103 protein-coding genes and 2 pseudogenes are annotated in these 106201 nt (G+C 68.1%); 65 read left to right on the plus strand and 40 right to left on the minus strand.

The features are described from left to right. Positions 1–165: 165 nt before the first annotated feature. Together ACFYVR_RS07365 and ACFYVR_RS07370 are read right to left on the minus strand one after the other, a co-directional pair. Positions 166–1092, minus strand: coding sequence for an enoyl-CoA hydratase (locus tag ACFYVR_RS07365; RefSeq protein WP_387471226.1), 927 nt, complete (start codon positions 1090–1092; stop codon positions 166–168). Positions 1093–1110: 18 nt separating this feature from the next. Beyond that, a complete protein-coding gene (locus ACFYVR_RS07370; protein WP_387471228.1) occupies positions 1111–2157 on the minus strand; it encodes a phosphotransferase family protein in 1047 nt (348 codons plus the stop codon). 229 nt (positions 2158–2386) lie between these two features. On the opposite strand from ACFYVR_RS07370, the gene ACFYVR_RS07375 reads away from it, so the two are divergent. From ACFYVR_RS07375 to ACFYVR_RS07390, 4 genes are read left to right on the plus strand one after another with little or no spacing between them, the layout of a single operon-like run. Next, on the plus strand, positions 2387–3877 hold the full coding sequence (locus ACFYVR_RS07375) for an AMP-binding protein (protein ID WP_387471230.1): 1491 nt from the start codon (positions 2387–2389) through the stop codon (positions 3875–3877). Positions 3878–3906: 29 nt separating this feature from the next. After that, the gene (locus tag ACFYVR_RS07380) at positions 3907–4989 is read left to right on the plus strand and encodes an NADP-dependent oxidoreductase (protein WP_387471232.1); all 1083 of its coding nucleotides are present in this window, start codon (positions 3907–3909) and stop codon (positions 4987–4989) included. Beyond that, the gene (locus ACFYVR_RS07385) at positions 4986–5750 is read left to right on the plus strand and encodes an SDR family NAD(P)-dependent oxidoreductase (protein ID WP_387471234.1); all 765 of its coding nucleotides are present in this window, start codon (positions 4986–4988) and stop codon (positions 5748–5750) included. Before ACFYVR_RS07380 ends, ACFYVR_RS07385 begins: the two co-directional genes overlap by 4 nt. A gap of 45 nt (positions 5751–5795) precedes the next feature. Further along, entirely contained in the window at positions 5796–7085 is a 1290-nt protein-coding gene (locus tag ACFYVR_RS07390; protein ID WP_387471236.1) for an acyl-CoA dehydrogenase family protein, read from the plus strand. A gap of 131 nt (positions 7086–7216) precedes the next feature. On the opposite strand, the gene ACFYVR_RS07395 is transcribed toward ACFYVR_RS07390, so the two are convergent. Both ACFYVR_RS07395 and ACFYVR_RS07400 read right to left on the minus strand, forming a co-directional pair. Next, positions 7217–8404: a hypothetical protein gene (locus ACFYVR_RS07395; RefSeq protein ID WP_387471998.1), complete on the minus strand. Its 1188-nt coding sequence runs from the start codon at positions 8402–8404 to the stop codon at positions 7217–7219. A 2-nt stretch (positions 8405–8406) separates the two neighbouring features. Further along, the gene (locus ACFYVR_RS07400; protein ID WP_387471238.1) at positions 8407–8832 is read right to left on the minus strand and encodes a Zn-ribbon domain-containing OB-fold protein; all 426 of its coding nucleotides are present in this window, start codon (positions 8830–8832) and stop codon (positions 8407–8409) included. A gap of 361 nt (positions 8833–9193) precedes the next feature. Between ACFYVR_RS07400 and ACFYVR_RS07405 the strand changes: the two genes are divergently transcribed. The 14 genes from ACFYVR_RS07405 (at position 9194) to ACFYVR_RS07470 (ending at position 23631) form a co-directional block, all read left to right on the plus strand. Further along, positions 9194–10219 carry an ABC transporter substrate-binding protein gene (locus ACFYVR_RS07405; RefSeq protein ID WP_387471240.1) on the plus strand — a complete coding sequence of 342 codons (1026 nt, stop codon included), beginning with the start codon at positions 9194–9196 and terminating at the stop codon, positions 10217–10219. Between the two features lie 126 nt (positions 10220–10345). After that, on the plus strand, positions 10346–11236 hold the full coding sequence (locus tag ACFYVR_RS07410) for an ABC transporter ATP-binding protein (protein ID WP_387471242.1): 891 nt from the start codon (positions 10346–10348) through the stop codon (positions 11234–11236). Positions 11237–11283: 47 nt separating this feature from the next. Next, on the plus strand, positions 11284–12144 hold the full coding sequence (locus ACFYVR_RS07415; RefSeq protein WP_387471244.1) for an ABC transporter permease: 861 nt from the start codon (positions 11284–11286) through the stop codon (positions 12142–12144). A 174-nt stretch (positions 12145–12318) separates the two neighbouring features. Next, positions 12319–13350, plus strand: a complete 1032-nt coding sequence (locus tag ACFYVR_RS07420) for an ABC transporter substrate-binding protein (RefSeq protein WP_387471246.1) — start codon at positions 12319–12321, stop codon at positions 13348–13350. A 325-nt stretch (positions 13351–13675) separates the two neighbouring features. Then, a complete protein-coding gene (locus tag ACFYVR_RS07425; RefSeq protein ID WP_387471248.1) occupies positions 13676–14884 on the plus strand; it encodes a CaiB/BaiF CoA transferase family protein in 1209 nt (402 codons plus the stop codon). Positions 14885–15018: 134 nt separating this feature from the next. After that, on the plus strand, positions 15019–15168 hold the full coding sequence (locus ACFYVR_RS07430; RefSeq protein ID WP_387471250.1) for a hypothetical protein: 150 nt from the start codon (positions 15019–15021) through the stop codon (positions 15166–15168). Between the two features lie 48 nt (positions 15169–15216). After that, positions 15217–15357, plus strand: coding sequence for a hypothetical protein (locus ACFYVR_RS07435; protein ID WP_387471252.1), 141 nt, complete (start codon positions 15217–15219; stop codon positions 15355–15357). Between the two features lie 85 nt (positions 15358–15442). After that, the gene (locus tag ACFYVR_RS07440; RefSeq protein ID WP_387471254.1) at positions 15443–17806 is read left to right on the plus strand and encodes a CaiB/BaiF CoA transferase family protein; all 2364 of its coding nucleotides are present in this window, start codon (positions 15443–15445) and stop codon (positions 17804–17806) included. A 4-nt stretch (positions 17807–17810) separates the two neighbouring features. After that, positions 17811–19070, plus strand: coding sequence for an acyl-CoA dehydrogenase family protein (locus tag ACFYVR_RS07445; protein ID WP_387471256.1), 1260 nt, complete (start codon positions 17811–17813; stop codon positions 19068–19070). Positions 19071–19113: 43 nt separating this feature from the next. Beyond that, positions 19114–20217, plus strand: coding sequence for an acyl-CoA dehydrogenase family protein (locus ACFYVR_RS07450; protein WP_387471258.1), 1104 nt, complete (start codon positions 19114–19116; stop codon positions 20215–20217). 84 nt (positions 20218–20301) lie between these two features. Beyond that, on the plus strand, positions 20302–21087 hold the full coding sequence (locus tag ACFYVR_RS07455) for an SDR family NAD(P)-dependent oxidoreductase (RefSeq protein ID WP_387471260.1): 786 nt from the start codon (positions 20302–20304) through the stop codon (positions 21085–21087). 13 nt (positions 21088–21100) lie between these two features. After that, entirely contained in the window at positions 21101–21985 is an 885-nt protein-coding gene (locus ACFYVR_RS07460; RefSeq protein ID WP_387471262.1) for a DUF6282 family protein, read from the plus strand. A 32-nt stretch (positions 21986–22017) separates the two neighbouring features. After that, on the plus strand, positions 22018–22857 hold the full coding sequence (locus ACFYVR_RS07465) for a mycofactocin-coupled SDR family oxidoreductase (RefSeq protein ID WP_387471264.1): 840 nt from the start codon (positions 22018–22020) through the stop codon (positions 22855–22857). Between the two features lie 12 nt (positions 22858–22869). Next, positions 22870–23631 (plus strand): SDR family NAD(P)-dependent oxidoreductase, encoded by a 762-nt coding sequence (locus tag ACFYVR_RS07470; RefSeq protein WP_387471266.1) that lies wholly within the window; start codon positions 22870–22872, stop codon positions 23629–23631. 141 nt (positions 23632–23772) lie between these two features. On the opposite strand, the gene ACFYVR_RS07475 is transcribed toward ACFYVR_RS07470, so the two are convergent. Together ACFYVR_RS07475 and ACFYVR_RS07480 are read right to left on the minus strand one after the other, a co-directional pair. Beyond that, entirely contained in the window at positions 23773–24564 is a 792-nt protein-coding gene (locus tag ACFYVR_RS07475) for an SDR family NAD(P)-dependent oxidoreductase (RefSeq protein ID WP_387471268.1), read from the minus strand. A 189-nt stretch (positions 24565–24753) separates the two neighbouring features. Next, complete coding sequence (locus ACFYVR_RS07480) at positions 24754–25500, minus strand: FadR/GntR family transcriptional regulator (RefSeq protein WP_387471270.1); 747 nt, start codon at positions 25498–25500, stop codon at positions 24754–24756. 236 nt (positions 25501–25736) lie between these two features. Here ACFYVR_RS07480 and ACFYVR_RS07485 point away from each other — a divergent pair, with 236 nt between their 5' ends. The 6 genes from ACFYVR_RS07485 (at position 25737) to galK (ending at position 31245) form a co-directional block, all read left to right on the plus strand. Continuing rightward, complete coding sequence (locus tag ACFYVR_RS07485) at positions 25737–26810, plus strand: DUF5666 domain-containing protein (RefSeq protein WP_387471272.1); 1074 nt, start codon at positions 25737–25739, stop codon at positions 26808–26810. 60 nt (positions 26811–26870) lie between these two features. Continuing rightward, positions 26871–27563 carry a hypothetical protein gene (locus ACFYVR_RS07490; RefSeq protein WP_387471274.1) on the plus strand — a complete coding sequence of 231 codons (693 nt, stop codon included), beginning with the start codon at positions 26871–26873 and terminating at the stop codon, positions 27561–27563. An 86-nt stretch (positions 27564–27649) separates the two neighbouring features. Then, complete coding sequence (locus ACFYVR_RS07495; protein ID WP_387471276.1) at positions 27650–28204, plus strand: LemA family protein; 555 nt, start codon at positions 27650–27652, stop codon at positions 28202–28204. Positions 28205–28282: 78 nt separating this feature from the next. Beyond that, positions 28283–28813 carry an orotate phosphoribosyltransferase gene (gene pyrE, locus ACFYVR_RS07500; protein ID WP_387471278.1) on the plus strand — a complete coding sequence of 177 codons (531 nt, stop codon included), beginning with the start codon at positions 28283–28285 and terminating at the stop codon, positions 28811–28813. Between the two features lie 129 nt (positions 28814–28942). Next, positions 28943–30067, plus strand: coding sequence for a galactose-1-phosphate uridylyltransferase (galT, locus tag ACFYVR_RS07505; protein ID WP_387472001.1), 1125 nt, complete (start codon positions 28943–28945; stop codon positions 30065–30067). After that, on the plus strand, positions 30064–31245 hold the full coding sequence (gene galK, locus ACFYVR_RS07510) for a galactokinase (protein WP_387471280.1): 1182 nt from the start codon (positions 30064–30066) through the stop codon (positions 31243–31245). Before galT ends, galK begins: the two co-directional genes overlap by 4 nt. A 91-nt stretch (positions 31246–31336) precedes the next feature. On the opposite strand, the gene ACFYVR_RS07515 is transcribed toward galK, so the two are convergent. The 3 genes from ACFYVR_RS07515 to ACFYVR_RS07525 form a co-directional block, all read right to left on the minus strand. After that, complete coding sequence (locus ACFYVR_RS07515) at positions 31337–32602, minus strand: MFS transporter (protein ID WP_387471282.1); 1266 nt, start codon at positions 32600–32602, stop codon at positions 31337–31339. Positions 32603–32624: 22 nt separating this feature from the next. Further along, the gene (locus ACFYVR_RS07520; protein ID WP_387471284.1) at positions 32625–33098 is read right to left on the minus strand and encodes a MarR family winged helix-turn-helix transcriptional regulator; all 474 of its coding nucleotides are present in this window, start codon (positions 33096–33098) and stop codon (positions 32625–32627) included. Between the two features lie 77 nt (positions 33099–33175). Continuing rightward, positions 33176–33775: a phosphoribosylanthranilate isomerase gene (locus ACFYVR_RS07525; RefSeq protein WP_387471286.1), complete on the minus strand. Its 600-nt coding sequence runs from the start codon at positions 33773–33775 to the stop codon at positions 33176–33178. A 127-nt stretch (positions 33776–33902) separates the two neighbouring features. Between ACFYVR_RS07525 and ACFYVR_RS07530 the strand changes: the two genes are divergently transcribed. From ACFYVR_RS07530 to ACFYVR_RS07550, 5 genes are all read left to right on the plus strand, one after another. Beyond that, positions 33903–34583: a lysoplasmalogenase family protein gene (locus tag ACFYVR_RS07530; protein WP_387471288.1), complete on the plus strand. Its 681-nt coding sequence runs from the start codon at positions 33903–33905 to the stop codon at positions 34581–34583. Between the two features lie 106 nt (positions 34584–34689). Further along, positions 34690–35277: a hypothetical protein gene (locus ACFYVR_RS07535; protein ID WP_387471290.1), complete on the plus strand. Its 588-nt coding sequence runs from the start codon at positions 34690–34692 to the stop codon at positions 35275–35277. Between the two features lie 197 nt (positions 35278–35474). After that, a complete protein-coding gene (locus tag ACFYVR_RS07540) occupies positions 35475–35609 on the plus strand; it encodes a hypothetical protein (RefSeq protein WP_387471292.1) in 135 nt (44 codons plus the stop codon). A gap of 103 nt (positions 35610–35712) precedes the next feature. Then, a complete protein-coding gene (locus tag ACFYVR_RS07545; RefSeq protein ID WP_387471294.1) occupies positions 35713–36390 on the plus strand; it encodes a TrmH family RNA methyltransferase in 678 nt (225 codons plus the stop codon). 34 nt (positions 36391–36424) lie between these two features. Then, complete coding sequence (locus ACFYVR_RS07550) at positions 36425–37582, plus strand: glycoside hydrolase family 76 protein (protein ID WP_387471296.1); 1158 nt, start codon at positions 36425–36427, stop codon at positions 37580–37582. Between the two features lie 13 nt (positions 37583–37595). Here the strand turns inward: ACFYVR_RS07550 and ACFYVR_RS07555 are convergent, their stop codons facing one another. Beyond that, entirely contained in the window at positions 37596–38246 is a 651-nt protein-coding gene (locus ACFYVR_RS07555; protein ID WP_387471298.1) for a DedA family protein, read from the minus strand. A gap of 4 nt (positions 38247–38250) precedes the next feature. Next, positions 38251–38988, minus strand: coding sequence for a VTT domain-containing protein (locus tag ACFYVR_RS07560; protein ID WP_387471300.1), 738 nt, complete (start codon positions 38986–38988; stop codon positions 38251–38253). Positions 38989–39179: 191 nt separating this feature from the next. Here ACFYVR_RS07560 and fbaA point away from each other — a divergent pair, with 191 nt between their 5' ends. From fbaA to ACFYVR_RS07600, 8 genes are all read left to right on the plus strand, one after another. Continuing rightward, positions 39180–40217 (plus strand): class II fructose-bisphosphate aldolase, encoded by a 1038-nt coding sequence (gene fbaA / locus ACFYVR_RS07565; protein ID WP_387471302.1) that lies wholly within the window; start codon positions 39180–39182, stop codon positions 40215–40217. Positions 40218–40309: 92 nt separating this feature from the next. Then, entirely contained in the window at positions 40310–41152 is an 843-nt protein-coding gene (locus ACFYVR_RS07570; protein ID WP_387471304.1) for an NAD(P)H-binding protein, read from the plus strand. A gap of 263 nt (positions 41153–41415) precedes the next feature. Beyond that, entirely contained in the window at positions 41416–43092 is a 1677-nt protein-coding gene (locus ACFYVR_RS07575) for a flavin-containing monooxygenase (protein ID WP_387471306.1), read from the plus strand. Between the two features lie 74 nt (positions 43093–43166). Then, complete coding sequence (locus ACFYVR_RS07580) at positions 43167–43646, plus strand: cupin domain-containing protein (protein ID WP_387471308.1); 480 nt, start codon at positions 43167–43169, stop codon at positions 43644–43646. Between the two features lie 82 nt (positions 43647–43728). Then, a complete protein-coding gene (locus ACFYVR_RS07585; protein WP_387471310.1) occupies positions 43729–44556 on the plus strand; it encodes an SDR family NAD(P)-dependent oxidoreductase in 828 nt (275 codons plus the stop codon). A gap of 53 nt (positions 44557–44609) precedes the next feature. Then, the gene (locus ACFYVR_RS07590) at positions 44610–45356 is read left to right on the plus strand and encodes a hypothetical protein (protein WP_387471312.1); all 747 of its coding nucleotides are present in this window, start codon (positions 44610–44612) and stop codon (positions 45354–45356) included. A 52-nt stretch (positions 45357–45408) separates the two neighbouring features. Continuing rightward, the gene (locus ACFYVR_RS07595) at positions 45409–46305 is read left to right on the plus strand and encodes a LysR family transcriptional regulator (protein WP_387471314.1); all 897 of its coding nucleotides are present in this window, start codon (positions 45409–45411) and stop codon (positions 46303–46305) included. 382 nt (positions 46306–46687) lie between these two features. Next, positions 46688–47713, plus strand: a complete 1026-nt coding sequence (locus ACFYVR_RS07600) for a DUF1524 domain-containing protein (RefSeq protein ID WP_387471316.1) — start codon at positions 46688–46690, stop codon at positions 47711–47713. Between the two features lie 23 nt (positions 47714–47736). Here the strand turns inward: ACFYVR_RS07600 and ACFYVR_RS07605 are convergent. Further along, positions 47737–47877: pseudogene (locus tag ACFYVR_RS07605) on the minus strand (NYN domain-containing protein); the annotation flags it as partial. Positions 47878–48033: 156 nt separating this feature from the next. Here ACFYVR_RS07605 and ACFYVR_RS07610 point away from each other — a divergent pair. The 3 genes and pseudogenes from ACFYVR_RS07610 (at position 48034) to ACFYVR_RS07620 (ending at position 49421) form a co-directional block, all read left to right on the plus strand. Further along, on the plus strand, positions 48034–48405 hold the full coding sequence (locus tag ACFYVR_RS07610) for a hypothetical protein (RefSeq protein ID WP_387471318.1): 372 nt from the start codon (positions 48034–48036) through the stop codon (positions 48403–48405). Positions 48406–48745: 340 nt separating this feature from the next. Further along, positions 48746–49023: pseudogene (locus tag ACFYVR_RS07615) on the plus strand (3-deoxy-7-phosphoheptulonate synthase); the annotation flags it as partial. A gap of 110 nt (positions 49024–49133) precedes the next feature. Then, a complete protein-coding gene (locus ACFYVR_RS07620; RefSeq protein WP_387471320.1) occupies positions 49134–49421 on the plus strand; it encodes a hypothetical protein in 288 nt (95 codons plus the stop codon). A gap of 1275 nt (positions 49422–50696) precedes the next feature. Here ACFYVR_RS07620 and ACFYVR_RS07625 read toward each other — a convergent pair. Beyond that, entirely contained in the window at positions 50697–51371 is a 675-nt protein-coding gene (locus ACFYVR_RS07625) for a hypothetical protein (protein ID WP_387472002.1), read from the minus strand. A gap of 1207 nt (positions 51372–52578) precedes the next feature. On the opposite strand from ACFYVR_RS07625, the gene ACFYVR_RS07630 reads away from it, so the two are divergent. Further along, a complete protein-coding gene (locus ACFYVR_RS07630) occupies positions 52579–53109 on the plus strand; it encodes a DUF1269 domain-containing protein (protein ID WP_387471322.1) in 531 nt (176 codons plus the stop codon). A 253-nt stretch (positions 53110–53362) separates the two neighbouring features. Here the strand turns inward: ACFYVR_RS07630 and ACFYVR_RS07635 are convergent, their stop codons facing one another. Then, the gene (locus ACFYVR_RS07635) at positions 53363–54190 is read right to left on the minus strand and encodes a fumarylacetoacetate hydrolase family protein (protein ID WP_387471324.1); all 828 of its coding nucleotides are present in this window, start codon (positions 54188–54190) and stop codon (positions 53363–53365) included. 53 nt (positions 54191–54243) lie between these two features. After that, positions 54244–56004: a bifunctional 3-(3-hydroxy-phenyl)propionate/3-hydroxycinnamic acid hydroxylase gene (locus tag ACFYVR_RS07640; protein WP_387471326.1), complete on the minus strand. Its 1761-nt coding sequence runs from the start codon at positions 56002–56004 to the stop codon at positions 54244–54246. 26 nt (positions 56005–56030) lie between these two features. Here ACFYVR_RS07640 and ACFYVR_RS07645 point away from each other — a divergent pair, with 26 nt between their 5' ends. Beyond that, entirely contained in the window at positions 56031–56522 is a 492-nt protein-coding gene (locus ACFYVR_RS07645) for a VOC family protein (protein ID WP_387471328.1), read from the plus strand. Positions 56523–56634: 112 nt separating this feature from the next. On the opposite strand, the gene ACFYVR_RS07650 is transcribed toward ACFYVR_RS07645, so the two are convergent. The 3 genes from ACFYVR_RS07650 to ACFYVR_RS07660 all read right to left on the minus strand — a co-directional run bounded on the left by ACFYVR_RS07650 (position 56635) and on the right by ACFYVR_RS07660 (position 59750). Beyond that, entirely contained in the window at positions 56635–57441 is an 807-nt protein-coding gene (locus ACFYVR_RS07650) for a carboxymuconolactone decarboxylase family protein (protein ID WP_387471330.1), read from the minus strand. Between the two features lie 39 nt (positions 57442–57480). Next, positions 57481–58830, minus strand: coding sequence for an MFS transporter (locus ACFYVR_RS07655; RefSeq protein ID WP_387471332.1), 1350 nt, complete (start codon positions 58828–58830; stop codon positions 57481–57483). A 272-nt stretch (positions 58831–59102) separates the two neighbouring features. Next, positions 59103–59750 carry a hypothetical protein gene (locus ACFYVR_RS07660; protein WP_387471334.1) on the minus strand — a complete coding sequence of 216 codons (648 nt, stop codon included), beginning with the start codon at positions 59748–59750 and terminating at the stop codon, positions 59103–59105. A gap of 197 nt (positions 59751–59947) precedes the next feature. On the opposite strand from ACFYVR_RS07660, the gene ACFYVR_RS07665 reads away from it, so the two are divergent. From ACFYVR_RS07665 to ACFYVR_RS07675, 3 genes are all read left to right on the plus strand, one after another. Beyond that, a complete protein-coding gene (locus tag ACFYVR_RS07665) occupies positions 59948–60364 on the plus strand; it encodes a DUF3151 domain-containing protein (protein WP_387471336.1) in 417 nt (138 codons plus the stop codon). A 37-nt stretch (positions 60365–60401) separates the two neighbouring features. Then, positions 60402–61496: an aromatic acid exporter family protein gene (locus ACFYVR_RS07670; RefSeq protein WP_387472004.1), complete on the plus strand. Its 1095-nt coding sequence runs from the start codon at positions 60402–60404 to the stop codon at positions 61494–61496. A 98-nt stretch (positions 61497–61594) separates the two neighbouring features. Continuing rightward, complete coding sequence (locus ACFYVR_RS07675; RefSeq protein ID WP_387471338.1) at positions 61595–62518, plus strand: cation diffusion facilitator family transporter; 924 nt, start codon at positions 61595–61597, stop codon at positions 62516–62518. 9 nt (positions 62519–62527) lie between these two features. Here ACFYVR_RS07675 and ACFYVR_RS07680 read toward each other — a convergent pair whose 3' ends face one another. Further along, on the minus strand, positions 62528–62992 hold the full coding sequence (locus tag ACFYVR_RS07680; protein WP_387471340.1) for a pyridoxamine 5'-phosphate oxidase family protein: 465 nt from the start codon (positions 62990–62992) through the stop codon (positions 62528–62530). A 62-nt stretch (positions 62993–63054) separates the two neighbouring features. Here ACFYVR_RS07680 and ACFYVR_RS07685 point away from each other — a divergent pair, with 62 nt between their 5' ends. Continuing rightward, complete coding sequence (locus ACFYVR_RS07685) at positions 63055–64017, plus strand: helix-turn-helix transcriptional regulator (protein ID WP_387471342.1); 963 nt, start codon at positions 63055–63057, stop codon at positions 64015–64017. 24 nt (positions 64018–64041) lie between these two features. Here ACFYVR_RS07685 and ACFYVR_RS07690 read toward each other — a convergent pair whose 3' ends face one another. Continuing rightward, positions 64042–64692 carry a TetR/AcrR family transcriptional regulator gene (locus ACFYVR_RS07690; RefSeq protein WP_387471344.1) on the minus strand — a complete coding sequence of 217 codons (651 nt, stop codon included), beginning with the start codon at positions 64690–64692 and terminating at the stop codon, positions 64042–64044. A 150-nt stretch (positions 64693–64842) separates the two neighbouring features. Between ACFYVR_RS07690 and ACFYVR_RS07695 the strand changes: the two genes are divergently transcribed. Continuing rightward, on the plus strand, positions 64843–65421 hold the full coding sequence (locus ACFYVR_RS07695) for an NADPH-dependent FMN reductase (RefSeq protein ID WP_387471346.1): 579 nt from the start codon (positions 64843–64845) through the stop codon (positions 65419–65421). Positions 65422–65443: 22 nt separating this feature from the next. Here ACFYVR_RS07695 and ACFYVR_RS07700 read toward each other — a convergent pair whose 3' ends face one another. Continuing rightward, positions 65444–66406: a DUF389 domain-containing protein gene (locus ACFYVR_RS07700; protein ID WP_387471348.1), complete on the minus strand. Its 963-nt coding sequence runs from the start codon at positions 66404–66406 to the stop codon at positions 65444–65446. Positions 66407–66488: 82 nt separating this feature from the next. On the opposite strand from ACFYVR_RS07700, the gene ACFYVR_RS07705 reads away from it, so the two are divergent. Next, complete coding sequence (locus ACFYVR_RS07705; protein ID WP_387471350.1) at positions 66489–67361, plus strand: alpha/beta fold hydrolase; 873 nt, start codon at positions 66489–66491, stop codon at positions 67359–67361. A gap of 15 nt (positions 67362–67376) precedes the next feature. On the opposite strand, the gene ACFYVR_RS07710 is transcribed toward ACFYVR_RS07705, so the two are convergent. Both ACFYVR_RS07710 and ACFYVR_RS07715 read right to left on the minus strand, forming a co-directional pair. Continuing rightward, positions 67377–68150, minus strand: coding sequence for a site-2 protease family protein (locus ACFYVR_RS07710; RefSeq protein ID WP_387471352.1), 774 nt, complete (start codon positions 68148–68150; stop codon positions 67377–67379). A 44-nt stretch (positions 68151–68194) separates the two neighbouring features. Continuing rightward, positions 68195–68875: a hypothetical protein gene (locus ACFYVR_RS07715; protein WP_387472006.1), complete on the minus strand. Its 681-nt coding sequence runs from the start codon at positions 68873–68875 to the stop codon at positions 68195–68197. Positions 68876–69083: 208 nt separating this feature from the next. Between ACFYVR_RS07715 and ACFYVR_RS07720 the strand changes: the two genes are divergently transcribed. The 3 genes from ACFYVR_RS07720 to ACFYVR_RS07730 all read left to right on the plus strand — a co-directional run bounded on the left by ACFYVR_RS07720 (position 69084) and on the right by ACFYVR_RS07730 (position 71440). Next, on the plus strand, positions 69084–69590 hold the full coding sequence (locus tag ACFYVR_RS07720; RefSeq protein WP_387471354.1) for a hypothetical protein: 507 nt from the start codon (positions 69084–69086) through the stop codon (positions 69588–69590). 110 nt (positions 69591–69700) lie between these two features. Continuing rightward, a complete protein-coding gene (locus ACFYVR_RS07725) occupies positions 69701–70003 on the plus strand; it encodes a hypothetical protein (RefSeq protein WP_387471356.1) in 303 nt (100 codons plus the stop codon). 147 nt (positions 70004–70150) lie between these two features. Then, positions 70151–71440 carry an adenylosuccinate synthase gene (locus ACFYVR_RS07730; RefSeq protein WP_387471358.1) on the plus strand — a complete coding sequence of 430 codons (1290 nt, stop codon included), beginning with the start codon at positions 70151–70153 and terminating at the stop codon, positions 71438–71440. Between the two features lie 145 nt (positions 71441–71585). Here ACFYVR_RS07730 and ACFYVR_RS07735 read toward each other — a convergent pair whose 3' ends face one another. Together ACFYVR_RS07735 and ACFYVR_RS07740 are read right to left on the minus strand one after the other, a co-directional pair. Continuing rightward, positions 71586–72413 carry an SDR family NAD(P)-dependent oxidoreductase gene (locus ACFYVR_RS07735; protein ID WP_387471360.1) on the minus strand — a complete coding sequence of 276 codons (828 nt, stop codon included), beginning with the start codon at positions 72411–72413 and terminating at the stop codon, positions 71586–71588. A gap of 393 nt (positions 72414–72806) precedes the next feature. Continuing rightward, entirely contained in the window at positions 72807–73043 is a 237-nt protein-coding gene (locus ACFYVR_RS07740) for a hypothetical protein (RefSeq protein ID WP_387471362.1), read from the minus strand. 212 nt (positions 73044–73255) lie between these two features. Here ACFYVR_RS07740 and ACFYVR_RS07745 point away from each other — a divergent pair, with 212 nt between their 5' ends. Both ACFYVR_RS07745 and ACFYVR_RS07750 read left to right on the plus strand, forming a co-directional pair. Further along, positions 73256–74893, plus strand: a complete 1638-nt coding sequence (locus ACFYVR_RS07745; RefSeq protein WP_387471364.1) for a flavin-containing monooxygenase — start codon at positions 73256–73258, stop codon at positions 74891–74893. A 68-nt stretch (positions 74894–74961) separates the two neighbouring features. Continuing rightward, positions 74962–75729, plus strand: a complete 768-nt coding sequence (locus tag ACFYVR_RS07750; RefSeq protein ID WP_387471366.1) for an SDR family NAD(P)-dependent oxidoreductase — start codon at positions 74962–74964, stop codon at positions 75727–75729. A 56-nt stretch (positions 75730–75785) separates the two neighbouring features. Here ACFYVR_RS07750 and ACFYVR_RS07755 read toward each other — a convergent pair whose 3' ends face one another. The 13 genes from ACFYVR_RS07755 to ACFYVR_RS07815 all read right to left on the minus strand — a co-directional run bounded on the left by ACFYVR_RS07755 (position 75786) and on the right by ACFYVR_RS07815 (position 90657). Continuing rightward, positions 75786–76571 carry a TetR family transcriptional regulator gene (locus tag ACFYVR_RS07755; protein ID WP_387471368.1) on the minus strand — a complete coding sequence of 262 codons (786 nt, stop codon included), beginning with the start codon at positions 76569–76571 and terminating at the stop codon, positions 75786–75788. A 259-nt stretch (positions 76572–76830) separates the two neighbouring features. Further along, positions 76831–77556, minus strand: a complete 726-nt coding sequence (locus ACFYVR_RS07760; protein WP_387471370.1) for a TetR/AcrR family transcriptional regulator — start codon at positions 77554–77556, stop codon at positions 76831–76833. A 197-nt stretch (positions 77557–77753) separates the two neighbouring features. Further along, positions 77754–78356 (minus strand): enoyl-CoA hydratase/isomerase family protein, encoded by a 603-nt coding sequence (locus ACFYVR_RS07765; protein ID WP_387471372.1) that lies wholly within the window; start codon positions 78354–78356, stop codon positions 77754–77756. Positions 78357–78711: 355 nt separating this feature from the next. Next, positions 78712–80250, minus strand: coding sequence for an ABC transporter substrate-binding protein (locus tag ACFYVR_RS07770; RefSeq protein ID WP_387471374.1), 1539 nt, complete (start codon positions 80248–80250; stop codon positions 78712–78714). A gap of 137 nt (positions 80251–80387) precedes the next feature. Beyond that, positions 80388–81377, minus strand: a complete 990-nt coding sequence (locus ACFYVR_RS07775) for an ABC transporter ATP-binding protein (protein ID WP_387471376.1) — start codon at positions 81375–81377, stop codon at positions 80388–80390. Then, positions 81377–82495 (minus strand): ABC transporter ATP-binding protein, encoded by a 1119-nt coding sequence (locus ACFYVR_RS07780; protein ID WP_387471378.1) that lies wholly within the window; start codon positions 82493–82495, stop codon positions 81377–81379. The genes ACFYVR_RS07775 and ACFYVR_RS07780 overlap by 1 nt, the downstream gene beginning before the upstream one ends. Further along, the gene (locus tag ACFYVR_RS07785) at positions 82492–83397 is read right to left on the minus strand and encodes an ABC transporter permease (RefSeq protein ID WP_387471380.1); all 906 of its coding nucleotides are present in this window, start codon (positions 83395–83397) and stop codon (positions 82492–82494) included. The genes ACFYVR_RS07780 and ACFYVR_RS07785 overlap by 4 nt, the downstream gene beginning before the upstream one ends. Beyond that, a complete protein-coding gene (locus ACFYVR_RS07790; RefSeq protein ID WP_387471382.1) occupies positions 83394–84359 on the minus strand; it encodes an ABC transporter permease in 966 nt (321 codons plus the stop codon). The genes ACFYVR_RS07785 and ACFYVR_RS07790 overlap by 4 nt, the downstream gene beginning before the upstream one ends. Positions 84360–84433: 74 nt before the next feature. Next, positions 84434–85807 (minus strand): cytochrome P450, encoded by a 1374-nt coding sequence (locus ACFYVR_RS07795; protein WP_387471384.1) that lies wholly within the window; start codon positions 85805–85807, stop codon positions 84434–84436. Positions 85808–85883: 76 nt separating this feature from the next. Beyond that, the gene (locus ACFYVR_RS07800; RefSeq protein ID WP_387471386.1) at positions 85884–86078 is read right to left on the minus strand and encodes a ferredoxin; all 195 of its coding nucleotides are present in this window, start codon (positions 86076–86078) and stop codon (positions 85884–85886) included. A 36-nt stretch (positions 86079–86114) separates the two neighbouring features. Then, a complete protein-coding gene (locus ACFYVR_RS07805; protein WP_387471388.1) occupies positions 86115–86975 on the minus strand; it encodes a mycofactocin-coupled SDR family oxidoreductase in 861 nt (286 codons plus the stop codon). A 57-nt stretch (positions 86976–87032) separates the two neighbouring features. After that, positions 87033–88487: an aldehyde dehydrogenase family protein gene (locus ACFYVR_RS07810; protein WP_387471390.1), complete on the minus strand. Its 1455-nt coding sequence runs from the start codon at positions 88485–88487 to the stop codon at positions 87033–87035. 499 nt (positions 88488–88986) lie between these two features. Continuing rightward, on the minus strand, positions 88987–90657 hold the full coding sequence (locus ACFYVR_RS07815; RefSeq protein WP_387471392.1) for an MDR family MFS transporter: 1671 nt from the start codon (positions 90655–90657) through the stop codon (positions 88987–88989). Positions 90658–91056: 399 nt separating this feature from the next. On the opposite strand from ACFYVR_RS07815, the gene ACFYVR_RS07820 reads away from it, so the two are divergent. The 11 genes from ACFYVR_RS07820 (at position 91057) to ACFYVR_RS07870 (ending at position 102478) form a co-directional block, all read left to right on the plus strand. Beyond that, positions 91057–92277, plus strand: a complete 1221-nt coding sequence (locus tag ACFYVR_RS07820; protein ID WP_387471394.1) for an amidohydrolase family protein — start codon at positions 91057–91059, stop codon at positions 92275–92277. Between the two features lie 436 nt (positions 92278–92713). Continuing rightward, positions 92714–94363 (plus strand): flavin-containing monooxygenase, encoded by a 1650-nt coding sequence (locus ACFYVR_RS07825; RefSeq protein WP_387471396.1) that lies wholly within the window; start codon positions 92714–92716, stop codon positions 94361–94363. 51 nt (positions 94364–94414) lie between these two features. Further along, on the plus strand, positions 94415–95377 hold the full coding sequence (locus ACFYVR_RS07830; RefSeq protein ID WP_387471398.1) for a hypothetical protein: 963 nt from the start codon (positions 94415–94417) through the stop codon (positions 95375–95377). A 58-nt stretch (positions 95378–95435) separates the two neighbouring features. Further along, on the plus strand, positions 95436–96374 hold the full coding sequence (locus ACFYVR_RS07835) for an SDR family NAD(P)-dependent oxidoreductase (protein WP_387471400.1): 939 nt from the start codon (positions 95436–95438) through the stop codon (positions 96372–96374). A 78-nt stretch (positions 96375–96452) separates the two neighbouring features. Then, a complete protein-coding gene (locus ACFYVR_RS07840) occupies positions 96453–96848 on the plus strand; it encodes a Zn-ribbon domain-containing OB-fold protein (RefSeq protein ID WP_387471402.1) in 396 nt (131 codons plus the stop codon). A gap of 1 nt (position 96849) precedes the next feature. Continuing rightward, on the plus strand, positions 96850–98001 hold the full coding sequence (locus ACFYVR_RS07845; protein ID WP_387471404.1) for a thiolase family protein: 1152 nt from the start codon (positions 96850–96852) through the stop codon (positions 97999–98001). Further along, positions 97998–99206 (plus strand): CaiB/BaiF CoA transferase family protein, encoded by a 1209-nt coding sequence (locus ACFYVR_RS07850; RefSeq protein WP_387471406.1) that lies wholly within the window; start codon positions 97998–98000, stop codon positions 99204–99206. The genes ACFYVR_RS07845 and ACFYVR_RS07850 overlap by 4 nt, the downstream gene beginning before the upstream one ends. Before the next feature lie 364 nt (positions 99207–99570). Further along, positions 99571–99978 (plus strand): nuclear transport factor 2 family protein, encoded by a 408-nt coding sequence (locus ACFYVR_RS07855; protein ID WP_387471408.1) that lies wholly within the window; start codon positions 99571–99573, stop codon positions 99976–99978. A gap of 179 nt (positions 99979–100157) precedes the next feature. Next, complete coding sequence (locus tag ACFYVR_RS07860; RefSeq protein WP_387471410.1) at positions 100158–100904, plus strand: SDR family NAD(P)-dependent oxidoreductase; 747 nt, start codon at positions 100158–100160, stop codon at positions 100902–100904. Positions 100905–100965: 61 nt separating this feature from the next. Then, entirely contained in the window at positions 100966–101811 is an 846-nt protein-coding gene (locus ACFYVR_RS07865; RefSeq protein ID WP_387471412.1) for a TauD/TfdA dioxygenase family protein, read from the plus strand. A 34-nt stretch (positions 101812–101845) separates the two neighbouring features. Beyond that, positions 101846–102478, plus strand: a complete 633-nt coding sequence (locus ACFYVR_RS07870; RefSeq protein WP_387471414.1) for a carboxymuconolactone decarboxylase family protein — start codon at positions 101846–101848, stop codon at positions 102476–102478. Between the two features lie 72 nt (positions 102479–102550). On the opposite strand, the gene ACFYVR_RS07875 is transcribed toward ACFYVR_RS07870, so the two are convergent. Then, the gene (locus ACFYVR_RS07875) at positions 102551–103090 is read right to left on the minus strand and encodes a methylated-DNA--[protein]-cysteine S-methyltransferase (RefSeq protein WP_387471416.1); all 540 of its coding nucleotides are present in this window, start codon (positions 103088–103090) and stop codon (positions 102551–102553) included. 56 nt (positions 103091–103146) lie between these two features. Then, positions 103147–103407, minus strand: a complete 261-nt coding sequence (locus tag ACFYVR_RS07880; RefSeq protein ID WP_387471418.1) for a hypothetical protein — start codon at positions 103405–103407, stop codon at positions 103147–103149. 84 nt (positions 103408–103491) lie between these two features. Between ACFYVR_RS07880 and ACFYVR_RS07885 the strand changes: the two genes are divergently transcribed. Continuing rightward, positions 103492–104955, plus strand: coding sequence for a PLP-dependent aminotransferase family protein (locus ACFYVR_RS07885; protein ID WP_387471420.1), 1464 nt, complete (start codon positions 103492–103494; stop codon positions 104953–104955). Positions 104956–106201: the final 1246 nt, after the last annotated feature.

The raw sequence follows: 106201 nt of genomic DNA on the forward strand, positions 1-106201 counted from the left end.
CGCTGCCCCTCGGACAACGAACTTCGTGCATCCATGACACCACTCCCCGGAAGTCGGAACCGAATTTCGCAGTCCAACTTCCGGGGACCAGTTCAGCGAAGGCCACTTTCAGCCGGGAAACGGGGCGGGGATCAGCCGGGAAACGGGGCGGGGATCAGGCGGGGATCAGGGTCGGTACGGGTCTACCCGCTGCACGGGGGGTGCGGTCTTCCAGTCGGGGAGGCCCAGTTCCGGGGTACCGACGGGGGACTTGCCGCCGGACAGGTGCGTCCACTGCGCGTGGTTCAGCTGGTGGATGGTGAAGCACGCGTCGAGTGCGGTGCTGAACCCCATTGCGTCCTGGCTCTGGTTCACCGACTCCTTCACGAGCAGCGCCGCCATGGTGGGGACCTGCGCGATCCGGCGGGCGAACTCGAGGGTCCGGTCGCCCAGCTCGTCGGCCGGGAAGATCTTGCTGACCATGCCGAGCGCGCGGGCGTCCTCGGCGTCGAGGCAGTCGCCGGTCAGCAACAGTTCCTTGGCCTTGCGGGGCCCGAATTCCCAGGGGTGGCCGAAGTACTCGACGCCGCACATGCCGAGACGGGTCGCGACGACGTCGGCGAACTGGGTGCCCTCCGCCGCCACGATGAGGTCGCACGCCCATGTCAGCATCAGCGCCGCAGAGAAGACGTTGCCGTGCACCTGGGCGATGGTGATCTTGCGGAGATTGCGCCAGCGGCGGGTGTTCTCGTAGAAGTAGTGCCACTCCTGGTGCAGCCGGGACTCGACGAGGTCGTGGGTGGCGCCGGTGCAGGTGAACGACCAGTGCTGGTCCGGTCCGGGGGTGCGCTCCGCCTGGTAGTCGGAGCTGCCGAGGTCGTGGCCGGAGGAGAAGACGGGTCCGTCGCCGGCGAGAATCACCACGTGCACGGTGTCGTCCGCTTCGGCGCGGAGGAAGGCCTCGGTGAGTTCGACCAGCAGGCCCCGGTTCTGGGCGTTGCGATACTTCGGACGGTTCAACACGATTCGGGCGATGGTCCCGTCGTCGTGGGTTTCGTAACGCAGGTACTTGTAGGTGACGGCGGTGGTGGGATCCGCTGCGACTGTGGTCATCGGGAGTGTCCTTTCGGGTCAAACGATCGAGGTCGACGTCTGGACGAGTACGAGGGCCTGGTCGAGGAGGGACTGCGAGACGCCGTGGAAGCGCTGCCCCAGCGCGGCGTCCGCCTTGCCCGCACACGCCCGCGCATGCGTGCCCTCGAGGATGATGGCGAGCCGGTAGCAGGCGAGGACCTGGTACCAGTCGAAGTCGGTCATGTCCCGGCCGGCGGCGCGACCGTAGTGCGCGATCAGCTCGGCGCGCGACGGCAGCCCGTCCAGGTGTCGGGCGAGACCGACGGTGCGGGACTCGTTGCGGTTCGGCCAGGTTGCCAGCAGATGGCCGAGGTCGAGGAGGGGATCGCCCACGGTGCCGAGCTCCCAGTCCACGACTGCGGACACGGACGGCCGGTCGCGGTGGAACATGACGTTTCCGAAGTGGTAGTCGCCGTGGATGATTCCCTTGCGCCACTGCGCCGGGCGGTGGGCATCGAGCCAGGTCCCGATCTCGTCGATGCCGTCGAGTTCGGGGCCCGGCCAGCCGTCCTGCTCGTGGTACGAGTCGAGTTGCCGTCGCCACCGGCCGACCTGCCGGTCGATCCAGTCGTCGGCCCGCGCCAGGGCGGTGTCGCCGAGGACGGACGGGTCGACGCGGCTCAGCGCCGCGGCGGCGTCGACCATGGACAGCCCCATCGCGTGCTGCAGTTCGGGGGAGGAGGCGTGCGGCTCGGGGACCTCGGTGGTGGCGGTGAATCCGTCGACCGCCTCCATGACGAAGAAGGTGCACCCCATGACGTCCTGGTCCTCGCACGAGGCGACGAGCCGCGGGTGCGGGACGTCGCTGCCCGCGAGTGCTGCGAGCATCCGCGCCTCACGCCGCATCGTTTCGTCGCTGTTGCTGCGCTTGTGCAGTGGTGGCCGGCGGAACACGTAGTCGGCGCCGGCGCGGGAGAACCTGACCAGGATGTTCTGGGTTCCCCCGGTCAGGGTGACCACGTCGGTGAGGGGGCCGGTGCCGATACCCTGTCGGTCCAGCCATGACGTCAGTGCGGCGACGTCCACCGGGTCCCGATCGTTCATCGGATTCACCTCGTGTCTTCCTTGGGCCTCGGCCCTGCGCTGCGGTCGCGGAGTGATCTGGGGCACTCACTCATCGCACCATACACATTCCTTGCAACCATTGTCATGATTCTCTTCACATTCAGGCGCATAGTTGTTATGGTTTGGGCGTACGGACCCGAGCATCGGCTCCGAGTCCCGCGCTTCGCGTGCACGACAACACATCCAAGCGTTCTCACCAGGTGGTGCAATGGGTATCGAAATGGTTCTGGACATGGCCGCCTCGGTCAATCCGGACAGGCTCGCCGTGGGCCCCCGCGGCGCGGGTACGACCTATGGGCAGCTCAGCGACATCGCGGCCGGCGGCGCGACGGTGCTGGCGCAGCACGGTGCCGCCCACCTGGTGTTCGTCGGTGTGAACGGCCCGGTGCTCCCGGTGCTCACGTTCGCCGCTGCCCGCGCCGGAGTGCCGCTCGCACCCCTGAACTATCGGCTCGCCACCGACCAGTTGCGTGTTCTGGTCGCCCAGCTCGACCGGCCGCTGATCGTCGCCGATCCGGCCTACCGGGACAAGCTCGTCGGGGCTGCGGACACCGTGCTCACCAGTGAGGAGTTCCTCGACCTCGCGCGGGCCGCCGAGCCGACCGACCCGACCGCGGTGCCGGACGACGCCACCGCGATCGTGCTGTTCACCAGTGGCACCACCTCCGCCCCGAAGGGTGTACTGCTGCGCCACCAGCACTTGCTGTCGTACTTGCTCAACACCGTCGAGTTCGCTTCTGCCGCAGAGGAACACGCGACGCTTGTCAGCACGCCGCCGTATCACGTCGCGGGGATGGGGGCCGTGCTGAGCAACGTCTACGCCGGGCGGCGGATGGTGCACCTGCCCGACTTCACCCCGCAGGGCTGGCTCGACCTCGTCCGGGGCGAGGGCGTCACCAGCGCCATGGTCGTGCCGACGATGCTCGCCCGTGTCGTCGAGCACCTCGACGGCGCCCCGGCGGACACGCCCGCGCTGACCTCGTTGGCCTACGGCGGCGCCCGGATGCCGCAGCCCGTGCTCGAGCGTGCCCTCGCGGCCTTCCCCGACACCGGATTCGTCAACGCGTACGGCCTGACCGAGACCAGTTCCACCATCGCGGTTCTCGGGCCCGAGGAACACCGCGAGGCGCTGGCCGACCCGGCCCTGCGCGGGCGTCTGGCCTCGGTCGGGCGCATCGTGCCCGGCATGCAGGCCCAGATCCGGGACGAGGGCGGCACCGTCCTGGGCGACGGTGAGACCGGTCTGCTGTGGGTACGGGGCGCCCAGGTCAGCGGGGAGTACATGGGCAAGGGGTCGGCGCTCGACGCCGAAGGCTGGTTCCCGACCCGCGACCGCGCGCGCATCGACGACGGCTACCTCTACATCGGTGGCCGCGCCGACGACACCATCATCCGCGGCGGGGAGAACATCGCCCCCGCGGAGATCGAGGACGTGCTGGTGCACCACGACGACGTCCGTGAGGTCGCCGTCATCGGCGTTCCCGACGACGAGTGGGGCGAGCGGATCTGCGCCGTGATCGTGCCGACCCGCACCGACCACGCCGACGAGCGGACCGTCCGCGCCTGGTGCCGCGACCGGCTACGCGGCTCGCGGACCCCCGACGAGGTCGTCTTCGTCGACGAGCTGCCGAAGACCGCCACCGGCAAGCTGGTCCGCCGCGACCTCCTCGCGCAGATCACCACGCCGTCCGCACGCTGAGGCGAACGCCGGGCAAGGAAGGCGCACAAGTGGATTCAGCCGAAACCGTGACCAGTCGCGAATGGCTGCTGCGGTCCCGACCGACCGGCCGGCCCGTGGACTCGGACGTGGAACTGACCCGCCGGGTCGTACCCGCGCCGTCGGCGGGTGAGGTCCTGGTCGCCAACGCCGTGATGTCCGTGGAGCCGTACATGCGGGGACGGATGGGCGGCGAGGCCACCTACGCGGAACCCTATCCCGTCGATCAGCCCATGCGGGCACCGGCGGTCGGCCGCGTCACCGCGTCGAACGACGACTCGGTTCCGGTGGGGTCGCTGGTCCTGCACGACTTCGGGTGGCGCGAGCACGCGGTCGTGCCTGCGGCCCAGTGCCGGATTCTCGCGCACGACGATCTCGCTCCGGCCGTCCATCTCGGGGTGCTCGGCATCCCCGGGATGACGGCGTGGATCGGAATCGACCGGATCGCGCAGGTGGTGCCCGGCGACGTGGTGTTCGTGTCGTCGGCGGCCGGCGCGGTCGGGTCGACCGCGGTCCAGCTCGCCAAGCTCCGGGGTGCGCGAGTGATCGCGAGTGCCGGGTCGCCTGAGAAGGTGACGCTGGCACGCGACCTCGGCGCCGACGCCGCGTTCGACTACCACGACGGCCCGGTGTCGAGGCTGCTGCGCGGCGCCCTCGCGGAACTGGACGAGCCGGGCATCGACGTGTACTTCGACAACGTCGGCGGCGACCACCTCGAGGCGGCCGTCCGGATGATCAACGACAGGGCGCGAATCGCGCTGTGCGGCATGATCAGCATCTACAACTCGTCGACGCCGCAGCCGGGTCCGAGCAACCTGATCAAGCTGATCTGGCGGCGTGCGAGGATGGAGGGCTTCCTCCTGCGCGATCACCAGGGCGCCCGCGAGGCGTTCGAAGCCGACATGGCGGACTGGATCCGCTCCGGCCGGGTCCGTCCGGTGCACACGGAGTTCGCCGGAGGAGTCGAGGGCGCGTGGGACGCCTTCCTCGGCATGCTGGACGGGCGCGCGACCGGAAAGGCCGTCGTCCCGATCGGCGGCGACAGTGGTACACGTGGCGGGACGTTCCTGCCCGACAAGGAGGTTCGACGATGACGGATGCAGCACTGCCCCTCGAGGGCAAGGTCGCCCTGGTCACCGGTGGCAGCCGGGGTCTGGGGCGGGAGATGGTGCTCGCGTTCGCCCAGGCGGGTGCGGACACGATCATCGTCAGCCGCAAGATCGACAGCTGCGAGAAGCTGGCGGCGGAGGTGTCCGAGCGGACCGGGCGGCGCGCACTGCCCGTCGCCTGCCACGTCGGGGACTGGAACGCACAGGAGGCGTTGGTCGCCCGCGCCTACGAGGAGTTCGGCAAGGTCGACGTCCTCGTCAACAACGCCGGCATGTCGCCGCTGTACGCGAACCTGGAAGAGATCTCGGAGGCGTTGTTCGACAAGGTCTTCGATGTCAACCTCAAGGGCGCGTTCCGCCTGACCACGCTGATCGCTCCCCGGATGGCCGCGGCCGGCGGCGGTTCGATCGTCAACATCAGTTCGATCGCGTCGGAGCGTCCCACCCCGGACGACCTGCCGTACGCGGCGGCGAAGGCCGGACTGAACATCCTGACGAAGGGCTTCGCGCAGGCGTACGGTCCGAACGTCCGGATCAACGCGATCATGGCCGGGCCGTTCCTCACCGACATCAGCAAGGCCTGGGACATGGACGTCGTCGCCGACAAGATGAAGGCGCTGCCGCTCGGTCGTGCTGGCAACCCCGACGAGATCGTCGGCGCCGCCCTCTACCTCGCGGGCCCCGGTTCGAGCTACACCTCCGGTGCGATCCTCCCGGTCGACGGCGGCCGCACCGCGATGCGCTGACACGTCCCTTCGGGACCCGAGACTTTTCGAGAAAGGAACCAGGACATGAGCTGGGGATTCGAGACGGACCCCGAGTACCGGAAGGTGCTCGACTGGGCCGACGAGTTCGTCACCAACGAGGTCGAGCCGATCGATCAGGTCATCACCCACGCATGGGACCTGAAGGATCCGCTGCGGCAGAAGCTGATCCCGCCGCTGCAGGACAAGGTCCGGGAGAAGGGACTGTGGGCGACGCACCTCGGTCCCGAACTCGGCGGCCAGGGCTACGGGCAGCTCAAGCTCGCGCTGCTCAACGAGATCGTCGGGCGGACGCACTCCGGTCCGATCGTCTTCGGTGCGCAGGCACCGGACTCGGGTAACACCGAGATCCTCGCGCACTACGGCACCCCGGAGCTCAAGGAGCGGTACCTCGAACCGCTCATCGCGAACAGGATCGTCTCCTGCTACGCGATGACCGAGCCGCAGGGCGGGTCCAACCCCGTCGAGTTCGAGACCACCGCCGTCCTCGACGGTGACGAGTGGGTCATCAACGGCGAGAAGTGGTTCGGATCGAACGCGCGGTTCGCGTCGTTCTTCATCGTCATGGCCGTCACCGACCCGGAGGCGGAGCCGCACCGCAGGCTGTCGCAGTTCATCGTGCCCGCCGAGACCCCCGGTCTCGAGATCGTCCGCAACACCGGCGTCTGGGGCCACGACTACGAGGTCGGCACCCACGCGTACACGCGGTGGACCGACGTGCGGATCCCCAAGGACCACATCCTCGGTGGCGTGGGCCAGGGTTTCGAGGTCGCGCAGACGCGACTCGGCGGTGGCCGGATCCACCACGCGATGCGGACGGTCGGGCTCGTGAAGCGGTCGCTCGACATGATGCTCGAGCGTGCCGTCTCGCGGACCACCCGCGGCAGCAGGCTCGGTGACAAGCAGCTGGTGCAGGAGATGATCGCCGACTCGTGGCTGCAGCTCGAGCAGTTCCGGCTGCTGGTGCTGCGCACCGCGTGGCGCATCGACCAGGAGAACGACTACCGCAAGGTGATCAAGGACATCGCGGCGGTGAAGGCGGCGATGCCGAAGGTTCTCCTCGACGTGACGTCGCGCGCGGTGCAGCTGCACGGTTCGCTGGGCGTGTCCAAGGAACTGCCCCTGGGCAAGTGGCTGTTCGAGGCCTATCACATGGGTCTGGCGGACGGCGCCACCGAGATCCACAAGATCGGCCTGGCACGTCAGCTGCTGCGCGACGCGACCCCGCACGACGGCCTGTTCCCGAGCTACCACCTGCCCGCACTGGAGGAGCAGGCGCGAGCCAAGTTCGCGCTCGAGCTCGGCGCGGAGGCCTGAGCCGCGCCCGGCACCCCCCTTACCGGCTGAAGGCCGCCTTCATGCGCGTGACGCGCATGAAGGCGGCCTTCAGCCGTCAGGTGCGGCCTCTGGTCCCACCAGCCGGGAGTGGGGGCGGGGTGGTGGTGCGGTCAGTGGTCGCGGCTGATGACGAACGCGGTCGAGCCGGCGAGGCCGTTGGACACCGTGACCACGGCGCGGGAGGCGCCCGACACCTGTCGGTCGCCCGCGCGGTCGGTCACCTGGTAGGCCGCCTCGGTCAGCTGGGTCATGCCGTGCAGGCGTCCCTCGGCGAGGCACCCGCCCCCGGTGTTGAGCGGCAGCGACCCGGTGAGCCGGGCGCTGCCCTCGTCGATGAACGCCGCGGCCTCACCGCGTCTGACGAAGCCGAGACCCTCGAGCCAGGTGTAGGTGAAGATCGAGAAGCCGTCGTACAGCTGGGCCACGTCGACGTCCGCGCGATCGATTCCCGCTGCGGCCCAGAGCCGTTCGCCGATGCACGCCGCGCCGTCGAGGATGCCCTCCAGTGTCATCGGGGCGCCGGTGGCACCCACGTGATTGCCGGCGGCGTAGCCGCTGACCAGCGCCGGCGGATTGCGCAGGTCGCGTGCGCGTTCGGTGCGCGTGAGCACGATCGCCGCCGCCCCGTCGACCGGCAGATCGCAGTCGAGCATGGTGATCGGGTCCGCGATCATGCGGGAGGCCAGGTACTCCTGCTTGGTCAGCGTCTTGCCCCGGAAGAAGGCGTTCGGGTTCCGGTGTGCGTTCTCCCGGTTGTCGACGACGAAGTTGGCCAGCGATTCGCGGGTCGTCCCGGCGAGATCGAGGTAACGGCGGGCGACGGTCGCCGCCCATCCAGCGGGCATCGAGAACCCGTAGGGCGCGAAGAACTGGTCCTTGCCCGCGGCGTGGGTGGCCGTGAAGTTCGAGTACCGGCCGACGGGCATGTGCAGCGCCCGGTAGAGCACGACGTGCGAGCAGGCACCGGCGACGAGCGCGTTGATCGCGTCGATCGCGGCGTGGGTCACCATCGGGGTGGTGTTGCCGAGCCAGGTGATGCGATCGCGAATCCCCAATGCCTGCGCCAGAAATCCCGGAGTGACGACGTCGATGCCGTCCTGGTTGCCCTTCTCCCCGCCGTACACGGGCATGGTCGGGGTGGTGGCCAGGCCGTCCACGTCCGATCTGCTCAGTCCGGCGTCGGCCAGGGCGGCGTCGGTGGCCTCGACGGTCAGATCGGCGAGTGAGCGCGGATTGCGGCGAATCAGCTCGGTGTAGCCGATGCCGGCGATCGCCACCCGATCACGGAACTCCCACATGGTCACGCGCTCCTCGGCCGGAACTGGGGCACCACCGTGTCGGGTGCCAACTCCTCGAAAGCCACTTTCAACGGCATGCCGATGTGCAGGTCGGCGGCGTCGGCGTCGAGCAGGTTCGCCGTGACCAGTAGCCCGGGCTGCTCGACGAGCTCGCCGATGGCCACGAGATAGGGGAGCGAGTCGGCGAATCCCGGGCCGGGCGAATCGTGCATCGCCGTGTACGAGTACAGCGTCGCGTCGCCGGAGACCTCACGCCACTCCAGGTCGGTACCGGTGCAGGTCGGACAGTGTGTGGCGGGCAGATGCACATAGCGTGCACAGGCCCGGCAGTACTGGAGGGACAGGCGCCCGCGGCGGGCCGATTCCCAGTACGGCGCGGTCGTGTCGTCGGCGAGGGGGCGTGGTTTGACCGGCATCGACGCACTCATGCGAGCTCCTGGGGGTCGTCTTCACCTTGGCGCGAATTGCAGATAATGGTATTCATCTATTGCTATTCTGTGGCGCAGATCTCCCGCCCGTCAAGTCTGCGAGACTCCTCGCTGCCGGCGCTCCCGCGTGTCGAATCGGACATCTTGACGGCCTGTAAATTCAGGTGCATGATTAGCACGGTACGAAGTGGCCTACGTCACGCCGGCACGGTGGAGTCGGGCCTCCCTTCGAGGTTCGGCCCTCATGTCGGAACGGCGTCAAGTTGTCTGCGGTGCACCTTGACTCGCCTCAATTCATGTCTATGATTAACCGCATATCGCCATGGCGCGTGACTCGCGTCACATTTACTCGGAGGATGAAATGCGTGCTCGGTGGATCCACATCTCAGGTGCTGCGCTCCTCGCGGCATCGTTGGTGGCCTGCGGGAGCGACGGTGGCGCGACGGGCGACACCACGGACGGCTCGCTCGCCCCGATCAAGGTGTCGGTGACCCCGGGAACGATCTGGGGTATTCCGATCGCGGTCGCCGAGGCCCAGGGGTACTTCGAGCAGGCCGGTGTCGACGCGACGGTGTCGCCGTCGCCGTCCGGGATGGGCCACAACCAGCTGCTGGCCAGCGGTGTCGAGGACTTCGGTCCCTCCTCGCCGAGTCAGGCGCTGGCCGCGATCCAACAGGGTCAGGACGCTGTGATCTCTTGTGGTGGAAACCATTACACGCCCACCGCGATCATCGCTCCGGCCGGAAGTTCGCTGCCGACCGCGGCGAACGGCGCCAGCAGCGAGGACGTCCTGAAGTCCCTGAAGGGCAAGACGCTGGGCATGCCGGCAGCTGCCGGTACCGGCACCTCGAACCTGATGGTGCACACACTGGCCGGCGTCGGGCTGAACGAGGGCGATTACACGCTGGTCAACATCGGCTCCGGCACGACCGCTCAGGCGGCACTGGTCTCCAAGCAGGTGGACGCGGCCATGGCGGCGACGCCGACCGCCGAAACCGCGGTCGGCAACGGTGACGCGGTGGAGTTGACGTACCTCTCCGACGACGTCCCCAACTACCAGATGATCGGCGCCGTCTGGCAGAGCCGGAAGTCCTGGGTCGAGCAGAACCCGAAGGCGACCGCCGGCTTCTGCGCGGCGATGGAGAAGGCGTACGCCTTCCTCCAGGATCCGGCCAACGCCGACGCCGTCGACAAGTTCATCCTCGACGCGGTCGGTGCCAACACCGCACCGAGTGCGGTCGCGCAGATCCGGGAGAATTTCTCGGTGATGACCGCGGACATCCCGGAGGACGAGATGCAGAAGACCATCGACGGCCTCACCGACATCGGGGTGCTCGCCGCCGATCCCGCGGTGACCTATGAGCAGTCAGTTCTCGTGAGCAGGTAGCGAGACAATCAGATTCGCGGTTGTCATCGACGGCAATCGCCAATCGAACTCCCAGACAACGAGTTGCGTGCTTTTGTTTCGCCTGGGCGAGTCGGAAGCGGCACCACGACGTGGATCGAGATCGAGATGGCAAACGCACAGATCATCAGCAAGGACCTCCCGGCTACTGCTGAAGCGGGGCAGGGGAAGTCCGACGCAGACCCCATCCTCAGCTTCGAGCACATCTCCCAGGTGTACGGGGGAACGGGTGGGACCGACAGGTTCGTCGCCCTGGACGACGTTAGCTTCGAGGTGCCCGCCGGTCAGTTCATCGCGATCGTCGGAGCCAGCGGTTGCGGCAAGACGACGCTGCTGAACATGGCGGCCGGCCTGGCCGAGCCGACCGGTGGCACCGTGTTGCTCTCGGGCAAGACGCCGAAGTCCCCCAACTACGACCTCGGCTACATGTTCGCCCGAGATTCCCTGTTGCCGTGGCGGAGTGCTCGCAAGAACGTGGCGCTCCCGCTCGAGGCGCGCGGGGTGCCTGCGGCGAAGCGCAAGGCGAGGGCCGACGAGATGCTGGCACTCGTCGGGCTCGCGGGCAAGGAGAAGCAGTTCCCCTCCCAGCTCTCGCAGGGTATGCGCCAGCGGGTGGCCATCGCGCGGACGATGGCCTCCGATCCGAGCACGCTGCTGATGGACGAGCCGTTCGCGGCACTCGACGCGCGTACCCGGCTGCACATGCAGGGCGAGTTCCTCAAGATCTGGGAGAACGACGTCGACGAGAACGGCAGGACCCGGCGCACGGTCTTCCTCGTCACCCACGATCTGCAGGAGGCGACGGTGCTCGCGGACCGCGTGATCGTGATGCTGCCCAGCCCGGGCCGGATCGCCACCGACATGCTGATCGACCTGCCTCGACCGCGCGCGCACCTGATCGACGAAATCATCTTCACCGAGCGCTTCCGAGAACTGCAGCACGAGCTGTTCACCCAGCTCGAGGGTGCCGTTTCGCACGGCGCATCCCGCACGGACTAGACGACCTCCATGCTGGGCCCCGCCGGCAACACAGATCGGACAAACGCATGACTACTCAACTTGAATCCAAGGTGATCAAGGTGCCCGCAACCACCGACGCGCCGACTCCGGTCGCCGCCTCCGCCGCGAAGACGAAGCGATCCCTCGTTCCGTCGGGCCGAACCGTGACGGTGCTGGCGACGCAGATCGTCATCATCGTGGCGTTCCTCGTGCTGTGGGAGATCGGCGCGAACAAGGGTTGGGTCAATCCGCTGTTCGTGAGCCAGCCGTCGGCGGTCTGGGACGCGCTGACCGACTACATCACCTCGGCGCAGATGAGGTCCTCACTGGCGGCCACCCTGACCGCGGTGGTGCAGTCGTTCGTGATCGGCTCGATCTCCGGCATCTTCGTCGGCTGCCTGATCGGCACCAACGAGTTCCTGGACCGGGTGTTCAGTCCGTTCCTGGTTCCGCTCAACGCGGTTCCCCGAATTGCCCTGGCGCCCTTGTTCGTCGCCTGGTTCGGGTTGACCGGCACCTCGAAGGTCGTGATGGGTGTCTCCATCGTGTTCTTCCTGCTCGTCGAGAACTCGCGCTCGGCGGTCAAGGGCGTGGACCGGGACCAGATGACGATGGCCAAGGTGGTCGGTCTGAACAAGCGCCAGCTGATGACGAAGGTGATCCTGCCGTCCGCGGTGCCGACCATCTTCGCCGGACTTCGCCTCGCGATCACCTACGCCATCCTCGGCGTGATCGCGAGCGAGATGATCGCCGCGAAGAACGGGCTCGGCCAGGACATCGTTCGATACAGCAGTGAGTTCCAGATCAACTACGTGTTCGCGGTGCTCATCGTGCTCGCGGCCATCGCCACCTTCGCCAGTGTCGGTTCCAGCAAGCTCGAACGACGACTGTTGCGCTGGCAGGACTGATCCGACGCTCGCGTCAGGGCCCCGGGGTCCGGTTCCGAACGGAACCGCACCCCGGGGCCCTTCCGTATTCTGATCGAATTACTATGTGCCTCTTGATTATTCAATATCCATGAATATGATTCAGATCATACCGTGGCGTCGTTAGTCGTCGGGTTCACAACATGGAGGTTGACCATGCGTTCAGGCCTTGTTCGGGTGTCGGGTGCTCTGCTGCTCGGGTTCTCGCTCGTCGCGTGCAGTTCGGGCGGCGATTCGGCGGAATCGGGGGACGCCGCGGCCGCGAAGGTGAACGTCTCGATCACGCCGGGCGGAATCTGGGGTATCCCGGTCGCCGTCGCCGAACAGGAGGGCTACTTCGAGGATGCCGGTCTCGAGGTCACGGTCAGTCCGGCACCGTCCGGCATGGGACACAACCAGCTGCTGGCCAGCGGCGTGGAGGACTACGGGCCGTCCTCTCCGAGTCAGGCGTTCGCGGCGGTGCAGCAAGGGCAGGATGCCGTGACCTCTTGTGGCGGTTCGGGTCCCGTGCCCACAGCGATCATCGCGCCGAGCGGCTCGACCCTGCCCTCGACCGCGAAGGGAGCGAGCTCGGCGGACGTGCTGAAGGCGTTGCGCGGCAAGACGCTCGGCATGCCGGCCGCGGCCGGCACCGGTACGTCCAACCTGATGGTCCAGACGCTGGCGTCGTTCGGGCTCGGCGAGGGTGACTACACGCTGGTCAACATCGGGTCCGGCAGCACTGCTCAGGCGGCGCTGCTCGCCGGCCAGGTCGACGCGGCGATGGCGGTCACGCCGACGTCGGAAACCATTGTGGCCAAGGGGAATGCGGTCAAGCTTGCCGACCTGGCCGAGGACCTGCCCAACTACCAGCTGCTCGGCGCGGTCTGGCAGAGCCGGAAGTCGTGGGTGGAGGCCAACCCCGAGACGGCGGCGCAGTTCTGCGGCGCGATGGAGAAGGCGTATGCGTTCATGAACGACCCCGCGAACGCCGAGGAGGTCGACAAGCTGATCGTCGACGCGGTCGGACCGGACACCCCGGCCGACGCGGTGACGACCATCCGGAAGAACTTCGCGGTGCTCGACGCGGCTGTCGACCAGGCCGACTTCGACCGCACGGTCGCGGCGTTGACCTCCGTGGGCGTGCTGGCGCCGCAGCCGCCGGTGACCTACGACGCCGCGGTGATGATCGAGCAGCCGGCGTCCTGACCGGCGGCCGAGACGGCCGGGCGTCCGGTGCTGGACGGAGTGTGGGCACCCCGCTCCGGCGCCGGACGTCGCGGGCCGTCGAGGCGGTTGACCTGGCCCGACGGTAATTAGTGATAATAAATCTCAGCATAGTATTGACACGCTCGATTCGGGGACGCAATACTTCGATCACGGCACCGCTCGCGCACTCGACGAGGCGGTCGCCACGCCGCGACGACGACCCGGGGTGGAACCCCGATCGGTGGCTTTCTCGAGCACTCGATCATCGGCGGTGGACTGTGGACTCGGCGAAGAGAACGCCGCATGCGGACGGAGGGCGCCTGACATGGACACGAATTCCGAATCGGCCGAGACGGGCCTGCCTCTCGCGGGAATCACGGTGGTGAGCCTCGAGCATGCGGTGGCGGCGCCCATCGCGAGCCGGCACCTCGCCGACCTCGGCGCCCGGGTGATCAAGGTCGAACGGATCGGTGAGGGCGACTTCGCCCGGAACTACGACACCGCCGTGTACGGACTGGCGTCGCACTTCGTCTGGCTCAACCGGGGCAAGGAGTCGATCTGCGTCGATCTCAAGGCATCCGAGGGGCTCGCCGCGGTGAAGGCGCTCGTGGCCGAGGCGGACGTGTTCATCCAGAACTCCGCGCCCGGTGCGGCCGAGCGCCTCGGGCTCGGCGCCGACGACCTGCGGGCGGACCATCCGGAACTGGTCGCGGTCAACATGTCCGGGTACGGGACGTCCGGGCCCTTCGTGGACCGCAAGGCCTACGACATGCTGGTGCAGGCCGAGACCGGACTGATCTCGATCACGGGTACCCCGGAGACGGCCACCAAGACCGGGATCCCGACGTCCGACATCGCCGCGGGAATGTATGCGCTGACCGCGATCCAGGCGGCCCTGTTCCGCCGGGAGCGCACCGGTGTCGGCGCGGTCGTCGACATCGCGATGTTCGACGCCACCGTCGAGTGGCTCGGGCATCCGATGTACATGCAGATGTACCAGGACGTGCAGATCAAGCGGATGGGCCTGTCGCACGCGTCGATTGCGCCGTACGACGCCTATCCGACCCGAGACGGGCAGATCCTGATCGGCGTGCAGAACGACCGCGGCTGGCGCACTCTCGTCACCGAGGTGTTCGAGCGCCCGGACCTCGCGGACCATCCGCGGTTCGCGACCAACGTCCTGCGGGTGGTGAACCGGGCCGAGGTGGACCGGCTGGTCGGGGAACTCACGTCGACGTTCGCGACGGGCGAGCTCGACGACCGTCTCGCCAAGGCCGGTGTTCCGGCCGCGCAGCTCGGCAACATGAACGACCTGATCACGCATCCGCAGCTCGAGGCCCGCGACCGCTGGCGCGAGGTGCAGACCGAGGCGGGCCCGATCCGTGCCGTGCTGCCGCCGATGACGTTCCGGGACGTCGAGATGCGGATGGGTCCGGTGCCCGCGCTTGGGGAGCAGACCGACGTGGTGCTCGCCGAGCTCGGGCTCACCGCGGAGCAGGTCGCGGGGCTGCGCACGGCCGGCATCGTCCAGTAGCCGACGGCGCGGTTGCTCCGCGCGAAGCCTTGCCACAATCCATGAATATGATTATAGTGAACTAGGTAACGTTCGTAGGGTCCGGCGCGAGTGACGCCTTCCGGCCCGGCGTACTCCGAGACGAAGGAGCGGACATGTCCGAGACCACCACCGGCACCGAGGCGACCGCCGGAAGCCGCATGCGCTGCAACACCTGTGGTTCCGAAGCGATCGTCACGAAGGCGGGCGGATCCGCGCTGACCTGCTGCGGCGTGGCCCTCGAGGTCACCTTCGCCGGCAGCTGACCGCGCGGCAGATCCAGGCACCCGCCACCACACCGAAGAGGAATTGACATGAACGAGACCGGCAAGCGCTACGAGTGCGGCACGTGCGACACTCAGATCATCTGCGTCAAGAAGGGCGAGGGCAGCTTCTCCTGCCACGGAGCGCCGATGCAACCGGTCACCGCCAAGCCGCTGCCGTCGTCCGACTAGGTCGGCGGAGAAACCACCGAAAACCACTGCGCCGCAGGATCGTCGACGACGACGCGGCCGTTCGCGCAACAGAAGGAGAGCTCAGATGGCCGGTCCACTCGACGGACTCGTCGTGATCGATGCGAGCTGGGGGATGCCGGCAGCCATCTCGACGATGATGCTCGCCGACTACGGTGCCCGCGTCGTCAAGCTCGAACGTCCCGGCGGCGCAATCGACGCCGGAACCGCGGTGCGCAAGTCCACCGACCGCGGAAAGTGGAGCGTCGAGGCCGACCTCCACACCCCGGAGGGCCGGGCGATCGCCGAGCAGCTCCTCGCCGGCGCGGACGTCTTCGTCGAATCCTTCGGCGTCGGCAGGGCGGACGCGCTCGGACTCGGATACGACCGGTTGCACGAGCTGTTCCCCGAACTCGTGTACTGCTCGGTCACCGGGTACGGGAACGACGGACCGCTCGCCTCGCGTCCCGGGTACGAGGCACTCCTCAACGCCCGACTCGGGCAGATGGCCGAGCAGCGCGGCCACCGCGACGGTCCGATCTTCATGGGGCACCCGACGGTCTCGTACGGCACCGCGTTCATCACCACGATCGGCATCCTCGCGGCCCTGCGGGCGCGGAAGGTCAACGGCACCGGCCAGAAGGTCGACACCTCCCTGCTCGACGGCATGCTCGCCATCTCGTCGATGAACTGGTGGTGGAACGAGAAGGACATCTCGTACCTTGCCCGCAGCGGAACCCAGACCGGGTTCGGCAACAAGCGGCTGATCACCGATCCGTTCCAGTGCGCGGACGGCAAGTGGCTCATCCCGCACACCGGCGGACCGGGTTCGTACAAGCGGATGATGGACCTGCTCGGATTCGGCGACCGGACCCAGACCGTCGACGGACCCGAGATGGCCGTACCCCTGAACGAGGTCGAACTCGACATCGCGCGCAACCAGGTGCCGGAGGCGTTCCGCTCCCGAACCCGCGACGAATGGCTCGAGCTGTTCCACGCCGCGGACATCGCCGCTCTCCCGGTTCTGCACCCCGAGGAGACCTTCGAGGACGACCAGGTGAAGTTCGCCGAGATCGCCATCGAACTCGAGGACGCGGACCACGGCACCCTCCGCCAGATCGGACCCGTGATCCGGTTCGAGAAGTCGACGCCGGCCGTGCCCGCTCCCGCGCCCGTCGCCGGCGCCCACAACGATCGCATCGACGAGATCGGCCGTAGCGTGACATGGGCACCCGCACCGACGGGAGAGACCGTCGAGGCGCCCCTGCAGGGTGTGCGGATCCTCGACTTCAGTTCCTACTTCGCAACGGGTTTCGCGGCACGGCTGCTGTCCGACCTCGGCGCCGACGTTGTCAAGATCGAGCCCCTCGTCGGCGACCAGATGCGTCCCCTGGGCGACCTCTTCGAGGGCGCGAACCGGGGCAAGCGCAACATCGCCCTCGACATGCGCACCCCCGAGGGGCAGGAGATCGCCCACCGCCTCGTCGCCGAGGCCGACGTGGTGATGCAGAACTACCGGCCGGGCAAGGCCGAGAAGATCGGGCTCGGCTACGAACAGCTGAAGGTGATCAACCCGGATCTGATCTACGCGTACCTGCCCGGCTTCGGCTCGGCCGGACCGAAGTCGACGCTGAAGTCGTTCGCGCCGTTGGTGTCCGGTCTGGTCGGCCTGAACTTCGAGGGCGCCGGACGCGGCAACGCTCCGATCCGCCGGGTCATCGGCAACGAGGACCTCTACAACGGCTTCCTCGGCGCCGTCACCGTGCTGCTGGCGCTGCACCACCGGCTCAACACCGGTGCGGCGCAGTACGTCGAGAGCCCGCAGCTGCACTCGAGCCTGTTCGTGATCAGCGAGCACTCGGCAACCCTCGACGGCACCGCGGTGCCTGCGCACCAACTCGATTCGGAGCAGATGGGGCTGTCCCCGTTGTACCGCCTGTACCGCACCGCCGACGGCTGGGTCGCCATCGCGGTGTTCGGTGACGCGGCCTTCGCCCGGCTGACGGCAGCGCTCGGCCTGACCGACCTGGGCGCCGACGAGCGTTTAGCGACGAGCGCCGCCCGCTCCGCGAACGCGGACGCGCTGGCCGAGCTGCTCGCCGCCCGGTTCGCCGAACTCGGCAGCGCCGAGGCCTTCAAACTGCTCGACGACGACAACGTCCCCGTGGAAATCCCGCTGGACTACCCGATCATGCCGGAACTGCTGTGGGAGGAGTGGGCGCTCGAGTCGCAACGTGTCGTCGAGCACCACCATCCCGAGTACGGCTGGTCGCGCGAGGTCGGCATGGTCATCCACCTCTCCGACACCCCGGGCCGGTTCAAGGGCGGCAGCCCGCGACTCGGTCAGCACTCGGCCGAGATTCTCGGCGGGCTCGGCTACACCGCCGACGAGGTCGCCGAACTGATGGCGACCGTGTGCAAGCTGCCCACGGTCGCGGCAAAGGAATCGTAGAACCATGGACATCACATATCCCGCGGAAGCGGAGGCGTACCGCACCCGGATCCGCTCCCTGCTCGAGTCCGCGCTGCCGGACGGCTGGCGCGGTATCGGTGCCCTTCCTGCCGCCGAACAGGAAGAGTTCCTGAAGAGCTGGCGAAAGGTGCTCTCCGACAACGATCTGCTCGCGGTGTCGTGGCCGAAGGAGTTCGGCGGCGGCGGACTGTCGAGCATCGAGCAGGTCGTCCTCAACGAGGAGCTCATGAGGCTCGGGGTCCCCGACGGCACCGAGAACGACACACTCGGCATCAAGCTGCTCGGCAACACCCTGACGGTGCTCGGCACGGACGAGCAGAAGGAGTACTTCCTGCCCCGGATGCTCTCCGGTGAGCACGTGTGGTGCCAGGGCTACTCGGAACCCGAGGCCGGCTCCGACCTGGCAGGCATGCGGACCCGCGCCGTTCTCGACGGTGACGAATGGGTGATCAACGGCCAGAAGACGTGGACGTCGCAGGGGCACAACGCCAACTGGATCTTCGTCATCGCCCGCACGGATCCCACGGTCGCCAAGCACAAGGGCCTGTCCTTCCTGCTCGTCCCGATGGATCAGCCGGGTGTCGAGGTCCGGCCGATCCTCAACGCAGCCGGCTACGTGGCGTTCACCGAGGTGTTCTTCACGGACGCACGGACTCCCAGGTCCCACGTCGTCGGTGGCGTGGGCGGCGGTTGGAACACCGCCAACGTGCTGCTCGGGTTCGAGCGCGGCGTCCGGGCCACCACCGATGCGGTCCGTTTCGGCCGCGAGGTGGACAGGCTGATCGAGCTGGCGCGGGAACGCGGACTGACCGACGACCCGCGTATCCGAGCGGAGTTGGCGTGGTGCTGGTCGAAGGTACAGGTCATGCGGTTCCGCGGTTACCGGGCGCTGACCACGTTGCTCAACGGCGGGTCCTACGGGGTCGACGGCTCGTTCTCCAAGGTGATCTGGAGTGAGTTCTTCCAGCGAATCACCGAGATCGGCATGGAGATCCTCGGCCTCGAGGCGCTGACCCCCACCGGCGGTGGCAACGACGGCATCCTCGTGACGCCGAGCCCGGGAGCGGACAACTCCTCCCGCTGCTGGACCGAGACGGCGCTGTACGCACGCGCGGCCACCATCTACGGCGGCAGCTCCCAGATCCAACGCAACATCATCGGTGAGCAACTGCTCGGACTGCCGAAGGAACCCCGCCTCGACGGCGGCCCGTTCCAGGACATCGGGCGTCGGAAGATCGCCTGACCCTTCGCTTTTCGCCGCACTCGCGGCAGAACGGACAACTACCGTGTACTTCGCATACGACGAGGATCAGGAGGAGTTCCGGGCCTCGCTGCGCCGGCTCCTGACCGAACGTGCCCCGATCGCCCGCGTCCGTGAGGTCGCCGAGAACGGCACGCACGACGCCGACACGTGGCGGCTGCTGAGCTCGAACATGGGAGTGCCCGGGCTGCACGTCGCCGAGGAGTTCGGCGGTGGGGGATTCAGCTTCCTCGAAACCGCGATCGTCGCGCAGGAACTCGGACGCGCGCTGACACCCGTCCCCATGATCACCACGACCGGCGCCATCGAGGCCGTCCTGCGGCTCGCCGACGCCGAACAGAAGGGCCGGCTGCTGCCGAACCTGCTCGACGGCAGCACGATCGGCTCCCTCGCAGTGAGCGGACCCGACGACCTCGCAGTGGACACGGCGACGGTCCGCGCGAGTGGCGATCCGGCAGCGCCCACCCTCGCCGGCACCCTCGACTACGTCCCGTTCGGGCACGTGGCCGATCTGCTGGTGGTCCCGGCTCTCGTACCCGGCGGGGACGACGTGGCCCTCTACGTCGTCGATGCCCACACAGCCGGCGTCGTCGCTCGCGGCCAGGCGTCGCTGGACCTCACTCGCCCCCTGGCGACCGTCGAACTCGCCGACGTCCCCGCCCAGCTCCTGGGGGCGGATCGCGCCGCGATCGAGCGCGTGATCAACGTCGTGCGAACGTTGCTCGCGAACGAGGCCCTCGGCGCGTCCGAGGCCGCGCTCGAGATGGCGGTGGACTACGCGAAGCAGCGCGTGCAGTTCAACCGGCCGATCGGATCGTTCCAGGCGGTCAAGCACAAGTGCGCCGACATGGCCATCGCGATCGACTCGGCACAGGCCACCGTCATGTACGCCTCGATGTGCGCCGACGAGGACAACGACGAGTTCCCGCAGATCGCCGTGATGGCGAAGTCGCAGGGCTCGGACTGTCTGACACAGTGTGCGGCACAGAACATCCAGGTTCACGGCGGTATCGGATTCACCTGGGAGGCCGATCCGCATCTGTACTTCCGCCGGGCCAAGGCGATCGAGCCGATCTTCGGGAACAGTGCGCACCACACCGGACTGCTCGCCGACCTGGTGGGTATCTGACCCGGTCCCGTCCCTTGCCGTGGACCCTGTCACCCGCGCACGCCGAGACGGAGCGGAGATCGACAACATGAACGGAGAGAACGGATGACGAGGACCCTGCGCAGGCTCGAGAACGAGGTCGCGCTGGTGACCGGTGGCGGGTCCGGTATCGGCGCCGCCGCCGCGATCCGCCTCGCGGCGGAAGGTGCGGCGGTGGTCCTGGTCGACGTCCACACCGACGCCGCCGCGGCCACGGCTCGCACGATCGAGGATGCCGGCGGGACGGCACGATCCTTCGGTGCGGACGTCCGGGATCCGGACGCCTTGCGAGAGATCGCCGACCATGTCGTCGCCGATCTCGGCGAGATCGGCATCGTCTTCACCGCGGCGGGCGTCAGCGGTGCGCGCCTCGACAGTCACGAGGTGACGCCCGACGACTGGCACGGCGTACTCGACATCAATCTGAACGGAACGTTCTACACCGTCCAGGCGGTGTTGCCGTCGATGCTGCGCCGCGGGGGAGGGTCGGTCGTCACGTGCGGGTCGACGTCGTCCTTCGTGGCGACCCAGGGCGGCCTCGCGCCGTACCGCGCGTCGAAGGGCGGGGTGAAGATGCTGACCCAGACACTCGCCGTCGAGTACGCGCCGAAGGGCATCCGGGTCAACAGCGTCTGCCCGGGAGCGGTCCGGACGAATCTGTCCGCGAACACCGCCGCGATCGTGCCGACGACCGGCACCGTGCGGAATCCGTCCAAGCCGCTGCCCGTTCCGCTGGGGCGCTACGCGGAACCGGAGGAGATCGCGTCCGTGGTCGCGTTCCTCGCGTCCTCGGATGCGTCGTACGTGACGGGGCAGGCGATTCTCGTCGACGGCGGGGTCACCGCCGAGTAGAGAGGGCAGTTCGATGACGCAACGCAATTCGGGAACGGTGGAGATCGCGCTCGACGGTGCGATCGACATGCACACTCACTTCGGTCCGGAGCACCTCGTCGAGAAGGTGGTCAAGGCCCCGCACAGCGTCGACCCGATCCGGGCGGCCCGCGAAGCGGCGGACCACGGCATGAAGGCCATCGTCCTCAAGGCCCACGAGTTTCCGTCCACGATCGCCGCGCACCTGGCGAATCAGGCGGTACCCGAGGTCACTTCGATCGCCGGGATCTGCCTCGACCACCCGGTCGGCGGGCTGAACCCGCACGCGGTCGAGTGCGCGCTGCGGGGCGGGGCGCAGGTGGTGTGGCTGCCCACCCTGTCCGCCCAGCCGGACGCACCGACGAAGGTCCGCACGTTCTTCGGGGTGGACGAGGGCATCCGGGTGACGGACGCCGACGGCGCCCTCCTGTCGGAGGTCCACCAGATCCTCGACCTGATCTCCGAGTACGACGCGGTCCTGGCGACCGGGCACGTCTCGACCGCCGAGCACTTCGCCGTCACCCGCGAGTACGGACGCCGCGGACGGGTGCTCGTCACCCACGCGCTGCACGCCACCACGGGCCCCCGGCTCACCGTGCAGGAGGTCGCCGAACTGGCGGAACTCGGCGCCTACGTCGAGTTCGCGGCACACACCTGCATGGGGGAGCCGTCCACCTTCGCCGCTGTCGTCGCCGCGCTGCGGCGCATCGGCCCCGAATGTTCGGTACTGGCCACGGATTACGGGTGGAGCACGACCATCCCGCATCCCGCGGCGGGACTCGGCACCTACGTGAACGCGCTGTGGGACGAGGGGATGGACGAGGCGGACCTGCGGGTGATGGCGTGTCGCAACCCCGCGGAACTGCTCGGTGTGAACTGATTCGAAACAGCGTCCAGAGGAAGGAATTCGGTATGACGAGGTCCGGAGGCAGGGTCGAGGGGAAGGTCGCCTTCATCACCGGTGCGGCGCGCGGACAGGGGCGGTCGCACGCGGTGCGGCTCGCCCGGGAGGGCGCCGACATCTACGCAACCGACGCGTGCGAGGACATCACGTCACTGACGTACGGCATGGCCACCGAGGAGGACCTCGCGGAGACCGCGCGGCTGGTCGCCGAGACCGGACGGCGCATCGTCACCCGCAAGGTCGACGTCCGGGACCAGGACGGCCTCGACGCGGCCGCCGCGGATGCCGTCGAGCAGTTCGGCAGTCTCGACATCGTCAGTGCGAACGCGGGCATCTGCGGGTGCCGTCCCACCATCGACCTCACCGAGGACGAGTGGCAGGACATGATCGACATCAACCTCACCGGCGTGTGGAAGACGACCAAGGCCACCATCCCGCAACTGCTCGCGACCGGTGGCGGCTCGATCGTGTTGACCAGTTCGGTGGTCACCTACAGCGGCTCGCGGAACGTCGCGCACTACAACGCATCCAAGCACGGCGTGATCGGTTTGATGCAGACGCTCGCCGCCGAGTTCGGCGGCCGGGGCATCCGGGTCAACGCGGTCCATCCCGGCAACGTCGGCACCGACATGCTCTTCAGCGAGTCCACCCTGCACGTCTTCTGCCCGGACCTGGAGAACCCGACGATCGACGACCTGCGTGAGCGTGCCCGCGGCCGCAACGTGATGGATCTCGCGTGGGTCGAACCCGAGGACATCACCAATGCGGTGCTCTGGCTGGCGTCCGAGGAGGCCCGGTACGTCACCGGTGTGTCCATTCCCGTCGACTGCGGCCTGCGCATCAGCTAGGAGGAGAATGTCATGACCACAGCACGCAACGAGGGACGCAGGGTCCTGATCACCGGTGGCGCGGGCGGTATCGGCGCGGCGGCGGCCCGTCGACTCGCCGCGGAGGGCGCCGCGGTCGGCGTCCTCGACCTCGACGGTGTCGCCGCCAAGGCGCTGGCGGACGAGATCGTGGCGGCCGGCGGTTCGGCGGTCGCCGTGACCGCCGATGTGTCCGAAGCGGATTCGGTCGACGCCGCGGTCCGCTGCGCGGCGGTCGAGCTCAGCGGACTCGACGGCCTCGTCACCTGCGCAGGCATCGCCCGGTCCGCCCTCGTCCACGAGATGACGCTCGAGGACTGGAACGCCGTCGTCGGCATCAACCTCACCGGATCCTTCCTCGCCGCGCGGGCCGCCCTGCCCCACCTGCTCGAGGCGCCGCGCTCGTCGGTCGTCACCATCGGCTCGGTCGCGTCGGTGGTGTCGGCGAACACCAACACCTGCGGCTACGACGCGTCCAAGGCCGGCGTGCTGGGACTGACACGCTCGATCGCGGTCGGGTACGCGGACCGCGGGGTTCGTGCGAACGCGTTGTGCCCCGGCGTCGTCGACACCCCGCTGGCTCGCAGGGCACGCGAATCCGGTGGCGTCACCAGTTCCGCGCTCGATCGGACGCCGCTGGGCCGCCGCGCCGAGGTCGAGGAGATGGCCGCGATCATCGCGTTCCTGATCTCGCACGAGTCCTCGTACATGACCGGCTCGACGGTCACCGCCGACGGCGGCCTGACCGCCCAGTAGCCCTCGCCGCCCGGGCTGAAGGCCCCCTTCGTGCGCATCAGGAGCATGAAGGGGGCCTTCAGCCGATGGGGGGCGGCGGGGAGGGGCAGGCGGGCAGGCGGGCGGGCGGGCGGCTGCCGGGCGGACCCGGGTGGGTCGCCGTCAGAAGGCGCTGCGGCCGCCGTCGACGGTGTAGACGCCGCCGGTCACCCAGTTGGCCTCGTCGCTCGCGAGGAAGAGTGCGATCGAGGCCAGGTCGTCGGGAGTTCCCAAGCGGCGCAGGGGGAACCGTGACGCGGCGTCGGCGTCGAGGGCGTCCTGGTCCGCGTCCGGTGCCGCGGCGCCACGGTCCACGCGGGACTGGTGGACCAGGGGGGTCGGAATGGTGCCCGGGCAGATCGCGTTGACGCGCACGTTGTCGGGTCCGTAGGTGACGGCCATCTGCTTGGTCATCGCGATCACGCCGCCCTTGGCCGCCGTGTACGGGAAGATGCCGGGCAGGCCGATCATGCCGCCCATGCTGGCCTGGTTGATGATCGACCCGGTCCGGCGCTCGATCATGTGCGGCAACGCGTACTTCGAGGTGAGCCACACGCCCTTGAGGTTGACCGCGATGACCTTGTCCCACTCCGCCTCGGTCGTGTCGGCGGCGTTGCCTGCGCCGTTGACGCCGGCGTTGGCGAACACGACGTCGAGTTGGCCGAACTCGGCGAGCGTCTCGGCGATCATGCGCTGCGAGTCGGCGTCCGAGGTGACATTCGCCGTCACCGGCAGGGCCCGTCCGTCCGCCGCGATGATCTCCGCGGAAACCGACTCTGCCGCAGCGAGATCGAGGTCGACCACCGCGACCGCCGCGCCCTCCGATCCGAAGCGGACGGCGGAGGCGCGACCGAGGCCGGACCCCGCGCCCGTGACGAGTGCGATCTTGCCTGCCAGACGTCCGGTGCTGCTCATGCGAGTGCCTTTCGAGGAGATGGATGCGTCGCAGTCCGGCCCGCGGGTGCGGTCGCCGGGACGCCATGAAAGCTAATGCTTATCATGATTGCCACTTTTTGCGCTGTGGTCAAGGGCCGGCCCGTTGCGGGACCGGTTGACTGTCAACGGTTCCGAAAGTCCCTCACGTCACTCGCGTGTGTCCGCGCGTTACTGGATCACCTTCCAGGTGACGGTCTGGGCGAGGACCTCGGGGGAGCGCTTGCGCAGGTGTTCGGCCATCTCCTCCATGTGCGCGCGCATCGCCGCCTCGGCGCGATCGGGGTCGTGCGCGGTCAGGGCCGCGAGCACCTCGACGTGGGCCGCCAGGTCCTTCTTCCGGTGCTGGAGTGGATAGTTGGCGAACTGCGGGCTGGAGAAGATTCCGCTGAGGGCGTCGATGAGGTAGGAGAACAGGACGTTGCCGGACGCCGCCGCCAGTCCGTCGTGGAACACCCTGCTGGTCTCGTGGAACACGTCCAGGTCCCGAATGTTGTCGCCCATCCGGGTCACCGACGCCGCGAGGACCGCGAGCTGGTCGTCGGAGATTCGCTCCGCCGCGAGCCGGGCGTTCATCGGCTCGAGGCCGACGCGTGCCTCGAGGATCGAATCGAAGGGTGCCTGCTCGAACTGCAGCAGCAGGGCGATGCTGTCCATCAGGTGGGACGCGTCGGGCTTCTCGAGTGTCGGCCCACCGCCGGGGCCGGGCTTGAGGGACAGCGCCCCGGACAGCTCCAGATAGCGCAGCGACTCACGCAGAGTGCCGCGACCGACCTCGTACTTGTCGAGCATGGCCCGTTCGGCGGGCAGTCGGTCACCGGGACGCAACCCGAGCTCGGCGACCTCGGCGACGATTCTCCGCGCGATGATCATTGCGGTCTTCTCCGGCCGCGTGGACTTGCCCGGCACCTGCGCCACCTCCCTCGATTCTGTGTTCGAACAGGGGACGATGCTACCGGCTGGTCGCGTTCCGACCCGGCGGACCGGGACAGTGCCGAGGAGGGCAGGTTCCGGGGGCGGCCCGAACCCACAGACTGCTTTCAGAATCGGGACCTACCCTGGAAGGTCGGTCGGGCAACCGCCGATCAGACCGACGTGCACAGCACGTGGTCGCCGAAGACCACGACCGCCGCGGAAAGAACAGGCCCGAAACCATGAGCAACCCGGACGATCACCGCACACCCGACGGCACCGAGGCGCTGCCCGTCGACTCCGATCCCACCTCCGAGTGGTCACGGGACCGGGCGTCGACGACGCCGGATCAGCCGACCGAGCAGTTCGGCGGCCCCGGCTACACCGCGGACCCACGGCAGGCGTACGGCGGCGGAAACGAACAGCCGACGCAGGCGTACCCGACGTATCCCGGCTACGACCCCGGGCAGGGCTACGACCCGGGGCAGTCGGACATGCCCACGCAGGCGTACCCGACCCAGGGTTACCCCGCGCAGCCCGGTTACCCCGCGCAGCCCGGTTACCCCGCGCAGCCCGGTTACGGCGCCCAGCCGACGCAGGCCTACCCGACGTATCAGGGATACGAGCCGGGTCAGGGTCACGCCGCCGGGGAGCCGAGCAATCCCACCCAGGCGTACGCGGCCTACGCTCCGCCGCCGAACGCGACGCAGGCGTACGGGACCTACCCGGGTCAGGGCCAGCACTGGTCTGCGTCGAATCCGACGCAGACGTACCCGACGGGCGACGGCGGGAAGAAGGGGCCGGGCAAGGGGGTGCTCGTCGCGGCGGTCACGGTCGCCGCGCTGCTGCTCGTCGCCGTCGTCGGTGTCGGTGCGCTGCTCCTCGGGTCCGGTGGTGACGACGACGCGACGACCGCGACGGCGCCGTCCACCAGTCGGGTGCAGCCGCCGGCGACCACTCCCCGCCCGAGCGCACCGCCCACCTCGGAACCCGAGCTCGTGCCGCCGGACTTCTCGCAGATCCCCGGCGGGGTGGGCGAGGCGATCGGCGCGGCCGGTGCGGCGATGGGCAGCGTGAAGTCCAACGACGGGACGACCCTGATCCTCGACGGAATCGGCGGCTCCCAGGTCACGGTCGCCACCGACGCGTCGACCAAGGTGATCGGCCTCGGCGCGGCCACGGTCGCGGATCTGAAGGTCGGGGAAACCGTCCTGGTGCAGGGCGACCGCGGCGCCGACGGCACGGTCGTCGCCCGCGTCGTCATCAGCACCGCCCTCCCGGACTTCGGGGATTTCGGAGATTTCGGTGGAAACTGACCGGGCCGACACGGAGGCGCATGCCACGCCGCGCCCCCGCGGTCGATATTGTGGCTGATGATGACGCTCATCTGGTTCGGACTCTCGCTGATCGCGCTCGCAGGCGCGATCGTGTTGTTGTACGTCGATCGCAGCCGCCGCGAGCAGTTCGGTCGAGTCCGGGAGATCTGGGCGAAGGCGCAGGGCTACACCTACAACGCGTCCGACGACCATCTGCCGTCGAACTGGCATCGCGCGGCCCTCGCCCGCCAGGAGTACCTCGGTGCCGTCGACGTCGTGCACGGCACGCGTCGTGGTGAGAACTTCGTGCTCTTCGATCTGCCCGAGGCCGCGACGATCGTCGCGGTGCAGCGGGCGGTCGGCTCCGACGTCGACATCGACCTGCGGCTCAAGTCGACGCCGCCGCCGAAGGACGCCGACCTGAACCTGCTCGGCGCCATCGGTCCCCGGGTTGTGTTCACCACCGACCTCGAGATCGCCCGACGGGTCTGCGACCAGCGGATGGTCCACTTCACCGAGACCGTGCCGCCACAGGTCCAGATGCTGTGGAGCGAGGGCGACTGGACGCTGGGTTCGCTGCCGGTCACCAGCAGCGGACGGGACTGGGACGCGGCCATCGACGCCGTCGCCCGGCTGTCCGGGATCCTGCACGTGCTGCCGCCGGTGTCCGAGCCGGACGGCATCCCCGTCGACGCCGCCCACGACCCGGGACGACCGTTGCCGCACCCGCTCGACCTGCGCGGCGAGGACTGATCGGAGCTGCTCACCCGCGGAGAACCTGCTGTGGCGGGGCACGTCCGTTCTGAGTAGATTCCACGCATGTGACTGTTGTGGCGGTAGTGGCCGCTGTTATCGTGGTCGTGCTGGCTGTGTGGGTGCTGACCGTCCTGCGTCGAGTGCGCCGCTCCGAAGCCAACCTCACCGCGAGTCGGCGTCTCCTCGACGTCGAACTGACCCGACGCTACGACCAGACGGACGCCCTGGTCGCCGCGACCCGCGCAGCCGGGATGGATTCCGACATCGTCGCGCCCCTCGCCGGAGCCCGCTCACTCGCGCTCGGCGTCCGCGACCAGGGCCTGACGCTCGGCGACCAGGCCGGGTCGGAGAACGCGCTGTCCGTCGCGTTGCACCGTGTGATCGCCGCCGCCACCCAGGACCCGAACGTCAAGAACGACTGGACGGTCGGGCGGCCGGTCCTCGACCTCCGGACCACCGAGCAACGCCTCGCCGGCGCGGCCCGCGTCTACAACGACCACGCTGGCGCGCGCAACGCACTCCTCCGGGGCGTCGGGACCGGCGTGATCGCGCGGATCCTCGGGGCCCGGCCCGCCCCGCTGTTCGAAGCGGCCCACGCGGAGCCGGCCGCCGAGCTCGGTGAGGGTGCCGCGGTCTGACGTGCGGACCGGGCGCGTCGCGGCCCCTTGCGTGCCCTAGGCTCGGATGCCGACACTGTGCGTGAAGAGGAGCGGTCGATGACGGAGAAAGCTGAGCTCGCCGGGCTCGTACGCGAGCTGGCTGTGGTGCACGGAAAGGTCACCCTGTCGTCGGGCAAGGAAGCCGACTACTACGTGGACCTGCGCCGCGCCACACTGCACCACCGCGCCGGACCGCTGATCGGGACGTTGCTGCGCGAACTCGTCGCGGACTGGGACTTCGACGCCGTCGGCGGATTGACGATGGGCGCCGACCCGGTCGCCCTCGCGGTCATGCACGCACCCGGTCGTCCGATCGACGCCTTCGTCGTGCGCAAGGCGGCCAAGGCGCACGGTATGCAGCGGCAGATCGAGGGGCCCGACGTCACCGGCAAGCGGGTGCTCGTCGTCGAGGACACCACCACCACCGGCAACTCGCCGCTGACCGCGGTGCGGGCACTGCGCGAGGCCGGTGCGATCGTCGTCGGAGTCGCGACGGTTGTCGACCGTGCCACCGGCGCCGATGAGGTCATCGCCGCCGAGGGCGTCGAGTACCGTTCCCTGCTCGGTCTGGCCGACATCGGCCTCTAGGGCACGTCTCCCATTCCCTTGTCGGCGCTCCTGAGGAATTGGGAGACATGCCCTGGGCGGCGACCGTGGTAGCCCGAGCTGCCACGGTCACGGACGGCGGCGCGGGCGCCTATCGTGAGCCGGGTGCGGATCCGCAGAACGGCCACGACGCTCGCCGACGGTCGTGAACTGATCTACTTCGACGACACCGAGCCGTACGCGAGCGGGGGAGCCGTACGCGAGCTGCACGACCGTCGGGTGCTCGAACCGACCGTCGCCACCTCGACCGTGCGCTACGACGTGCTCACCGGGGAATGGGTGACCCTCGCGTCGCACCGCAACGCCCGGACCTTCCTGCCCGCCGCCGACGACTGCCCGCTGTGCCCGACGCGACCGGGCCGGCCCGCCACCGAGATCCCCGCCCGGGACTACGACGTCGCGGTGTTCGAGAACCGCTTCCCGTCGTTCGCGCTCGCCGCCCCACCGGTGCCCGAACTCGTGGACGGCGAGCCGCTCTGGCCGCAACGTGCGGCCGTCGGCCGCTGCGAGGTGGTGTGCTTCACCAGCGACCACGAGCGGTCCTTCTCGGACCTGCCGACGACCCGGATCCGCACGGTACTGGCCGCGCTCGTCGACCGGACCCGCGCCCTGTCCGCGGTGCCCGGTGTCGCGCAGGTGTACTGCTTCGAGAACCGCGGCGAGGAGATCGGGGTGACGCTGCGGCACCCGCACGGGCAGATCTACGCCTATCCGGAACCGCCCGCGCGCACCGCGGCGCTGCTGCGGCAGTCGCGGGCGTATCACGCGCGCACGGGACGGGTGTTGCTGCGCGACGTCCTCGACGCCGAGCGTCGGGCCGGCACCCGGATGGTGCTCGAGGCCCGGCACTGGAGCGCCTACGTCCCGGTCGCCGCCCGCTGGCCGGTCGAGTTGCACGTCGCGCCGCACCGCGACGTCGCGGACCTGACCGAACTGACCGACGCCGAACTCGACGAGCTCGCCGTCGTGTACCGCGACGTCCTGTCCCGGCTGGACCGGTTCTTCGACAGCGTCGACGTGTTGCCGTACATCGCCGGATGGCAGCAGGCGCCGGTCGGGGACGGGCGCGAGCTGGGACGCCTCCACCTGCAGGTGTTCTCGCTGATGCGTTCGCCGCACCGGATGAAGTACCTCGCCGGATCCGAATCCGGGATGGGCGCGTGGATCTCCGACAGCACGCCCGAGGCGATCGCCGAGCGGTTCCGTGCCGTCGCGCCGGCCCGGGAGGCGTCGTGACCGGCTGGATCGTGCCGCGGTCCGACACGGATCTGGCAGCGGCGGCCACCACGCTGTTCGCCGCGGAGTTCGGCGTCCGGCCCGACGGGGTGTGGGCGGCGCCCGGCCGGGTCAACCTGATCGGCGAGCACGTCGACTACGCGGAGGGGCTGTCGCTGCCGATCGCGTTGCCGCACAGCACCGCCGTCGCGGTCCGGGGCCGGGGTGACGGCAGGATGCGGCTGCGTTCGGGTCTGGAACCGTGGGACGGCGCGGTCGCGGACGTCGGACCGGGTGCACCGGCGGGATGGGCGGCCTACCTCGCCGGGGTGGTGTGGGCGCTGCGCCGCACGGGTCTGCCGGACAGTGCATTCGGTGTCGACGCGGCCGTCGCGTCCACGGTCCCGATCGGGGCGGGCTTGTCGAGCTCGGCGGCACTCGAATGCGCGCTCGCGCTCGCGGTGGCGGACCTGTCCGGCCTGCCTGCGGACGACGCGGGACGCGCGGTGCTCGCATCGTGTTGCGTGGCCGCGGAGAACGAGGTCGCGCTCGCCCCGACCGGCGGCATGGACCAGGCGATCGCGTTGCGCGGCCAGGCCGGTCACGCACTGCTGGTCGACTCGGCCGACGGATCGGTCGCGGCGGTCCCGCTCGACCTCGCCGCCCACGGGTTGACGTTGCTGGTGATCGACACCCGGGCTCCGCACCGCCTCGTCGACGGACAGTACGCGCAGCGGCGCAGGTCGGTGGAGCAGGCAGCGGCGCGGCTCGGAGTCCCGTCGCTGCGGCACGCGGTGGTCGGGGACCTGCGCCGACTGGGCGACCCGGTCCTGACCCGTCGGGCGCGTCACGTCGTCGGCGAGATCGGACGCGTACGAGAAACGTTGCGGCTGCTCGAATCCGGGCGGATCCGCGACGTGGGGGCGGTCCTCACCGCGTCCCATGTCTCGCTGCGCGACGACTTCGAGGTCTCGTGCCCCGAACTCGACAGTGCAGTGGACGCCGCCCTCGCCGCCGGGGCCCTCGGAGCGCGCATGACCGGCGGCGGTTTCGGCGGCTCCGCGATCGCCCTGGTCGAGGAGGGCGAGGTGGACGTGGTTGCGGGACAGGTTCACTCGTCCGCCCGGGCGTCCGGGCTCGAGTTCCCCGCCTTCCTCCGACTCGGCGACGGCGGCAGGGCGGCTCGCCGCATCGCCTGAGGCGAGTTCGTGATCCCGGGACACCACGAGTTCGGTGACCGGAGAAGTCCGGACCCGGACTCCCCTCGACCCGCGCGGGGCGGGTCGGCGGTCAGTCGGCGTCGCCGACGGTGACGGCGGTGGCCTCCTCGACGCTGTGCGGTGCGGGGTCGTGGTCGTGGTCGTCGACGTGGGCGAGGACGCGGCGCCCGGTGGCGAGCACGCCGATCGCGGCCACGGTGCAGGCGGCGCCGACCCAGAACGGCAGGTTCGCGTTGTGCTCACCGAGTTTGCCGGCCACCCACGGTGCGGCGGCACCGCCGACGAACCGCACGAAGCTGTACGCCGCGGAGGCGGTGGACCGCTCGACCGGCGCCGAGATCATCACCGTCTCGGTGATCAGGGTGTTGTTCACGCCGAGGAACAGTCCGGCCAGGACGACGCACACGACGAGCACGGACTTGTCGTCGGTGAACAGTGCCATCACCGCGAGGTCCGCGGCGAACAGGCCGAGCGCGAGCATCATCATCGGCAGGGTGCCGAACCGGCGTTGCAGTCGCGGCGCCAGGAACACCGACGAGATCGCCAGCGCCAGGCCCCAGCCGAAGAAGATGAAACCGATTGCGTACGTGCCCATGTCGAGTGGGAACGGGGTGTACGCGAGCAGGGTGAAGAAGCCGTAGTTGTAGAGCAGAGATGTGATCGCGACGGTGAGCAGGCCGCGGTGGCGCAGCGCGAGGAACGGTGCCGCGAGCGAGGTCCGTGCGGACTTCGGGGCGGGCGTCGCGGGCAGCATCACCACGATGAGGATGAACGCGACGGCCATCAGCACGGCGACGCCGAAGAACGGACCGCGCCAGCTGACGTTGCCGAGGACGCCACCGACCAGCGGGCCCGTCGCGATGCCGATGCCGAGCGCCGCCTCGTAGAGGATGATCGCCTTCGCGACGCCACCGGATGCGGCGCCGACGATGGTGGCCAGTGCGGTCGCGATGAACAGCGCGTTGCCCAGTCCCCAGCCGGCGCGGAACCCGATGATCTGGCCGACGGTGTCGGAGGTGCCCGCGAGGGCGGAGAACACCACGATGATCGCCAGACCGGCGAGCAGGGTCTTCTTCGGTCCGATGCGGCTGGATACGGCTCCGGTGGCCAGCATGGCGATGCCGGTGACGAGCATGTAGGACGTGAACAGCAGGGACACCTGGGAGGGTGTCGCGTCGAGTTCCTCGCCGATCGGCTTGAGGATCGGGTCGACCAGGCCGATGCCCATGAAGGCGATGACGCTGGCGAATGCGACCGCCCACACCGCTCTCGGTTGGTGCAGGATGCTGCTGTCGTTGTCCGTCGTGGGGGCCGTGGCGGTGGCGGTCACGGTCACCTCCTTTGCATGAAAGTGTGTGCTAGAGAGGTCGGCTCGATTCCTTGAGGACCTCACGGAGATCCTCGAGGCTGCGGGACAGGCGCCGCACCCGGTCGGCGTCGAGGCCCGGCAGGTGGCCGGACAGGGTGGCGCCGACGTGGTCGCGGGACTCCTCGAGCCAGTCGCGTCCGGCGTCGGTCATCACGACCACGACGGCCCGGGAGTCGTTCGGATCACGTTGCCGCTCCACGAGTCCGGCCTCGCCGAGCTGCTTGATCACGGCGGTCGCCGTCGGCTGCGAGATGGTGTCGAGGCGCGCCAGTTCGCTGACGCGGAGCGCGCCGTACTCCTCGAGCAGGGAGAGGGCGCGCATCCACGGCCGGGGCCGGTTGTCGGCGGCGAGTGACGACGCGAGGCGGGTCAGGCGGGACGCGTTGGTGACGAGTTCCGCGAGTACCCGACGGAGGCGTGCCTCGGAGTCGTTCGGTGTTGTCGAGTCGTCCGGTGTCGCCACTCGAAAATTATTGCATAGGTAAACTATGTATGCAACGGCGGCTGGTCACCCGGCGGTCCGCCCGAAACCGGCAGCGGTCAGGCGTCGCCGCGCACGGCCGCGGCGAAGGCCGCCATCAAATCGGGATCCTTGACGCCGCGGCTGGACTCGATGCCGCTCGACACGTCCACCCCCCACGCCCCCGAGGTCGCGACCGCGCGTGCGACGTTCTCCGGCGTCAGTCCTCCCGCGAGGATCCACCGGCCGGACGGGAGAGCGCTGCGGTCCTGCCAGTCCCACGTCACGCCCGCACCGGCGACCGCCCCGTCGACCAGCAGCAGGTCGGCGCCGAAGTCGTCGGTCGGGTCGAGGGCCCCGCCGGTGTTCACGGCCCGGATCACCGTCAGTCCGGCCTCGTGCAGGGCCGTAACGTCCGCGGGGGACCGCAGGTCGTGCACCTGCACGTGGTCGATCCCGGACTCCCGGGCCGCGGCGACGATCTCGTCGAGACCCATGCCGACGAACACGCCGACCGCGAGGACACCGTCCGGGACCCGTGCCCGCAGGCGCATTGCCTGCTCGGACGTCACCCGGCGCGGGCTCGCGGCGAACACGAAACCGACCGCATCGACACCGAGGCGAACCGCCAGGTCCACGGTGTCCTCGTCCCGCAGGCCGCACATCTTGATGAACGTCACTGATCCTCCAGTCGGTGTCGGGTCGAGGATATGCACCGGCGTCACCAGCGGGACCACCGGCCGGAACGACACTGCGCGCCGGGCGTGGCCGATACTCTCGCCACCACACGAGATGGGGAGAGTTCGGATGAAGATCGAGCACGTGGTGTTCCTCGGCGCGACGGCGGCCACCGTCGCCGGTGCGGTCCTCGACAACGAGAAGGTCCAGATGGTCGCGAAGCCGCTGATCGCGCCCGCGCTCGCCGTGCGGGTGCTGCGCCGCCGGAGCAACCGCGATGCCGCCGACACCGCGTTGCTGCTCGGCTCGTTGGCGGCCGCGACCGTCGGGGACGTCCTCATGATCGACCCCGACGACGACACGCGGCTGACGAACGGCGCCCGGGCGTTCGCGGTGATGCAACTCGGCTACTCGGCCGTGCTCGCCCGCCGCGGCGCTCGGCCCACCGCGCCCGCCCTGGTGCCGCGTCTGCTCGGCTGGCTCGGCGCTGCCGGACTGTTGCGGGCCCGTGCCCGCACCGTCGCGCCCACCCTGACCGGCTACGGCGCGGCCCTCGGCACCACGTCGACGCTGTCCGCGGACCCGGCGCTCGCTCCCGAGGCCCGTGTCGTCGCGGGCACCGTCGTCCCGAACGGCGACGCGCGCAGTCGCCTGGCCCTCGGCGGGCTGTTGTTCACCGGCTCGGACGCACTGATCGTGGTGCGGCGGCTGTTCGTCCGCGGGCGAACCGGTCGGCGTGCCGTCGAGGGTGTCGTCCTCGCCAGCTACGCCGCCGCCCAGGCTCTGCTCGTGGAAGGCATGACGGAATAGCGCACGGATAGCCGCGCCACCGCCGGGGCGTCCACACCCGAGCGTCGGTTCGCGTGCCGGGGCGTGGGCCTCTATGGTCGTTCGCTGAGTCGAGGGAAGGGGACTGGTGGTGCGTACGGGACGAGTGGTGTCCGTGGTGGCCGGAGCGATCGCCGCGCTCACAGTGACGGCCTGCGGAACGTCGGACGCCGACGAGGCGGTGACGGCGGCGACCGCGACGCAGGCGCCCGCGCCCTCGGTGATCCCGACGACCGACGCGCCTGCCACCACGACCGCGGTCACCACGACCGTGGCGCCGACCACGACGACCGCTCCGCCGCCGACGACGTGGCGTCTGAACGAGGCCGTCTACTTCACCTCGCCGAGTGGTGGTTTCCAGTGCGGCATCATCGAGCTCCCCACGCGCACCGAAGCGGGATGTCAGGGCACGACGACACCCGTTCCGCCGCGGCCGGAGTCCTGCGTGCTGGACTGGGGCAGCGGCATCCGCGTGACCGGATCCGGTCCGGGCGAATTCCTCTGCTCGGGCGGCCTTGTCTACACCTCGGGCGGCACGGACGCGGCCCTTCCGGCGGGGCAGACCGTGGCGTCTTTCGGCTACACCTGCGCGTCCGAGCCGGACGACATCGTGTGCACCAAGGACGACACCGGCCACGGATTCCGCATCTCCGAGAATTCGAACGAGGTGTTCTGAGTCCGAGGTGTTCTGAGCCCCACGCGCGGCGATTTGTCGGGTTTGCCCGAAATCTTCGTGTGAGGCACCTCATAAACCTAGCTATTGAGGTAAGCCTACCCTCGCTTCTAGGGTTCTTCCCGTTGCCGCCGGATCCGGCGGCCAGGACACGCACGGCGCACCGCGGGTGGGCCGTGCTCTACAGGGAGGACCCTTCCATGGACATCGACCAGATCATCGGCTTGCTCACCGCTCTCGGCGACTTCGGCAACCTCCTCAGCGGCGCCGGCGACTTCCTCAGTGGCATCGTCTCGTTCGGTGGGTCGGTCGAGAACGTCCTCGGCGGCAGCTAGTTGCAAGTCCCGTCGGCGGGCACCGCGACGTCGCGGTGCCCGCCGACGCGTGCTTGCCGGGTCCGGTCGTCGACCGGGGGTTCTCGGACGGGACAATGGAGTCATGAGCGCAAGCGGTCCGAGGCACGACGAGCCCGGCCCCACCGAGTGGGGTGACCATCCGCACGGTGTCGGGCCGTGGACCGAGGAACACGACGAACCCGTCCCGACGGACCCGCGGTACGACCCGCAGTTGCTCGCGGCGGGAGACCGCCGCAACGTCGTCGACGCGTACCGGTACTGGTCGCGGGAAGCGATCGTCGCCGACATCGACACCCGGCGCCATCCTTTCCACGTGGCAATCGAGAACTTCGGCCACGACGCGAACATCGGCACCGTGGTGCGCACCGCCAACGCGTTCGCCGCGTCCGCCGTCCACATCGTCGGTCGTCGCCGCTGGAATCGCCGCGGCGCCATGGTCACCGACCGCTATCAGCACATCGTGCACCACCCCACCGCGGAGGAGCTGTTCGAGTTCGCCGCCGTCGAAGACCTCGCCGTCGTCGCCGTCGACAACGTGCCGGGGTCCGTGCCGTTGGAGACGGCGACGCTGCCGCGCGAATGCATCCTGCTGTTCGGGCAGGAGGGACCCGGCGTCAGTGAGCACGCCAAAAGATCCGCCGCGATGACCGTCTCGATCGCGCAGTTCGGGTCCACCCGAAGCATCAACGCGGGCGTGGCCGCGGGCATCGCCATGCACGCGTGGATCCGCCAACACGCGGATCTCGGCCGGTCGTGGTAGCGGATCGGCACCGGAGTAGGCAAGATCGATTGTCATGCAGCAGCAGTGGTCGGCGCGCGCGGATGCCGCGGAGGACGCGGTCGTCACCCGCCACCTGAAGCGGCTGTGGGGGCTTCCCCGAACCGGTCTCGGAGTCGTTGGCTGGCCGTCGGTTCGGCGGGAACGGTGCTTCTTCGCCTGGCACTACTGGTGGCAGGCGCACCTCCTGGAGTGCGTCGTCGACGCCGCCGATCGCGACCCGACCCCGCGACGCCGTCGTCGGACTGCGAAAATTGTTCGCGCACATCGGATCCGGAACATCACGGGCTGGACGAACCACTACTACGACGACATGGCCTGGCTCGGCATCGCACTCGAACGGGCTCAGCGGTCGCAGAATCTGGATCTGCGGAGCGCGATCGGCGACCTCGAATCGCAGCTGTTCGACGCCTGGGCACCCGAGTCCGGTGGCGGCATCCCGTGGCGCACCCGCTCGGACTTCTACAACGCGCCGGCCAACGGTCCCGCCGCGATCCTGTTGACCCGCACCGGACGCCTGTGGAGGGCTCGGGCCATGTCCGACTGGGTCGACGACAATCTGCGCGATCCCGGGACCGGCCTGATTCTCGACGGCATCCGCTTCCCGTCGGGCAGGGCGGTGCACACGGGGATCCTCGACCGCGCCGTCTACACCTACTGCCAGGGCGTCGTCCTGGGCGTCGAGACCGAACTGGCGTTGCGGCTCGACGAGTCCCGGCACCGTCGGAGGGTGCACGCCCTCGTCGATGCCGTGGACAAGCACCTCACCGAGGACGGGGTGATCGTGACCGGCGGAGGAGGGGACGGCGGCCTGTTCAACGGCATCCTCGCCCGCTATCTCGCGTTCGTCGCCGCCCGGCTGCCCGGCGACGACGACAGCGACCAGCGGGCCCGTCGGGTGGCCGCGCAGATCGTTCTCGACTCCGCGGAGGCGGCATGGGAGAACCGCCTCGAAGTCGAGGCGCAGCCGTTGTTCGGCTGTGACTGGGCCCGCCCGGCCCGGCTGCCCGGCCTCGGCGGCTCGGTCTCCACCTTCTCCGGCGGCACGGTCCGGTCCTCCGCCGTCGCCGAGCGCGACCTCTCGGTGCAGCTGAGCGGCTGGATGCTGATGGAAGCCGCGTACGTGGCGGCCGGGTCCCTCGACCGGATGCGCGCCGCACCGCGCCTGCCCTGACCGGGTCGGTCGGTCACTCGACTTCGTAGTCCTCGGTCGGTTTCGCGAGCTCCTGCCGGTACTGGCGTACACCCAGGATCGTGCCGACGACGAGCGCCGTCACCATCACACCGAGGACGGCGGGCATCAGCCACGGGACGCGTTCGAGGAACTCGCCCGCGTAGAAGCCGAGCAGCAACAGCACCGGCGCCCAGGCGAGGGCGCCGAGACTGCTGGCGACCGTGTATCGGCGGTGGTTCATCCGGGCCGCACCCGCGACCAGCGGGCACAGGGTCCGGACCCACGGAATCCAGCGGGCGATCAGCACCGACCAGAACCCGTGCCGATCGAGCAGCGCGTTGACCTTGTGCAGGTTCGCGGTGTTGAAGTACCTGCCGTCCCGCCGGGCCGCCAGGTGATGGCCGCTGCGATGCCCGATCACGTACCCGACCTGATTGCCCGCGATCGCCGCCGCCGCCGCGCCCGCGGACAGCGTCCACACGTGCATCACTCCGGCGGAGTGGCCGGCGAGGACCATGCCCGCCGTCAGGAGCATCGAGTCACCGGGCAGGAAGAGGCCGATGATGAACGCGCACTCGAGAAAGACGAAGGTCAGTACCAGGATCCACACCACCACCGGCCCGACGGTCTCGAAGGGTCCAAGGTCGGAGGCAGCGAGCGTCATCGAGCTAAGGCGTGTGGTCGTCGGATGCCGCCGCGGTCTCCGCGGAGCCGCGCGACAGGCGCATGCGCTTGGCGACCTCGATCAGGATCGGGACGACCGACACGAACACGATCAGCACGAAGATCAGGTCGACGTTGTCGCGGATGAATCCGACCTGGCCGAGCAGGAAGCCGAGCAGCGTGACGCCGGCACCCCAGACGATGCCGCCGATGACATTGTAGGTGAGGAACACCGAGTACTTCATCTTCGACGCGCCCGCCACCAGCGGGGCGAACGTGCGCACGATCGGCACGAAGCGGGCCAGGAAGATGGTGATCGGACCGTGCTTCTCGAAGAACGCGTGCGACTCGTCGATGTAGCTCTTCTTCAGGAACTTCGCGTCGTCCGACTTGAACAGTGCGGCGCCGCCCTTCGCGCCGATCCAGTACCCGACCTGGTCGCCGAGGATCGCGGCGATCGGGATCGTCACCAGCAGCACCCACAGGGGCGCGAACGGCGCGACCTCGGTGGACTTCGACGCCGCGATCAGGCCGGCGGTGAACAGCAGCGAGTCGCCGGGCAGCAACGGGAACAGCAGGCCGGACTCGATGAACACCACCGCCAGCAGGCCGACCAGCACCCAGGTGCCGAACGAGTTCAACAGGTTGACCGGATCCAGGAAGCCCGGCAGCAGTGCCAGGTTCGTCACGGAGTCCTGGCCGTCGGTCACGAGGTCAGCGGCTGCCTGCACAATCACGCGCATCACACTACCGGCGCATCCTGAGAGTACGGTCAGGGCATATCGCCAGATCCGTGCCCGGTTGCCGTGGTACCCGGTCCCCGGACTCACACGAGCAGTTGCGCGCGACAGTTGCCATACTGCTTGGACAACACACGCGGAGCCGGCCCGACCGGCCGTACGCATCCGTCACGTCGACATGGAGGTCAGCTGCCGTGCCCATCGCAACTCCCGAGGTCTATGCCGAGATGCTCGGACGGGCCAAGGAGCACTCCTTCGCCTTCCCCGCCATCAACTGCACCTCGTCCGAGACGATCAACGCGGCCATCAAGGGCTTCGCGGACGCGGGCAGTGACGGCATCATCCAGTTCTCCACCGGTGGCGCCGAGTTCGGGTCCGGTCTCGGTGTCAAGGACATGGTCACCGGCGCCGTCGCGCTCGCCGAGTTCGCGCACGTGATCGCCGCCAAGTACGACGTCACCATCGCGCTGCACACCGACCACTGCCCGAAGGACAAGCTCGACAGCTTCGTCCGCCCGCTGCTGGCCATCTCGCAGGAACGCGTCAACAACGGCCTGAACCCGCTGTTCCAGTCGCACATGTGGGACGGTTCGGCGGTGCCGATCGACGAGAACCTGCAGATCGCGCAGGAGCTGCTGAAGCTGTCGAAGGCCGCCAACATCATCCTCGAGGTCGAGATCGGCGTCGTCGGCGGCGAAGAGGACGGCGTCGAGGCCGAGATCAACGACAAGCTCTACACCTCGCGTGACGACTTCGAGAAGACCGTCGACGCGCTCGGTGTCGGCGAGAACGGCAAGTACCTGCTGGCGGCGACGTTCGGCAACGTGCACGGCGTCTACAAGCCGGGCAACGTCGTCCTCAAGCCCGAGGTCCTCAAGGAGGGCCAGGAGGCCGCGACCGCCAAGCTCGGCCTGGCCGCCGGCTCCCAGCCGTTCGACTTCGTCTTCCACGGCGGCTCGGGCTCGCTGAAGTCGGAGATCGAGGACTCGCTGCGCTACGGCGTCGTGAAGATGAACGTCGACACCGACACCCAGTACGCGTTCTCGCGGCCGCTCGCCGGCCACTTCTTCACCAACTACGACGGCGTCCTGAAGGTCGACGGCGAGGTCGGCAACAAGAAGGTCTACGACCCCCGCAGCTACCTGAAGAAGGCCGAGGCCGGGATGACCGCCCGCGTCGTCGAAGCGTGCAACGACCTCAAGTCCGCGGGCCGCTCGGTGTCCGCCGGCTAGGTCCCTCCCGCTCCACCCGAGAGTGCAGTTGCCGTCGCGGCCATCCGGCCGATGCGACGGCAACTGCACTCTCGTGCGTCTAGGGTGAATCCATGGCCGAGCGGATCGCCGTGTCCGGCGCGAGCGGACATCTGGGTGGGGGAGTTGCGGGCCTGCTTTCCGAGGCCGGCCTCCCCGTCACACTGATCACCCGCAGTCCCGGTCGTGCCCCGAACCTGCCCGGCGCCACCGTCGCGCGCGCCGCCTTCGGGGACCCGGCGCTCATGGACGCGCTGCGCGGCGCCGACACCTTCTTCATGGTGTCGGCGACCGAGACCGCCGACCGTGCCGACCTGCAGCGCGCCGCCGTCGCCGCCGCGGTCGACGCCGGGGTGCGCCGCATCGTGTACGTCTCCTTCGTCGGCGCGGCTCCCGACTGCACGTTCACCTTCGGGCGCGACCACTGGCACACCGAGCAGGCCATCCGCGACAGCGGTCTGGCGTTCACCTTCCTGCGCGACAACCTGTACCTGGACCTGATGCCGGGACTGATCGGCGACGACGACGTCATCCGTGGTCCCGCCGGGCACGGCCGCGCCGCCCTGGTCGCCCGCGCCGACGTGGTCGAGGTGGCGGCCGCGGTGCTGGCGTCCGACCGCCACGACGGGCGGACCCTGGATCTGACCGGCCCCGCCGCGCTGTCGATGACCGACGTCGCGGACGCACTGACCGCCGCGCTGGGCCGCCCGATCCGCTACCACCGGGAGACCCTCGACGAGGCGTACGCCTCCCGCGCCGGCTACGGAGCCGAACGCTGGGAGGTCGACGGCTGGGTCAGCTCCTACGTCGCGATCGCGAACGGCGACCTCGGGCGGGTCAGTGGTGACGTGCGGCGGGTACTGCACCGTCCGCCCGTCGGCATCGCCGGTGTCTTCCCGCCCCTCGCGGACCTGTAGTCCGGGGTTCATTCTCGGTAATAGTGTTGTGGCGCAGCACTTTCGGTGAGCGCGCTGCATTCGGGTCAACCCCCCGGGGCGCCTGTTACCCCTGAGGTACCAATAGGTACCTCATTTGGTACTTCAGTTTCTCTATGGCGCCAGTCACAGTGAATTCATGCCACCGGTTCGGGGCACAACCGGCGCTCTCGCTGCACTCGCGCGCCGCACCCGGGCCGTGTATCCGACCGTCCGCCCTGTGCCACTCGACTCTTAGGAAACTCATGAACGCAACGATTGGAAACGGCGTGAAAGCAGATTTCGACGCGGTGATCGTGGGGGCCGGGTTCTCCGGGCTGTACACACTCCACAAGCTTCGCGAACTCGGGCTGAACGTGCGGGTCTTCGAGCGCGGCAACGGACTCGGCGGCACCTGGTTCTGGAACCGCTACCCGGGCCTGCAGTGTGACACCGAGACCATCTCCTACAGCTTCACCTTCTCGCCGGAGCTGTACCGGGGCTGGACCTGGTCCCGCCGGTTCGCCCCGCAGCCGGAGATCCTCGACTACGCGAACTACGTCGCGGACCGGCTGGACCTGCGCAAGGACATCCAGTTCGAGACGGCCGTCGAGCACGCGCACTACGACGACGCCGACAACGTGTGGAGGATCAGCCTGTCGGACGGAAGCACCGTCACCGCAACCTACTTCGTCACCGCCTCCGGCCCCCTCTCGACGGCCAACCTGCCGAGGATCGCCGAGCTCGACTCGTTCGCCGGCGAGGTGTACCACACCGCGCAGTGGCCGGAGCGGCCCGTCGACTTCACCGGGAAGCGGGTCGCGATCATCGGCACGGGATCCTCCGGCGCGCAGGCGATCTGCGCCATTGCGGACAAGGTGGACCAGCTCGTGGTGTTCCAGCGCACCCCGCAGTACGTCACTCCCGCCCAGCAGCGCCTGATCTCCGTCGAGGAGATGCAGGACCGCAAGGACAACCTCGACCAGCTCGTCGAGGAGATGCGGAACTCGAGCTTCGGCGCCCCGGGAACCAGCACGGATCGTTCGGCGTTCGAGGACACCCCGGAGCAGCGCGAGAAGGTCTTCGAGGCCGCGTGGGAGTGGGGCGCGCAGGCCTTCGCCCTCGCCACCTACAAGGACCTGACCACGAACGAGGAGGCCAACGCGATGGCCGCCGACTTCGTCCGCGGCAAGATCTCGCAGATCGTCCAGGATCCGGAGACGGCCCGAAAGCTGATGCCCGACTACCTGTTCGGCACCAAGCGCCCCATCAAGGTGGACGGCTACTACGAGGCCTTCAACCGGGAGAACGTGCACCTCGTCGCGCTCCGGGAGGAGCCGATCGTCCAGGCCACCACCGGTGGTCTGAGGACCTCGGAGAAGGAGTACGAGTTCGACGCGATCATCTTCGCGACCGGATTCGACGCCATCACCGGCACCCTGTTCCGCATGGACATCCGGGGCCGTGACGGAATCGCGCTGCGGGACAAGTGGGACGACGGCGTCAACGTCAAGACCCTGCTGGGTGTCGGCACGAGCGAGTTCCCCAACATGTTCGTCGTCCAGGGCCCGCAGAGCCCGTCGGTGATGGCGAACTTCCTGTTCGGCATCCAGCTGAACGTGGACTGGATCACCGGGCTGATCGGGTACCTGGTGAAGAACGAGATCGCGGTGTGCGAGGTGACCCGGGAAGGTGAGGACGCCTGGAGCGACCACTGCCAGGCGTTGGCGGAGAACACCCTGCTCCTGAAGACGGAGTCGTGGTGGACCGGCGCCAACATCGCGGAGAAGCCGCGTCCCAAGTACTTCCAGACCTACCTCGGTGGCGTGAAGGAGTACGCAGACCAGACCAAGCGCGTCGCCGACCGCGGCTACCCCGGCTTCGCGCTCACCCCTCGGGTGTCCGGCCGCGCAACCGACGACCTGGTCACCGCCCGGCTCTGAGCACCGACCGCACCGAAACCTGCCCGGCGATCCGTCCGACGCCGGAAACCACCTGCCACGAAGGAGAAACCACCATGTCCCACCTCAACGTTCGCCGCGTCGTCACCGGTCACGACGACCAGGGCAACGCGATCATCACCTCCGACGAGACCCTGCCCACCAAGGTCCTCGGCGACGAGGCCGAGATGGTCCTCGGCTGGACCACCGCGGTGTTCCCGTCCGACAACAACGACGACTTCGACGGTGCACTGCGCGAGGTCCGTCGCGTCTCGCCCGGCGGCAGCGTCCTGCAGTTCGTGACGATGTACCCGCACACCAGCTCGAAGCACCACCGGACCCTGTCCCTCGACTACGGCATCGTCCTCGAGGGCGAGTTGGAGCTCGAACTCGACAACGGTGTGACCACCCGCGTCAAGGCCGGCGACGTCGTCGTGCAGCGCGGCACCATCCACACCTGGCGCAACCCCACCGACCGGATCACCAAGACGGCGTTCATCCTGCTCGACGCCAACCCGGTGAAGGTCGGCGACCGCGAGCTCGAGCCCGAGAACTGACCGACATCGAGCCGGCGGGGTCCGGTGAGCCCACCGGGCGGCCCGGACCCCGCCGGTACGGATCCGTGAGAGAGGTAGAGACATGACGATTGAACTGACGGGTACCGCGCTGCCCGCCGAGGTTCGCGGTCAGGCGCCCGGCCGGGGTCGGCTGCACGGCCGGCGGATCCTCGTTGTCGGCGGCGGTCAGGCCGCGCACGGCGACGACGACCTTCCCGGCAACGGCCGGGCGATCAGCATCCTCGCCGGCCGCGAGGGTGCCGCCGTCGTGGTCGCCGACCGGGACCTGGGCAGCGCCGAGGAAACCGCGCGCCGGGTGCACGCCGAGGGCGTTCAGGCGTACGCCGTCGGCGGGGACGCCACCGTCGAGGCGGACGTCACGCGCATGGTCCAGGAGGCTCACGACCTGATGGGCGGTCTCGACGGCCTCGTCATGAACGTCGGCATCGACGCCGGCCACCACCTGGAGAACACGTCGGTCGAGCAGTGGGACCACGTGTTCGCGGTGAACGCGCGCTCGCACTTCCTCGGCGTCAAGCACGGGCTGCCGCTGATGGGCCCGGGCGGGTCCGCGGTCCTGGTGTCCTCGACATCGGCGTTCAGCGCGTCGGGTGCGGTTCCGGCGATGAGCGCGTCGAAGGCGTCGCTGAACGCGCTCTGCAACCACGCGGCGATGGAGAACGCCTCCCGCGGCGTCCGGTGCAACGTCGTCGCGCCGGGGCTCATCGACACCCCGCTGGGCCGCAGCGGCGGCCGAAAGCGTCCGGATCGCAACAAGATCTCGATCCCTATCGGTCGTCACGGCACGGCCTGGGACACCGCGTACTCGGTGCTGTTCCTGCTGTCCGACGAATCCGCGTACGTCACCGGCCAGACGCTCGTCGTCGACGGTGGCCGGCTGATGCACTGACGCGACACCGACACCACCCTGCTCGACATCGGGATCTGAAGGGAACTGTTCTGATGGAAACGACCTTTGGCGGCGGCAACCCGTGGAACTACATCCAGGACTGGGATGTGGAGTTGCTCGGACCGGACGTCCGCAGCCCCGAACTGCGCCGGACGTGGGAACTCGCGGTACGCCTGGCCGGCGGCCTGCCCTACATCTGGCAGGAACTCGCCCGGCCGATCTCGGAGATCGCCTACGGGCTCCTCGAACTCACGCCGGGTGACCGGGTCCTGCTGATCGGCGAGGGTATCGAACCGGCCGGCTGGGACGCGGACATGCGGGCGCTGGTGGGCCCGACGGGCGTCGTCGACACCGTCGAGATCATTCGGGACGGCCGGAAAGCGGTCCACAGCCGGACCCCCGGCCGGAACGGGATGACCGGCTGCTGGCGCTGGGACTACGTCGACGACGTGCCCGACGAGTCGTACGACTGCGTCGCGGTGCTGCAGGCAACCCAGCACGCCGACGACTGGAAGGAGACGGCCGGCGATCTGCTCCGCGTCATGAAGCCGGGACGCCGGATCGTCCTCGCCGAGGCGGTGCTGGCCGGTCCGACCTTCCATGCCCGGGTCAACGGCGACGTCCACTTCCGGCAGTGGTTCGACAAGCTGTACGAGCAGATCCGGCCTTCGGACATCCCGTACTGGTCCGGCGAGGAGATCCGGGACGCGTTCGGTGACCGGGTCGAATCCCCGCAGAATCTGGAGTGGCGTGGCATCGAGATGTTCTGGGGACGCAAGCCCGCTACGACCGATCGGTGACACCGATTAGGATCCGGAGTGCGGATCGCCGCCGCGACGGGTTCGGAGGGACATGGAAATACGTGCCGCGCAAGCATTCATCGCGGTAGCCGAGGAACTGAACTTCGGTCGCGCCGCCCAGCGCCTGCACATGGCCTCGCCCCCGCTCAGTCGCCTGATCCGCCGGATCGAGGTGGACCTGGGGGCGCCGCTGTTCGAACGGAACACCCGGTCCGTGACGCTGACACCGCAGGGTGAGGCGCTGCTCGAGCCTGCGCGGGAACTGGTGCGCCTGTCCCAGCGCATGAAGGAGATCGTGCAGAAGTCGCAGGCGGGGGAAGCGGGACGGGTCCGCTTCGGCTTCGGCGAGGCCGCGGTCAACAGCTGGGTCGGTGAAGTGGCGCGCCGGATCCGCAGTGAGCGACCCGGTATCTCGCTCGAACTCCACAGCGGGTTGTTCTCGCAGCAGGGACTGGACAAGATCATCGACGGCAGTCTGGATCTGCTGATCGGCCGCCGCGACTTCATTCCGGCCGAGGTCGACTCGGTGGTCATCGCCCGGGAACAGTTGCTGATCGCGATGCCCGAGGGGCACCCGCTGGCCGGCTCCGAGGCCGTGGACCTGCGTGACCTCGCCAAGGAGCCGTGGGTGGTCCTGCCCGGCGGTGGGGCCGGAGCGTCGTTGCCGAACCGGCTGAACCTGCTGGCGGTCAACGGCGGTTTCGTCCCGAACATCGTGGAGATCGCTCCCGATTCGCCCACCCTGCTGCTGCTGGTCGGCGCCCGGGTCGGCATCGCGCCGACGCTGTCGAGCGTCCGCGACAACGTTCGCGCCAGCGGTGTGGTGTTCCGGTCCGTCCACCCCGACCAGGGGCCGGTGGAAGTGCGGCTCATGTGGCGGCGGGGCGACCGTAATCCCGCACTGAACAACGTGATTCGCGTCGCAACCGAGGTTTTCGCGACCCCGTGACCGCCCGTCGGGTCGGCGACCGACGGCGGCGTCCGCTGTCGTCGCAGATGGTGCTGAACGACGACACGTGAGCACGGCGCGGACAGCGCCTTCGCGGGTCGGCCGGCCGGGCATCCACTCGGTGTGATGCGGACTTCGAAGGTGATTGCGAAGGCGTTCAGTGCGGTGTGCGGAAGGCCTGTGCCAGCCAACTCGCCACACAACGGCTCCGAGATCGTGTGCCAACACCGGACGCGGGGCGATAACAACAACGCGACAATCTTCGGGATCGAGCAACAGTTGTCCAATCGTGATGCCATGCTGACGATCTCGGAAACTCGAGGCCTGATCCAGTATCCAGGGAAACGAATGGGCGCCGGATGTGAATCTCCTCAGGGTTGTCATGACAGGCTTCGTCGCCGCGGCCGTCCTCTCTGCCTGTGGCGACGGCGATCAGCCGTCGACTCCTACGTCGGCACTCGCTACCGGCACCGCAGTAACCGCGACGACCACGGCCGCGCCGACGACCACGCCGGAGCCGTCGACCACGCAAACACCGCTCGCCACCCCGGCCGCGGCGGCGGCCGCGGACACTCCGGATGCGGCGACCGCGGCGCAGGACAAGCTCGAGACCCTGCCGGTCAAGGGGCGGGCACCGAAGACCGGCTACGACCGGGAGCAGTTCGGGCAGGCGTGGTCAGATGACGTCACCGTCGACGGCGGGCACAACGGATGCGACACCCGCAACGACATTCTGCGGCGGGACCTGCGGGAGATCACCCTCGCGCCCGGATCGAACGGGTGCACCGTGACGGCCGGCACCCTCGACGACGCCTACACGGCCACCACGATCGCGTTCACCCGCGGCGAGGGCACCTCGGACGACGTCCAGATCGACCACGTCGTCGCCCTGTCCGACGCCTGGCAGAAGGGTGCTCAGCAGGTCGACGAACAGACCCGCCGCAACTTCGCGAACGACCCGCGGAACCTGCAGGCCGTCGACGGACCCATCAACCAGAAGAAGGGTGACGGCGACGCCGCGACCTGGCTTCCTCCGAACGTCGCGTACCGCTGCACCTACGTCGCCCGGCAGATCGACGTCAAGGCCGCGTACGGGCTGTGGGTGACCCAGGCGGAGAAGGACGCGATGGCACGGGTCCTCCAGAACTGCGGCGCACCGGCCCCCGCGCCAGCCCCCGCACCGGCGTCGGCCCCCGCCCCGGCCCCGGCACCGGCCCCGGCCCCGGCCCCGGCACCGGCCCCGGCACCGGCACCGGCACCAGCGCCCGCCCCGGCTCCCGCTCCGGCATCGGTCTACTACGCCAACTGCGCCGCTGCCCGGGCGGCCGGCGCAGCACCCCTCTACGCCGGACAGCCCGGATACAGCACAAAACTCGATCGCGACGGCGACGGCGTCGCATGCGAATAGCCCGGAACACGCCGATCGGCGGGCACCCGAGCCTCCTCGACGGCTTTGGTGAGGTCGTCATCGCCGGTGACGAGGAAGAACACGTCGGAGGCGCTGTTGCGAGCGTGCGCGACCAGGTCGAGGCCAATGCACAGGTCAACGCCCTTCTGTTCGCCGTTGTACCCGACCGCCCGTGGCGTGGTCGACGTGGATCCCGAGAGCATGTCCCGCAGCTACAACGAACTGACGCCAGTCGAGGTCCGTCTGCACGGCGACGCCGGGCTGCTCGGGGAGCATTCTGCTCGAGCGGGCCCGCCGGCTCGCCCCAGGGCGATCAGGGCATGTTGGATCTCGATGTTTCCGAACCGACCTCGCAGGTGACGGATGTGGCCGACTGGAGGTCCGGTCTGCTACCTGCGCCAACGAGGAAGAGCGCCGGGTCGGCCATGTCCGGTCGTACGGTGCGCTCGAGTGCGCGTCTGCTCTACGTGATCGGATCCGTCTACGACCGGCTCGGGTTCGACGTCGTCGACGTCGGCGTGTTCGATGACCTGGTGATCGCCCGGATCGTGGAGCCGACCTCGAAGGTCGACTCGCTGCGTGTACTCGACGATCTCGGCGTGAAGGCACTGTACTGCAAGACGATTCAATGTAATCTGACACGTGCACAGTCCGGTGAGTACCGCGACCTCATCGCAAAAGTAGTGTTTTGAGTACGCCGCCGACGCCGGCATGCTGTCGTCGTCGAACCTCACGCTCCTCGACGAGGCGGGACTCGAGTTCGTCGTCGGTTCCTGCGTCACCAAGGTGTCCGGCGATCTGGCGAATCATTTCGAAGGGGCGCAGCCTCGACACCACAGCTCTGGGGCGGGCCCGGCCGCTGGTCGGGTTGAAGGGCTGTCATCAACGGTGTAACCGACGACTTCCCACCCGCGATCCCGCCGGCTCAGCAGGAAGTTCTCACCCGCCTCGGTCTCGAAACGGGGAACCAAGCGAAATTCGCGGCATCGGAGAACTCGCGCACGTGGCGATCGCGCTCGGCCTGCTGACCGCCACGGCAAGAGCCAGAAGAACCACGAACGTCAGGTCGACGTCGTGGCCGACCTGGCCGCGCGGATCGCGGGCGGCGAGCAGGGCGTCGTCGGCATCATGCTCGAGTACTTCGTCGAAGCCGGCGCCAGGACCTGACCCTCGGCAAGGCCGACGAGTTGACCGACCGGCAGCCCATCACCGACGAGTGCAGCGACGGGGACAACACCGCCGCCCAGCTGGACCGGCTCGCCGCGGCGGTCACCGACGCGCGCCGGGGGCCGAGACCGGGTGTCGAGTGACCGGGGTGGGAGATTTTCACCCCTGGGGTCGGTGTTGTCACCGGTCCAGGCGGTGCATGCTCGTCTGGATGCCTCATCCACTCGGGCATCCTTCACCCCAGGAGGACTTCGTGAGCACCAATGGATTTCGCGCAGCGGCGGCCGGATTGCTCGTGGCCACGTCGATCGGTGTCGCATCCGGTTTCGCGACCGCGGCCGCCAGTCCGAAGATTGTCGGTCCGCCGGCGCCGGGGGTGAGCCAGGCCGACAGTTGCGGCGGACTGCAGGCCCAGTACGGGATCCTCAAGGAAGGGATGGCCCAGGAGAACCCGTCGTCGAAGACGTGGTCGAACTATCGCCGGACCGCTGATGCCACCCACCGGGAGGCGGTACAGGAAGGGTGCGCGTGGGCGCAGTGACCGCGACGGGACCGCTGCCTACCGCACGTTGCATGTCCGGAACTGCACGCTGATCCGTGGGCCGGCGTCCACGACGCGAACACGATCCGGCCGGACGGAGTCGCCCCGCCACCCGCCCGGCCCATCGATTCCTCGGCGAGGCCCCGGCCGTGTGCCCGAGCACGCGATCCGGTGGGCGAGAACCCTCCTCCAGCAGGGGAAACGTCGTAGTCACGCTTATCGGTATGTGTAATAGGTTGTGTAGTAGTGAATCTCGTGCTGAACTCTATGTGGCGGCGGAAGCCTGTTGCTCGCTTGTTCCCGGATCCGACGGATCGCGCCCTCGGCACGTCGTCTCGGAAGCCCGCCGCGAGAATTCCGCTTCCCGCACCGTCACCCTTGTGAGGCGGTGCAGAACCTCCGATGCTTGTCGTGTGACATTCGGACGCAAGATCACCGGTGTGGCCGGGACGGCAGCCGTCGTATACAGAGCCTTGGTGTGCCCTCGGCTCATGCGCTGGGGCGCGACCGATGGGGAAGTTGCTGGGCCGTATCCCGGTGCCGACCTGGTCCCCGACGGTGAGAGGGGCGCGACGATGGCCGTCACGATCGACGCGCCGCCGGATCAGGTCTGGCCGTGGCTCGTACAGCTGGGTGGGGATCGTGGGGGATGGTACTCCTGGGACCGCCTCGACAACGCCGGTCGCCCTAGCGCTCACAGCGTCCACCCTGAGTGGCAGGACATCGCCCTCGGTGACCACGTGAAGTACTGGACACGCCGCCACGGCCCTGTGGACGCTTGGAAGGTTGCAGCGCTTGAACCGAATCGATTCCTGGGGCTGCATGGGTTGAGCGATCTACGAGGCCGAAGACTTGATCCCCAGCAGCCACGGCCGTCGGCCTACACGGAAGGACTCTGGGGCTTCCTGTTGAAGGAGTTACCTGGCGGGCGGACACGTCTGGTGATCGGTGGTTATCAAGTCTTCCGACCTCGCTGGATTGAACGGTTCGTCTCCTACTGGCTTTTCCCCCCGGTTGTCTGGATCATGCAGGCACGAATGTTGGCCGTACTCAAGCGCAACGTCGAACGAGCAGCCCGCGGAAGGTCTGGTTAGCCTGCGGTCCGAACACATCCCCGGTTCGGAGACGCACAACATGGAGCGTGCGCGGTTCTCGTCATGGACGTCGACCTCACCTCGTCGATGTCCGTAAGGGGAACGATGACCGGCACATCCCGAAAGCCTGCCATCGTCGGAACGGGCTGAGCTGCACGGTCCCTACAGCCCGCGACAATGCTCAGGCTTCGATCTCGCCTGCGATTCGCTGCTCCAGCTGCGCACGGGCGGATGACGGGAGCACAATCAGCCCGTCCAGTTCCTTGCGGGCCTTCAGGTATGCGTTCTGCCGCTCCTGCGCAGTGGCAGCGTCGTCGAGGGCCAGTCGCAGCAACCGCTGTGCGCGCACCAGCCGCACTTGTTCGTCAGGGGTGAAGTTGCCATGACGGCGTCGTTTCGCCTCCGCCTCGGCGACGTCGAACGTGATCGCATAGGTGTGCACTGCTTCTCGGTACTCGCTCAGCGCGGGCTGGTCACCCACCATCGATTCGGGATCCGTCGGCCGCAGCAGGTCCGCGCGATGCCGGGCCTTGTGAAAGTCCACCGTCAGCGGTTCACGCATATCGGTCATCATGGGAAAATCGAGCAGCGTGACCAGGTCCATCTCGTAGCCGAACCATCGCGCATCCGTTTTTTCGTGCTCGCCGATGGCCTTGGCGATCTCACGTCGCTGCGTCTGCGCGTCGACGTGGCCCTGCGCCTTGGCTTGCGCCACCGCAATTTTCGTCTGCTGCTTGAGCCGGTAGCGCTCTTCCCGCCGATCGATGCGCCGCTGGTTGGCCGCGAGCGCACCCCTCCACACGCCACCGATGCTGCCGCCGAAGACGAAGATCAGCCACCAGTAGTGCCCGAACATTTGCAGGACCTGGTCCACACTGCCATGATGCCACCGGGGTCAGCGAGGCCGTAGATGCACGAGGAACGCGCGTGCCGCCGGGCCGGACCGGTCCGTCGGCGCTCCAGGCCAGCCCGTCGGCGACCCGATCAGTCAGGTCGAGGAAGTCGACGAGTGACCAGGTTCGGTGCAGGTTCTCGACGCCCGGCACCCGGATCGTCACCGCGCGGCGCGTCGCGGGCCGGGTGGGAGCTCTCGATGTGGGCCTCGATCTCCGCGATGCCGTGGTCGACGAGGTGTTCGTCGATGGTTCCCGTCGTGGTTCGAGACCCGGATGCGCCCGGGTTGTTTCTCGGTGCTTTCGTCGGAGAGTGGGGTTTCGGCGGCGACCGCGCGTGAATCGGCGGTCGGGTCCGCCGTCGGTTCGGACACTTCCCGGTCACATGCCCGCCGTCGCGGCGACATGTCCGGGCCCTACCGTGGATTCGGGGGTCGGGTCAGCGAGGGGTGCCGGCCGCCTCGGTGAGGCGCTGTGTCGTCGCGCACCGTCAGGGCGGTCGGCTCTGACCCGCATTCGTGTACCGGTCGCGGGTGGCACCGGCGGACTCGGACCTCGGTGCGGGAAGCACGCTCGGCCGGAAACGAAGTCACGCACGGTTCCTCTCGCGCGAAGCTATGAGCGTTCGACCTTCGAGTTGACGGGCCCGCTCGCCCGCACGATGCACGTCGCGGTGACGGTGGAGATGGGAACAACAGTGCTGCAGATCATGGGTCACGGCGGGCCAGGGGACCGGGTCCGGGGAGCAGGTGTCGGCCACCGACATGGCCACCGGGTGGCCATTTTGTGCACGGTTCGTGAACATGTCGGCGCCCCGAACCGTGACGGGCGCCCGTGCTGGTGGTCACCCGTTTTGGGGGATGCGCCCGGCGCCGCGGGTGCCGAGGCTGGAAGCGGGACAACAGCGCGAAGGCGCCGTGGCATGACCAGGCGATTGAGAGGTGTCGTCGATCGATATCCGTGACGGGTCCGCGATGAGCAGCCGACGGACCCACCAGGCTGGCCGAATGTGCTGCATTTCGGTGGATTCGGCGCCCTGGGCCTGGCCTGGCAGTCACTCCCCACGATGGCCACCTGGTGGTTGTCGAGCATGGCGATCACCGGCCGGGTGGTCGACCCCGCCGCTGGCGTCCACTGGTTCACCGTTCCATCAACCCGTTGGAGGAAATCATGGCCCTCGATACATTCGCCCTGCTGGCGGCCGTCTACGACTCGCAGGACGCCGCAATCGCCGACTACGACGCGGTCCACGAGCTTTACGTCGAGGCGGACCTCGTCGATACCTACGATGCGGCCGTCATCACCCGGACGGACGCGGGCAAGGTCAAGATCGTCAAGAAGCATGAGCAGCCGACCCGGCAGGGAGCGTGGGGTGGGCTCGGCATCGGCCTGGTCGGGGGTGCGCTGGTGGCCCTGTTCCCGGCCGTCGGGCTCGGGGCCGGGTTGTTGGTGGGTGGTGCCGGAGGTGCCGGTCTCGGGGCCCTCGGCGGGCACGTGGCGGCCGGGATGAGCCGCTCCGCCCTCAAGGAAGTCGGTGAGCTGCTCGACGCCGGGGACAGCGGGCTGATCGTTGTTGCCGCGACGGACCTCGAGGCGCGGGTGAAGGAGGCGCTCGATGGCGCTTCCAAGGTCACCAGCAAGCAGCTCGAGGCGGACACGGAGCAGGTCGGCAAGGACATCGACGAGGCGACCAAGTCCTGAGAAGAACACCGAACTGTGCGATCCGGTCGCGGGTATCGCGGTGACCATCTGTTGCAGCAGGACAGGGGTAGATCCAGGCCTCGGTGACCCACGGTGAACGTGCGGGCTCGTCAGCGGGCGGTCTGCTGTGCCGTTGCGCCACCGGTAGCCCGCGCTCACCACTCGCATCTTTTGTACTGCATGTCAGGACAAGTGTGCGGTGTGGCGCCGCCGGCGCCACACCGCACGAGCGTTCCGGTGCCGTCGAGCGGGGTCAGGCCTTCTCGACGACGACCGCGTTGGACACCGTGCCGATGTTGTCGATCTCGACCCGGACGTCGTCGCCCGGCTGCAGCAGCAGCTTCGGCTCCTTGCGGAACCCGACCCCGCCGGGAGTGCCGGTCAGGATGATGTCGCCGGGCTCGAGGCGGGTGAACGTCGAGATCGTCGCCACCAGGTTCTCCACCGTGAACAGCAGCTGGGACAGGTCCGAGTCCTGAACCGTGGTGCCGTTGACGATCGTTCGGATTCCGCAGGCCCCGAGGTCGATCTCGTCGGGGGTGACGACGTAGGGGCCGACCGGCGTGCTCGCGTCCCAGGCCTTGCCCTGGATCCACTGGTGCGTCTTGTACTGGAAGTCGCGCATTGTGATGTCGTTGGCGGCCGCGAAGCCCAGCACGTGGTCGAGGGCGTCCAGCTCGGCGATGCGGCGTCCGCCCCGGCCGATGACGACGGCCAGTTCACCCTCGTAGTCGACCGCCGAGGACTCCGGCGGCAGCGCGATGTCGTCGGTCGCACCCAGCAGGTTCGAGGCGTACTTCGCGAACATCACCGGGTACGTCGGAGTGTCCCGGCCGGTCTCGGCGATGTGGTCCTTGTAGTTCAGCCCGACACACAGGATCTTCGTCGGGTTGGGCACGACCGGAAGGATTCTCACGTCCGCCACCGCCACGGCCCGGGATTCGAGCCGGGTGGCGTTCGCGAGCACGTCGGTCGGGGTGTCGACGCCGATCTCGGTGATGCCGTCGAGGGGGACGAGGACGTCGCCCCTGACCTCACCGACACGGCGTTCGGCGGCGTGTTCGTAGGTTGCGTACTTCACGGTGGTCTCCTCGGTTGGTCGGGTGCCGGTTGGTCGGGTGGTGGGTGGTCCGATCAGGCGGTCGGTGCGGGAGTCCGCGCCGACCACCGGGGCAGGGCGTCGGCGACGGCGTCGTGCTGGTCGGGACCCCACGCCGCCGCGACGAAGTGGTCCGGGCGCAGGAGGACGAATCGGCCGCGGTACGAGCCGAACTCGCGGGCGAGCCCGCCGTCGACGTCGACGAGAACCCGGCGGTCGGTGCGGGGCATGGTGCCGTTGACGGTGACCAGCACGACGTCCGTGCCGAACGTCGCGGCGAGCCCGTCCGCGGACGCGACGGCGTCCTCGTCGGTGATGTCGACCGCGAGCAGCGCCCAGCCGTCGCCGACGACCTCGTCCAAGAGGACCGTGCGGTGGGTGCGCACGTCGAACACCCGCGGCTGGCCCAGCGGGACACCGATGTCGGGTCCGTCGCCGGTGACCAGGCCGGTGCGGTAGTGGTGCGCCGGGCGGTACCGCATCTCCTCGAGGAACTCGCGGCCGGCGGGGGTGGCGAGCGCCGACCGAGCCCGCGCGTCACGGCGGCGGGCGAGCGCCGGGCTGGTCGTCATGACCACCCGGCCGAGCTGCTCGGACGAGCGCACGACGGCCGCCGCGTGTGGCCGGCGTTCGGTCTGGTACGTCGCGAGGACGCTGGGGTCCAGGCGTCCGTGGAACACCTCGGCGAGCTTCCACGCGAGGTTGCCGGCGTCCCGGATCCCGGAGTTGAGCCCCTGGCCCGCGAACGGCGGCATCATGTGCGCCGCGTCCCCGAGCAGGAAGCACCGGCCGACCTGCCAGTCGTCGGCGACGAGCCCGTGGAATCGGTAGTTCACGGCCCGCTCGACCTGGTCCGGGGTGATCTCCCGGTACCGGGACACGAGCCGGTGGATCAGGTCGAACGGGGGCGTGTCGGTGGGCTCGCCCTCGCCTTCGAAGAGCCGGAACTCGTAGCGGCAGCGGCCGCCCAGGCCGGGGATGATCACGTGCGGGCGTTCGGGGTCGCCATGGTGCATGCCGAACCGCTCGACATGGTGGTCCCCGAGGGCGTCGACGACGAGCCACACGTCGGGATGGCTGCGGCCCGTCATCGTGCCCCCGAGCAGTTCGCGCACGGTGGATCGGCCGCCGTCGCACCCGAGGAGGTAGGAGGCCTCGACATCACCCGACGTCGTCGAGACGGTGACGGTGTCGGCGTCCTGGGTCAGGGCCCGGACCTCGGTGCCGAACCGCAGGTCGACCCGGGGGTTGGCCGCCAGTGCACCGGCGAGGGCGCGTTCGAGATCGGGCTGGGCGAACGGGTTCTTGAACGGGAAACCGAGCCGGAACGGAACGGTGGCGCGCGCATCGAAGAGGGGCCGGCCGTCGGCGCCGTAGTACCGGGTACCGGTGCCGGGGACGATCAGCTCGAGCAGGGTGTCGGCCAGGCCCGCCTGCTGGTAGATTCGCAGCGCCTCGTCGTCGATGCTGATCGCCTTGGGCTCGTCGCTCGTTCGCAGGCGCCGCTCCAGCACAACGACATCCAGCCCCCGTGCGGCGAGCAGCGCTGCCGCGGTCATCCCGACGGGGCCCGCGCCGCACAACGCGACGTCGAATCGCCGACGGGGCTCGGTCCGGTCCGCGCCCGCCGGGACGGCGTGGTTCGGGTCCGCCTGGTTCGGTTCGGTCGGATGGGTGTCCATCGCCGCCTCCCTTCTGATCTCTCGGCTCGTTCGTCTCGAACCATACACGGTGTCCCGTAAAATAGGAATTGACTTCTGATAAATAGGACTCTTACCGTGGTTGCTGTCGAACATCGGCGAAGGAAGTAAGGAGAGACACCGTGATCACTGGCCTCGGACATACCGGATTCTGGGTGGACGACCTGGAGACGATGCGTGACTTCTACACGCGGGTAATGGGATTGACCGTCACCGACGAGGACGACGACCTCGGTATCGTCTTCTTCTCGTCCCGGCCCGAGGAGGAGCACCACGAGTTCGTGCTCCAGCGCGGCCGTACCGCACCGCGGGGCGCCAAGCTCACCCACCAGGTGTCGTGGCGGGTCGACAGCCTCGAATCGATCATCGAGTTCCACAAGCGGTTTCGCGACGAAGGTATCGAGGTCCAGCAGGAGGTGACCCACGGCAACGCCATCGGGATCTACTTCTTCGACCCGGAGGGCAACCGCAACGAGGTCTACCTGCGTATCGAACGCGATGTCCGGCAGCCGTTCCGCAAGACCCTCAACCTCGATCAGGACCCCGCCGCGATCCTGTCCGAGGCGGAGCAGCTCCTGCAGGACGGGACGCCGTCGTATCAGCCCGTCCAGTAACCGCGGGGTCGAGCCGTTCGCGCTCGACGAACCGAAAGGCCCTGGTGGAGTTCCACTCCACCAGGGCCTTTCGCGATGGGGTCGCTACCGGCGAGGTGATCGCCGAGGACCGCTACCCGAAGACCTCCGCGATCGTGGGTGCGGCCGAGCGCAGGCTCGCGATACCGACCAGGGCCGTCACCTCGAGCGTCTCGACGATCTCGTCGACGGTCGCGCCGTACCGCAGGGCGTTCTCGATGTGGGGCCGCACCCCCGCGGTGAACAGGTGGGTCGGGGACAGGTCGATCGCGATGTAGATCAGCTCCCGCAGCTTCGGTGTGAGACTGCCGTTCACCCAGGGGTGCGAGGAATAGCGCGTGTACGCCTCGAACCACGTCGCGTCGACCCGCAGCAGGGTCTCGTTCATCGCGCTCCAGTAGCCGCGGCGGGCGCGGAACTCGTCCCGTATCCGTTCCTGTTCGGCGTCCAGGGGAGCGTCGGACACCACCTGGGTGCCGTGCGCGGCGGCCACGGCGGACAGTTCGGGGATGCCCGTCACCATGCAGTGGACGCCGAGCACCGAGACGAGGTGGACCGCCTCGAGTGCCTCCTCGCGGGTGGCGCCGGCCCGCGCGGCCGCGGTGGCCGCGGTTCGCACCCCCGCCGGGTCGAGCGTGGTGACGGACGCGCTCACGGCCAGGGCGATCAGCGCGCGCGACTTCGGGTCGAGGTGGGCCTTGTTCTCGGGAACCTCGGCGAGGTCGACGTAGGCGCCGACGAAGTCGTCGTCGATCGCCAGGGTCGACTCCCACGACTCGTCGAGTTCACCGGCGATTCGGATCAGCCTGTCCCGGATGGTATTTCCCGGTTGCGGGTGGTCGGGGGAGTCGATGTCGACGGGATCCGTCGTGTTCGGCGCGAGGTCTGTCGTGTTGCTCATTCGGGCATCTCTCTCGGGAGAATCGACCAGTGGGGTGGGTCAGGCGGCGACTGCGGGGGCGGGTTCGTCCCGCTGCGCGGACTGCCGCTGATACGACCGGTTCTCCCGGACCATCGCGATGGCGAATGCGGCAACCAGACCGGGGATCGCGAAGACGAAGAAGATCGTCTGGTTGGTGAAGGAGAGTGAGAGCAGCACTCCGCCGATGATCGGACCGAGGATGCCGCCCATGCGCCCGACACCCGAAGCGGACCCGAGCGCCGTCGACCGGACGAACGGCGGGTAGTACTGGGCGACGTACACCTGGACCAGGTTCTGCACGCCGGTGAGGATGGCGCCGGCGCACCCGATCAGGACGTAGGTGACGGGTGCGTTGGTGCTGATCCCGACGCCCGCGATGACAACGGTCCCCGTGAGGTACATGGCCAGCAGGATCTTCCGGGCGCCGACCTTGTCGGCCATGCGTCCGGCCGTCAAGGTGCCGAGGATGCCGCCGATCTGGAAGACGCCCAGGAAGACGAGGCTGGACGTGAGAGTGAACCCGCTGTCCATCATCAACTTCGGAAGCCAGTTCAGGAATCCGTACGACACAAGAAGATTGGCGAAGAACGCCAGCCAGAACATCAGCGTGCTGCGTCCCCGGTGGTCGGTGAACAGGTCGGTCAGGGGGAGCTTGGCGTCGGAGCGGGCTTCGGTCACGAGTTCGCTGCGGTCGTCGAGGTGGCGGCTCGGGTCGATCCGGCGCAGGGTCGCGAAGACGGCGTCGCGCCTGCCCTTGCGCAGCAGGACGGCGAAGGACTCCGGCACCGCCCGGTACATGAACGGCAGCAGGAGCAGAGGCACGGCGGCCAGCCACAGGCTCACCTGCCAGCCGAGGGTGGGAAGAACGAAGATGCCGAGAACGGGGGCGAGCAGGCCGCCGACGGCGAAGCCGCAGAGCACGACGGTGACGATGGTGGCGGTGTGCTTCTTGGGGGAGAAGTCGGTCAGCAGCGCGATCACGTTCGGCATCACACCGCCCAGGCCGAGGCCGGCGAGGAACCGGCAGACGGTGAAGAACGTGGGCTCCTGCGCGAAACCGCACAGCGCGGTGAACACGCTGTAGAGGATCACCGTGATCAGGATGACGCGGCGTCTTCCCATTCGGTCGGCGAGCGTGCCGAACGAGATGGCGCCGACGAGCATGCCGACGAGACCGACGCTGCCGATCGCACCGGCTTCCACGGCGGGCATGTTCCACGCCGCCATGAGGGAGGGGGTGATGGTTCCGTAGACGGCGACGTCGTAGCCGTCGCAGACGATCAGGACGAAGCCGACGAGTGCGAGCTTCAGGTGGAATCGGTTGAACCGGGCGTTCTGGATGAACCCGGTGAGGTCGATCTTCTCCATGGAGGGCTTCCTCTCGGGACCCGACTGTACCGCGCGTCGCGACGGTGTCGTCAATGCGGCGAACGGGCCGGTCGTCAGGCCGGATGGGCAGTCAACGTGCGTGGGGTGACCAAGGGTCGACAGTCCGTCGCCGGCCGAGAACGGGGACACCTGCGGTTCGGACATGAGAGAACTGTGACCCCCGACACACGCAATGTGAAGTACCAACTGGCGCGCTCGTTATTACCCCTCGGGTACCAGTGGACCCGGGTGTGCGGCTGACCTCGAATCGGTCAGCTGCACACCTTCCACACGCCGCCCTGCTGCTCCAGCGCGAAGGACCGCACGGACGTCTCCCCGGGAGAACCCGCGGCGTGGACGGTCACCTGAGCCAGCGCGGTGTCGTCGGTGATGGCGACGGCGTCGACACCGACCAGGACCGGCACCGTCTGCTCGGCGCTCGCCGACCGGTACACATCGGTGAACCCGGCGTCGCCGACCTGCTGGTAATAGGTGCCGAGCTCGCCGCACGAGCCCGCACGCAGCGCCGCGAGGTCGCCGCGGCCGAGGGCGGCGACGAAGTCGGTGATCGCAGCCGTCACCCGGGTCTCGGGGGAGTCGCCGGTCGCCCGGCCGAGGAACAGCGCACCGCCGGCAACGAGGGCCGCCACCACCGCGACCGCCGCCACGACGAGAGGCCAGAGGCGACGCCGTCGACGCGGCGCCGGGTCGGGGATCCTCGTCGGCGCCGCCGACACACCGGCAGTGGCCGATCCCGGCGCCCGCAGTCCGGGGCCGACGCGCGTGGGCGCCGCCCGGGTCACGTGCGGAATCACCGTGGTCACCGCCTCCGAAGGCTCCGGAGAGGTGGACGCCGGAGAGGGGGGTGTCGGCGCGGACGTCGCGGTCTCGGTGCCCTCCGGGTCGTCGCGGTCCGGCACGGTGCGCCTCCTGTTGGTCTCGTCCTGCGGGGTGATCTCGTTCCTGCGGGTGATCTCGTTCCAGCGGGGTCCGGCCTTCTCGTCGGCGCTGCCTCGCCCCGCGTCGAGGAGCAGCGTACGACGCCGGGGCGCGGGGACGGTGTCGTGAGCGGGGGGTGTCGGGGCACGGCCCCGGTCGGGCAGCGCACAATGTCCCCATGACCTCTTTCGGCGATCTGCTCGGACCCCAGCCCACCCTGCTGCCCGGAGACGACGACGCGGAGTCCGAACTCCTGAACAAGGCCGACCCCAAGCAGGTCGCCGCCGACCATCCGACGGCGTCGATCGCGTGGGCCTACCTGGCCGAGGCGGCGCTCGCGGACGGCGAGACCATCACCGCGTACGCGTACGCCCGCACCGGCTACCACCGTGGACTCGACCAGCTGCGGCGCAACGGATGGAAGGGCTTCGGGCCGGTCCCGTACAGCCACGAGCCGAACCGCGGATTCCTGCGTTGCGTCGCCGCCCTGGCGCTCGCCGCCAAGACGATCGGGGAGTCGGACGAGCACGCCCGCTGCCTCGACCTGCTCGAGGACTGCGACCCGCGGGCAGCCGAAGCACTTGGCGTCGAGTAGTTTTCGTCCCTACACCGTCGATCGGGGACGCGCGCGCCTGCGTGCGTCCGCGGCGCGGGTACGCGTGTCGGCGTTCCCGGTGCTGCAGTGCGCGCTGGCGGCCGGTCTGGCCTGGTTCGTCGCCAACGACCTGTTCCACCATCACAATCCGTTCTTCGCCCCGATCGCCGCGGTGGTCTCGCTCGGTCTCTCGCTCGGCGCCCGGGTGCGGCGGTCGTTCGAACTGATCGTCGGTGTCACCGTCGGCATCGGCGTGGGGGACGCGATCATCTCGCTGATCGGCACCGGCGCGTGGCAGATCTTCCTGGTCGTCGTCCTGGCGATGGTGACGGCGATCTTCCTCGACGGCGGGCCGATCATCTCCATCCAGGCCGCCAATTCGGCGGTCCTGGTCGCCACGCTGATCCCGCCTCAGCAGGGCGGCGGCCTGGACCGGATGATCGACGCACTGATCGGTGGGCTCGTCGGCCTCGTCGTCGTGACCCTGGTCCCCGTGCACCCGGTGCTGCGGGCCCGCAAGAACGCGGCCGACATCCTGGGGACGGCGTCCGAGGTGCTGCAGCTCGTCGCGGACGGGTTGGTCGCGAACGATCCCAAACCGATCGAGAGTGCACTGAGGAAGGCGCGGGCGTCGCAGGCCGCGATCGACGGCTTGCGCTCGAGCCTGAGCGGCGGTCGCGAGATCAGCCGGCTGTCGCCGCTGTACTGGGGTTCGCGGCCCCGCTTCGACCGGCTGGCCGCCGCCGCCGACCCGATCGACAACGCGATGCGCAACATCCGTGTGCTCGCACGGCGGTCGCTGTCGCTGGTGCGTGACGACGAGATCCTCGACCCGAGACTCGTCGACGAGGTGGAGAAGCTCGCGCACGCCGTCGACGTGCTGCGTCGTGTGGTGCTCGCCGACCCCGGGCAGCAGCCCGACCGCGCGGAGGCGGCCCGGGTGCTGCGCTCGGTCGCGGCCGGCGCGAAGGCCGAACTGGTGCAGAATGCGGGCATCTCGGCAACCGTGGTCTTCGCGCAGATCCGGTCGCTGATCGTGGACCTGTTGCAGGTGGCGGGGCTGAACCGGATCTCCGCGATCGCGACCCTGCCGCCGACGGTGCCGAACCCCGGCTACCCGCCGGAGTTGTGAGGTTGCTCGACTGCCCGTGAGTTCCGAGCCCTTGCCGCCCCCGGTCGATATATGCGAATGTGTGCATAGGTTTGGGAGGCGGAGAAGGGACGGGAGAGATGGGCGTCGGGCACGGACACGGGCACGGCACCGACGGGCCGGGTGCGCCGGGCCCGTCCGTCGAGCGGATTCGCCGGATGGTCGCCGCCCTCGCGATCCTCGTCGGATTCCTCGTTCTCGAGGTCGCCGTCGGCCTGACCATCAACTCGTTGGCCCTGCTCGCGGACGCCGGTCACATGCTCACCGACGTCGTCGGGATGTCCATGGGCCTGGTCGCGCTCCTGTTGGCGCGACAGGGATCCAAGGCCGCCGCCCGCACATTCGGCTGGCACCGTGCCGAAGTGCTCACCGCGATGGCGAACGCGGTACTGCTGCTCGGCGTCGCCGTCTGGGTCCTGTACGAGGCGATCGGCCGGATCGGCGACGCCCCCGAGATCCCCGGTGTGCCGTTGATGCTCACCGCGGCCGCGGGCCTCGCCGCCAACGTCGTCGTCATGCTGATGCTCCGCGCCGACGCGAAGGACTCCCTCGCCGTCCGCGGTGCCTACCTCGAGGTCCTCGCCGACGCCGTCGGCAGCGTCGGTGTCCTGATCGCCGGGGCACTCGTGCTCGCCTTCGGCTGGACCTGGGCGGACATCGTCGTCGGTGTCCTGATCTCGCTGTGGGTGGTGCCGCGCGCGGTGACGCTCGCGGCGGCGTCGCTGCGGATCCTCACCCAGGCGTCGCCCGCCAGCGTCGACGTCGAGGCGGTCCGGGCCGACCTGCGGGCGCTGCCCGGTGTCGTCGGCGTGCACGACCTGCACGTGTGGACGCTGACCACCGGCATGGACGTCGCGACCGTGCACCTGACCACCGACGCCGACAGTCAGGTGGTGCTGCGGTCGGCGAAGGCGGTCCTCGACGCGCACGGTCTCGAACACGCAACCGTGCAGGTCGAGTCCGGCGCCGAGGGCAGTCACTGCGAGGAGAACCTCACCTGGTGACCGGCACGGTCACCGGCTGCGCCGGGTGACGCCGGTGCCGGGACGCCACAGATCGACGTGCAGCTGGTCCTCCGAGACGGTGGTGAGCACGACCTCCTCGACGCCGAGTTCGAAGATCTGCGCGTCGTCGCCCGGGTTCTCCGGATAGCTGTCGAGGATCTTCCGCTTCTCGTCTCCGGTCAGTTCGCGGGCGCGGCCCGAGATCTTGGCGTCGCCGCCCTCCATCGTGTGGTGTCCGGGGTTCGAGTGCAGGGAGTAGCGCGGATCGCGGTGCAGGTCGCGGACCTTGCGGGCGCCGGGCATCGAGCCGAGCACGAGGTGGCCGTCGAAGATCTCGACCTCGGTGCCGCTCACCCGGGGTGAGCCGTCGGCGCGCAGGGTGGCCAGGACGTGGTGCTTGTGTGCCGTCAGCCGGGCGGTGACGGAGTCGGCCAGAGTGGGTGCTTCCTCGGTGAACTGCTGCCAGATCGTCATGACCCCAGTGTGCGCCGGTATCCCTGACATCTCCTGTCAGGGATTTCTCGTAGACTCCGGGGGTGCGATCGAGTCGGCTGCTGGACCTGATGCTGCGCCTGCAGGACGGTCGCGGCCGCACCGCCGAGGTCCTGGCCACCCGGCTCGGGGTGTCGGTGCGCACCGTGTACCGCGACATCGCGGCACTGCAGGCCGCGGGGGTTCCGCTCTACACCGAGAGCGGGCCCGGCGGCGGCGTCCGGTTGCTCGACGGGTGGCAGTCCAGGCTCAGCGGCATGACCGAGATCGAGACGTCCGCCCTGATGCTGCTCGGCATCCCCGGGCTCGCCGACGACCTGGGCCTGGGGGAGGAGACCGCCGCGGCGGAGGCCAAGCTGCTCGGGGCCATGCCGCTGCCCCTGCGGCTGAGTGCCCAGGTGTGGCGCAGCCGGCTGCACGTGGACGCGCCGGGATGGTTCGACAATCCCACCCGCACTCCACATCTCGCCGCCCTCGCCCGCGCCGTGCTGGACGGCGACCGGCTGCGGATCGGCTACCGCAGGGCCGGCGGGCGGGTTACCAGGACCCTCGACCCGCTGGGCCTGGTCGCCAAGGCCGGCGTCTGGTACCTGGTCGCGGCGCACCGCGCTCGCGTGCTGTCGTACCGCGTGACGCGGATCGTGTCCGCCGAGAATCTCGGTGTGCCCGCCGAGCGGCCCGACGACTTCGACCTGGCGTCGTGGTGGGCCGAATCGACAGCGGCGTTCGACCGGTCGCTGCTGCGGTACCCGTGCCGGGTGCGGCTCTCGCCCGCCTCGTGGCGCGCGCTGCCCGCCGCGGTCGGGACCGAGGCTGCCCGGGTCGTCCCGGGCCCGCCGGACACCGAGGGCTGGGTCGAGGTGGACTTGACACTCGAAGCGGAAGGCGTTGCGGTGCACCAGCTCACCGCACTCGGCGGCGGGGTCGAGGTGCTCGCACCGCCGTCCCTGCGGGCCGCGCTGCGCGCGGTCGGGGAGGAGACGGCACGGCGCAATGCTGCCCGGTGACGGGCGTCGCGCGCGGTCGTCGAGTCAGTCTCGGGCGGCGTTGCCGTACAAGAAGGTTCGAACACCGTCGGCCACGATCTCGCGCAACTCGGCATCGTCGAGAGGTGTCGTCGCGACGTGGTCCCGCTCGGGCCCGATCAGTCGCAGGTAGTGCAGCGCCGCCCGTTCGGGATCGGCCGGTTGCAGCCGGCCCTCGGCCGCGAACGCAGTGAAGTGAACGGCCAGCGCGTGGCGGACCCGATCCGGGCCGGACTCGCGCCACGCTCGCAGTGCCGCCGGCGGGAAGTGGGCCGCTTCGGAGTTGATCTGTCGGACGATGGCGAAATGGTCCGCGAACTGCTCGTGCAGGGTGTTGGTGGCCAGATCGAATCCCAGTGCGGTGAGCGCTGATTCGAGGTCGGTGACGTGTTCGAGGTGTTGCCGCAGCACGGCGATCTGTGCCTCGGCGATCTCGGACGAACTCACCGTCATGGCCTCGGTGAACAGGGCCTCCTTGCCGCCGAAATGGTTGTAGAGAGTCCGCGTCGACGCGCCGGCCTCGGCGGCGATCACGTCGATGCTCGCCCGGGCGTAGCCGTCGCGTCCGAACACCGTGCGCGCCGCCTGCAGGATCGCGAGGCGCTTGGCGCTGGATCCGGCGCGCGGTGCGGACTTCGGCGGATTCGTGCTGGTCATGGTCGCCACCCTAGTTGAGTGCAACGACCGTTGCACAAAGTGCAACGTTCGTTGTAACTTGTGGTGCATGGCAGCGACAACCGCCCGTCACGTCGGCTCGTCCACGTAACCACGTAACCACGTCAACCACGATCACCAGGGAGAACCGTCATGACCAGCACCCGACTCCGCCTCGTCGTCATCACCGGCAGCACCCGTGACGGGCGTTTCGGCCCCACCGTCACTGCCTGGTTCACAGGCCTGGCGTCGTCCGCGATGGACGTCGACGTCGTCGACCTCGCCGATGTCGAACTCCCGGCGGCGCATCCCGCGTGGGGAGCCGAGAGGACACCCGCGCTCGCGGAACTGGGAGTCCGCCTCGACGCCGCCGACGCCTTCGTCATCGTCACGCCGGAGTACAACCACAGCTTTCCGGCCGTGCTGAAGAACGCCATCGACTTGTTCCGCGACGAATGGCGGGCCAAACCGGTCGGATTCGTCTCGTACGGCGGTCAGGGCGGCGGCTTGCGTGCCGTCGAGCAACTGCGACTCGTGTTCGCCGAGCTGCACTCCGTGAGCGTGCGGGACAGTGTGAGCTTCCACGGCGCCCACACCGTGTTCGACGGCGGCAGGCCCGTCGACTCCACGGTCAGCGACTCCGCCGCGGCGAACATGCTCGGTCAGCTCGAGTGGTGGGGAACGGCGCTCCGGTCGGCACGCGCGGAACGTCCGTACGCCGAGGCGGCCTGATCCGCCCACACGAGGGGCGGTCTCACAGCATCCGGCGACGGTTGTCGAGCATGCGTGCCCGACGCACCGACACCCGCGTCCACACCTTCTGCTGGATCGCCAGCGTAGCCCACCCGGCGAGCGCCATACCCGACAGGTTCAGCAGCAACTGCAGTGTGCTGCCCCAGATCTCGTGGCCGACCCCGAACGCGAGGGCGAGACCGACGTTGCCCGCGGCGGGCACTGTCGTCACCGAGATGAACACCCCCGACAACCCGCCGAGCTTGGCCGACGTCAGAGACAGCACCCCGGCGGCCGCGGCGATCACCGCGACGATGAAGGACCACTTGTCCGGCGAGTAGATGAACGCGGTGTCCGGGCGCGGGCCGGTCACGTCCTCGAGGGTCACCCACCCGAGGACACGGCCGGCCAGCGTCGCGATCGCAGTCGCCGCGATCGCGACGACGAACCCGACGACCAACGTGCGGATCGCGGTCGCCAGCAACACATACCGGCGCTTGACCGGTGCCACACCCAGGGCGGCGACGGCCCCGAACTCCGGTCCGAGCACCATCGCGCCGATCACCAGGATCTGCGAGTCGGTGACGATAGCGATCCCGGCGAGCAGCGTCGCCAACGTCATGAAGCTCAGATAGGTCCAGTTGAGCTCGACGTCCTCGTAGGACCGCTGCGCGACCTCCGCCCAGACGACGGCGTCGGCGCTGCTGCCGGGACTGCGCAGTTCCGCGTCGAGTCCGTCGCGGGAGAGCCACGCGTGTACGGGTTCGATCTCGATGCTGCCGTGGTGGTGCAGGCCGGCGGCGCGCAGTTGCTCGATCACGTCGTTGGCCACCTCGCGTGCCAGGTCGGCGTGCACGATGTCGCCGACCGGGCGCACCGCGGCCCCGCGCAGCACCGCGAGGCCGCTGACCCCGGGTTCCCCGTCGAGGATCCGTACGGTCTCGTCGGTCAGGTCGGTCGGCGACAGGATCCGCAGATGCAGCATGGGGTCAGTGTGCGCGGCGTTGGTGGCCGGAGCCACCAATGCCGCGCACAGGTGCCGGAGGTGCCTGAAGTAACTTCGGATCATGAGCATTGTCAACGAGTCGGCGCCGAAGTGGTTCCTCGACGCACTCGCCGCGCCCGTCGAGACGGGCCACGTCGACGTCGCCGGAGCCACCATCGCCTACCGCGCTTGGGGTGAGGAGAACACCCCGGGCATCGTGCTGGTGCACGGCGGCATGGCGCACTCGCGCTGGTGGGACCACGTCGCCCCGCAGCTCGCGGTGGGACGACGCGTGGTCGCGCTGGACCTGTCCGGTCACGGCGACAGCGGCCGCCGCGACGACTACACGCTCGAGACCTGGTCGGACGAGGTGCTCGCGGTTGCGGAAGCGGGCGGAATCGCCGGGCGGCCGACGCTCGTCGGACACAGTATGGGCGGCATCGTGTCGTACGTGGCGTCCACGCGGTTCGGCGATCGCCTCGACGGGGTCGTCATCCTCGACTCGCCGGTCCGGGACCTGACCCCGGAGGAGGTGGAGATGCGGGACCACCGGAGATCGTCGACGTCGCGGATCTATCCGACCATCGACGCCGCTGTGGCACGGTTCCGGCTGGTTCCGCCGCAGGACACCGCCGAACCGTACGTCTTCGACTACATCGCACGCGCTTCGTTGAAAGAGGTCGACGGCGGGTGGGGTTGGAAGTTCGACACCGAACGCATCGGCCGCAGCGGCCGTAGCGGTGTCGACGGGACGGCCGCCGGCTGCCGCATCGCGTACTTCCGCAGCGAGAACGGCATCATCACCGACGACCTCCTCGACCGCATGCGACCGATGTTCGGGCCGGACGCGCTCGTCGTGGAACTGCCCGCCGCCGGCCACCACCCGGTGTTCGATCAGCCACTGGCCGTCGTCACGGCTGTGCGCACGGTCCTCGCGACCTGGTCCGGACGGTAGGAGACGGTCGGACGGTCACTGCCAGAACCGCAACAGGTAGTTCCCGTACTGCGCCCACACGCCCGGCACCCCGGACAGTTCGAACAGGGCGTAGATCGCGTCGAAGAACACCCGGTTGACCGACGGCACGAACAGCAACCCGATCAGCAGCAGCATCCCCAGGGCCTTGAACTGGTCGAGGGAGTGCCGGGTCCGTGGCGACAGCGACGGCTCGAGCGCGGCGTAGCCGTCGAGACCCGGGATCGGGATCAGGTTCAGCACCGTCGCCATCACCTGCAGGAACGCGAGGAAGCTCAGGCCCCACCAGAACGCGGGGTGGGTGCCGGCGTCGCCGAAGAGCCGGATCGCCGCGAGCAGGCCCGCGGCGGCGAGCGCGTTGACGGCCGGTCCGGCCAGGGTGATCCGGCGCACCGCCCGCGGGGGCAGCAGATCGGTGCGCAGGTTCACCGCCCCGCCCGGCAGGCCGATGCCGCCGAGTGCGATGAACAGCACCGGCAGGCCGATCGACAGCACCGGGTGGCTGTACTTCAACGGATTCAGCGTCAGGTAGCCGCGGGCGGCGACCTCGTGGTCGCCGTACCGCCAGGCCGTGTACGCGTGCCCGAACTCGTGCAGGCACACCGTGACCACCCACCCCGCCACCACCAGCAGGAACACCCCGACACCGGCGGTCGTCGACCGCGGCGCCGCCTGCCAGGCGAGCGCCCCGCCGCCGACCGCGGCCGCCAGGACCGCGAAGAACACGGGGCTGGGCCGGACCGTGGCCCGCCGGGTCCGAGGGAACGTCATGAGACCAGTATCGGCGCCCGCGCGACCAGCGGCCCGCGTCGCGGTCAGCGGACGAGGAGCCACTCCCGGTCGTCGCGGTAGAAGCTGCACCGCTTGAGCGCCCGCGGCGTGGTGACCCCGTCCCGGGTGACCACGGCGCCCACCGCGCCGAGCTGGACGGCTCGTGCAGGCAGCCAGTGCCTGCGCAGCAGTCGAGTCGCGGCGCTGGCCCGGACTCCGGGCAACCCGACCGTCGGGGTCACCCGCAGGGCGTCGACCTCCCCCGAGAACACTCGCTCGGAGTCGGCGTACGCCTCCCCGACGAGCCGATTGCCGTCGGGGCCGGTGACCGTCGCCTCCCCGACCAGCGCGGTACCGGAATCGTCCCGGATCAGCGGCAGCGGCGTGGCGGTGCCCGCGACGGCCAGCCGGGCCGCCCGGTCACCGACCGGCAGTCGGTACAACCGTGTCGCCGGGCTGCGCTGCGCGGTCACGTACGCGACCTCGACGTGCAGCCGCTCGGACCGCATCAGCCGCGTCACCGTGGCCGCGAGTGCACCGTCGTCGCCGACGACGACCAGCCGCGGCGCGACGGCGCGCGCGGGATCGGGACCGCCCAGTTGCGGCAGCAGCGCGTCGAAGTCCGGTTTCGCCGGCACCGCCGGTGCGGGGGTGACGGGCAGCGAGCGCAGCGCGGCGGGGAGCGTCGGATCGCCACAGGCGAGTACGTGAATGGTCAAGATCAGCTCCGGGTCGGTGCGTGGTCGTCACCGTCGACGATACGAACACCCGCCTCGGGTGATCGGCACCGGTGCTCGAATCCGGGCAGCGGTGAAGCGCGTCCCGGCGGTGACCGAGTGTGTCCCGGCGATACCGAAATGCGACCGTGTTCGAGACCTCACGGTTCTATCCTGGTAGGTGCGGCCGACACCCACCCACGCATCGGAGTCAGGCATGCTGACCACCACGGACACCCGCACCCGACGTCCCTCCACCCGGGTCACCCGGTTCTGTAGATCCGGGCTCACCTCGGTGGTGACCGAACTCCGAAAAGAGGGCACCGCCGAGTCGTCGGCGGACCTGCGCGCCGCCCAGGATCTCCTCGAACTCGGCATCGGGCAGATGTCCACGCCGACCACGGCACTCGGCCATCCGTTCCAGGTGCACCCGGTGATCGGGACGTGGGTCGTCCACGCCGACGTCGAGCGTTCCGCGGCGGATCCGGAGGTCGTCCGGATCTCGGCGCAGCTGCCTGCGGACGCGCCGCACGAACCGGTCCGGGTGGTGTGGTTCAACATGCTGTCGCTGGTCGGCGGAACCGCAACGGTGCCGCCGCAGGTGGCGGAGGACGGGACGTACCACGTCGACGGCTCGGTCCGCTCCGGCGCGGGAGTGGTGGTCGCCGGGATCGTGCCCGAGGACAACGGCGGGCGTCCGGGATTCGCACTCGTCGCGGAGTGACCCCGCGGCCGGGTGTCCGGGGCCGGCGTTCCGGGTACCCGACGGGCATGCCGGGAACGGATCGAGACGAACAACCGAGAACGGATCGAGGGCAATCCGGGGTGAATGCGATGACAACCCTGAATGTCACGATGGTCAACACGACGAACGAGGAGTTGGTGCCCGACACCGAGCCCGGTGAGGAGGCCCCCGAGGGGCCACAGCGGATCGCTGCCCACGGCATCGGGCAGTTCCGGATGAGCCGGGGGGTCAGCTTCCTGCTCGGCGGCGACCCGGACCGTCCCATCTACCTCCAGTCGGACGGGGTGGTGTGGGCGCCACCGACGTGTGTGGTCCGGTCCGCCTCGGACGAGGAGGGCCTCGAAGTCCAGGTCAGTCCCGCGCCGTGGCTGCACGAGCACCACGCGGCGTGAGAGTGGGACGAGTCCGGCCGGGCCGGAGGGTGGTGTGCCCGCCTCGACCTCGAGTGCACTGGGCTAAACTGTCGTCCCGGCCACTGCCTGTGGGCGGCTGGCCTCTGCGCTGAGATGCGCAGAAGTCTGTCGACTCTAGGAGACGTCATGCCGGCAATCGTCCTCATCGGAGCCCAGTGGGGCGACGAGGGTAAGGGCAAAGCTACCGATCTACTGGGCGGCCGCCTGCAGTGGGTGGTGCGGTACCAGGGTGGCAACAACGCCGGGCACACCGTCGTCCTGCCGAACGGCGACAAGTTCGCGCTGCACCTGATCCCGTCCGGCATCCTGACCCCGGGCGTGAAGAACGTGATCGGCAACGGTGTCGTGGTGGACCCGGGTGTGCTGCTCGAGGAACTCGCCGGCCTCGACGAGCGCGGGGTCGACACGTCGAACCTGCTGCTCTCGGCCGACGCGCACCTGATCATGCCGTACCACGTGGCCATCGACAAGGTCACCGAACGCTTCCTCGGGGCCAAGAAGATCGGCACCACCGGACGCGGCATCGGCCCCTGCTACCAGGACAAGATCGCCCGTGTCGGCGTTCGCGCGGCGGACGTTCTCGACGAGAAGATCCTCACCCAGAAGGTCGAGGCGGCTCTGGAATTCAAGAACCAGGTGCTGGCCAAGATCTACAACCGCAAGGCCCTCGACCCGCAGCAGGTCGTCGACGAGGTGCTCGAGCAGGCGGAGGGCTTCAAGCACCGCATCACCGACACCCGGCTCGAGCTCAACCGTGCGCTCGAGCGCGGTGAGACCGTGCTCCTCGAGGGGTCGCAGGGCACCCTGCTCGACGTCGATCACGGCACCTACCCGTACGTGACGTCGTCGAACCCCACCTCTGGCGGTGCGGCCGTCGGCTCCGGCATCGGGCCCACCCGGATCACCACGGTGCTCGGGATCCTCAAGGCGTACACCACCCGCGTCGGCTCAGGTCCGTTCCCGACCGAGCTGTTCGACAACCACGGCGCATACCTCGCCAAGCAGGGTGGTGAGGTCGGTGTCACCACCGGCCGTGCCCGCCGCACCGGCTGGTTCGACGCCGTCATCGCCCGCTACGCGACCCGCGTCAATGGCATCACGGACTACTTCCTCACCAAGCTCGACGTGCTCTCCAGCCTGGAGACGGTGCCGATCTGCGTCGCCTACGAGGTCGACGGTGTGCGCTACGACGAGATGCCGATGACGCAGACCGACATCCACCACGCGAAGCCGATCTACGAGGAGATGCCCGGTTGGTGGGAGGACATCTCGCACTGCCGCACCTTCGAGGAGCTTCCGGTCAACGCGCAGAACTACGTGCTGCGGCTCGAGGAGCTGTCCGGCGCGTACATCTCCTGCATCGGGGTCGGCCCCGGACGCGACGAGACGATCGTCCGGCGCGACGTCCTGGCCTGAGGTTCCGGCACCACCGAAGACCCGCCCAGTCGAATGGCACATGCGTTCCACGCGTGTGCCATTCGACGTTCGAGCGGTCCACGAGGCGTCCGAACGGTCCGGACGCGGCTGCGGCCCCGACCGGCAGGCCTTCATCGAGTGGGCATCAATCCCGATCAGCCCGCGAGGGTGGCTGCCAGGGCTGGTGCGCCACCTCGTGGAGCAAACGATCCACCTTGGGGCGAATCCGCCCGAGCGGGTCAGCAGCGGGCACCGCGTACAGGTAGCCGGCCTCGACAGCAGCGAGAGCGGTTTCGGCTGCCTCACCGGGATCGATCGCGGTTTGGCGTGGGATCGGTGCTCCTCCCTGCGACGGCACCCTGCCACCATCAGCGGGGTCCACTCCGAGCCCAGCGCTCATGGGGGTGCGGACGATCCCCGGGCACAGGACGGTGGCTCCGACGGCCGACGTTGCGGCGTTCAGTTCCGCGCTCAACGTCTCGGTCAGCGCGACGACCGCGTGCTTGGTGACGACATAGTCCGCGATGCCGGGGATGATCGACAGGCCGGACATCGAGGCGGTGTTCAGCACGTGCCCGGAGTTCTTCTCGGCGAGATGGGGCACGAATGCGCGGATACCGTTGATCACGCTCCACAGGTTCAGTGACAGGAGGCGCTGCCAGGATTCCGGGCTGATCTCCCACGATGGACAGTGGCTGTTGGCCGCCCCGACGTTGTTGCAGACGACGTCGAAAGTGCCGAAGTGCTCGAGAGTGGTACCGGCGAGCTTTTCGACCGATTCGGAACTCGTGACATCGGTCGGCACTGTGACGACCTCGGTGCCTAGGTCGGTCAATTCGTCACGCGTGGCCCGTAGGGCGTTCTCGTCGATGTCCGCGATCGCGAGGTTGAGTCCGCGCACCGCGAAGGCGTGGGCGAGCGCCTTGCCGATCCCGCTGCCTGCAGCAGTCACAACTGCCACCTGGCCGGGCACGAGTCGAGTCATTGCACACCTCGGGCGCCGGCACCCACCCGGTTTCGAACAGTCACGTGATGTCGATCCTTCCTTCCAGATCCAACGATGATCCACCCCCTCGTCGTGGCGGAACTGCCGCCGTCGAGCACGGCCTCTGATCAGAACAAGGGTCGACCGGAGATGCTTAGCGGCCGTAAGAGAAAGGTGGAGAAGAGTTTTCGCAATAGTTGTGCAGTACCGCTTAATTGTCAAGGGTCGTGATACCGACCGGCCGATCCGGAATAGAGTCCACCGGTGGGCGCACCGAACTCCGGTCGAACGCGGCCGGGCGTCGTGGTTGCTCAGTCGCCCGACCACCCCACATTTCCTGCTGCGGTTGATGTTCGACGCCACAGCCGGCGCCGTGATCGCTCACGGATTCGACCCCGCCCGGGATGGCGTTGCCACGATCGCAGTCGAGTGGACGACGCGATCGACGATCATCGTTTTCGACAGAGTGGAGTAATCCCGGGCGGGTTGGTTGACCGTCGCGACGACAGCTTGCAGGATGATGCCGAGCATCGTGACGGCTGGTCTGGAAGCTCCTGACGGCGACGTCGGCGCATGCGACGGATGTCGAGTCCGCGCGGGCGGCTTCACGTCGATCATGCGCTCGTGGCGGGGGTTGGCCGGGTCGTGCTCGCCACCGATCGCCCTTCTCGGGGCTCGGGTCATATTTCATCAGTGCAGCTCAGAGTGAAGGGTCCTTTCATTGACCTAGTTCGCTGGTCACTGTCCTGGTCTTGTTATTTTTCATCACACATGCTTATCTATCTTGAGGGAGGCTGGCAGATCAGTCGTGACTATCTGGGAGTGTGTCAATGGCAGGGCAGTCCAACAACGACGTTGACGTCGACGTGCTGGTGATCGGTGCCGGAGTGGTCGGCATCTACGCGCTCTATCGGGCGCTCGACGCCGGGTTCTCGGTCCAGACGTTGGAGGCCGGCGACGGGGTCGGTGGCGTCTGGTACTGGAACCGCTACCCCTCCGCGCGGTTCGACTCCGAGAGCTACACCTACGGCTACATCTTCTCCAAGGAACTCTTCGAAGAGTGGCGGTGGAAGGAGGAGTTCGCGACGCAGCCGGAGATCGAGAGCTACCTCAACTTCGTCGTCGACCGGTTCGATCTCCGGAAGCACATCCGCACCGGGGAGAAGGTCGTCTCCGCGGTGTACGACGAGACCGACAACGTGTGGGTCGTGACGACCGCGAAGGGCAGTGTCGTCCGGGCGCGTTGGGTGATCTCCGCGACGGGTGGACTCTCTGTGCCGCACTACCCGGAGATCGACGGTCTCGACGTGTTCGGTGGGCAGGCGTACCACACCGGCGCGTGGCCGCACACTCCCGTGGAGTTCGCGGGCAAGCGCGTCGCGATCATCGGGAACGGGCCCAGCGGCGCCCAACTCCTCCCCGCCATCGTGGACACGGTCGCGGCCGTCGACCTGTACCAACGCACGCCGACCTGGACGACTCCGCTGAACAACGCCCCGATCACGGACGAGCGCCAGAAGTGGCTCTGCGACAACTTCGAGGACGTCGCCCACACCCTGAGCACCGCGCCGTCGGGCTTCCTCCACCAGCCCTCCGGAAAGTTCTCGACGGACCACACGCCGGAGGAGCGCCAGGCGTTCTACGAGAAGATGTGGAACAGCCCCGGCTTCGGCAAGCTCACGTCGAACTACTACGACATGACGACGAACCGCGAGGTCAACCTCGAGTTCTGTGAGTTCCTCGCCGGCAAGATCCGCTCGATCGTCAAGGATCCGGTGACGGCGGAGCGGCTCATCCCGAAGGATCACCTCTTCGGCGCGAAGCGGCCTCCGTTCGTGACGAACTACTTCGAGTCGTTCAACAAGCCGAACGCGTCGCTGATCGCCCTGCGGGAAACCCCGATCGTGCGCGTCGACGAGACCGGCATCGAGACGACCGAAGGCCACAGGGACTACGACATCATCGTCTACGCAACCGGTTTCGACTTCGGCACCGGTGCCCTGACGCGAATGGGGGTGCAGGGACGGGAGGGCCTCGACCTCGGTGTCGACTGGACCGACGGGCCCTCCGACTTCGGCGGTTTCAGCGCGCACCTGCTGCCGAACTTCCTGTTCCCGGGTGGTCCGCACGGTGCCGGCGGAGGCAACTACCCGCGGTACTCGCAGGACCAGGTCGACTGGATCATGGACACGCTGATCTACGCGCGCGACCACGGCTACGACGTCTTCGAGCCGACCGAGGCGCAGCAGGACGCGTGGATGACGATGATCGAGACGCTTGCGCCCCAGTCGATGTACTCCGCGGAGCACAGTCACTACTTCGGCGCGAACGTCGAGGGGAAGGTGCGCAAGTTCCTGCTCAACCCCGGTGGACGTGGGAAGCTCCACGAGATGCTCGCCGAGGTGTCGTCGACCGAGAACTACGGCGGCGCGTTCTCGTCCTCGCGTGAGCGCGTCACCGTCCGATAGCCGGCGTCGTCGCCGGCCCGACCTACGGGCCGGCGACGGCGGGCCTCGACAGGCAGGAGTGAATCGGTATGGCTTCGAGCGGTAGGCGGACCGGCCGGGTGGCGGTCGTGACCGGGGGAGCGTCCGGCATCGGCCGAGCGGTTTCCGTCCGGCTCGCCCGTGAGGGCTACGCCGTCGCCGTCCTGGACGTCGACGGCGACGGCGCCGAGGTGGCCGCCGCGGAACTGCGCGCCGCGGGTGGCCGGGCCGTGGGCCACCGGGTCGACGTGAGCGATCGGGCGCAACTCGATCGCGCCGTCGCGGCCGTCCGCAGCGAGCTCGGCCCCGTCGCGGTGCTGGTCACCAGTGCGGCGGTGGCGGTTCAGGAGCCTTTCGCCGAGACCACGACGGAATCGTGGAACCGCGTCCTCGCCATCAATCTCACGGGCACCTTCAACTGCGTCCAGTCCGTGATCGCGGACATGGTGGACGCCGGGTGGGGCAGGATCGTGCTGATCTCGTCCTCGAGCGGGCAGCACGGTGCGCGGAACATGGCGGCCTACTCGGCTTCGAAGGGCGGCGTGATCGCGCTGACGAAGACGCTGGCGCTGGAGTACGCGTCGTCCGGTCTCACCGTCAACAACATTGCGCCCTCGGCCATCGACACACCGAGCCTGCGCAGGAAGCAGGAGGCGGGGATGCTGCCGGCGAGCGATGTGCTGGGGAAGAATCTTCCCGTCGGCCGCATCGGAACGGGCGAGGACATCGCCGCGTCCTGCGCCTTCCTCTGCTCGGACGACGCCTCGTTCATCACCGGGCAGACGATGGGCGTCAACGGCGGCACGTTCCTCGGGTGACGCCCGTCCCGATCGGTGATCGGGACGGGCGTTCGCTGCCCGCCCCGATCGCGGTCCTAGCTTGCAGACTCCTCGTCGGACTCTTCCTTGGGTGGAAGCTTGAGCTGGCTGCGCCTCTTACCGCTGCCGAGGGTGGCTTGAGCCGATGCGGTGGCCGGGCCCAGCGGCGCTTCCAGCCCGGAGGTCAGGAACTGCACCAGGTCCTCGAGCAGAATGTCGAGCGGAAGGGGGAGCTCCTCGCCGGCGGCGAGGATCGCCTGGTAGCGCGCCAGGGTGTGCACGGTGCCGGTGAGCATGAGCATCGAGCGCTCTTCCAGGACCTCCTCGGAGAGGTCGGACAGAAGTCGGCCCAACAGGCTCAGGATCGTGCTGGCCGTCGCCGAGGGAATGATCGGATCCGCAGTCCCCCCGAGGTGCGAGTACCCGCCGTTCTCGAGAATGTAGCGGGACATGAAGGCGAGATAGTGGTTGTCCTCGGTGAGGTGGCTGGCCAGCGGGAGCATGAACACCCGCACCAGGTCGGAGATCTGCGGTTGTCCGCGGACCATCAGATCCGCGAACATCTCGACCCGGCGTTCCTCGCTGGCCTGGGCTCGGAGCGCGATGATCTCGGAGACGAGGGATTCCCGGTCGCCGAAGTGATACTGCACGACGGCATGGTTCTTCTGTCCCGCGGCGATGCCGATGTCGCGAAGCGGAACCGCGGCGATGCCGCGTTCGGCGAACAGCTGCTCGGCCGTGACGAGCAGCAACTGGCGGGTGGCGTCCCCGCGTGAGTTGACCCGCTCCTTGCCCGCGGGCCGCCCCGCCCCGCCGTCGTTCGAAGGTGGTGCTACAGGCATATTTCGCACGGGGACAGCGACTCGCGCAGGTGCCGCCCCGCCTCCTCTCGTCTCTCATCTGCATCCGCGGTGAAACACAACCCGGCTGCTCATCTTGTTGTTGGGCCGGATCGACCACGCCCCCCTGGCGCATCTGGATCGGCGTACCCTACCTCAGATCGATAATACCTACCGGCACCTTAATCGACAGTCCGATATGTCCGATTCTCGTGGGCCTCCGTCCAACCGGATAGCGCGTAATCTCAAGGAAAGTGCGGCGTCACGCGGTGAACGGGTTGTGTGGACCGTACAAAACCGATACCCGTTCCATGCTGAGGGCCCCTGCTGAATCGCGCGCGGACTGAAAGCGCAGGGTGGCTGATCCGACCGGCGCCGCGAGGCCTGAGGTCAAGAATTGCACCAGGTCCTCGACGTGCGTGTCGAGGGGGAGGGGAAGCTGTTCACCCGACGCCAGGATCGCCTGGTAGCGAGCAAGGGTGTGCAGCATGCCGGTCAGCATGAGCATGCAGCGCTCTTCGATGACCTCCGCGGAAAGGTCCGACAGCAGACGCCGCAAGAGGCTCAGAATTGCGCTTGCCGTCGAGGACGGGATTGTGGAGTACCCGGCGCGCACGAGGCGTGAGTACCCGCCGTACTCGAGCACGTATCGGGACATGAACGGGAGATAGTAGTTGTCCTGGTCCAGGTGGATCGCCAACGGCGACACGAAGGTCCGTACCAGGTCGGAGATCTGCGGTTGCCCGCGCACCATCAGGTCGGCGAACATCTCCAGTCGGATCGCCTCGCTGGACCGCGCCCGTTGCGCGATGATCGCCGACACCAGGGACTCGCGGTCTCCGAAGTGGTACTGCACCGCCGCATGGTTCTTCTGCCCGGCCGCCATACCGATGTCACGAAGCGGGGTGGCCGCGATGCCGCGCTGGGCAAACAACTGTTCCGCCGTGGCGAGGATCAGCTGACGCGTCGCGTCACCACGAGAATTCACCCGGTCCCTACCGGTGGCTGACCGACGGTTCCCGCCGTCGTTCGACGGCCTCTTGTCAGCCGGCCCAGTCACCTGCCACCACCAACGCTCGACTCGTATCGGTTAGGGGACCGGTCGTCGCGACTCGGTCCAGCGGATCAATTCGGTGTCCCCTGTGGAACACCACCCGAAAATTCGGCGTGCCTCGCCGATCGCGGTCAGCGCTCGCCGTCACCCGCGATGCGCTCCCTGGCAATGCGCGTCGCCAGGGAGCGCAGTTCCTGTAACGGAACCACCGAGTCGACGATGCCCAGCTCCAGCGCCTCGCCGGCGGAAGCGGTGATTCGCCCAGCCGGGACGTCGCCGGCAGCTGCCGCCACCTGCTCGCTTCCATTGCGGGCGAAGTGGTCGACGTCGATGGCGACGTGTTCGGCGGCGACGACGACGTCGGCGTCACGCAGGAAGACCCGGGCCTCGTTCCGGGCGAGCCCGTTGACGGCGACGATCAGGTGCTGCTCGACGCCGCACTCCCGCGGTCCCATCGCCAGGGCCGACGGCGTGTCCCGGACCGCCTTCGAATCCAGCCCGACGGTGAAGGCTTCGGTCCCCGTACCGACGAGGATCACCGCCTTCACCGCGGAATTCGTACTCAGGGACGTCCAGACCGCGCGCAGCTCGGAGACCATCGACGAGCTCATCGAATTCGCTGCCATGGGTCGGTTGATCTCGACCCATGCCAGGTCGTCCTCTTCGCTGTAGAGGATTCCGGCAACTGTTGAAATCGAACCGCTCTCGGCGATTTCCATCTCGACCCTGCTCATGCCATTCGCCCATCGTGCGGTACCCGTTTGCTGACTGGCCGTGCAATCGGTGCTGTCGGGGTGGCGGTGGTATCCGTCCGACACCCACTCCGAGACGGAAGGTATTCCATCTCGGAATCTGCGCCTACTTGCATCGTGTCGCGATGACATCCTTGTCAACCGATTTCGATAAATTTAAGCAAACTACATTAATATGCGCAAGGCGGTGCTCGCGCGACGTGCTGTGACGTTGGCCCGGCGTGGCCGTGAGAGGCCCAGGAGGCGACACCGTCCCGGACGCGACCGGGCACGGTGTCGGTCGCCGGAAGCCACGAGGGTGGACCGACTCAGACCGGTCGGCCCACCCGCGTTGCGATCAGTTGAGCCAGACCTTCTCCCAGTCCCACGCGGCGCCTGCGCCGGTCGGAACGATCTGGACGCCCTGTACGTCCTTGTCCGAGACGAGGTACGAGTCGATGTAGTTCCAGGTCCGCATCGGCGCGTCCTTGGCGATCTGGATGTTGGCGGACTCGTAGGCCTTGTTCACCTCGGCGGGGTCGGTCGACGAGCGAGTGGTCTCGAGCGCTGCGTCGACCGCGGGGTTCGAGTAGCCGGTGGTGTTCTGCGCTCCGTTCGTGTGGAACAGATCGAACATCAGGTCCCGAGTCGGCGACTGGAACGTGGTGAGCAGGAGTTGGTAGTCACCCTGGCGCTGCTTCGACAGCAGAACCGGAGCCTCGAGGGGAACGATCGTGGCGGTCAGACCCTTGATCTTCTGCAGCTGTGCCTGGAGCAACTGGGACGACTGCTCCATCACCGGGAAGCCGGCGTAACTCGTGATCGTAACGGTTTCGCTGGTCTTTCCGGTCCGCTTGAGGTAGTCGTCGAACTGCTTCTGGGACTCGCTCAGGTCGAAATTCGGGTACGCGGCGGAGGTGTCGCCCGGGCGTAGGAACGCCTCGGCGGGCTCGGCAACTTTGTCGAGTGCATCGACGAACTGGTCGTTGTCGATGGCGTGCAGGATCGCGCTCCGTAGACCCTCGTCCTGGAGGGAGGCATTCTTGTAGTTGAAAATCACTCCGCTGCCGCCGTAGACGTTCGCCTCGTCGACCCGGAAGCCGTTGCTCTCCATCTTCGACGCGTCGACTTCGTTCGAGGCATTCGCGACGGACGCTTCGCCGCTCAGGAGGGCGTTGAACTTCTGCTCCTCGCTGGTGACGATCTTGATCGTCATCGCGTCGAGGTAGGGCAGGCCCTGCTCGAAGTACGTCGGGTTCTTGACGAGCTTCAGTTCGGAGTTGCGGACCCACGACTGCACGGTGAAGGGGCCGGCGCCGACGGGCTTGGTGCCGACTTCCGCTCCGGCCGCCTGGATCGCGGTGGGAGAACCGATGGCTCCCAGGCCACGGACCAGCTGCCAGGGGAACTGGTAGTTCGGCTTGTCGAGCGTGACGCTCACCGTGGTCGGATCGACGACCGCCCAGGTGACACCCCGGGTGGCCGCCAGTGCGCCGGACAGCGTCGCGGGGTCCTTGATACGGTTCCAGTTGAAGACAACGGCGTCCGCATCGAACGGGGTGCCATCGCTGAACTTGACGCCATCGCGCAGCTTCAGGGTCCAGTTCGCGCCGTCCGGGCTCTCGAACGACTGGGCGAGGTAGGGGACGATCTTGTCGTTCTCGGCGTCGTAGCGCAGCAAGGTGCCGAAGATCGGCGAGCAGCGCTGGTACGCAACCAGACCGCAGATCGCGGGGTCGAGCGACTGGGTCTCGCCGACGAAGGCCGAGACCAGCGTGCCGCCCGGTTTCGGGTCGCCGGTCGCCTCCCCGCTGTCGTCGGACGAGGAACAACCTGCCAGGGTCAGACCCGCGACGACAACCGTCGCGAGTGCCCCGAGGGCTCGGCGTGATCTCATACTTCTACTCCTGTACTCGGACTCCAACATTTGTATGTCGAGACGCGCAACCCGACATGTGCCCTGGACTGGAACATGCTGTGTTGCAGTGAAACTGGTCTCCGAAGCGATTCTGTCGGGTGCTCCGGATGTGCGGGTCAGTCGAGCGGGAAGTGACATGCGACGTAGCGTCCTGGACGCACCTCGCGGATCTCCGGTTCCTCGGAGCCGCACCTGTCCTGTGCCAGTGGGCATCTCGTGCGGAACCGGCACCCGCTCGGTGGATCCAGCGGCGAGGGGAGATCGCCGGACAGGGATGCCTCCCTCACCGGGGCATCGGGGTCCGCTTCCGGAATGGACTGTGCCAGTGCACGAGTGTAGGGATGTGCCGGTGCGCTGAACAGCTCGTCCGAGCTGCCGATCTCGCAGATCTTCCCGAGATACATCACCACGATGCGGTCGCTGAGGTTCTTCACGACGGCCAGGTCGTGGGCGATGAACACCAGCGTCAGCTGATACCGGTCCTTCATCTCGTGCAGCAGGTTCATGATCTGAGCCTGAACCGACACGTCCAGGGCCGACACCGGCTCGTCGCAGACGACCACTTCCGGGTCGAGCACCATCGCGCGGGCGATGGAGATTCGCTGACACTGACCACCCGAGAACTCGTGCGGCCGGCGATCCGGAGCCGTGTCCGGATCGAGACCGACCCGCTCGATCACGGCCTGCGTCCGCTCCTGGATCTCCTTCTCACTCAGGTCGCCCTGGATGCGCAGGCCCTCGGCGATGATGTCCTTGACCTTGCGCAACGGGTTCAGCGACGAGATCGGGTCCTGGAAGATCATCTGGAGCTTCCGGCGCTGGCGCCGCAGCGCCGTTCCCTTGAGACCGACGACGTCGACGCCGTCGAGCTCGACGACTCCGGAGGTCGGTGCGGGCAGCTGCATGATCGCCTTGGCCACACTCGACTTGCCGCAGCCCGACTCGCCGACCAGTCCGATCGTCTCGCCGCGGACCGCGTCGAAACTGACGTCCGACACGGCGTGCACGCGCTGTCCGCCGCGACCGGGGTATTCCACCACCAGGTTTCGAACACTCAGGACGACGTCGTCCCGGTCGCGCAGGTGCGCGGTTCCACTGCCAGCCATCAGGCCATCACCTCATTGAAGACCGGGGTGCCCGCAGCGGTGACACCGGCGTCGATGTTTCGTCGACGGGCGGCATCTCCCTCGGCGGTTCCCAGGGGGAAGAAACAGGCGGCCGAGTGCTCCGGCGTCGCCGGACCGACCTGGAGGGTGGGGGTCTCCTCGAGGCAGCGAGGCTGCGCCGAGGCACACCGTGACGCAAAACTGCACGCGGCCGGGGGGTCGATGATGATCGGCGGTCGCCCGGGGATGGACGGAAGCCGGGTGCGGCTCGCGTGCGACACCTTGGGGATCGCGTCGATGAGCGCCTTCGTGTACGGATGGCGCATGTTCGCGAACAACTCACGGGTGGGTGCCTTCTCGACGACGCGCCCGGCGTACATCACCGCGATGGTGTCGGCACGGCCCGCGACCACACCCAGGTCGTGGGTGATGAGGATCATCGACATACCCGACTCCTCCTGCAGGTTCTGCAGCAGGTTCAGGATCTGGTGCTGCACCGTCACGTCCAGTGCCGTGGTCGGCTCGTCCGCGATGAGCAGTTTCGGTGAGCACGAGATGGCCAGGGCGATGGTGACGCGCTGACGCATACCGCCCGAGAGGTTGTGCGGGTACTGGTTGAACCGCTTCTCCGGCTCGGGAATACCCACCAGCCCCAGCAGCCGGATCGCCTCGGCCTTGGCCTGCTTCTTGTCGAGACCGAGGTGGTACCGCAGGGTCTCGGTCAGCTGGTTGCCGACCGTCATCACCGGTGTCAGTGACGTCATCGGGTCTTGGAACACCATGGACAGGTCCACGCCCCACAGGTGCGGGTTGTCCTTGGTACTCACGGTCGCCAGGTCGACACCGTTGAGGACGATCTGGCTGCCCGGCAGAACGTGGGCGTTGGTGGCCAGGATCTTCATGATCGCGCGGGACAGGACGGACTTGCCCGATCCGGACTCGCCCACGATGCCGAGCGTCTCGCCACGCCGCAGCTCGAGGTTGACTCCCTCGACGGCGCGGACCAGGCCTCGGGGGGTCTCGAACCACACGCGCAGATCCTTGACCTGCAGTACCTTGGCCGAACCTGCCTCCACTGCAGGGTTCACCTGCGCGGGGGACTTGATCGCGTGGCTCATATCGCCGCATCCTTTCCAACACGTCCGCGAGCCCAGTCACCGATCCTGTTGAAGGAGAACACGGTGATGAAGAAGAACAGCGCCGGGATCAGCACGAGATGCGGATGCTGGCTCATCTGTTCACGGCCGGCGGCCAGCATGCCGCCCCAGCTCGGTGTAGGCGGGGGCACGCCGACACCGAGGAAACTCAAGGAACCCTCGGCGATCACCAGCGTCGCCATCACGACCAACGCCAGCGACAGGATCGGAAGCATGACGTTGGCGAGCAGCTCGCGAACGAGAATCCGGAATGGCGAGGCGCCCAGTGCTTTCGCCGCAGTGACGAACTCTCGTTCCGAGAACGCCAACGTGTTGGCCCGTGCCACTCGGGCGAAGTTCGGAATGCCCATGAAGGCCAGCGCCGCCACCAGGGTGGGCAGGCTCGGCTCGAGCACCGTCACCATCGCGATCAGGAAGATCAGCGGCGGGAACGACAGCGTGAAGTTGACGAAGAACGAGACAACCTTGTCGGTCTTCCCGCCGAAGAAGCCGGCGAGCATGCCCAGCGCCACACCGATCAGCAGCGAGATGCTGGTTGCACCGATGGCGACGGCGAGTGACACGCGAGCGCCGTAAATCAAGCGGGACAGGGAGTCTCGACCGATTGTGTCGGTGCCGAGGAGATGGCCCTCGGTGCCGGGCGGTGCGCTGAAGAAGTTGGAGACCTCGTTCGGATCGGGCAGAGGAAGCACATTTGCGAAGATCGCCCCCAGGCACACGACGGCAATCCAGATGATTCCGATCAGCGCTCCGATGTCCCGGCGGCGCCGCTTCGGCTTGATGTTCGCGTCAGGCAGTGCGGTCTTCTCGGCCGGCTCCGCCGCGGTGACGGGGGCAGGCGACTGCTGGAGAAGTTCGCTCATGATGCCTTTTCCTTCCTGACCCTCGGGTCGAGCAGCGGATAGGTCAGATCGACCAGGGTGTTGACGAGGATGTATCCGACAGCGCAGACGAGCACCACGGCCTGCACGACGACGTAGTCACGTGCGTTGATGCCGGTGATGGCCAGGGTTCCCAGACCGGGCAGGGAGAAGATGGCCTCGACCAGCACGGTGCCGCCGATGAGCCGGCCGATCACCATGCCCGACACGGTCACCAGTGAGAAGGAGGACTGCTTCAACGCGTGCCCGGAGAGGATCCGCCACGTCGGCAGGCCTCGTGCGCGCGCCGACAGGACGTGGTCCTGTTGCAGCGTGGCCATCATGTCGCCCTTGAGGATCCGCAAGAAGAGCACGATCTCGGATGCGGCGAGGGTGACAACCGGAAGAATGATCTTCTGGATGTGCTCGGCCGGATCCTCCGAGAACGGCACCCACCCCATCGGGGGAAAGATCTTCAGCGTCATCGCGAAGACGAAGATGAGCACGATACCCAGAACGAACGACGGTGTGGCAAGCAGCGCCGACGAGACGATCGTGGATACCCGATCGACGATCCCGCCTGGACGGTACGCCGCCCAGACTGCCGTCGGAATCGACACCACGAGAGCCAGGAGCACGGACAGGAAGGCGATCTCGAGCGAGACCGGCAGGCGTTCGGCGATGGCCTCTCCGACCGGCTGACCGGTCTGGAACGACGTGCCGAAGTCACCGTGGAGGACACCACCGAGCCAACTGAGGTACTGCTGGATCAGTGGCTGGTCGAGTCCGTGTGCCGCCTCGGCGGCCGCGATCTGCTCCTCGGTGGCATCCGGTGGAAGAAGTGCATCCAGTGGACCGCCCGGAATCAGTTTGAGGAGCAGGAACACTGCCACTGACACTGCGAACAACAGCAGCAGGAACTGGACCAGTGAACCAGCGCGCCGCCTCAACTCCCATGTCTTCACTTTTCCACCATCTCTTCACATCCCAATCTTCAATCGCGGTGGAAGCTGAGCCGATACGTCGGCGCTGCCTCGGATCAAGCGCCCTCGGGCGCGGCTGCCATCTGTGCCGTGACCGGCTCGGCGAGCCGCTCCTCGTTGACGATCTTCTGAACACGCTCGATCGTCTCTTCCAGACCGGGGCCCAGGCGCTTGCCGGGCGTGAACGTGGCGGGCAGGTTCACCAGTCCGTTGATCTGCGCCACGGATTCGTAGTGCACGACCTTGTCGGTGTCGACGACGAAGTCGGGCATGCGGGTGAGCACCGCGGCGAGCATCTTCTTGAACACGACGCGAGCGACGTTCGAGCCGATGCAGCGGTGGACACCGAGGCCGAATGCCGCGTGCCGGTTCGCCCGACGATCGAAGTCGACCTCGTCCGGGTTCGGGAAGATCTCGGCGGAACGGTTGGCCATCGCCCACGAGAGCCAGACGCGCTCACCCTCCTTGAGCTGGATGCCGTCGACCTCCATGTCCTGGCTGATCGTTCGTCCGTCACCCTGCGCCGGGGTGAAGTAGCGGAGGAACTCCTCCGTTGCCCCGTCGAGGAGGGTGTCGATCTCACGGATGAGTCGAGCCCGCTGTTCGGGGTGCTGGGAGAGCCACAGGATGGACTGGCCCGTCAGTGCGGTCGTGGTGTCGAAGCCGCCACCGACCAGCAACGAAGCAGTACCGGTGATCAGCTCGTCGGTGAGCGGCTGCCCGACGACCGTCGTCTTGATGAGCGCATCGAGCAGACCGGGACGCGGCTCGACCCGAATCTTCTTGATCCAGTCCGCGAGGGCGGCCCGACTGTCCTCGTTCATCTTCCGCACCCGAGCGAAGTCGGGCGAATGCGGCGGGGTGTACATGAGCGCGTGGGCCGGCTCGTTGTGGATCACCCAGTCGGTCAGCGGCAGGCCGAGCAGACCCATCGTCACGACCGCCGGAACGACGTTCGCCAGGTCGTACACGAAATCGATACTGCCGCTTTCGATCTTTTCATCGAGGCACGCTCGCACGAGTTCCTCGATGACCGGTACCCACCGGGAAACGGCTGCCGGCGACAGGTAGGGATTGATCGCCTTCCGGTAGTCGGTCTGCTCCGGCGGATGCAGCTCGAGGAACGAGGGCTCCCGGTAGGGCCCCTCCATCTTGAACGACGGGATGGAGATGCCCTTGTACCCGTTCACCAATCCGTCGACATCCCGGAAGCTGGTCACCGAATCGGTCTGGCGGGCAAGCGCGAAGACCTCGTTCATCCCGCTGGCCACCCAGTGGCCCTCATAGGACTCCGACCACGCGAGCGGGCACTTCGCGTGGAGCTCCTGAGCCTTCTCGGCGAACTCGTCACGGAAGCGAGGCCCGTGCCGCTCGAAGTCGATCGGGCATCTCTTCAGATCGTCGGTGTTGAGGACATCGTCCGTTGTCATGATTGCTCCGGGATACATCGAAGGCGCTCTTCTCGAAGCGCCAGAGGAGGTTACAGGTCAGGGTTCGGGGTGCGTGTCAAGCGATCTCGGAGATCGCGCGCTCCGGGCACGAGCGCACCGCTTCGCTGGCCACGCCTTCGAACTCGTCGGGGACCTCACCGTCGATCGCATAACCGTGACCGTCCTCGTCCCTGAGTGCGAAGACGTCGGGGGCGAGCATCGCGCAGATGGTGTGGCCCTGGCAGACCTTGTCGTCGACGTTGACCTTCATTGTGGATCTCTCCTTCTCGAAAAACTTTGTCTGCCGCTAGATGTGGAAGCCCTGGAACTTCAGGTAGCCGCCCGCGTCGACGCGCATCTGGGTTCCGGTCACGTAGCGGGCCTCGTCGGAGGCGAGGTAGACCACGGCGTTGCTGATGTCGACGGGCTCGACCCACGGAATCGGAAGGGCCTGCTGAACCTTGAACGCCTCGCGCGCGTCGTCGAGGGTCGGCTGCTCGAGGTCGGGGCGGAAGATCTTGTACATTGCGTCGCTTTGCAGCATCGCGGTGTTGACGTTCGTCGGGTGAACGACGTTCGCGCGGATCATCTGATCGGACAGTGCACGGGCGAGCTCGTGAATGTAGTGCGAGAGCATCAACTTCGCCACGGTGTACCCCTGGCCGCCCGGATCGGCACCGGGGTTGTCCATCTTCTCCGTCGGCATGAACGCCGCGGTCGATCCGGTCGCGATGATCGACGCACCCGCCTTCAGGTGCGGAATCGCGACGTGGATCGTGTTCTGCGCGCCCATCAGGTTCACCCCGATGACGTCCAGCCAACCCTGCATTCCCATCGTCCCGAGCATCGGGCAGATGCCGGCATTGGCAACCACGACGTCGAGCTTGCCGAACGCCTCGAGCCCCTGCGCGAGAGCGGCTTCCAGCTGGGAGGTCTCACGGACATCCGCCTCGACGGCGACGATCCGCCGGCCGTGGGCCTCGACCAGTCGGGCGGTCTCCTTCAGGTCCTCGGGCCGGGAGAGAGCGTATGTGTTGGACTCGATGTCGCGACACAGGTCGACCGCGATGATGTCGGCGCCCTCTTCCGCGAGCCGCACCGCGTGACTGCGTCCCTGTCCGCGGGCCGCGCCGGTGATGAATGCGACCTTGCCTTCGACTCTGCCCATCGAATTCTCCTCACGAGCAAATCTCACTGGTGCTGAATGATCGAGTTTGTCGGTGAATCAGGCAGGCCGGGCGATGGACTTGACCTCGAGGAAGTCCTCGAGTCCCTCGACGCCCCATTCGCGGCCGAGCCCGCTCTGCTTGTAGCCGCCGAACGGCATCGACGGGTGATTCCAGGTGGCGCCGTTGACGCTGATGGCACCGGTGCGCATTCCGCGGGCCACCCCTGTCGCGCGTTCGGTGTCCGCGCTCCACACGGTGCCGGCGAGGCCGTAGACGGTGTTGTTCGAGATCGCGACCGCATCGGCCTCGTCCTCGTAGGGGAGCACGCACAGCAGGGGACCGAAGATCTCCTCCTGGGCCACGGGCGCGAGGGAGTCGATGTCGGTGACGACGGTCGGCTCGACCCAGTAGCCCTTCTCGAACCGGTCGCTGGCGTTGCCGCCCAACACGACCCGGCCGTCCCGCTTGGCGAGCTCGAAGTAGCGCTGCACGGACTCGTACTGCCGCTTGTTGGCCAGCGGGCCCATGTAGTTGGCGGGGTCGTTGACGTCACCCCACGGGAACTTCTCCATGGCCGCGACCGCGAGGTCGACCGCATCGCCGAGACGCGAACGGGGAACGAGCAGGCGGGACGGGATGCCGCAGCCTTGGCCGGCGTGGCTGCACGTGCCGGCCACGACCCGCGGGACGAGCGCGCCGAAGTCCGCGTCGTCGAGCAGGATCGTCGACGACTTGCCGCCGAGCTCGAGGGTCACGCGCTTGACCGTCGGCGCGGCCGCGGCCATGATCCGACGGCCTGTGGTGGTCGATCCGGTGAAGGTGACCGCGTCCACCGCCGGGTGGGTGGTCAGAACTTCCGCGACCTCGTTGTCGTCGGTGGTGACGATGTTGACCACGCCTGCGGGAATGTCGGTGTGCTCGAGGATGATCCGGCCGATCTCGAGGGTGTTCCACGGGGTGTCCGGTGCCGGCTTGAGGACGACGGTGCATCCGGACGCCAGGGTGGGAAGCAGCTTCACGAGCGCCATGTGGAACGGGTAGTTCCACGGGGTGATCGCCGAGACGACTCCGGCCGCTTCGCGTCGCACGATGCGGCGCGCCGCCTCGTCACCGGGGATGGGGGTGATGACCCGCTCGAACTCGTAGTTCCCGAGCAGGTCGGTGAAGTGGCTGATCATCTCGATCGAGCGGTCCAGCCCGACGTCGTAGGTCAGGGCGATGGGCAGACCGGCCTCGGCGACGATGATCGGCCGCAACGCGTCGGCGTTCTTGCGAAGAGCGGTCTGCAGCTGGATCAGGCACGTGCGGCGGAAGTCGGCGTCGGTCGACCAGCTCGTGGTGTCGAAGGCGCGGCGGGCCGCGAGGATTGCGCGCTCGACGTCGGCCACACCGGCCTTCGGTGCGGTGCCGATGACGTCTTCGTTGGCCGGGTTGATGTTCTCGTAGGTGTGACCCCCGGTCGAGGCAACCAGTTCGCCGTCGATCAGCATGCGGTATTCGGAACTGCTCATGAGTCACTTCCCTTGAAGTTCGGATCGTTAGGGCAGGTAGGGGTGGCCGTCAACGCGTTACGGAGGTCAGGAGCCGTGACTTCCGTTGGGGCTGTTGAGAATCGTCCGGATGCGGGCGAAGGTGTTCGGGTGGGCTGCGCAACTTCGGCGTCTCGCTCGTGACGATTCGTGGGCTGGTCGGTACCTGCTCTCAAAGCTCTTAGTCCAGAGGTCGATCGGGTCGGGCGTCCGGGTTCGTCGTGGCCCTGTGCCGTGACGAGTCCCTGTTCTACCCACCTATATGACGTACTTAACCTTGTTGACGCAGTGAGACATTGACCACACGTACTCTAGATCGTGCTCTTGATTAAGACAAGTATCTGTCTGTTGGTGCGCTCAGTCCCCTCGGGGCTCGTCTGTCGATCGTGCATTGGATCCGCGACCTGACCTCTGGGTTTACTGGCTGCATCCCTCTGTGTCAAGAAAGAATTTAAGCTCGATGTCTCGCATGGCGACGTTTTCACCGGGTCTCGCCCGCGGAAACGATTGCATGTGTCATATTGACGGCGGTGGGCCGAGTCTGCTGGGGGCCGCGGAGGGGGCTCGCCGGGGCCTTGTTCAGCGGGTCAGTTGGCCGCGACGGCGTCCTCTGCTCTGGTGACGGGCGTGGTCGAGGTGGCCAGAGGTGCTTCCACGACGAACAGCAGGGCGACGGCCGCCACGACCGCCAGCGGGGCGATGAAGCCGAAGATCGGGATGAGGGCGTCGTTGTAGGACTCGACGATCGGCACGCGTACCTCTTCGGAAGGGTCAGAACCGTGGCCGGGGTGAGCGTGACGGAGTCTCCGCTCACCATCGAGCTCCCGGCGGAGCTCACTCGCTCGTCGAGCAGTCCGACGAGCCGTGAGACGAAGAGGCTGCCGACAACGGAGGCACCCAGGGTGGCACCGATCTGGCGGAAGTAGTTGTTCGCGGCAGTGGCGGTACCCACTTCACTGCCGGGGAAGGTGTTCTGGACGATCAGCATCAGCACCTGCAAGGTCATGCCCAGGCCGGCGCCCATGACGCCGACGGTGACGCAGATCCTCCACACCGGCGTGCTCAGCGAGATCGTCGACAACAGCACGAGCGCCAGAGCGACGACGAGGGTTCCGGCGATGGGGAAGGCCTTGTAGCGGCCGGTCGCGGAGATCACCCGCCCGGTCACCGTCGACACGACCATCATCGAGATCATCATGGGGATCATGGTCAGACCCGCCTCGGTGGCCTCGGCGCCGGTCGCCATCTGGAGATAGGTGGGCAGGTAGCCCGTCGATCCGAACATGGCCACGCCCATGGCGAGGCCTGCGATGGTGCAGCAGATGAAGTTCCGTTCGCGGAACAGGTGGGGCGGCATGACCGGTGCCGGGGAGCGCCGCTCGATCGCGACGAAGGCCGCGACGGCGACCGCGGTCCCGACGCCGAGCGCGAGGATCGGCGGAGACGTCCAGTCGTACGTCGTGCCGCCCCAGCCGCTGATGAGGACCAGTCCGGTGGTGGCCAGGGCGAGCACCGCGATGCCCGCGGTGTCGATGCGCTGGTCGGTCCGCTCGCGTCGGGGCAGGCGCAGGAAGACCAGAGCGGACAGCAGCGCCACCAGTCCGACCAGGATGTTGAGCCAGAAGACCCAGCGCCATCCCGGTCCTTCGGTGAGCCAGCCGCCCAGGAGGGGCCCGGCGAGCGAGGACACCGCAAAGACGCTGCTCATGATGCCCATGTACTTTCCCCGCTCTCGCGCGGGGATGACGTCCGCGATGGCGGCCTGGGCCAGAATCATCAGCCCGCCGGCGCCGAGGCCCTGGATCGCGCGCGAAGCGATCAGCCAGGTCATGTTCATGGCGAGGCCGCAGCATGCGGACCCGGTGATGAAGATGCTGATCGCGATCACCAGGAGTGGCTTTCGGCCGAAGGTGTCGCTGAGCTTGCCGTAGGCCGGCATCACGACCGTCGTGGCGAGGGTGAACGTGGTGATCGCCCAGAGCATCTGATCGACACCGTGGAGCTCGCCGACGATGGTGGGCAGGGCCGGGCTGAGCACTGTCTGGTTCAGCGAAGCCAGCAGCATCGTCACCATCAGGCCGCAGAACAGAAGATTGACCCGGGTGGTGTCCCGGGGGACGTCCCCGGAGATGTCCGGTTCGGCTGGTGTCATCGGGGTCCTCTGTGAGTCGAGGTCGCCGGGGGCGGCTGCCTCCGAGCGGTGTACGGGCGCGACGTTTCCTGCTCGAAGCAGGCTCCTGCAGCGGGTGTCGAGTGCGGGGGCTGTCCGGCTGCGTGGCCGGGAAAGCAATGTGCGCGAACGGATCTGGAATCGGACGGGCGCTCGGCTCAGGGCCCTCCGCCGCGCGGCGGCGGGGGTGGATCGATCACCTGGTGACCATTGACAACATGAGCGCTCGTGATTAATTTAACCCTGACCCGCTGGTGATAGCTACCCAGTGAGGGGGATCTGCATAAGCGCTTCGAGAGGGAAGCGTTCTCTATCGCTGTTTGCGAGTCATCTGAATGGTCTACGGAGAGGTGTCCGATGAGGACTGAAGACTTGATTCTGGTGAGCACGGACGATCACGTGATCGAGCCGACCCACCTGTTCGAGGGTCGCGTTCCGGCGAAGTACGCCGATGCGGCGCCGAAGTTCATCACCCGTGAGGACGGGACGATGGCCTGGGTGTACGGCGACACCGTCGTCCTCAACCCGGCCGTGCAGGCCGTCGTCGGCCGCCCGAAGTCCGAGTGGGGCATGGACCCGGTGTGTCGTGAGGAGATGCGACCGGGTGTCCACGACATCCATGCCCGCGTCAAGGACATGGACGTCAACGGAATGCTGGGGTCGATGTGCTTCCCCTCGTTCGTCAGGTTCTCCGGCGCCCTCTTCCTCGAGAACGGCGACCGCGACCAGTCCGCGGCAATGGTCCGCGCCTACAACGACTGGCACGTCGACGAGTGGGCCGGCACCTACCCCGGCCGGTTCATCCCGCTGGCCATCCCGATCCTGTGGGACCCGCAGCTGGCCGCCGAGGAAGTCCGTCGCATGGCCAGGAAGGGCTGCCACGCGGTCACCTTCACCTCGAACCCGTACGACCTGGGTCTGCCGAGCATCTACCGGGACCACTGGGACCCCTTCTGGCGTGCCTGTGAAGAAGAGGGCACCGTAGTGTGCATGCACATCGGGTCCAACTCGAAGACGCCGATGACCTCCCCGGACGCACCGGTCGAGCTGATCTACTCGCTGTCTCCGATCGGCTCGTTCGAGGCCGCCGCCGACCTCGTGTGGAGCAAGCTGTTCCTCAGGTTCCCGAAGCTGAAGGTTGCCCTCTCCGAAGGCGGAATCGGCTGGGTGCCGTATTTCCTCGAGCGCCTCGACTACCTGTACCAGCACACCCAGCACTGGTCCGGTATGGACCTCGGCGGTCACCTGCCCTCCGAGTTGTTCAACAACAACGTCATCACCTGCTTCATCGACGACGAGGTCGGTGTCGACAACATCGACAAGCTCAACGTCGACAACGTCACCTGGGAATGCGACTACCCGCACTCCGACACCATGTGGCCGAACTCGCCCGAAGGGTCGATGCGCTACATGAGCCGACTCAGCGACGAGCAGATCAACAAGATCACCCACCTCAACGCGATGAAGCACTTCCAGTACGACCCGTTCGCTCACATCTCGCGCGAGCAGGCCACCGTCGGGGCTCTGCGTAGCCGCGATCCGAACTGGGACACCAGCATCTCCTCCAAGACCCACCTGCGCCCGGGCGCTGTCACCGCCTGACGATCAAGAAAAAACCGAAAGCCATGTGATCCGTTCTCTCGGGCGGATCGCATGGCTTTCGGTCCACCTGGCGCCGTTCGTGTCGCGCCTCCGACTGCTGCGCAGTGTTTCGAGCTGCGCATTGTTAAGGTGATTGTTTGACTTGGGTTGCCAGATGATGAAGTACCCGGTATCCGGCCGGTGCTGCTCGTGGCGAGTTGCCGGGAAGGTTCCGCGGAACATCCTCTCGATCTGGGGTTTCGTCTCCGAGTTGCTGCGGGATGCGGGCGCGTGAAGCCGTGGAGTGACCCTTGACACAATTGAAGCAATTGTGCTTAATTGATGGCACTTGATCCGGTGGGTTCCACGAAGCGGCCGAACCCCACCCGATCCCGCGCCGGTGTACCGGGGTCGTGACCCCGTACACCCGTCACCGCTCTCGAGACTAGGAACAGACATGAACTCACTCGAATTGGCACAGAACTCGACCGACGTCGACGTCCTGGTCATCGGTGCCGGTGTGATGGGTATCTACCAGCTCCATCGCGTTCGCGAAGCTGGTTTCGACGTCAAGTTGATCGAGGCGGGCAGTGGCGTCGGTGGGGTGTGGTTCTGGAATCGCTACCCGCAGGCCCGATTCGACTCCGAGAGCTACGCCTACGGGTATCTCTTCTCCCAGGAGCTGTTCAACGAGTGGGAGTGGACCGAACACTTCGCCGGGCAGCCCGAGATCGAAGCCTACCTCAACCACGCCGTGGACAGGTTCGATCTGCGAAAGGACATGCAGTTCAACACGAGGGTGACCTCCGCGGTCTACGACGAGGTGACCGGAACCTGGGTGGTCGGCACCGACGACGGCTCGCAGCTGCGGGCGCGCGTCGTCATCTCCGCCACCGGCGGGCTGTCCGTGCCGTTCTTCCCCGACCTGCCGGGAATCGAGGACTTCCGGGGCGAGTCCCATCACACCGGCCTGTGGCCGACCACCCCTGTCGACTTCACGGGCAAGAAGGTCGCGGTCGTCGGTAGCGGTCCCAGCGGCATCCAGGTCTTCCCGACGATCGCCGCGGAGGCAGCGGAGCTCACCATGTTCCAGCGCACCGCGAACTGGTGCACGCCGCTGAACAACCGGCCGATCACGGCCGAGGAGTGGGACGACCTCCGCGCCAACTTCCCGCAGATCCGGGACACCCTGAACCGGTCGGTGCACGGCTTCCTCCACGAGCTCAATCCCACGGTGTCCACCGACTTCACGAAGGAGGAGCGCCGGGAGTTCTTCGAGAAGCTGTGGCAGAGCCCGGGTTTCTCCAAGCTCACCACCAACTACGCGGACATGACGACCAACCCGGAAGTCAACCGCGAGTTCTGCGACTTCATCGCCGACAAGATCCGCAGCATCGTCAAGGACCCCGAGACCGCGGACAACCTGATCCCGAAGGACCACCGCTTCGGCGGCAAGCGTGCGCCGTTCGAGAACGGCTTCTACGAGACCATGAACCTGCCGCACGTCTCGCTCGTCAACCTCAGGAAGAACCCGATCGTCCGGCTGACCGAAACCGGAATCGAGACGAGTGAGGGGTTCCAGGAGTTCGACGTCATCGTGTGGGCAACCGGCTTCGACTTCGGTACCGGCGCACTCAGCCGGATGGGCGTCGTCGGCCGTGACGGGGTTCGCCTCGAAGAGCACTGGGACGCCGGCCCGACGACCTACCTCGGTTTCACGGCGCACGGCTTCCCGAACCTCTTCTTCCCCGGCGGACCGCACGGCGCGGGCGGCGGAAACTACCCCCGCTACGGAAGCGATCAGGTCGACTTCATCACCGATTCCCTGGTGTTCCTCCGCGATTCCGGCGAGACCGTCTTCGAGGCGCCCGCCGAAGCCGAGGCGAAGTGGATGGACATGGTCAACACGCTCGCACCGCACAGCATGTTCTCGAAGGAACACAGTCACTACTACGGTGCGAACATTCCCGGCAAGCCCCGGCGGTTCCTCCTCAACCCCGGTGGCCGCGGCAAGCTGCACGAGATGATCGCCGACGTGGTCGGGAGCAACTACCGCGGATTCCTCCACACCCCCGAGGGCGCCCGTTCCGCAGAACTGGTCCGGTAGTTCCTTCGGATCTCCCGTGATCACACCACCCGGCACCGAGAGAGGATGGCGATGGCCGAGAACGCCGGCAGCTTGATCGAACTTCAGGACGGTACGCGCGACTTCCGCACGCTGATGATCCACCGCCCCACGCTTCACGTGGATCGCGGCGCGGCGGAGGACTTCTACCTGCGCGTCTTCGGGCGATCGAGCACGCCACTCGAATCGGTGATGAAGACTCCGCCGAGGCCGAACCACGCAATCGACTACTCGATGTTCACGTCGGTGAGTGACGTGTTCATCGACAACCTCGATCCGAAGCGGTACATCACCGACGGAATCCAGCGTTTTCCCGATGCCGGGCAGGGACATCTGCGGACCTTCGGGTGGTACATCGAGGGAATGCCGGAGCTCTACCGGGAGCTCAGGCGGCACGGCATCCGGGTCACCAACGGCCAGGGTCAGGTCGCCGAAGGTGACGACACGCCGATGGCCGGCCCCATTCCGCACTTTCGCGCACTCCCGGCCGACGCCGGAATCGGGTACCAGTTCTTCCCGATGTTCCCCTTCGAGCCGGACCCCCGCTTGAAGGACGGATGGTCGATTCCCGCTGTTTCCGAAGACGATCCGCTCGGGATCGAGTACTGCTCGCATCACACGGTGTTGACCGGTGACCCGGCCCGGGCACTCGAGCTGGTGGTCGACGTCCTGGGTGGAACCGTCCTCGACGAGGGGCACGACGACGTTCGGGGCCTCACCGGAACGTACGTCCATCTCGCCGACGCGATCGTCCAGTACGCGATGCCCGACGAGGGTTCGGCTGCGGCGGCGGACCTCGCGGCGAACGGCCCCGACGACGTCTACCACGCGATCACCTGGAAGGTGGTCGACATCGAGCGGGTCGAGCGCCATCTCGGGGCTCAGGGTGTCCGCATCCTGACCCGCACCCGGGACACGATCGTCACCGATCCCGCCACGAGTCTCGGTGTCCCGTGGGGATTCACCACCAAACAGGTCCCCGGTGATCCGCGGTGACCAGTCAGCGAGCAGGGGAATTCTCCTCCGTCTGCAGTACAAGCATGAAAGGTTGCGCATGAGTAAGTACCGCTTCGATGGCCGAGTCGCGATCGTCACGGGTGCCGGCCGCGGAATCGGCCGGGCGCACGCCCTGCTTCTCGGCGAGCTCGGCGCGCACGTAGTCGTCAACGATCTGGGCGGCAGCAAGGAGGGCTTCGGGTCCGACCCGGGCCCCGCTCAGGATGTGGTCGCCGAAATCATCGCTGCCGGCGGCTCGGCTGTGGCCGACCTGAACAACGTCGGTACGCCCGAAGGGTGTCAGGCGCTGGTCGATTCGGCGATCCGGGAGTTCGGCCGGATCGACGTGCTGGTCAACAACGCGGGCATCTCGGAGTTCAAGGGGCCGCTCGAGGCGGATGTCGCGAATCTCGAGCGCACCCTGGCGGTGCACGTCGGTGGCTCGTACTTCACCACCCTCGCCGCGTGGCCCCACATGGTCGAGCAGGGCTACGGGCGCATCGTCATGACGACGTCCCACGGGCTGCTCGGATTGCCCGACAACCTGGCCTACGCCACGGCGAAGGGCGGAATCATCGGTATGGCCCGCAGTCTCACGGTTGCCGCAGGCGACCAGGACATCAAGATCAACGTCCTGGCGCCGGCGGCGGACACCCGCCGCGGTTCGGGCAAGTCGAGTCTGCAGGGACGCCCCGTCACGGCTGCGCTCGACGCCGAACTGGTCGGTCCGATGATGGCCTACCTGGCACACGAGGAATGCCCGGTCCGGGGTCAGATCTTCGGTGCGGGTGCCGGTCGCTTCACCCGGTTGTTCATCGCCGAGACCCCCGGCTATCTCCACACGGATGAGGCCCGACCGACGGTCGAGGACGTCGTCGCGAACTGGGACCAGATCAACGACGAGACCGGATACCACGTTCCGACGTCGCTCGTCGAATGGTCCGATCGCTTCATGGCGCACCGTCGTGCTCCGACGCAGGCCGGTGCGCCCACCTGAGATTTCCGGCACCTCGCCGAAGTAGGAGATACCGATGATTGATCCCAGTGACCACCACCGAATGATTGGAGACGTCGGATGAGCACACAGACCCCGGTGATGCCGTTCGCCGACCTCGCCGCCGACAAGCAGGTGATCGACACCGCGGCCGACGGAACGGTCCGCCTGATCGCCGCTCGGTGCCACGCCTGTGGCACTGCGTGGTTCCCCCGCAACGCCGTGTGTCCGAAGTGCGCAGCATCGGATCCCGAGCGGTTCCTGATCGGGCCGAACGCAACGCTGTACTCGTACAGCACGGTCCATGTTTCGTCGGCTCGGGAAACCCCGTACACGATCGGGTTCGTCGACCTCGACGAGGGTGTGCGGGTTCTCGCCACCATCGACGTGGAGGCGGGTCTGCCCGAGCTCGACACTCGCTGCCGACTCCAGGTGGGCGAGGACGGTCGTTGGTGGTTCGCTCCGGAGGAGAACTGACATGAGTAGTGGCGCACATGTAATCGGCGCGGGGATGATCGCCTTCGGGCGTCACCCGGAGTCGTCCTACTCGGGACTGGCAGTTCCCGCGGTGCTCACGGCCCTCGCGCATGCGGGCATCACCCCGGGTGAGGTCGGTGCGATGTGGACCGGCCACGCCTTCGGCGGCATGCTCACCGGCCAGCGGATCGCCAAGGAGGTCGGAATCAGCGGTGTTCCGGTCGTCAACGTCGACAACGCCTGCTCGGGTGGTGCGACCGCGCTGCACGAAGCCCAGCGTGCGATCCGGGACGGCCACTGCGACATCGCCCTGGTCGTGGGTGTGGACAAGCTGACCCAGTTCGGTGGCGGCACCCTCCCGCTGGTGGCCGAGGACTGGGAGGTGCAGCAGGGCATGGTGATGCCTGCGATGTACGCGATGCGTGCCCGGCGCTACCTCCATGACCGTGGCGCCACCGTGGAGGACCTCGCCCAGGTCACGGTCAAGGCCCGCAGCCACGCCGCCCGCAACCCGTTCGCGCAGTACCGCAAGGCGGTGACCACCGAAGAGGTGCTGGCATCGCGGATGATTGCGGACCCGCTCACCATGCTCCAGTGCTGCCCCACGGGCGACGGTGCCGCCGCCGTCGTGGTGGTCTCCGACGAAGTGCTGCGCCGACTGGGTGTCCCGGCCATGACGGTTCGCGCCTCGGTCATCCACTCGGGCACCTTCGAGGTGGGGTACCGGGACATGCTGCGCCCCGAGATCACCTACGACTCCGCGCGTGACGCCTACGAGGCGGCCGGGATCGGTCCCGGGGATCTCGACATGATCGAGCTCCACGACGCGTTCTCCGTCGCCGAGCTCGTCTACTACGAGGCCCTCGGTCTGTGTGAGGCAGGCGAGGGCGTGAAGATGCTGCGCAACGGCGAGACCACCTACGGCGGCTCCGTGGTCGTCAACCCCAGTGGCGGCCTGCTCTGCAAGGGCCACCCCGTCGGCGCCAGCGGTGTCGCGCAGGTTGTCGAGGCGTTCTGGCAGCTCACCGGCACTGCCGGCGACCGGCAGATCGACAACCCGCGTCTGGCGATGACGCACGTGACCGGCGGCGGCATCTCCGGCCTGGATCACGGGGCGTGCGCCATCCACATCTTCGAGCGGACCGGGCGATGAGTGCCGGGCAGTCGCGCTCGGGAGCTCTCTCGGGTGTGCGGATCATCGATCTGACGACCTTCCTGTCCGGCCCGTTCTGCACGCAGATGCTCGCCGATCTGGGGGCCGACGTCATCAAGGTCGAGAACCCCGCCGGCGACAGCAGCCGCACAGTGCCTCCGCACTTCGTCGGCGACGACAGCGCGTACTTCCTGTCGACCAACCGCAACAAGCGCAGCATCGCGGTCGACATGAAGTCTCCGCACGGCGTGGATGTCGTCCGACGGCTGATCGCTTCCGCGGACGTCGTTGTGGAGAACTTCCGTCCGGGCGTGTGCGCACGGCTGGGAATCGACCCCGAGGAGATTCGTGCGGGGCAGCCCCAGCTGGTGTGGGCGTCGATCACCGGGTTCGGGCACGAGGGTGCCTGGCGGGACCGCGGCGCCTACGACCTGATCGTGCAGGCGGCCTCCGGCGTCATGAGCCTGACGGGTGAACCCGGCGGTCCGCCGGTGCGTCTGGGCATTCCGGCGGGCGACCTCGTCGCCGGGCTGTACGCGGCCGTGGGCATCGGTGCCGCCCTGCACGACCGGTCACGTACCGGCCTGGGGCGGATGGTCGACGTCGCGATGTTCGACAGCCAGTTGGCGATGCTGTCCTACCAGTCGGCCTACGCGCTCATCGCCGGGGTGACGCCACCGCCGCAGGGCAGTGCCCATGATTCGATCCCGACCTACCGCACGTTCCGTGCGGGAGACGGTCGGGTGGTCGCGATCACCGCGAACACGGACGGCATGTGGCGCAACGCATGTGTGGTTCTCGGTATCCCCGAGCTGACCGAGGATCCACGCTTCGTCGACGCGGGTTCGCGACTCGAGAACCGTCACGAGCTGTGGGTTCTGTGGGAGGCCGCGTTCGCGACCCGGCCGGCTCAGGAGTGGGTCGACCTGATGACCGCCAAGGGGGTTCCGGCGGCGACCATCCGGACGGTCCCCGAAGCGCTCGAGGAATCCGAGGCCGCGGGCAGGGAGATGATCGTCGACCTCGACAACGGGGACCACTCGATTCGGGTGGTGGGCAACCCGATGCGGATGAGTGGCGCTCCCGGCGGCGCGCATTCGTACCCGCCGGGGCTGGGGGACGACACCGATCAGATCCTCCGCGACGAGATCGGCCTCGGCGACGACGACATCGCGAAGCTGCGCGCGGAGAATATCGTTCTGTAGCAGCAGTATGCGGACGTCGGAGGGCTGCCTTCGGCATAGGCCTTTTGATGCTCATCGATTACCCGGTAACCCTTGACAGAAATCTCCACAGTTGCTTAACTTATTGTGTTGCCGATCACAAATCCGTGTGAATCTGCAGGCACAGGCGGTGAGGCGGGGAGAGCGGGCGTGGGAGGGAACTTCCTCTATCTGCTTAAAGGGTCGATGAGCACATCGTCGATGTGCGGCCCTCCGACCTTCCGAACCGGCTGGTACGGAACCGCTCGAATGGCGCCCGGTGCGCCCTTCGAGGTCCACGCAATCTACACCTACCCTTCGATCCCCGGTCCCATCGGTGCATCGAAATGCTGAGCCAGGAGGCCAGATGAGTAAGGGAACTCTGACCTACGCCGAGGTGTCCGCCGGCGTCCAGGCGACCCTCGCGACCTACACGCAGTCCCTGGATTCCGGTCGGTTCGACGACGTTCTCGCAACGTTCATCGCCGACGGTGTTCTCGAGATCCCCGACTTCGATCTGGTCGCGGAGGGACACGACGCGCTCCGCGCCTACTACGTCTCGACCGACGGGAAGGGCGCCCTGCGGCACGTCGTGGCCAACTCGCTCGTCTCCGAACAGCAGGACGGCAAGGTCGACGTGAGCAGCGACCTGCTCGTGCTCCGCAAGGGCGACACCGGCTGGGCGCTGCTCATGGTGGGGACCTACCGGGACACGCTTCGTCTGGACGAGGGCGTGTGGCGATTCCAGCGCCGGACGCTGTCCTTCTCCAACTGACAGACGATGTTCGAACAGGCCGGCGCGTCTCGCACGGTGCGCCAGTCATGGTGCAGGACTTCAAGTATCAAGCTGGTTCATCGGGAAGATGAACCGGCATCCGAAAGGTGCATGGTTATGGCCGTGAGTGGTTGGGCCAGATTCGTCGGGTTGTTCGAGGGTCTGGGGCGGTGCGTCGGATGACGAAGGTTGCAGTAGTCACCGGCGGAGGCTCGGGTATCGGCAGCGCGATCTGTACGCGGCTCGGTGCCGACGGGTACGCGGTTGCGGTTCTCGATCTCAACGGCGAGGGCGCGGAGCTGACGGTGAAGGAGATCGTCGCCGCCGGTGGCCGTGCCGTTGCCTACCAGCTCGACGTCAGCGATCGGGCCGAGGTCGACCGGGTCGTCGGTGCGGTACGCGCCGATCTGGGCCCGGTGGGGATCCTCGTCACCAGCGCCGCGGTCGCGATCCAGGAGCCGTTCGCCGAGATCAGCGTCGAGTCCTGGAATCGGGTCATGGCGATCAATCTGACCGGCACGTTCAACTGCGTACAGTCGGTGCTGCCGGACATGGTCGAGGCCGGCTGGGGTCGTGTGGTGTTCATCTCGTCGTCGAGCGCGCAGCGTGGCGGACCGCGGATGGCTCACTATGCCGCGTCGAAGGGCGGGGTGATCGCCCTGACCAAGACGCTGGCCCTCGAGTACTCGCCGCTGGGTGTGACGATCAACAACATCGCTCCGTCCTCGATCGACACGCCCAGTGTCCGGAAGAAGCAGGAAGCCGGACTGGTCCCGTCGAGCGAAGTGATGGGCCGTCACATTCCCGCGGGGCGGATGGGCACCGGCGCCGACATCGCCGGCGCGACCGCGTACCTGTGTTCGGACGACGCATCCTTCGTCACGGGGCAGACGATCAGCGTCAACGGCGGCTCGTACCTCGGCTGACCGTAGTCATTCGAGCCACCGGCTCGTTCGGCGGAATTTCTTATCAAAGGAGGCACCTTTTATGGGTATCTTGACCATCAACAAGCTGACGGAGTCCATGGGCGCCGAGATCAGCGGTATCGATCTGGACCAGCTGCTCCACGACGAGGACGCGCCGGCGCTGATCTGGAACGCCCTGCGTGAGCACGGCGTGCTGCTGTTCCACGACCTCGGCTTCACTCCCGAGACTCAGGTCCAGTTCAGCGAGCGCCTGGGCATCCTGGACCGCAGCAACGGTGAGCAGTACAACGAGCCGGGTATTCAGCGGGTCTCGATGGACCCGAAGAAGAACGGCGGCCAGGAGACGGTGAAGGGCACCTTCAACTGGCATATGGATGGCTGCACCCTGCCCGTCGAGAAGAACCCCTCGCCGGCGACCATTCTCACCTGCGCGGTGACGTCGGAGACCGGCGGCGAGACCGAGTTCGCCAGCACCCGTGCCTTCCTCGAGTCGCTCGGCGACGAGGAGAAGGACCGGCTGTCGAAGCTGCGCGTCGTTCACTCGGTCGCCGGGTCGCGCCGCCGCGTGATCCCCAACCCGACGCCGGAGCAGGAAGCGGCCTGGGCTGCGATGCAGAGCCGTGAGCACCCGCTGGTCTGGCGCCACCGCGAGGGTCGCCCCTCGCTGATCATCGGCGGTACCTCGGACTACATCGTGGGCATGGACAAGGAGGAGAGCCGGGCGTTCCTCGACGAGCTCGTCGAGCGCGCCACCACCCCCGAGCGCGTCTACAGCCACACCTGGTCCGTCGGCGACACCGTGATCTGGGACAACCCGGGCATGCTGCACCGCGTCCAGCCCTACGAGGAGGGCTCCAAGCGGGAGATGATCCGCTGCACCCTCGTCGGTGAGGAACCCACCGAATAGCACGCGCCCACCAGACTGCGACGGATGTGACGAAGTGAGTGAACCCCGGATTGCCCCCCGCCCCGTCGAGGACTGGGATGCAGAGGTTCGAGATGCCCTCTCCGTTCTCAGCGCGAAGCCGTCCACGGGGGGCGCCGCGCAGCCGGCGGCCCCCGCGCCGGCAGCTCCCGCTCGGCCGGCGGCCCCCGCGCCGGCAGCTCCCGCTCAGCCCCGGAAGGTCCCGAACATCATCGGGATCTACGCCTGGCATCCCGAGCTGAGCCGGAGCTGGATGGTGTTCTCCAACCACCTGCGTGACTCGACCCTCGAGGATCGGGAGCGTGAACTGCTGACGCTGCGGATCTCGTGGCTGCGGCGCGGTGAGTACGAATGGGCGCAGCACACCGGGATGGGTCGGGCAGCGGGACTGTCGTCTACCGAGATCGAAGCGATCAAGGTGGGTTCGTCGGTGTCCACATGGGGCCCGACGGACGCGGCCCTGCTCCGCGCTGTCGAGGAGATCAGCGAGGACCGGTACGTCTCGGACGCGACCTGGGCGGAGCTCGCCGCGCACTTCGACCGGAAGCAGATGATGGACCTCGTGTTCCTCGTCGGCGCGTACGACATGCATTGCATGGTGTTCAACACCTTCGGGCTCGAGTTGGAGCCGGGGATGGAAGGCTTCTGACCTTCTGCGGCCCCGGCCCGACCCGATCTGCACAGAACCGCCCGGCACCGTTGGTGCCGGGCGGTTCTCGTGTCAGAACAGGGTGGGTTCGCCGAAACCCGGGGTGCGCTCGACCGCGAGCAGCGTCCGTTTGGTGACGGTGCCGCCCGCGGCGGAGAAGCCGCCCACCGCGCCGTGCGCGGCGAGGACCCGGTGGCACGGCACCAGAATCGGAATCGGGTTGCGCCCCAACGCTTGTCCGACTGCCTGCGCTGCGCCGGGCCGGCCGATCGCCGCGGCGACGTCGCCGTAGGTGAGGGTGTGTCCCGGGCCGATCGCGCGGGTGACGGCGTAGACACGACGGTCGAAGTCGCCGACACCGTTCAGGTCGAGCGTGACGTCGGCGAGGTCGTCGGGTTCGCCGGCCAGCAGTGCGGCGACGCGGTCGGAGGTGACGCGCTGCTCGGACCCGAGGTCGCACTCCCGCGCGTCGGGGAAGACCTCGTGGACGCGTTCGCGGGTTCGATGCTCACTGCCCTCGGGCAGTTGGAGGCCGACGACACCGCGGTCGCCCCAGACGAGGCCGCAGCGGCCGAGCGCGGTGTCGAAGAGCGAGAAGTGGAGCGTGGTCACGGCTCCAGTGTGGCCCTCTGCCCCGACAGGACCGGACCAGATCAGTCCAGTTTCGCTCAACTGGCCTGATGTGCCGCCGGTCCCGGATCCGTGCCGAGGCTCCGCCCGGCGGCGATCCCGGGTTCGGACCGGGACGCGACCGCCTGCAGGTCGCGGTACGCGCGCTGGGAGTCGTGCATCTCCGGCAGGCGTCCTGCCAGCGGCGCTGCGGGCCCGAACTGGTCGAGTCGGAAGATCCTGGTGTCGCGACCGTGGCGGACGAGGGTGAGCGCGGTCAGTGCACCGACAACGGCGAGGAAGGTCAGGAAAGGAAACATGCCTTCAGCGTGCGACCAACTGGCCTTGAAGGAAATGGCCACTTTCGTGATACTGGTCTGCGTGACAGGACATCAGGTGTTCCCGTGCGGGTGATCGGAGCGGCCACCCTCGCCCGCGACCTCGGGCGGTGGCAACCCGACGAGGTCCGGGGCAGTGCAGGTCGCCGGCCCGGATACCGCGCGCTCGCCGACGGCATCCGGTTGCTGATCGCCGACGGTCGGATCCCGCTCGGGACGGCATTGCCCAGCGAACGCGACCTCGCCGTCGCACTCGAACTCAGCCGCACCACCATCACGTCCGCGTACACCGTGTTGCGGGAGGGCGGGTACCTCGCCAGCAGGCAGGGTTCGCGCAGCACCGTGACCCTGCCCGACTCCGCCGCACCCCCACGTCCCACCGCGGCGCCGTCGACGGCGGTCGACCTCACCTGCGCCGCGATGTCCGCGCCCGCCGACCGCATCCGCGACGCCTACGCCGACGCGCTGCGCGAACTGCCGTCGTACCTGCACACCGCCGGCCTGGAGTCGCTCGGACTGCCGGTGCTCCGGGAGGCCGTCGCCCAGCGCTACCGCGACCGCGGCGTCCCCACCACCGCCGACCAGATCATGATCACGACGGGCGCGCAGCAGGCGCTCGTGCTGGTGCTCGCGCTCCTGGCCGCACCCGGGGAGCGGGTCCTGATCGACCATCCCACCTACACCAACGCCATCGAAGCGATCAAACGCACTGGGGCACGGCCGATTCCGGTGCCGCTGCGGCTCGAGTCGAAGGGCTGGGACCTCGGCGCCCTGCGCAGCGCCGCGCGGCAGACCGCCGCCAAGCTCGCCTACGTGGTCCCGGACTTCCACAACCCCACCGGGTTCTGCCTCGACGAGGGCGGCCGCGCCGAACTCGTCCGGATCGCCGGCGACACCCGCATGACCCTCGTCGTCGACGAGACGATGACCGATCTCGGTCTCGACGCGCCGACACCGCCGCCGGTTGCGAGGTTCGCCGCCGGGGCCCGCGCCGACGTCGTCACCATCGGGTCGATGTCGAAGGCGTACTGGTCCGGTCTGCGGATCGGCTGGATCCGCGCCGACGTGTCGACCGTCAACGCGGTGCTCGCGATCCGTTCCGCGATCGACCTCGGCTCCGCCGTGCTCGAGCAGGTGGTCGCGGCCGAGCTCCTCGCCGACCCGGACTCGGTGCTCCCCGCCCGGCGGGAGCGGTTGCGGCACCAGCGTGCCGTGCTCGTGGACGCGCTGGCGGAGGAGCTGCCCGAGTGGCGGTGCGACCCCGGTCCCGGCGGTATGGCGCTGTGGGTGCAGTTGCCCGAGCCGCTGTCGACGGCGATCGCCGCGACCGCACCGGCCCACGGCGTGCTGCTCGCCGCCGGTCCACGCTTCGGCCTGGAAGGAGCCTTCGAACGGTATCTCCGGCTGCCCTACGCGGTCGCCCCCGACTCGTTGCGGTCCGCGGTCACGGGCATCGCCGCCGCGTACCGGGCGCTGGGTGGCGGCGCCGGGCACGCCGCCGAGCTGCGGACGGGAGTGCCCGTCGTGTGATGCGCTTCGCGCAGTGGTGCACTTTCGGAGGTCGGGGCGTCCACAACTGCACCACTGCGCGAAGCGCAACTCTCGCAGGGATGAGACGTGTCGGACCACCCTTCGCGGACCAGGACGTCGCGCACCTCCCGGTACACCTCGCACGGCTCGCCGACGGAGTCGGCCCAGCCGTACGTCAGCCGTGGACGGTCGGCGAGTTCCGCCGCGTTGTCGCGACGCCGGTCGCGGAACCGGACCCCGGACGACGAGTGGAAACGCTCACCGTCCAGGCGCACGATCAGCGGGACGCCGACCTCGGAATAGTCGACGTCCTCGTAGAGCGTCCGACCGTCCACGACCACGGGACTCTGCCGCGACCCGCGGGGCAGGCCGTGCGCCTGCTCGACGTCGACGGCGTAGCGGTACTCCAGGATCGACTGCACACCGTCCGCCAGGAACCGCACCGCATCGTCCAACGCCGCGCGGTAGCGGCGCGGCCTGCGCAGCTCCAAGTGAGTCCTGATGTCCTGCAAACGAATTCGTCCGTCTGTGGCCAGTCGGACCAGCATCGACATCGCCTCGCGAGCGGTGGGTTGGGCGACGGCCACGTCGACCGCAGCCGCGACCGAGGTGGTCACCGGGAACGGCAGATCGACCCGCAGATGCGCGATCGCCTTCGATCGGTGCAGGACGACCCCCGGGTGCAGCGCCGCGCCGGGGTTCGGGGTCGGGCGTTCGGTGACGGGCCGGTTCGTGGGTCGGCCGGGTCGCGCGGAGTGCGTCCGGGGCACCGTGACGTGGACGGGTTCGTCGGCCGGCGGTTCGCGCAGGATGCCCCACTGCTCGAGGGCGGTCTCGTGGCTGAGGACGGCGTGGGCACCGGCGTAGACCAGTGCGGCGCTCAGGATCATCGGCCGCGTGAGGGGGCCGTTCGTGACGGCGAGAACGCCGTGCAGGACCGGTAGCCACTGCCCGCTGTCGACCAGGTGTCGAATCCTCGGCCACGAGTATCCGAAGTGGCGCGCCTGGGCGGATCCGAGGATTCCGTGCTGGGCGTCGAGTGTCTGTTGCAGATCGGTGTGGGTCGGTGTCGGCATGGCCCGACGCAATCAGCGCCGTCCGACAGACACGCGCCGCCGACGCCTGGTTGTCCACAGGGCCGAGTTGTCCACAGGGCAGTGGTGCACTTTCGGAGGTCGGGCCGTCCGAAAGTGCACCCCAGCGCGGAGCGCCACAGCGCCCCCCGGGGGCGTGTGCGGGGGCGGAC

It is taken from the genome of Rhodococcus sp. NPDC003318 (genome assembly GCF_042879035.1).
Lineage (GTDB): Bacteria > Actinomycetota > Actinomycetes > Mycobacteriales > Mycobacteriaceae > Rhodococcus_G.

Excerpts from the sequence above, each read along its gene's own strand:
- ACFYVR_RS07765 (WP_387471372.1), bottom strand. The coding sequence starts at position 78,356 with ATGAGCAGGGTCGAGATGGAAATCGCCGAGAGCGGTTCGATTTCAACA.
- ACFYVR_RS07775 (WP_387471376.1), bottom strand. The coding sequence starts at position 81,377 with ATGGCTGGCAGTGGAACCGCGCACCTGCGCGACCGGGACGACGTCGTC.
- ACFYVR_RS07365 (WP_387471226.1), bottom strand. The coding sequence starts at position 1,092 with ATGACCACAGTCGCAGCGGATCCCACCACCGCCGTCACCTACAAGTAC.
- ACFYVR_RS07555 (WP_387471298.1), bottom strand. The coding sequence starts at position 38,246 with ATGACGCTCGCTGCCTCCGACCTTGGACCCTTCGAGACCGTCGGGCCG.
- ACFYVR_RS07405 (WP_387471240.1), top strand. The coding sequence starts at position 9,194 with ATGCGTGCTCGGTGGATCCACATCTCAGGTGCTGCGCTCCTCGCGGCA.
- ACFYVR_RS07470 (WP_387471266.1), top strand. The coding sequence starts at position 22,870 with ATGACCACAGCACGCAACGAGGGACGCAGGGTCCTGATCACCGGTGGC.
- ACFYVR_RS07595 (WP_387471314.1), top strand. The coding sequence starts at position 45,409 with ATGGAAATACGTGCCGCGCAAGCATTCATCGCGGTAGCCGAGGAACTG.
- ACFYVR_RS07745 (WP_387471364.1), top strand. The coding sequence starts at position 73,256 with ATGGCAGGGCAGTCCAACAACGACGTTGACGTCGACGTGCTGGTGATC.
- ACFYVR_RS07810 (WP_387471390.1), bottom strand. The coding sequence starts at position 88,487 with ATGAGCAGTTCCGAATACCGCATGCTGATCGACGGCGAACTGGTTGCC.
- ACFYVR_RS07855 (WP_387471408.1), top strand. The coding sequence starts at position 99,571 with ATGAGTAAGGGAACTCTGACCTACGCCGAGGTGTCCGCCGGCGTCCAG.
- ACFYVR_RS07805 (WP_387471388.1), bottom strand. The coding sequence starts at position 86,975 with ATGGGCAGAGTCGAAGGCAAGGTCGCATTCATCACCGGCGCGGCCCGC.
- ACFYVR_RS07385 (WP_387471234.1), top strand. The coding sequence starts at position 4,986 with ATGACGGATGCAGCACTGCCCCTCGAGGGCAAGGTCGCCCTGGTCACC.
- ACFYVR_RS07570 (WP_387471304.1), top strand. The coding sequence starts at position 40,310 with ATGGCCGAGCGGATCGCCGTGTCCGGCGCGAGCGGACATCTGGGTGGG.
- ACFYVR_RS07675 (WP_387471338.1), top strand. The coding sequence starts at position 61,595 with ATGGGCGTCGGGCACGGACACGGGCACGGCACCGACGGGCCGGGTGCG.
- ACFYVR_RS07560 (WP_387471300.1), bottom strand. The coding sequence starts at position 38,988 with ATGCGCGTGATTGTGCAGGCAGCCGCTGACCTCGTGACCGACGGCCAG.
- ACFYVR_RS07785 (WP_387471380.1), bottom strand. The coding sequence starts at position 83,397 with ATGAGCGAACTTCTCCAGCAGTCGCCTGCCCCCGTCACCGCGGCGGAG.
- ACFYVR_RS07680 (WP_387471340.1), bottom strand. The coding sequence starts at position 62,992 with ATGACGATCTGGCAGCAGTTCACCGAGGAAGCACCCACTCTGGCCGAC.
- pyrE (WP_387471278.1), top strand. The coding sequence starts at position 28,283 with ATGACGGAGAAAGCTGAGCTCGCCGGGCTCGTACGCGAGCTGGCTGTG.
- ACFYVR_RS07850 (WP_387471406.1), top strand. The coding sequence starts at position 97,998 with ATGAGTGCCGGGCAGTCGCGCTCGGGAGCTCTCTCGGGTGTGCGGATC.
- ACFYVR_RS07845 (WP_387471404.1), top strand. The coding sequence starts at position 96,850 with ATGAGTAGTGGCGCACATGTAATCGGCGCGGGGATGATCGCCTTCGGG.
- ACFYVR_RS07750 (WP_387471366.1), top strand. The coding sequence starts at position 74,962 with ATGGCTTCGAGCGGTAGGCGGACCGGCCGGGTGGCGGTCGTGACCGGG.
- ACFYVR_RS07840 (WP_387471402.1), top strand. The coding sequence starts at position 96,453 with ATGAGCACACAGACCCCGGTGATGCCGTTCGCCGACCTCGCCGCCGAC.
- ACFYVR_RS07530 (WP_387471288.1), top strand. The coding sequence starts at position 33,903 with ATGAAGATCGAGCACGTGGTGTTCCTCGGCGCGACGGCGGCCACCGTC.
- ACFYVR_RS07440 (WP_387471254.1), top strand. The coding sequence starts at position 15,443 with ATGGCCGGTCCACTCGACGGACTCGTCGTGATCGATGCGAGCTGGGGG.
- ACFYVR_RS07590 (WP_387471312.1), top strand. The coding sequence starts at position 44,610 with ATGGAAACGACCTTTGGCGGCGGCAACCCGTGGAACTACATCCAGGAC.
- ACFYVR_RS07420 (WP_387471246.1), top strand. The coding sequence starts at position 12,319 with ATGCGTTCAGGCCTTGTTCGGGTGTCGGGTGCTCTGCTGCTCGGGTTC.
- ACFYVR_RS07880 (WP_387471418.1), bottom strand. The coding sequence starts at position 103,407 with ATGTTTCCTTTCCTGACCTTCCTCGCCGTTGTCGGTGCACTGACCGCG.
- ACFYVR_RS07795 (WP_387471384.1), bottom strand. The coding sequence starts at position 85,807 with ATGACAACGGACGATGTCCTCAACACCGACGATCTGAAGAGATGCCCG.
- ACFYVR_RS07610 (WP_387471318.1), top strand. The coding sequence starts at position 48,034 with ATGTTGGATCTCGATGTTTCCGAACCGACCTCGCAGGTGACGGATGTG.
- ACFYVR_RS07720 (WP_387471354.1), top strand. The coding sequence starts at position 69,084 with ATGCTGACCACCACGGACACCCGCACCCGACGTCCCTCCACCCGGGTC.
- ACFYVR_RS07835 (WP_387471400.1), top strand. The coding sequence starts at position 95,436 with ATGAGTAAGTACCGCTTCGATGGCCGAGTCGCGATCGTCACGGGTGCC.
- ACFYVR_RS07830 (WP_387471398.1), top strand. The coding sequence starts at position 94,415 with ATGGCCGAGAACGCCGGCAGCTTGATCGAACTTCAGGACGGTACGCGC.
- ACFYVR_RS07815 (WP_387471392.1), bottom strand. The coding sequence starts at position 90,657 with ATGACACCAGCCGAACCGGACATCTCCGGGGACGTCCCCCGGGACACC.
- ACFYVR_RS07740 (WP_387471362.1), bottom strand. The coding sequence starts at position 73,043 with ATGATCGACGTGAAGCCGCCCGCGCGGACTCGACATCCGTCGCATGCG.
- ACFYVR_RS07550 (WP_387471296.1), top strand. The coding sequence starts at position 36,425 with ATGCAGCAGCAGTGGTCGGCGCGCGCGGATGCCGCGGAGGACGCGGTC.
- ACFYVR_RS07370 (WP_387471228.1), bottom strand. The coding sequence starts at position 2,157 with ATGAACGATCGGGACCCGGTGGACGTCGCCGCACTGACGTCATGGCTG.
- ACFYVR_RS07630 (WP_387471322.1), top strand. The coding sequence starts at position 52,579 with ATGGCCCTCGATACATTCGCCCTGCTGGCGGCCGTCTACGACTCGCAG.
- ACFYVR_RS07410 (WP_387471242.1), top strand. The coding sequence starts at position 10,346 with ATGGCAAACGCACAGATCATCAGCAAGGACCTCCCGGCTACTGCTGAA.
- ACFYVR_RS07665 (WP_387471336.1), top strand. The coding sequence starts at position 59,948 with ATGACCTCTTTCGGCGATCTGCTCGGACCCCAGCCCACCCTGCTGCCC.
- ACFYVR_RS07375 (WP_387471230.1), top strand. The coding sequence starts at position 2,387 with ATGGGTATCGAAATGGTTCTGGACATGGCCGCCTCGGTCAATCCGGAC.
- ACFYVR_RS07650 (WP_387471330.1), bottom strand. The coding sequence starts at position 57,441 with ATGAGCAACACGACAGACCTCGCGCCGAACACGACGGATCCCGTCGAC.
- ACFYVR_RS07430 (WP_387471250.1), top strand. The coding sequence starts at position 15,019 with ATGTCCGAGACCACCACCGGCACCGAGGCGACCGCCGGAAGCCGCATG.
- ACFYVR_RS07860 (WP_387471410.1), top strand. The coding sequence starts at position 100,158 with ATGACGAAGGTTGCAGTAGTCACCGGCGGAGGCTCGGGTATCGGCAGC.
- ACFYVR_RS07460 (WP_387471262.1), top strand. The coding sequence starts at position 21,101 with ATGACGCAACGCAATTCGGGAACGGTGGAGATCGCGCTCGACGGTGCG.
- ACFYVR_RS07780 (WP_387471378.1), bottom strand. The coding sequence starts at position 82,495 with ATGAGCCACGCGATCAAGTCCCCCGCGCAGGTGAACCCTGCAGTGGAG.
- ACFYVR_RS07640 (WP_387471326.1), bottom strand. The coding sequence starts at position 56,004 with ATGTTCGACAGCAACCACGGTAAGAGTCCTATTTATCAGAAGTCAATT.
- ACFYVR_RS07800 (WP_387471386.1), bottom strand. The coding sequence starts at position 86,078 with ATGAAGGTCAACGTCGACGACAAGGTCTGCCAGGGCCACACCATCTGC.
- ACFYVR_RS07575 (WP_387471306.1), top strand. The coding sequence starts at position 41,416 with ATGAACGCAACGATTGGAAACGGCGTGAAAGCAGATTTCGACGCGGTG.
- ACFYVR_RS07705 (WP_387471350.1), top strand. The coding sequence starts at position 66,489 with ATGAGCATTGTCAACGAGTCGGCGCCGAAGTGGTTCCTCGACGCACTC.
- ACFYVR_RS07545 (WP_387471294.1), top strand. The coding sequence starts at position 35,713 with ATGAGCGCAAGCGGTCCGAGGCACGACGAGCCCGGCCCCACCGAGTGG.
- ACFYVR_RS07445 (WP_387471256.1), top strand. The coding sequence starts at position 17,811 with ATGGACATCACATATCCCGCGGAAGCGGAGGCGTACCGCACCCGGATC.
- ACFYVR_RS07655 (WP_387471332.1), bottom strand. The coding sequence starts at position 58,830 with ATGGAGAAGATCGACCTCACCGGGTTCATCCAGAACGCCCGGTTCAAC.
- ACFYVR_RS07490 (WP_387471274.1), top strand. The coding sequence starts at position 26,871 with ATGACGCTCATCTGGTTCGGACTCTCGCTGATCGCGCTCGCAGGCGCG.
- ACFYVR_RS07435 (WP_387471252.1), top strand. The coding sequence starts at position 15,217 with ATGAACGAGACCGGCAAGCGCTACGAGTGCGGCACGTGCGACACTCAG.
- ACFYVR_RS07465 (WP_387471264.1), top strand. The coding sequence starts at position 22,018 with ATGACGAGGTCCGGAGGCAGGGTCGAGGGGAAGGTCGCCTTCATCACC.
- ACFYVR_RS07475 (WP_387471268.1), bottom strand. The coding sequence starts at position 24,564 with ATGAGCAGCACCGGACGTCTGGCAGGCAAGATCGCACTCGTCACGGGC.
- ACFYVR_RS07485 (WP_387471272.1), top strand. The coding sequence starts at position 25,737 with ATGAGCAACCCGGACGATCACCGCACACCCGACGGCACCGAGGCGCTG.
- ACFYVR_RS07625 (WP_387472002.1), bottom strand. The coding sequence starts at position 51,371 with ATGTTCGGGCACTACTGGTGGCTGATCTTCGTCTTCGGCGGCAGCATC.
- ACFYVR_RS07395 (WP_387471998.1), bottom strand. The coding sequence starts at position 8,404 with ATGTGGGAGTTCCGTGATCGGGTGGCGATCGCCGGCATCGGCTACACC.
- ACFYVR_RS07690 (WP_387471344.1), bottom strand. The coding sequence starts at position 64,692 with ATGACCAGCACGAATCCGCCGAAGTCCGCACCGCGCGCCGGATCCAGC.
- ACFYVR_RS07770 (WP_387471374.1), bottom strand. The coding sequence starts at position 80,250 with ATGAGATCACGCCGAGCCCTCGGGGCACTCGCGACGGTTGTCGTCGCG.
- ACFYVR_RS07865 (WP_387471412.1), top strand. The coding sequence starts at position 100,966 with ATGGGTATCTTGACCATCAACAAGCTGACGGAGTCCATGGGCGCCGAG.
- ACFYVR_RS07825 (WP_387471396.1), top strand. The coding sequence starts at position 92,714 with ATGAACTCACTCGAATTGGCACAGAACTCGACCGACGTCGACGTCCTG.
- ACFYVR_RS07710 (WP_387471352.1), bottom strand. The coding sequence starts at position 68,150 with ATGACGTTCCCTCGGACCCGGCGGGCCACGGTCCGGCCCAGCCCCGTG.
- ACFYVR_RS07585 (WP_387471310.1), top strand. The coding sequence starts at position 43,729 with ATGACGATTGAACTGACGGGTACCGCGCTGCCCGCCGAGGTTCGCGGT.
- ACFYVR_RS07700 (WP_387471348.1), bottom strand. The coding sequence starts at position 66,406 with ATGCTGCATCTGCGGATCCTGTCGCCGACCGACCTGACCGACGAGACC.
- ACFYVR_RS07580 (WP_387471308.1), top strand. The coding sequence starts at position 43,167 with ATGTCCCACCTCAACGTTCGCCGCGTCGTCACCGGTCACGACGACCAG.
- ACFYVR_RS07425 (WP_387471248.1), top strand. The coding sequence starts at position 13,676 with ATGGACACGAATTCCGAATCGGCCGAGACGGGCCTGCCTCTCGCGGGA.
- ACFYVR_RS07730 (WP_387471358.1), top strand. The coding sequence starts at position 70,151 with ATGCCGGCAATCGTCCTCATCGGAGCCCAGTGGGGCGACGAGGGTAAG.
- ACFYVR_RS07455 (WP_387471260.1), top strand. The coding sequence starts at position 20,302 with ATGACGAGGACCCTGCGCAGGCTCGAGAACGAGGTCGCGCTGGTGACC.
- ACFYVR_RS07600 (WP_387471316.1), top strand. The coding sequence starts at position 46,688 with ATGACAGGCTTCGTCGCCGCGGCCGTCCTCTCTGCCTGTGGCGACGGC.
- ACFYVR_RS07400 (WP_387471238.1), bottom strand. The coding sequence starts at position 8,832 with ATGAGTGCGTCGATGCCGGTCAAACCACGCCCCCTCGCCGACGACACG.
- ACFYVR_RS07695 (WP_387471346.1), top strand. The coding sequence starts at position 64,843 with ATGACCAGCACCCGACTCCGCCTCGTCGTCATCACCGGCAGCACCCGT.
- ACFYVR_RS07725 (WP_387471356.1), top strand. The coding sequence starts at position 69,701 with ATGACAACCCTGAATGTCACGATGGTCAACACGACGAACGAGGAGTTG.
- ACFYVR_RS07540 (WP_387471292.1), top strand. The coding sequence starts at position 35,475 with ATGGACATCGACCAGATCATCGGCTTGCTCACCGCTCTCGGCGACTTC.
- ACFYVR_RS07415 (WP_387471244.1), top strand. The coding sequence starts at position 11,284 with ATGACTACTCAACTTGAATCCAAGGTGATCAAGGTGCCCGCAACCACC.
- ACFYVR_RS07390 (WP_387471236.1), top strand. The coding sequence starts at position 5,796 with ATGAGCTGGGGATTCGAGACGGACCCCGAGTACCGGAAGGTGCTCGAC.
- ACFYVR_RS07755 (WP_387471368.1), bottom strand. The coding sequence starts at position 76,571 with ATGCCTGTAGCACCACCTTCGAACGACGGCGGGGCGGGGCGGCCCGCG.